Origin of the sequence: Streptomyces sp. NPDC058619 (assembly GCF_042717785.1) — a bacterium.
Taxonomy (GTDB): Bacteria; Actinomycetota; Actinomycetes; order Streptomycetales; family Streptomycetaceae; genus Streptomyces.
In genome coordinates, this window is the sequence record NZ_JBHXQN010000017.1 from 55,317 (window position 1) to 163,825 (window position 108,509).

Annotated in this window: 81 protein-coding genes, 2 tRNA genes, 6 pseudogenes and 1 riboswitch (1 of these 90 only partly in view); of the genes and pseudogenes, 57 read left to right on the forward strand and 32 right to left on the reverse strand. The window is 73.5% G+C overall.

Annotated elements, in window-relative coordinates; all coding sequences use genetic code 11:
- The 5 genes from ACFWTC_RS18810 to ACFWTC_RS18830 form a co-directional block, all read left to right on the forward strand.
- Positions 1-329: the final stretch of a hypothetical protein gene (locus ACFWTC_RS18810; RefSeq protein WP_383918734.1), read on the forward strand. Its footprint begins 544 nt before the window's first position; the window shows 329 of its 873 coding nt (coding positions 545-873); its start codon lies beyond the left edge, outside the window; the stop codon is at positions 327-329.
- A 103-nt stretch (positions 330-432) separates the two neighbouring features.
- Positions 433-2,871, forward strand: a complete 2,439-nt coding sequence (locus ACFWTC_RS18815; protein ID WP_383918731.1) for a Tex family protein — start codon at positions 433-435, stop codon at positions 2,869-2,871.
- 288 nt (positions 2,872-3,159) lie between these two features.
- On the forward strand, positions 3,160-3,660 hold the full coding sequence (locus tag ACFWTC_RS18820) for a hypothetical protein (protein WP_384028118.1): 501 nt from the start codon (positions 3,160-3,162) through the stop codon (positions 3,658-3,660).
- Positions 3,650-4,828, forward strand: a complete 1,179-nt coding sequence (locus ACFWTC_RS18825; RefSeq protein ID WP_383918725.1) for an MAB_1171c family putative transporter — start codon at positions 3,650-3,652, stop codon at positions 4,826-4,828. The genes ACFWTC_RS18820 and ACFWTC_RS18825 overlap by 11 nt, the downstream gene beginning before the upstream one ends.
- A 29-nt stretch (positions 4,829-4,857) precedes the next feature.
- Positions 4,858-5,637: an SDR family NAD(P)-dependent oxidoreductase gene (locus tag ACFWTC_RS18830; RefSeq protein ID WP_383918723.1), complete on the forward strand. Its 780-nt coding sequence runs from the start codon at positions 4,858-4,860 to the stop codon at positions 5,635-5,637.
- Between the two features lie 34 nt (positions 5,638-5,671).
- Here ACFWTC_RS18830 and ACFWTC_RS18835 read toward each other — a convergent pair whose 3' ends face one another.
- A complete protein-coding gene (locus ACFWTC_RS18835; RefSeq protein ID WP_384028117.1) occupies positions 5,672-7,309 on the reverse strand; it encodes an ABC-F family ATP-binding cassette domain-containing protein in 1,638 nt (545 codons plus the stop codon).
- 29 nt (positions 7,310-7,338) lie between these two features.
- Positions 7,339-8,205 (reverse strand): annotated as a pseudogene (locus ACFWTC_RS18840) (ArsB/NhaD family transporter); the annotation flags it as partial.
- A gap of 140 nt (positions 8,206-8,345) precedes the next feature.
- Between ACFWTC_RS18840 and ACFWTC_RS18845 the strand changes: the two are divergent.
- On the forward strand, positions 8,346-9,305 hold the full coding sequence (locus ACFWTC_RS18845; RefSeq protein ID WP_383918718.1) for a GlxA family transcriptional regulator: 960 nt from the start codon (positions 8,346-8,348) through the stop codon (positions 9,303-9,305).
- A 214-nt stretch (positions 9,306-9,519) separates the two neighbouring features.
- The gene (locus ACFWTC_RS18850; RefSeq protein ID WP_383918716.1) at positions 9,520-10,146 is read left to right on the forward strand and encodes a DJ-1/PfpI family protein; all 627 of its coding nucleotides are present in this window, start codon (positions 9,520-9,522) and stop codon (positions 10,144-10,146) included.
- Here the strand turns inward: ACFWTC_RS18850 and ACFWTC_RS18855 are convergent.
- Positions 10,133-10,918, reverse strand: coding sequence for an enoyl-CoA hydratase/isomerase family protein (locus ACFWTC_RS18855; RefSeq protein WP_383918713.1), 786 nt, complete (start codon positions 10,916-10,918; stop codon positions 10,133-10,135). The genes ACFWTC_RS18850 and ACFWTC_RS18855 overlap by 14 nt on opposite strands.
- A gap of 79 nt (positions 10,919-10,997) precedes the next feature.
- Between ACFWTC_RS18855 and ACFWTC_RS18860 the strand changes: the two genes are divergently transcribed.
- Positions 10,998-11,675: an HdeD family acid-resistance protein gene (locus ACFWTC_RS18860; protein ID WP_383918710.1), complete on the forward strand. Its 678-nt coding sequence runs from the start codon at positions 10,998-11,000 to the stop codon at positions 11,673-11,675.
- 129 nt (positions 11,676-11,804) lie between these two features.
- Positions 11,805-12,305: an ATP-binding protein gene (locus tag ACFWTC_RS18865; protein ID WP_384028127.1), complete on the forward strand. Its 501-nt coding sequence runs from the start codon at positions 11,805-11,807 to the stop codon at positions 12,303-12,305.
- 50 nt (positions 12,306-12,355) lie between these two features.
- Here ACFWTC_RS18865 and idi read toward each other — a convergent pair whose 3' ends face one another.
- Together idi and ACFWTC_RS18875 are read right to left on the reverse strand one after the other, a co-directional pair.
- A complete protein-coding gene (gene idi / locus ACFWTC_RS18870) occupies positions 12,356-12,955 on the reverse strand; it encodes an isopentenyl-diphosphate Delta-isomerase (RefSeq protein WP_383918704.1) in 600 nt (199 codons plus the stop codon).
- A 137-nt stretch (positions 12,956-13,092) separates the two neighbouring features.
- Positions 13,093-14,325: pseudogene (locus tag ACFWTC_RS18875) on the reverse strand (methyltransferase domain-containing protein); the annotation flags it as partial.
- A 560-nt stretch (positions 14,326-14,885) separates the two neighbouring features.
- Here ACFWTC_RS18875 and ACFWTC_RS18880 point away from each other — a divergent pair.
- From ACFWTC_RS18880 to ACFWTC_RS18950, 15 genes are all read left to right on the forward strand, one after another.
- Complete coding sequence (locus ACFWTC_RS18880; RefSeq protein ID WP_383918896.1) at positions 14,886-16,703, forward strand: DUF5941 domain-containing protein; 1,818 nt, start codon at positions 14,886-14,888, stop codon at positions 16,701-16,703.
- Positions 16,700-17,452, forward strand: coding sequence for a sugar phosphate nucleotidyltransferase (locus ACFWTC_RS18885; protein ID WP_383918702.1), 753 nt, complete (start codon positions 16,700-16,702; stop codon positions 17,450-17,452). The genes ACFWTC_RS18880 and ACFWTC_RS18885 overlap by 4 nt, the downstream gene beginning before the upstream one ends.
- A complete protein-coding gene (locus ACFWTC_RS18890) occupies positions 17,440-18,501 on the forward strand; it encodes an iron-containing alcohol dehydrogenase family protein (RefSeq protein ID WP_383918699.1) in 1,062 nt (353 codons plus the stop codon). Before ACFWTC_RS18885 ends, ACFWTC_RS18890 begins: the two co-directional genes overlap by 13 nt.
- Positions 18,479-19,258 (forward strand): CDP-alcohol phosphatidyltransferase family protein, encoded by a 780-nt coding sequence (locus tag ACFWTC_RS18895; RefSeq protein WP_267720577.1) that lies wholly within the window; start codon positions 18,479-18,481, stop codon positions 19,256-19,258. Before ACFWTC_RS18890 ends, ACFWTC_RS18895 begins: the two co-directional genes overlap by 23 nt.
- An 8-nt stretch (positions 19,259-19,266) precedes the next feature.
- A complete protein-coding gene (locus ACFWTC_RS18900) occupies positions 19,267-20,139 on the forward strand; it encodes a glycosyltransferase family 2 protein (protein WP_383918893.1) in 873 nt (290 codons plus the stop codon).
- Positions 20,140-20,238: 99 nt separating this feature from the next.
- A complete protein-coding gene (locus ACFWTC_RS18905; RefSeq protein WP_383918696.1) occupies positions 20,239-21,168 on the forward strand; it encodes an ABC transporter permease in 930 nt (309 codons plus the stop codon).
- Complete coding sequence (locus ACFWTC_RS18910; RefSeq protein WP_383918694.1) at positions 21,161-21,949, forward strand: ABC transporter ATP-binding protein; 789 nt, start codon at positions 21,161-21,163, stop codon at positions 21,947-21,949. Before ACFWTC_RS18905 ends, ACFWTC_RS18910 begins: the two co-directional genes overlap by 8 nt.
- 457 nt (positions 21,950-22,406) lie before the next feature.
- The gene (gene hpnC, locus ACFWTC_RS18915) at positions 22,407-23,291 is read left to right on the forward strand and encodes a squalene synthase HpnC (protein WP_384074262.1); all 885 of its coding nucleotides are present in this window, start codon (positions 22,407-22,409) and stop codon (positions 23,289-23,291) included.
- A complete protein-coding gene (gene hpnD, locus ACFWTC_RS18920; RefSeq protein ID WP_383918688.1) occupies positions 23,288-24,268 on the forward strand; it encodes a presqualene diphosphate synthase HpnD in 981 nt (326 codons plus the stop codon). Before hpnC ends, hpnD begins: the two co-directional genes overlap by 4 nt.
- 238 nt (positions 24,269-24,506) lie before the next feature.
- Positions 24,507-25,886 carry a hydroxysqualene dehydroxylase HpnE gene (gene hpnE / locus ACFWTC_RS18925; protein WP_383918686.1) on the forward strand — a complete coding sequence of 460 codons (1,380 nt, stop codon included), beginning with the start codon at positions 24,507-24,509 and terminating at the stop codon, positions 25,884-25,886.
- 53 nt (positions 25,887-25,939) lie between these two features.
- Positions 25,940-27,034 carry a polyprenyl synthetase family protein gene (locus tag ACFWTC_RS18930; RefSeq protein ID WP_383918683.1) on the forward strand — a complete coding sequence of 365 codons (1,095 nt, stop codon included), beginning with the start codon at positions 25,940-25,942 and terminating at the stop codon, positions 27,032-27,034.
- 120 nt (positions 27,035-27,154) lie between these two features.
- Positions 27,155-29,203, forward strand: a complete 2,049-nt coding sequence (gene shc, locus ACFWTC_RS18935) for a squalene--hopene cyclase (RefSeq protein WP_383932928.1) — start codon at positions 27,155-27,157, stop codon at positions 29,201-29,203.
- The gene (locus tag ACFWTC_RS18940; protein ID WP_383932926.1) at positions 29,203-29,868 is read left to right on the forward strand and encodes a 1-hydroxy-2-methyl-2-butenyl 4-diphosphate reductase; all 666 of its coding nucleotides are present in this window, start codon (positions 29,203-29,205) and stop codon (positions 29,866-29,868) included. The genes shc and ACFWTC_RS18940 overlap by 1 nt, the downstream gene beginning before the upstream one ends.
- Positions 29,869-29,873: 5 nt before the next feature.
- Positions 29,874-30,905 carry an adenosyl-hopene transferase HpnH gene (hpnH, locus tag ACFWTC_RS18945; protein WP_383932924.1) on the forward strand — a complete coding sequence of 344 codons (1,032 nt, stop codon included), beginning with the start codon at positions 29,874-29,876 and terminating at the stop codon, positions 30,903-30,905.
- Positions 30,902-32,317, forward strand: coding sequence for an aspartate aminotransferase family protein (locus ACFWTC_RS18950; RefSeq protein WP_383932922.1), 1,416 nt, complete (start codon positions 30,902-30,904; stop codon positions 32,315-32,317). The genes hpnH and ACFWTC_RS18950 overlap by 4 nt, the downstream gene beginning before the upstream one ends.
- Positions 32,318-32,341: 24 nt before the next feature.
- On the opposite strand, the gene ACFWTC_RS18955 is transcribed toward ACFWTC_RS18950, so the two are convergent.
- Positions 32,342-33,160, reverse strand: a complete 819-nt coding sequence (locus ACFWTC_RS18955; RefSeq protein WP_383932920.1) for a tyrosine-protein phosphatase — start codon at positions 33,158-33,160, stop codon at positions 32,342-32,344.
- Positions 33,161-33,472: 312 nt separating this feature from the next.
- Positions 33,473-33,648: riboswitch (cyclic di-AMP (ydaO/yuaA leader) on the forward strand.
- 2 nt (positions 33,649-33,650) lie between these two features.
- Here ACFWTC_RS18955 and ACFWTC_RS18960 point away from each other — a divergent pair.
- The 8 genes from ACFWTC_RS18960 (at position 33,651) to ACFWTC_RS18995 (ending at position 41,387) form a co-directional block, all read left to right on the forward strand.
- Positions 33,651-34,661: a peptidoglycan DD-metalloendopeptidase family protein gene (locus ACFWTC_RS18960; protein WP_383932918.1), complete on the forward strand. Its 1,011-nt coding sequence runs from the start codon at positions 33,651-33,653 to the stop codon at positions 34,659-34,661.
- Positions 34,662-34,835: 174 nt separating this feature from the next.
- Entirely contained in the window at positions 34,836-35,621 is a 786-nt protein-coding gene (locus ACFWTC_RS18965; protein ID WP_383932916.1) for an SGNH/GDSL hydrolase family protein, read from the forward strand.
- 216 nt (positions 35,622-35,837) lie between these two features.
- Positions 35,838-37,079 carry an MBL fold metallo-hydrolase gene (locus tag ACFWTC_RS18970; RefSeq protein ID WP_383932915.1) on the forward strand — a complete coding sequence of 414 codons (1,242 nt, stop codon included), beginning with the start codon at positions 35,838-35,840 and terminating at the stop codon, positions 37,077-37,079.
- A gap of 335 nt (positions 37,080-37,414) precedes the next feature.
- The gene (locus ACFWTC_RS18975; RefSeq protein ID WP_384028115.1) at positions 37,415-39,340 is read left to right on the forward strand and encodes an ATP-binding protein; all 1,926 of its coding nucleotides are present in this window, start codon (positions 37,415-37,417) and stop codon (positions 39,338-39,340) included.
- Between the two features lie 35 nt (positions 39,341-39,375).
- Positions 39,376-39,810, forward strand: coding sequence for a roadblock/LC7 domain-containing protein (locus tag ACFWTC_RS18980; protein WP_383928450.1), 435 nt, complete (start codon positions 39,376-39,378; stop codon positions 39,808-39,810).
- Positions 39,807-40,247, forward strand: a complete 441-nt coding sequence (locus ACFWTC_RS18985; protein ID WP_384028114.1) for a DUF742 domain-containing protein — start codon at positions 39,807-39,809, stop codon at positions 40,245-40,247. The genes ACFWTC_RS18980 and ACFWTC_RS18985 overlap by 4 nt, the downstream gene beginning before the upstream one ends.
- The gene (locus ACFWTC_RS18990) at positions 40,225-40,845 is read left to right on the forward strand and encodes an ATP/GTP-binding protein (protein WP_384028113.1); all 621 of its coding nucleotides are present in this window, start codon (positions 40,225-40,227) and stop codon (positions 40,843-40,845) included. The genes ACFWTC_RS18985 and ACFWTC_RS18990 overlap by 23 nt, the downstream gene beginning before the upstream one ends.
- Positions 40,842-41,387, forward strand: a complete 546-nt coding sequence (locus tag ACFWTC_RS18995) for a GAF domain-containing protein (protein ID WP_383928442.1) — start codon at positions 40,842-40,844, stop codon at positions 41,385-41,387. Before ACFWTC_RS18990 ends, ACFWTC_RS18995 begins: the two co-directional genes overlap by 4 nt.
- 218 nt (positions 41,388-41,605) lie before the next feature.
- On the opposite strand, the gene ACFWTC_RS19000 is transcribed toward ACFWTC_RS18995, so the two are convergent.
- Together ACFWTC_RS19000 and ACFWTC_RS19005 are read right to left on the reverse strand one after the other, a co-directional pair.
- Positions 41,606-42,520 (reverse strand): transketolase family protein, encoded by a 915-nt coding sequence (locus tag ACFWTC_RS19000; RefSeq protein ID WP_383928439.1) that lies wholly within the window; start codon positions 42,518-42,520, stop codon positions 41,606-41,608.
- A gap of 88 nt (positions 42,521-42,608) precedes the next feature.
- Entirely contained in the window at positions 42,609-43,310 is a 702-nt protein-coding gene (locus tag ACFWTC_RS19005) for a transketolase (protein ID WP_384028112.1), read from the reverse strand.
- A gap of 149 nt (positions 43,311-43,459) precedes the next feature.
- On the opposite strand from ACFWTC_RS19005, the gene ACFWTC_RS19010 reads away from it, so the two are divergent.
- Positions 43,460-43,533, forward strand: a tRNA-Pro gene (locus ACFWTC_RS19010).
- A 464-nt stretch (positions 43,534-43,997) separates the two neighbouring features.
- Here ACFWTC_RS19010 and ACFWTC_RS19015 read toward each other — a convergent pair.
- Positions 43,998-45,020 (reverse strand): MBL fold metallo-hydrolase, encoded by a 1,023-nt coding sequence (locus ACFWTC_RS19015; RefSeq protein ID WP_384028110.1) that lies wholly within the window; start codon positions 45,018-45,020, stop codon positions 43,998-44,000.
- A gap of 83 nt (positions 45,021-45,103) precedes the next feature.
- On the reverse strand, positions 45,104-45,997 hold the full coding sequence (locus tag ACFWTC_RS19020) for a serine hydrolase (protein ID WP_384028126.1): 894 nt from the start codon (positions 45,995-45,997) through the stop codon (positions 45,104-45,106).
- A gap of 39 nt (positions 45,998-46,036) precedes the next feature.
- Between ACFWTC_RS19020 and ACFWTC_RS19025 the strand changes: the two genes are divergently transcribed.
- Both ACFWTC_RS19025 and ACFWTC_RS19030 read left to right on the forward strand, forming a co-directional pair.
- Positions 46,037-47,008, forward strand: coding sequence for a LysR family transcriptional regulator (locus ACFWTC_RS19025; RefSeq protein ID WP_384028125.1), 972 nt, complete (start codon positions 46,037-46,039; stop codon positions 47,006-47,008).
- Between the two features lie 301 nt (positions 47,009-47,309).
- The gene (locus tag ACFWTC_RS19030; protein WP_383928427.1) at positions 47,310-47,960 is read left to right on the forward strand and encodes a hypothetical protein; all 651 of its coding nucleotides are present in this window, start codon (positions 47,310-47,312) and stop codon (positions 47,958-47,960) included.
- 302 nt (positions 47,961-48,262) lie between these two features.
- Here ACFWTC_RS19030 and ACFWTC_RS19035 read toward each other — a convergent pair whose 3' ends face one another.
- Positions 48,263-49,513 carry a serine hydrolase domain-containing protein gene (locus tag ACFWTC_RS19035; RefSeq protein ID WP_383928424.1) on the reverse strand — a complete coding sequence of 417 codons (1,251 nt, stop codon included), beginning with the start codon at positions 49,511-49,513 and terminating at the stop codon, positions 48,263-48,265.
- Positions 49,514-49,723: 210 nt separating this feature from the next.
- On the opposite strand from ACFWTC_RS19035, the gene ACFWTC_RS19040 reads away from it, so the two are divergent.
- Positions 49,724-50,491, forward strand: a complete 768-nt coding sequence (locus ACFWTC_RS19040) for a TioE family transcriptional regulator (protein WP_384028109.1) — start codon at positions 49,724-49,726, stop codon at positions 50,489-50,491.
- A gap of 85 nt (positions 50,492-50,576) precedes the next feature.
- Entirely contained in the window at positions 50,577-51,770 is a 1,194-nt protein-coding gene (locus ACFWTC_RS19045; protein WP_383928418.1) for an erythromycin esterase family protein, read from the forward strand.
- A 225-nt stretch (positions 51,771-51,995) separates the two neighbouring features.
- On the opposite strand, the gene ACFWTC_RS19050 is transcribed toward ACFWTC_RS19045, so the two are convergent.
- The 4 genes from ACFWTC_RS19050 to ACFWTC_RS19065 all read right to left on the reverse strand — a co-directional run bounded on the left by ACFWTC_RS19050 (position 51,996) and on the right by ACFWTC_RS19065 (position 70,353).
- Positions 51,996-52,475: a winged helix-turn-helix domain-containing protein gene (locus ACFWTC_RS19050; RefSeq protein WP_383928456.1), complete on the reverse strand. Its 480-nt coding sequence runs from the start codon at positions 52,473-52,475 to the stop codon at positions 51,996-51,998.
- A 200-nt stretch (positions 52,476-52,675) separates the two neighbouring features.
- Positions 52,676-52,888 carry an MbtH family protein gene (locus ACFWTC_RS19055; protein ID WP_383928415.1) on the reverse strand — a complete coding sequence of 71 codons (213 nt, stop codon included), beginning with the start codon at positions 52,886-52,888 and terminating at the stop codon, positions 52,676-52,678.
- 97 nt (positions 52,889-52,985) lie between these two features.
- Complete coding sequence (locus ACFWTC_RS19060) at positions 52,986-62,519, reverse strand: amino acid adenylation domain-containing protein (RefSeq protein WP_384028108.1); 9,534 nt, start codon at positions 62,517-62,519, stop codon at positions 52,986-52,988.
- A gap of 7 nt (positions 62,520-62,526) precedes the next feature.
- On the reverse strand, positions 62,527-70,353 hold the full coding sequence (locus tag ACFWTC_RS19065; RefSeq protein ID WP_384028107.1) for an amino acid adenylation domain-containing protein: 7,827 nt from the start codon (positions 70,351-70,353) through the stop codon (positions 62,527-62,529).
- Positions 70,354-70,586: 233 nt separating this feature from the next.
- Between ACFWTC_RS19065 and ACFWTC_RS19070 the strand changes: the two genes are divergently transcribed.
- Positions 70,587-72,965, forward strand: coding sequence for an ATP-binding cassette domain-containing protein (locus tag ACFWTC_RS19070; protein WP_383928407.1), 2,379 nt, complete (start codon positions 70,587-70,589; stop codon positions 72,963-72,965).
- Between the two features lie 81 nt (positions 72,966-73,046).
- Here the strand turns inward: ACFWTC_RS19070 and ACFWTC_RS19075 are convergent, their stop codons facing one another.
- From ACFWTC_RS19075 to ACFWTC_RS19105, 7 genes are all read right to left on the reverse strand, one after another.
- Positions 73,047-73,385, reverse strand: a complete 339-nt coding sequence (locus ACFWTC_RS19075) for an antibiotic biosynthesis monooxygenase family protein (protein ID WP_383933379.1) — start codon at positions 73,383-73,385, stop codon at positions 73,047-73,049.
- Positions 73,376-74,761, reverse strand: coding sequence for an FAD-dependent oxidoreductase (locus ACFWTC_RS19080; RefSeq protein ID WP_383933381.1), 1,386 nt, complete (start codon positions 74,759-74,761; stop codon positions 73,376-73,378). Before ACFWTC_RS19080 ends, ACFWTC_RS19075 begins: the two co-directional genes overlap by 10 nt.
- On the reverse strand, positions 74,742-75,824 hold the full coding sequence (locus tag ACFWTC_RS19085; RefSeq protein WP_383933383.1) for an isocitrate/isopropylmalate dehydrogenase family protein: 1,083 nt from the start codon (positions 75,822-75,824) through the stop codon (positions 74,742-74,744). The genes ACFWTC_RS19080 and ACFWTC_RS19085 overlap by 20 nt, the downstream gene beginning before the upstream one ends.
- 13 nt (positions 75,825-75,837) lie before the next feature.
- Entirely contained in the window at positions 75,838-76,575 is a 738-nt protein-coding gene (locus tag ACFWTC_RS19090) for a thioesterase II family protein (protein ID WP_383933385.1), read from the reverse strand.
- A gap of 124 nt (positions 76,576-76,699) precedes the next feature.
- Complete coding sequence (locus tag ACFWTC_RS19095) at positions 76,700-77,638, reverse strand: FAD-dependent oxidoreductase (protein ID WP_384028106.1); 939 nt, start codon at positions 77,636-77,638, stop codon at positions 76,700-76,702.
- 63 nt (positions 77,639-77,701) lie between these two features.
- Complete coding sequence (locus ACFWTC_RS19100; RefSeq protein ID WP_383929032.1) at positions 77,702-79,084, reverse strand: DoxX family protein; 1,383 nt, start codon at positions 79,082-79,084, stop codon at positions 77,702-77,704.
- Between the two features lie 56 nt (positions 79,085-79,140).
- Positions 79,141-79,857: a class I SAM-dependent methyltransferase gene (locus ACFWTC_RS19105; RefSeq protein WP_383929035.1), complete on the reverse strand. Its 717-nt coding sequence runs from the start codon at positions 79,855-79,857 to the stop codon at positions 79,141-79,143.
- Positions 79,858-80,006: 149 nt separating this feature from the next.
- Here ACFWTC_RS19105 and ACFWTC_RS19110 point away from each other — a divergent pair, with 149 nt between their 5' ends.
- From ACFWTC_RS19110 to ACFWTC_RS19120, 3 genes are all read left to right on the forward strand, one after another.
- Positions 80,007-81,182, forward strand: a complete 1,176-nt coding sequence (locus ACFWTC_RS19110; RefSeq protein ID WP_384028105.1) for an MAB_1171c family putative transporter — start codon at positions 80,007-80,009, stop codon at positions 81,180-81,182.
- Between the two features lie 227 nt (positions 81,183-81,409).
- Positions 81,410-81,964 (forward strand): PadR family transcriptional regulator, encoded by a 555-nt coding sequence (locus ACFWTC_RS19115; RefSeq protein WP_383929041.1) that lies wholly within the window; start codon positions 81,410-81,412, stop codon positions 81,962-81,964.
- A gap of 230 nt (positions 81,965-82,194) precedes the next feature.
- On the forward strand, positions 82,195-83,919 hold the full coding sequence (locus ACFWTC_RS19120) for an acyl-CoA dehydrogenase family protein (protein WP_383929044.1): 1,725 nt from the start codon (positions 82,195-82,197) through the stop codon (positions 83,917-83,919).
- Positions 83,920-84,001: 82 nt separating this feature from the next.
- Here the strand turns inward: ACFWTC_RS19120 and dacB are convergent, their stop codons facing one another.
- From dacB to ACFWTC_RS19135, 3 genes are all read right to left on the reverse strand, one after another.
- Positions 84,002-85,570, reverse strand: a complete 1,569-nt coding sequence (dacB, locus tag ACFWTC_RS19125; protein ID WP_383929047.1) for a D-alanyl-D-alanine carboxypeptidase/D-alanyl-D-alanine-endopeptidase — start codon at positions 85,568-85,570, stop codon at positions 84,002-84,004.
- Positions 85,571-85,858: 288 nt separating this feature from the next.
- On the reverse strand, positions 85,859-87,019 hold the full coding sequence (locus ACFWTC_RS19130) for an NUDIX domain-containing protein (protein ID WP_383929050.1): 1,161 nt from the start codon (positions 87,017-87,019) through the stop codon (positions 85,859-85,861).
- A gap of 82 nt (positions 87,020-87,101) precedes the next feature.
- Positions 87,102-87,731, reverse strand: a complete 630-nt coding sequence (locus ACFWTC_RS19135) for a LysE/ArgO family amino acid transporter (protein ID WP_383929052.1) — start codon at positions 87,729-87,731, stop codon at positions 87,102-87,104.
- A gap of 69 nt (positions 87,732-87,800) precedes the next feature.
- On the opposite strand from ACFWTC_RS19135, the gene ACFWTC_RS19140 reads away from it, so the two are divergent.
- A complete protein-coding gene (locus ACFWTC_RS19140) occupies positions 87,801-88,718 on the forward strand; it encodes a LysR family transcriptional regulator ArgP (protein WP_383929099.1) in 918 nt (305 codons plus the stop codon).
- A 10-nt stretch (positions 88,719-88,728) separates the two neighbouring features.
- Positions 88,729-89,124, forward strand: coding sequence for a molybdopterin-binding protein (locus tag ACFWTC_RS19145; protein ID WP_383929055.1), 396 nt, complete (start codon positions 88,729-88,731; stop codon positions 89,122-89,124).
- On the opposite strand, the gene ACFWTC_RS19150 is transcribed toward ACFWTC_RS19145, so the two are convergent.
- Complete coding sequence (locus ACFWTC_RS19150) at positions 89,108-89,431, reverse strand: hypothetical protein (protein WP_383929058.1); 324 nt, start codon at positions 89,429-89,431, stop codon at positions 89,108-89,110. The two genes, ACFWTC_RS19145 and ACFWTC_RS19150, sit on opposite strands and share 17 nt — an antisense overlap.
- Positions 89,432-89,578: 147 nt before the next feature.
- Here ACFWTC_RS19150 and corA point away from each other — a divergent pair, with 147 nt between their 5' ends.
- Positions 89,579-90,661, forward strand: coding sequence for a magnesium/cobalt transporter CorA (gene corA / locus ACFWTC_RS19155; RefSeq protein WP_383929102.1), 1,083 nt, complete (start codon positions 89,579-89,581; stop codon positions 90,659-90,661).
- Between the two features lie 81 nt (positions 90,662-90,742).
- Here corA and ACFWTC_RS19160 read toward each other — a convergent pair whose 3' ends face one another.
- Positions 90,743-91,465, reverse strand: coding sequence for an anti-sigma factor domain-containing protein (locus tag ACFWTC_RS19160; RefSeq protein WP_383929061.1), 723 nt, complete (start codon positions 91,463-91,465; stop codon positions 90,743-90,745).
- Positions 91,462-91,986, reverse strand: coding sequence for an ECF RNA polymerase sigma factor SigK (gene sigK, locus ACFWTC_RS19165; protein WP_383929105.1), 525 nt, complete (start codon positions 91,984-91,986; stop codon positions 91,462-91,464). Before sigK ends, ACFWTC_RS19160 begins: the two co-directional genes overlap by 4 nt.
- 370 nt (positions 91,987-92,356) lie before the next feature.
- Between sigK and ACFWTC_RS19170 the strand changes: the two genes are divergently transcribed.
- The 5 genes from ACFWTC_RS19170 to ACFWTC_RS19190 all read left to right on the forward strand — a co-directional run bounded on the left by ACFWTC_RS19170 (position 92,357) and on the right by ACFWTC_RS19190 (position 97,416).
- Positions 92,357-93,205, forward strand: coding sequence for a chitosanase (locus ACFWTC_RS19170; protein ID WP_383929064.1), 849 nt, complete (start codon positions 92,357-92,359; stop codon positions 93,203-93,205).
- Between the two features lie 315 nt (positions 93,206-93,520).
- Positions 93,521-93,874, forward strand: a complete 354-nt coding sequence (locus ACFWTC_RS19175; protein WP_383929068.1) for a DUF805 domain-containing protein — start codon at positions 93,521-93,523, stop codon at positions 93,872-93,874.
- A 204-nt stretch (positions 93,875-94,078) separates the two neighbouring features.
- Entirely contained in the window at positions 94,079-96,298 is a 2,220-nt protein-coding gene (locus ACFWTC_RS19180; RefSeq protein WP_384028104.1) for an NADP-dependent isocitrate dehydrogenase, read from the forward strand.
- A gap of 131 nt (positions 96,299-96,429) precedes the next feature.
- On the forward strand, positions 96,430-96,558 hold the full coding sequence (locus tag ACFWTC_RS19185) for a hypothetical protein (RefSeq protein ID WP_383929074.1): 129 nt from the start codon (positions 96,430-96,432) through the stop codon (positions 96,556-96,558).
- Positions 96,559-96,588: 30 nt separating this feature from the next.
- A complete protein-coding gene (locus tag ACFWTC_RS19190; protein WP_383929077.1) occupies positions 96,589-97,416 on the forward strand; it encodes a hypothetical protein in 828 nt (275 codons plus the stop codon).
- A 39-nt stretch (positions 97,417-97,455) separates the two neighbouring features.
- Here ACFWTC_RS19190 and ACFWTC_RS19195 read toward each other — a convergent pair.
- Together ACFWTC_RS19195 and ACFWTC_RS19200 are read right to left on the reverse strand one after the other, a co-directional pair.
- Positions 97,456-97,736 (reverse strand): annotated as a pseudogene (locus ACFWTC_RS19195) (formylglycine-generating enzyme family protein); the annotation flags it as partial.
- A 350-nt stretch (positions 97,737-98,086) separates the two neighbouring features.
- Positions 98,087-98,548, reverse strand: coding sequence for a hypothetical protein (locus ACFWTC_RS19200; protein ID WP_383929080.1), 462 nt, complete (start codon positions 98,546-98,548; stop codon positions 98,087-98,089).
- Between the two features lie 606 nt (positions 98,549-99,154).
- On the opposite strand from ACFWTC_RS19200, the gene ACFWTC_RS19205 reads away from it, so the two are divergent.
- Positions 99,155-100,897, forward strand: a complete 1,743-nt coding sequence (locus ACFWTC_RS19205) for an endo-1,3-alpha-glucanase family glycosylhydrolase (protein WP_383929082.1) — start codon at positions 99,155-99,157, stop codon at positions 100,895-100,897.
- A gap of 310 nt (positions 100,898-101,207) precedes the next feature.
- Complete coding sequence (locus ACFWTC_RS19210; protein ID WP_384028103.1) at positions 101,208-102,485, forward strand: aminotransferase class V-fold PLP-dependent enzyme; 1,278 nt, start codon at positions 101,208-101,210, stop codon at positions 102,483-102,485.
- 21 nt (positions 102,486-102,506) lie between these two features.
- On the opposite strand, the gene cobF is transcribed toward ACFWTC_RS19210, so the two are convergent.
- Positions 102,507-103,259 carry a precorrin-6A synthase (deacetylating) gene (cobF, locus tag ACFWTC_RS19215; protein ID WP_383929088.1) on the reverse strand — a complete coding sequence of 251 codons (753 nt, stop codon included), beginning with the start codon at positions 103,257-103,259 and terminating at the stop codon, positions 102,507-102,509.
- An 18-nt stretch (positions 103,260-103,277) separates the two neighbouring features.
- Between cobF and ACFWTC_RS19220 the strand changes: the two are divergent.
- From ACFWTC_RS19220 to ACFWTC_RS19235, 4 genes and pseudogenes are all read left to right on the forward strand, one after another.
- Positions 103,278-104,009, forward strand: a pseudogene (locus tag ACFWTC_RS19220) ((Fe-S)-binding protein); the annotation flags it as partial.
- 19 nt (positions 104,010-104,028) lie between these two features.
- Positions 104,029-105,040, forward strand: a pseudogene (locus ACFWTC_RS19225) (lactate utilisation protein LutB domain-containing protein).
- 302 nt (positions 105,041-105,342) lie between these two features.
- Positions 105,343-105,693: pseudogene (locus tag ACFWTC_RS19230) on the forward strand (lactate utilization protein C); the annotation flags it as partial.
- Positions 105,694-105,697: 4 nt separating this feature from the next.
- Positions 105,698-106,090, forward strand: a complete 393-nt coding sequence (locus ACFWTC_RS19235) for a VOC family protein (RefSeq protein ID WP_383929091.1) — start codon at positions 105,698-105,700, stop codon at positions 106,088-106,090.
- Here ACFWTC_RS19235 and ACFWTC_RS19240 read toward each other — a convergent pair.
- On the reverse strand, positions 106,070-106,549 hold the full coding sequence (locus ACFWTC_RS19240) for a DUF309 domain-containing protein (RefSeq protein ID WP_383929093.1): 480 nt from the start codon (positions 106,547-106,549) through the stop codon (positions 106,070-106,072). The genes ACFWTC_RS19235 and ACFWTC_RS19240 overlap by 21 nt on opposite strands.
- A gap of 108 nt (positions 106,550-106,657) precedes the next feature.
- On the opposite strand from ACFWTC_RS19240, the gene ACFWTC_RS19245 reads away from it, so the two are divergent.
- Positions 106,658-106,731 (forward strand) — tRNA-Pro (locus tag ACFWTC_RS19245).
- Positions 106,732-107,028: 297 nt separating this feature from the next.
- Positions 107,029-108,309, forward strand: coding sequence for a peptide ligase PGM1-related protein (locus ACFWTC_RS19250; protein ID WP_384028102.1), 1,281 nt, complete (start codon positions 107,029-107,031; stop codon positions 108,307-108,309).
- Positions 108,310-108,509 lie beyond the last annotated feature (200 nt).

Consider the following 108,509-nt stretch of genomic DNA (forward strand, 5'->3'; position numbering starts at 1 on the left):
CGCTCGAAGCCCTGGTCAGCCACACCGCCACCGGCAAGGGCATGACCCCGAAGTGGCTCAAGGCCATCCGCGGCTGGGAGCAGTCCGACCTGGACGCCGCCACGGACCGGCTGCGCCGGCGCGGGGTCCTCGACGCCGACGGCGAGCTCACCGCGGAGGGCGCCGCCCTGCGCGAGCGGCTGGAGGCCGAGACCGACCGGCTGGACGCCGCCCCGTACGAGCACCTCGGCGCGGCCGGCCTGGCCCGGCTGGCGGAACTCGGCGGCGGATTCGTGGCGCGGGCCGTCACCGCCGGGGCCTTCCCGGGGGACCTCCGCGGCAAGGCCTGACCCGTTCCGGAGCCGCCGTGTGGCGGGCTTACCCGCCCTTGTCGCGGCCACCTGCCACAATTGGCAGCCTTCCAGTGCAAACGAAGGCAGGCGGGACCCGATCGTGACGACGTCCATCGAATGCAGGATCGCCGAGGAGCTCGGCGTACGGGAACGGCAGGTCAAGGCCGCCGTGGAGCTGCTCGACGGCGGCTCCACCGTGCCGTTCATCGCGCGCTACCGCAAGGAAGCGACCGAGATGCTCGACGACGCCCAGCTGCGCACCCTGGAGGAGCGGCTGCGGTACCTGCGGGAACTGGAGGACCGGCGCGCCGCGATCCTGGACTCCGTACGGGAGCAGGGCAAGCTCGACGCCGACCTGGAGGCGCGGATCAACGCGGCCGACACCAAGGCCCGGCTGGAGGACATCTACCTGCCCTTCAAGCCCAAGCGGCGCACGAAGGCGCAGATCGCCCGCGAGGCGGGCCTGGAGTCGCTCGCCGAGGGCCTGCTGGCCGACCCGTCGGTCGAACCGGCCGTCGCCGCGGCCGCGTTCGTCGACGGGGACAAGGGGGTCGCCGACGCGGCGGCCGCCCTGGAGGGCGCCCGCGCCATCCTCACCGAGAAGTTCGCCGAGGACGCCGACCTGATCGGCGAACTGCGCGAGCGCATGTGGGGCCGCGGCCGGCTCGCCGCGAAGGTCCGCGAGGGCAAGGAGGAGGCGGGCGCCAAGTTCGCCGACTACTTCGACTTCGCCGAGCCGTTCACCGCGCTGCCCTCCCACCGCGTGCTCGCCATGCTGCGCGGCGAGAAGGAGGACGTCCTCGTCCTCGACCTGGAGCCGGAAACCCCCGAGGACGCGGACACCCCCGGCCCCTCCACCTACGAGGGCATGATCGCCCGCCGCGCCGGGGTGAACGACCGCGGCCGGCCGGGCGACAAGTGGCTGGCCGACACCGTCCGCTGGGCCTGGCGCACGAAGATCCAGGTGCATCTCGGCATCGACCTGCGCACGCGCCTGCGCCAGGCCGCCGAGGACGAGGCCGTACGGGTCTTCGCGGCCAACCTGCGCGACCTGCTGCTCGCCGCGCCCGCCGGCACCCGGGCCACGCTCGGCCTCGACCCGGGCTTCCGCACCGGCGTCAAGGTCGCGGTCGTGGACGCCACCGGCAAGGTCGTCGCCACGGAGGTGATCTACCCGCACGTCCCCGCCAACAAGTGGGACGAGTCCCTCGCCAAGCTGGCCCGCCTCGCCAAGGAGCACGCGGTCGAGCTGGTCGCCATCGGCAACGGCACCGCCTCCCGCGAGACCGACAAGCTGGCCGCGGACCTCATCGCCCGCCACCCCGAGCTCCGGCTCACCAAGGTGATGGTCTCGGAGGCGGGCGCCTCCGTGTACTCGGCCTCGGCCTTCGCCTCGCAGGAACTCCCCGACATGGACGTGTCGTTGCGCGGCGCCGTCTCCATCGCCCGCCGGCTCCAGGACCCGCTCGCCGAGCTCGTGAAGATCGACCCGAAGTCGATCGGCGTCGGCCAGTACCAGCACGACCTGGCCGAGGTGAAGCTCTCGCGCTCGCTCGACACGGTCGTCGAGGACTGCGTGAACGGCGTCGGCGTGGACGTCAACACGGCCTCCGCGCCCCTGCTCTCCCGCGTGTCGGGCATCAGCGGCGGCCTCGCCGAGAACATCGTCGCCCACCGCGACGCCAACGGCCCCTTCCGCAGCCGCAAGGGGCTCAAGGACGTCGCCCGCCTCGGCCCGAAGGCGTACGAGCAGTGCGCGGGCTTCCTGCGGATCCGCGACGGGGACGACCCGCTGGACTCCTCGGCCGTGCACCCCGAGGCCTACCCGGTGGTCCGGGCCATGGGCAAGACGGCGGGCGGCGAGGTGGCGGCCCTGATCGGCAACACCGGCGTGCTGCGCTCCCTGCGGCCGGAGCAGTTCGTCACCGAGGCCTTCGGCCTGCCCACGGTCACGGACATCCTGCGCGAGCTGGAGAAGCCGGGCCGGGATCCGCGCCCCGCCTTCAAGACGGCCACCTTCAAGGAGGGCGTGGAGAAGATCGGCGACCTGGCCCCCGGAATGATCCTGGAGGGCGTGGTCACCAACGTGGCCGCCTTCGGAGCCTTCATCGACATCGGCGTCCACCAGGACGGCCTGGCACACGTCTCGGCCCTGTCGAAGACCTTCGTCAAGGATCCGCGCGACGTGGTCAAGCCCGGCGACATCGTCCGGGTCAAGGTCATGGAGGTCGACATCCCGCGCAAGCGGATCTCGCTCACCCTGCGCATCGACGACGAGCCCGGGGCGGAGCGTCCCCCCGGCGCACCCCGCCAGCGCGAGGAGCGGCGGGGCGGCGGCGGCCGGCCCCCGCAGCAGCGCGGCCAGAGCGGCGGCCAGAACGCCGGCCAGGGCCAGCGGAGCCAGGCACCGGCCGGCCAGGGCCAGCGCGGCCAGGGCCAGCGCCCCGGTACCTCCGCCCCGGCCCCGGCGAACAGCGCCATGGCCGACGCCCTGCGCCGCGCCGGCCTCACCGGCCCCGAGGAGCGCCGCAAGCGGTAGCCGCGGCGGCCGCGCCGTGCCGTTGAAGCCACCCCGGCGCCCGCGGCACCCGTACGGAATGGCCGAATAGCCTCCCCACAGGGGAAGGTGCCTTGCCAACGTCCGTACAAGATCTGTAGGCATGGTGGAACGCCCGTTCGTCACCCGGCGAACGGGCTTCCGTGTTCCCCCCTCAGGACCGTTTTCAGGACCGTTTTCCCCGAGGCCGCCTTGAAGGCACAGGACGCCATGCCCATGCCCCCACACGCCTACCGACGCTGCCCGAGAAAGGGTCCGAAGAGGGATCACATGCCCCACCGGCAACTCAGCCTGCGCAAGAGGTGCGAGAACATTCTCGGCCATCTGGATCTCACCCGTCCGTTCTCCCTCGACGCGCTCTGCGACCGCATCGCAGAGCAGCGCGGCCGCCCCATCCGGCTCCACCCGCTGCCCAGGGAAGCCGCGGAGTCCGGGGTCTGCGGGCTCTGGGTGGGCACCGCGAGCATCGACTACGTCTTCTACGAGGCGCAGACCACCCCGCTGCACCGGGAGCACATCGTCCTCCACGAGCTCGGCCACATCCTGTTCGGCCACCACTCGCTGGAGGGGGAGGAGGCCGACGGCGGCGCACCCACCGTGCTGGGACGCACCAACTACACCACCCGCCAGGAGCAGGAGGCGGAGATGCTCGCCAGCATGATCCGCATCCGTACGGTGAACGCGGGCCCCCCGTCCGCGGCCCGGCCCGGGGGCGTCCTCGCCCGGCTGGAGTCCGCCATGGGGTACGAGCGGGGGAACGATGGCAGCTGACCTGACCGCCTTCGGCGACTGGCTCGCCGTCCCGAGCGTCGTCTGCCTGTGGATCGCCGTCCTGCTGCGCGCCCCGGGCGCCCTGCGCTCCCCGCACCAGCGCGGCCTGTGGCTCGCCGTCGCCACCGCCGCCGCCGCGATGACCCTGAACCTCCCCTCCGTCGTCGCCTACGCCATGGGCCGCGACCCGGGCTACGCGCACACCATCGGCCTCGTCCGCAACCTCATCGGGGTGCTGTCCGCCGGCGCCGTGCTCTACTTCGTCGCCGCCACCACCCGCGGCCGAAGGCTCCAACTCGCCTCCGGCGCCGCCACGGTGGCCTGGCTGGCCGCGCTCGTCGCCTTGGACGCGGCCGCGCCGGGACACGGCACGCACACCATGCCGCCGGTCGGCGACCCGGTGCCCTCCCTGGCGTACTGGCTGGTCCTGATCTCCGCGCACGTGATCGCCAACACCGTCTGCGTCGCCCTGTGCTGGCGCTACAGCCGCCGCACCGAGAGCCGCGGACTGGCCGCCGGGCTGCGGCTGTTCGGCCTCGGCACGGCCCTCGCCGGACTGTTCTGGCTGGCGTACCTGCTCAAGGCCCTGTCCGGCAGCACCTGGGCGATGCCCGCGCTGCCGCTGCTGATGAACCTGCACGGCCTGCTGCGCGCCGCCGCGATCCTGGTGCCGACCCTGTTCACCTTCCGGCGCACCGCTGCCGACGTCGTCACCGCCTGGCGGCTGTGGCCGCTCTGGCGCGACCTGGTGCAGGCCGTCCCGCACGTGGCGCTCAACAAGCCGCGGGCCGGCCGGGTCGTCGAGCTGCTGTGGCCGCCGGTCCCGCGCAACCTGCTCGTCTACCGCAAGGTCATCGAGACGCGCGACGCGATCCTGATCCTGGGGGAGCACGTCGCCCCGGGCGCCCTGGAACTCGCCCGCACCCACGTCGCCGGAGCCGGGGTCCCCGAGCAGCGCCGCACCGCGGCCGCGCTGGCCCGCGTACTGCGGGAGGCCCGCCGGGCCAAACTGGCCGGGCTGCCCGGGCAGAGCGCATCGGCGGCCGCGCTGGAACTGCCCGCCGCGATCCAGACCTCCGAGGACGGCGGGGACCTGGAGGACGAGGCCCGGTTCCTCGTCGACGTGGCCCGGGCGTACACCTCGCCGGCCATCGCCGCCACCCCGTGAACCGCACCACCGCGAGGAAGTGACACCCCTTGACCACCGTACTGATCACCGGTGCCAGCGCCGGCCTGGGCGAGGCCTTCGCCCGCGGCTTCGCCGCCAAGGGCTGCGCCCTGGTGCTCGTGGCCCGCGACAAGGAGCGGCTGGACGCCGTCGCCGAGCGGCTCGGCCGCGCGTACGGCGTGCCCGCCGAGGTACTGCCCGCCGACCTGCTGACGGAGCGGGGCCTGGCCGCGGTCGCTGAGCGGCTCGCCGACCGGGCGGCGCCCGTGGACGTCCTCGTCAACAACGCCGGCTTCGGGCTGCCCGCGCCCTTCCCGTACAGCCCGGTAGAGGACGAGGAGCGGATGCTCGACCTGCTGGTCAGGGTCCCGCTGCGGCTCACCCACGCGGCGGCGCCCGGCCTGCGCGAGCGGCGCCGGGGCGCGGTGCTGAACGTGTCCTCGGTGGCGGGCCTGCTGCCGACCGGGACGTACGGCGCGGCCAAGGCGTGGGTGACCGCGTTCAGCGAGTCGCTCCGGGTGGACATGGAACCGTACGGGGTCCGGGTCCTGGCGGTGGTCCCCGGCTTCACCCGCACCGAGTTCCAGGCGCGGGCCGGGATGGACGTCAGCGCCCTGCGCGACGCCGTCTGGCTGGAGCCGGACGCCGTGGTGGCCAAGGCGCTGAAGGACCTCGCCCGGCGCCGCCCGATCAGCATCACCGGCCGCCGCTACCAGGCGTACGCGCTCGCCGCCCGCCACCTCCCGCGCGGCTTCGTCGCCCGGAGGATGGCCCGCACGAGGCGTCCCCCGGCGGACGCCGCGCACTGACGGGGCCGGCCGCGGCGCCGCGCCCGCGCCGCGGCTACAGCTCGGTGACCTTGCCGTCCGCGACGCGCAGGCGGCGGGTCACCTGGACCGCGTCCAGCATGCGGCGGTCGTGCGTGACGAGGAGCAGCGTGCCCTCGTACGCCTCCAGGGCGGCCTCCAGCTGCTCGATCGCCGGCAGGTCCAGGTGGTTCGTGGGCTCGTCGAGGACCAGCAGGTTCACCCCGCGGCCCTGGAGCAGCGCGAGCGCCGCCCGGGTGCGCTCGCCCGGCGAGAGGGTGGCCGCCGGACGCAGCACGTGGGCCGCCTTCAGCCCGAACTTGGCCAGCAGCGTGCGGACTTCGGCGGGCTCGGTGTCCGGGACCGCCGCGCAGAACGCCTCCAGCAGCGGCTCGCCGCCGAGGAACAGCCCGCGCGCCTGGTCGACCTCGCCGACCAGGACGCCGGAGCCGAGCGTCGCCGCACCCGAGTCCGGTGCCAGCCGGCCCAGCAGGACGGCGAGGAGCGTGGACTTGCCCGCGCCGTTGGCCCCGGTGATCGCCACCCGGTCCGCCCAGTCGATCTGCAGGCTGGCCGGCCCGAAGGCGAAGTCCCCGCGCGTGAGCGCCGCCTCGCGCAGGGTCGCCACCACGGAGCCGGAGCGCGGCGCCGTCGCGATCTCCATGCGCAGCTCCCACTCCTTGCGCGGCTCGTCGACGATGTCGAGGCGCTCGATCGCGCGCTGCGTCTGGCGGGCCTTGGCGGCCTGCTTCTCGCTGGACTCGCCGCGCAGGTTCTTGCCGATCTTGTCGTTGTCGCTCGACTTGCGGCGGGCGTTGCGCACGCCCTTGTCCATCCAGTTGCGCTGCATCTGGGCCCGGCCCTCCAGGGCCGACTTCTTGCCCGCGTACTCCTCGAACTCCTCGCGGGCGTGGCCGCGGGCCCGCTCGCGCTCCTCCAGGTAGGAGTCGTAGCCGCCGCCGTAGAGGTTGATCTCCTGCTGGGCCAGGTCGAGTTCGAGGACCTTGGTGACCGTCCGGGTCAGGAACTCGCGGTCGTGGCTGATGACGACCGTGCCGGCACGCAGACCCTTCACGAACTGCTCCAGCCGCTCCAGGCCGTCCAGGTCCAGGTCGTTGGTCGGCTCGTCCAGCAGGAACACGTCGTACCGGGAGAGCAGCAGCGAGGCGAGGCCCGCCCGGGCCGCCTGCCCGCCCGAGAGCGCCGTCATCGGCAGGTCCAGGCCGACCGCCAGCCCGAGGTCGTCCGCGACCTCCTGGGCGCGCTCGTCGAGGTCGGCGCCGCCGAGGTTCAGCCACTGGTCCAGCGCCGTCGCGTACGCGTCGTCCGCGCCCGGGGTGCCGTCCACCAGGCCCTGGGTCGCCTCGTCCAGGTCCGCCTGCGCCGCCGCCACACCCGTGCGCCGGGCCAGGAACTCCCGTACGGACTCCTCGGGCCGCCGCTCAGGCTCCTGCGGGAGGAGGCCCACGGCGGCGCTCGGCGGGGAGAGGCGCAGCTCACCGGTCTCGGGAGCGTCCAGCCCGGCGAGCATCCGCAGCAGGGTGGACTTCCCGGCGCCGTTGACGCCGACGAGACCGATGACGTCACCGGGCGCGACGACGAGGTCGAGATCGGCGAAGAGGGTGCGCTCGCCGTGCGCGGCGGTGAGCTTCTTGGCGACGAGGGTTGCAGTCATGATCTGCCGATCCTATCCGGGCCCGGCGCTCAGTCTCCGACCAGTCGCAGGCCCGCCCACAGGGCGGCCACGGCGGCGACGAGGGCGGCCGGAGTGGTGACCAGGCCGAGGCGGGTGCACTCCCCGAGGGAGACCCGGTCGTCGTGCGCGTGCAGGATCCGCCGCCACAGCAGGGTGGCCGGCGAGCCGGCCGAGGTCAGGTTCGGGCCGATGTTCGCGCCGATCAGCACGGCCGGCACCGGCCCGGGCCCGGCGGGGGCGGTCAGCGGGAGCAGCGCCAGCACCGCGGGCAGGTTGTCGATCAGGTTGGCCAGTACGGCGGCCACCCCCGCGATCGCCGGCAGCGCGGCGAGCGACTCCCCGGACGGCAGGATCCGGGCCAGTGCGTCGCCCCGCCCGTGGTCCACCACGGCCCGCACCACCATGCCCAGGGCCAGCACGAACAGGCAGAAGACGGGTGCGGCGGAGCTCCGATCCGGCGCAGGGTCGTCTCCCGGCGCCGCAGCGCCCGTACGGAGAGCACCACCGCGCCCGCGAGCGCCGCCCAGGCCGGGCCCGCCCCCGCGAAGGAGGCCGCGGCGAACCCGGCCGGGGTCAGCCCGAGCACCCGGAGCGCGAAGCGCGGCACCGGAACCGGCTCGGCGGCCTCGGGGACGTGCTCCGGCGGCGCCGCCAGATCGGCCCGGAACCAGCGCCGGAACACCGCGTACTCCACCCCGATCGCCGCGAGCCAGGGCAGGGTCATCAGCGCCGCGAACCGGGTGAAGGGCAGCCCGCCGAGGTGCGCGGTGGCCAGGGCGTGAGGCCGGGACCGGGCCCCCAGCCGCGCGGCGGTCGCCGGCACCACCGGGGTCAGCAGTACCACGGGTCGCGTCCAGGCCGAGCGAGGCCGTCACCCTGCCGCGGCCGCGCCGGTGCGCCGGGGCCGGACGGCCGCGGCGACGCCGGGGGCGGCAGCGGCAGCGACCGGCCGCATGGCAGGAAAGGTGGGACGCCCGTCATTGCGGCCACCCGCCCGGCGTCACACCATGGGTGCATGCCGTCGCGAAACGTGCTCGCCGTCCTCTACGACGGGGTGCAGAGCCTGGACGTCACCGGACCGGTCGAGGTGTTCGACGCCGTGGCCCGCTTCCCCGGTCTGACCGGCTACACGATCCGGACGGTGTCCCCGGGCGGCGCCCCGGTCCGCACCGGCAGCGGTCTGACCCTGCTGCCCGACGGGGACCTGGAGAGCGCCCGGCCGGGGCCCGGCACCACGCTGCTGGTGCCCGGCGGCCGGTACACGGCCGACTTCGAACCGAGGCTCACCGACTGGCTCCGCGCCCGGGCCCCAGGCGCGGAGCGGCTGGTGTCGGTGTGCACGGGAGGGCTGCTGCTGGCCGAGGCCGGGCTGCTCGACGGGCGCCGGGCCACCACCCACTGGAACGCGTGCGAGCAGATGGCCCGGGACTACCCGGCCGTCACCGTCGAGCCCGACCCGATCTACGTGCGGGACGGGCCGGTGGCCACCTCGGCCGGGGTCACGGCCGGGATCGACCTGGCCCTGGCGCTCGTGGAGGAGGACCACGGGCGGGACGTGGCGCTCACGATCGCCCGCCACCTCGTGGTGTTCCTGCGCAGACCGGGCAGTCAGGCCCAGTTCAGCGCGCAGCTGGCGGCCCAGACGGCACGGCGCGAGCCGCTGCGCGACGTACAGCACTGGATCACCGAGCACCCGGACGGCGACCTGAGCGTGGAGGCCCTGGCCCTGCGGGCCCGCCTCTCGCCGCGCCACTTCGCCCGCGCCTTCCGCGCGGAGACGGGGGTGACGCCGGGGCGGTACGTGGAGCGGGTGCGCGTGGAGCACGCGCGCAGGCTCCTGGAGGAGGGCGGCGAGGGCATCGCGCAGATCTCCCGGGCCTGCGGGTACGGGACGCCGGAGGCGCTGCGGCGGGCCTTCGTGAAGACCCTGGGCCAGTCCCCGGCCGAGTACCGCCGCCGCTTCGGCACCCCGTGACGGCCCGCGCCCCGCGGCGCCGGCCGCGAGGCCCGCCGCGCGCGGCCCGTGACGGCCGCGCCGTGACGGCCGCGCCGGGGCCGCGGCGCCGGGCACCTGCGCCGGGGGCACCCTCCCCGCGCGGCGGGACCCGCGGACCGCCGCCCCCAGCAGCCGACCGCCGTAACGACCCCCGTACCGAGTCCCCGTACCAAGTCACCGCTCCGGAGGAGCCATGCAGATCGCCGTACTGCTCTACGACCGCTTCACCGCCCTCGACGCCATCGGCCCCTTCGACACCCTCGGCCGGCTTCCCGGCGCCGAGACCGTGTTCGTCGCCGAGCGCCCCGGTCCGGTCCGCACCGACAGCGGAGCGCTCGCGCTCGTCGCCGACAAGGCGCTCGGCGAGGTGACGCGGCCCGACATCGTGATCGTGCCCGGCGGGCCGCACCCGGAGGTGGAGATGGAGAACCCCGCCGTCCTCGACTGGCTGCGGGCCGTCGACGCGACCACCACCTGGACCACGTCCGTCTGCACCGGCTCGCTGCTGCTCGCCGCGGCCGGTCTGCTCGACGGGCGCCGGTCGGCCGGGCACTGGCTGTACCTGGACCGGCTGCCCCGCTTCGGGGCCGAGCCCACGGGCGAGCGGGTGGTGTTCGACGGTAAGTACGTCACCGCCGCAGGGGTGTCCTCCGGGATCGACATGGGTCTGACCCTGCTCGGCAGGATCGCCGGCGACGAGGTCGCCCAGACCGTCCAGCTGATGACCGAGTACGACCCGCAGCCGCCCTACGACGCGGGTTCGCCGGACAAGGCCCCGGCCGAGCTCGTCGCGCGCCTGCGGGGGCTCAGCCCGCAGTAGCGCCCGCGTCCGGCGTCCACGTGAAGACGGGCGGGCGGCGGGAGAGGAACGCGGCGACGCCCTCCGCGGTGTCGTCGCTCCCGGCCGCTTGGCCCGCCCAGTACGCGTCCCGGTCCGTGCGCCCGTCCGCGAACTCCTTGGCCGCCGCCTGTGTCAGCTGCGAGCGCGCGACCAGGATCCGGGTGAACTCCGCGATCCGCTTGTCCAACTGCCCGGTCGGCAGCAGCTCGTTCAGGAAGCCGGCGCGCAGCGCCGTCTCCGCGTCGACCAACTCCGCCGAGAAGAGCAGGTACTTGGCCCACGCGGGGCCCACCACCGACGCGAGGCGCCGGGTGGAGGAGGCCGGGTAGACGATGCCCAGCTTCGCCGGGGTCACCCCGAACGACGCACCCTCCTCCGCGAACCGCAGGTCGCAGGCGGCGGCGAGCTGGCCGCCCCCGCCGACGCAGAAGCCGCGGACCGCCGCGAGCGTCGGCTTCGGGAAGGCGGCCAGGGCCTCCTCCGCCGCCACGGCCAAGGCCTGCGGGTCGTCGTCCCCGGTCAGGGAGGAGATGTCCGCCCCCGCGCAGAAGGTCGGGCCGTCTCCGGTCAGGACGAGCGCCCGTACGGCGGGGTCGGCCGCGAAGCCGTCCAGCAGCCGGGGAAGCGCCCGCCACATGGCGGCCGTCATGGCGTTGCGCTTGGCGGGGTGCGAGATGACGACGGTGGCGACTCCGCCGGCGACCGCGTGCCGGAGGGCCGCACCGGGCACTGGGTCCAGGGCTGCGTCCATGCGCCGGATGCTATCCGGGGCGCCCGCTCCTATGATCAAGGGAGTCCGTCCCCGGGGGGTGCGAGGAGGTGGCACGCTCATGGGCGCAGACCGTACCGAGGCGAAGGGCCGGGAGCCGCGGCAGGAGAAGAAGAAGCTGGGCCGCCGCTTCGGGCTGCTGGCCGCGCTCGGGGTGATCCTCGTCCTGGCGGGTCTGGTCGGTCTCGTCTACACCAGCGTGGCCACGCTGACGTCGATGTTCCTCTTCGGGTGGCTGCTGCTCATCGGCGGCGTGGTGGGACTGCTGCAGGCCGTGCAGTCGCGCAAGAGCAACTACTTCTGGCTCGCCGTCATCGTCGCGGCGATCAACATCGCGGCCGGCTTCGTGATCCTGCGCCGCCCCGAGGCGAGCGCCGAGGCACTCACCATGTTCGCCGCGCTGCTCTTCCTCACCGGCGGGCTGTTCCGTCTGGTCGGCTCGCTGGTGGTGCGCGGCAGCAACTTCGGTCTCGCGCTCGTCCAGGGCGCCTTCGGGGTCCTGCTGGGCATCCTGATCCTGTCCAACTGGCCCGGCAACAGCCTGTACGTGATCGGAACCTTCTTCTCCCTCGCCCTGCTGTTCGACGGCCTGAGCCTGGTGGCGCTGGGCATGGGGGCCCGGCGCATCCTGGGGTTGGTCAGGGAGGACGAGGTGTCGCCCGAGGCGGGCGCGGTGGGCGGTACCCGCGGGACGGCCGAGAAGCGACCGACAGAAGATCAGGAACAGTCGAACAACTGACTCTGTCATACGCCGACGGTCAGAAAGCGTCCGAATGACGCTGACTTATGGTCAGCGGTCCGGTCCGGCCAGGCTGGTCCCCACTCTTGACGCGTGGAGACGATCGATCGTGAAGACGGGGGACGGAAGATGGACGACAGCGGGAGCGTCCCGCCGAACGGGGAGGAGGAGGGGGCGCCGGAGGGCGTGGCCGACCCCCTCGCGTACGAGGGAGTGTGGCGATTCACGGCTCCCGCGGTAGAAGAATCCGTTCCGCAGGCGCGCCGCGCGGTGCGCGAGCTCCTCGGCCGGCAGGGGGTGCCTGCCCAGCAGGACCTGGTGTACTCCCTGCTGCTGATCGTCTCCGAGCTGGTGACGAACTCGGTCCGGCACGCCGCCCTGCTCTCGCCGGAGGTCGCGGTGGAGGTGGCGATCGGCCGGGAATGGGTACGGGTGGCCGTCGAGGACAACCACCCGTACCGGCCCAAGGCGCTGGAGGCCGATTTCGGCCAGACCGGTGGGCGGGGCCTGCTCCTGGTGCGGGAGATCACGCGGGAGGCCGGCGGGGTCTGCGACGTCGAGCACACCTCGACCGGGGGCAAGGTCATCTGGGCGGCCCTGCCGCTGGCCGCCCAGGCCCCGGTGGTCTGATCCGCCGAGGCCGATGCCGAGATCGATGCCAGGGCCTCCCGGCCCGCGGCCTACCAGCCCGCGGCGTCCCCGGTCAGTTCGCGGATCGCCGGCCGCGCCGCGTCGAGCACGGTCATGAACCAGGCGGAGAACGGATCGTCGGCGTGGCGCTTCACCAGTTCGGCGGCGCTGACGAACGCGGTGTCGCCGACCTCCTCCGGATCCGGCCGCAGCGCCGACTGCGCCAGTCCCACGAACAGGTGGTTGAACTCCTGCTCCACCAGGCCCGACGCGGGGTCCGGGTGGTTGTAGCGCACGGTGCCCGCCTCCGCGAGCAGCGACGGGGACAGCCCCAGCTCCTCGTGGGTCCGCCGCGCGGCCGCCGCGAACGGCGACTCCCCGGGGTAGGGGTGACCGCAGCAGGTGTTCGACCAGACGCCGGGCGAGTGGTACTTCCCGAGGGCCCGCTGCTGGAGCAGCAGGCGGCCCTCCTCGTCGAAGAGGAACACCGAGAACGCACGGTGCAGCAGGCCGGGCGCCTGATGGGCGGACAGCTTCTCCGCCGTGCCGATGGTGTTGCCGGCCTCGTCGACCAGTTCGAGCATGATCGCTTCCTGAGTACCGGTGCCGTTGGACGCGCTGTTCGCGGCGGTGGCTGGTGTGGTCGGCATACCCATCCTTCGCTTCGGACTCCGGCCTTCAGTCTGCCGTACAAAAGCGGCTTGTCCCCACTTCGGAGATCCACGCATGTCCGCCCCTCCCCGCGTGGTACGACGAGGAGGGACGGACGTCCGCGTCCGGTACGGCAGACCCCGAACGGGGCCGGATAACCGATCGTTCCCGCCGGCACCGGAACGGAATCGTCCAGCACCAGGGCCATCAGCGCCTCGTCGGGCACCTCGAACGGCGCCCGGATCCCGAAGCGCGACGCCGGCACGAAACCGAAGCGCGGGTAGTACTCCGGGTGCCCCAGGACGAGGACCAACGGCTCCCCGCGCTCCCTGGCCGCCGCGAGCACGGCCCGTACGACCGAGCTGCCCGCGCCCGACCGCTGGAGCGCCGGATCGGCCGCCACCGGCGCGAGCGCCAGCGCACGCGCGCCGTCGACCTCGCAGGCGGTGAGCAGGGCGTGCGCCGCCACCGAACCGTCGGGGCCCTCGGCCACGTACGACAGCCCGGGGATCCAGGAGGCGTCCGCGCGCAGAGCGTCCACGAGGTCGGCTTCGAGCGGGGTGTCGAACGCCGCCAGGTTGACGGCCCGTACGGCGGCCGCGTCGGCCGCGGTCTCCGGCCGGGCGGGCCAGGCGGGTCCGTCCCCGGCGGTCACCGGGCGCAGGACGTACCCGGTGTAGCCGTACTCGTGCCCGTGGCGGGCCCGGGTGTCGAGCTCGGCGCGGGTGGCGGCCAGCGCGGCCTCTCCGGCGGGGGATCCCCCGCCGGAGAGGGTGCGGGCCCGCTCCGCGAGCGGACCGTAGTACTCGTCCCAGTCGGAGTCGGGCAGCCGGTGCACGCCGAGCACCCGGTATCCGGCGGCCTGGGCGGCCGCGAGGTTGCGCGCGGTGGTGCGCAGCGCGCACTGGGGGTCCCAGAAGGCGCGCGCACCGGCGGACGGCTCCGCGACGGTCCACTCGCACTCGGTCAGCACGAGGGTGCCGCCGGGGGCGAGCAGCCGCTTCCACTGCGCGAGCGCGGTGTCGAAGCCGATGACGTAGGCGGAGCCCTCCGCCCAGACGAGGTCGAAGGAGCCGTCCTCGAAGGGGAGTGCGCCCATGTCCGCCGGGACGGTGCGGACGCGGTCGGCGAGCCCGCGGGCCGTGGCGGCCGTACGGAGCTCGTCGAGGAACCCCTCGTGCAGGTCGACGGCGGTCACCTCGGCGCCGTGCGCCGCGCCCGCCTCGGCGGCGAGCAGCAGGGCGCTGCGGCCCGGACCGCAGCCCAGGTCGAGGACGCGCGGCCGCTCGGGCAGCGGTCCGCACAGGGACAGCAGGTGCCGGGTGGACGCGTCGGAGCCGGGGGCCTGCCGGGGCAGACCGTCGTGCAGGGTGAGGAACGCCTCGAAGAAGGCAGCCGCAGAGACGGCTGCCGCAGAGACGGCGGCCTCGGAGACGGATGAGCCGGACTCGGGCAGGCCCGAGCCGGAGAAGGCGTCGGAAGAGCCGGTGGAGCGGGTGTTGTCGGCGTCGGTCAACGTGAACCCTTGAACGGGGGCTCCGGCCGACGGGACCGATCAGTCAGTGCGTGATCAGGCCTGGCCGGATGCCCGGAAGGAAGTGGGGGTGTGCCGGAGTTCGCTGCGCATGGCCGCGACCTTCACGACGGTCATCAACCCCACCTCTTTCCCGTTCGGTCACCGTGTGGTGATTTGGGACGCATTGACGAAACTCGTACGCGCCGCCGTCCACCGTAGCACCGGGGCGGTTTGTGATCCCTCGCCATGATCGTCAATGATGATCCCGCCCGGGCCCGGGGCCCGGGAATATTCGGCTTATCGGGGCGTAAACGGGTGATGAACCCTTGCTTCCATTCATCCGATAGCCTCTGCCGACGTGTCGCCGCCCACGCGGCGCGCGCTTCGGATTTCGTTACAAGGAGTGAGTTCGCCTGCCGACCGTCATCCTTACCGGCCTGCCGGTGCCCGGATCACCGCTCGCGGACGAGCTGCGCTCCCTCGGCTTCGACGTCCGCCCCGCCACCGACCCCGAGGACGCGGCAGCCGCACTGGCCCGCGTACCGGCCGACCAGCGGGTCGCCTTCGTCGACAGCGAGTTCGTCGGGCACGTCCACGCGCTGCGCCTCGCGCTGACCGACCCCCGCTTCGACGCCTGCGCCGTCACGGGTGCCTTCGCCGTCCAGCCCGGCGCCCGTCCAGCCCTGGACCGCGCGGCGGCCGCGGGTGCGCTCACCGGCGGCGCCCCGGGCGCACCCGTCGGCGCCGGCCCGGCGCTCCGCGTCCCGTACGCGGACCGCCTCGCCGAAGCGGTCGAGGCCGCCGGCACCGCCGTCCAGCGCCCCGAGCTCGGGACGCTCGTCGCCACCGTCCCCGCGACCACGGCGGAGCGGGCCGAGGCCGCCGCCGCCGTCGCCTCCGTCGACGACGAGGCCGTACGGCTGCGGACCGCCGTGAAGTCCCGCGACGGTTTCTTCACCACCTTCTTCATCAGCCCGTACTCGCGCTACATCGCCCGATGGTGCGCGCGCCGCGGCCTGACCCCGAACCAGGTCACCACCGCCTCGCTGATCACCGCCCTGATCGCGGCCGGCTGCGCCGCGACCGGCGACCGCTGGGGCTACGTCGCCGCCGGCGTGCTGCTGCTCGTCTCGTTCGTCCTGGACTGCACCGACGGGCAGCTCGCCCGCTACTCGCTCCAGTACTCGACGATGGGCGCCTGGCTCGACGCCACCTTCGACCGCGCGAAGGAGTACTCCTTCTACGCGGGCCTCGCCCTCGGCGCCGCCCGCGACGGGGACGACGTCTGGGCCCTCGCGCTCGGCTCCATGATCCTCATGACCTGCCGCCACGTCGTCGACTTCGCCTTCAACGAGGCCAACCACGACGCCACCGCGAACACGAGCCCCACGGCCGCGCTCTCCGACAAGCTCGACAGCGTCGGCTGGACCGTCTGGCTCCGCCGGATGATCATCCTCCCGATCGGCGAGCGCTGGGCGATGATCGCGGTGCTGACCGCGCTCACCACCCCCCGGACCGTCTTCTACGCACTGCTCGTCGGCTGCGCCTTCGGCGCCCTCTACACCACCGCCGGCCGCGTCCTGCGCTCCCTGACCCGCAAGGCCGAGCGCACGCCCCGGGCCGCCCAGGCGCTCGCCGACCTCGCCGACTCGGGCCCGCTGGCCGAGCTCGCGGCCCGGCTCGTCGGCCGCATGGCGCCCGGTGCCGGGATCGCCGCCGCCGTCATCGGCTCCGTCGCCCTGCTCTGGACCGCCTGGGCCCACGACTTCGGCAGCCGCCAGGTGATCATCGCCGCCGTCTTCTACGCGCTGCTCGCCGGAGCCGCCGTCGCGCGCCCGCTCACCGGCGCCCTCGACTGGCTCGTCCCGCCCGTGTTCCGGGCGGCCGAGTACACCACCGTGCTGATCCTCGCCGCGAAGGCGGACGTCCCCGGAGCCCTTCCGGCGGCATTCGGCCTGATCGCGGCGGTCGCCTACCATCACTACGACACGGTGTACCGGATTCGCGGTGGCACCGGCGCGCCCCCGCACTGGCTGGTGCGGTCGATCGGCGGTCACGAGGGCCGGGTCCTGCTGACCGTGGTCCTGGCCGCCGTCCTCGCACGCGACGCGTTTCCCGTCGCGCTCACGGCCACTGCCGTGTTCGTGGCACTCGTGGTGCTCGTGGAGAGCATCCGCTTCTGGGTCTCCTCCGGAGCACCCGCCGTACACGACGAAGGAGAACCAGCATGATCGGCCTTGTACTCGCTGCCGGTGCCGGACGCCGTCTGCGTCCCTACACCGACACCCTGCCCAAGGCCCTCGTGCCCGTCGGCCCCGAAGGCGACGAGGAGAGCATCACGGTCCTCGACCTGACCCTCGGCAACTTCGCCGAGGTCGGCCTCACCGAGGTCGCCGTCGTCGTCGGCTACCGCAAGGAAGCGGTCTACGCGCGCCGCGAGGCCCTGGAGGCCAAGTACGGCGTCAAGATCACGCTGATCGACAACGACAAGGCCGAGGAGTGGAACAACGCCTACTCCCTGTGGTGCGCGCGTGACGTCCTGCGGCAGGGCGTGATCCTCGCCAACGGCGACACCGTCCACCCGGTCTCCGTCGAGAAGACCCTGCTCGCCGCCCGCGGCGACGGCAAGAAGATCATCCTCGCCCTCGACACGGTCAAGAGCCTGGCCGACGAGGAGATGAAGGTCGTCACCGCCGACGGCGAGGGCGTGCGGAAGATCACCAAGCTGATGGACCCGGCCGACGCGACGGGCGAGTACATCGGCGTCACCCTCATCGAGCCCGAGGCCGCCGAAGAGCTGGCCGACGCGCTGAAGACCACCTTCGAGCGCGACCCCGACCTCTACTACGAGGACGGCTACCAGCAGCTCGTCAACGACGGTTTCACGATCGACGTGGCCCCCATCGGCGACGTCAAGTGGGTCGAGATCGACAACCACGACGACCTCGCCAAGGGCCGGACGATCGCATGCCAGTACTGACCAGGCTGATCCCCTCGCCGGTCGTCGTCGACATCAGCCGCGGCGCCATGGACGACCTGGCCGGCCTCCTGGCCGACCAGCGGATCTCGGCGTCCGGCAAGCTGGCGATCGCGATCAGCGGCGGCTCCGGCGTGGCGCTGCGCGCCAAGCTGGAGCCCGTGCTGCCGCACGCCGACTGGTACCCGGTCGTCGACGGCACCATCGACTCCGCCGTGAAGCTGGCCGACGACATGAAGGGCAACCGCTACGACGCCGTCGTGGGCCTGGGCGGGGGCAAGATCATCGACGTGGCGAAGTACGCCGCGGCGCGGGTCGGACTGCCCATGGTGGCCGTCGCCACCAACCTCTCGCACGACGGCATCTGCTCACCGGTGTCCATCCTGGACAACGACAACGGCCGCGGCTCCTACGGCGTGCCGACGCCGATCGCCATGGTGATCGACCTCGACGTGATCAAGGACGCCCCGGTGCGGTTCATCCGCGCGGGCATCGGCGACGTCATCTCCAACATCTCGGCGATCGCCGACTGGGAGCTCTCGCACCGGCTCAACGACGAGCCCGTGGACGGCCTCGCCGCCGCGATGGCCCGCACCGCCGGCGAGTCCGTGCTGCGCCACCCCGGCGGCTGCGGCGACGACGAGTTCCTCACCGTGCTCTCCGAGGGCCTGGTCCTCTCCGGCATCGCCATGTCGATCAGCGGCGACACCCGCCCGTCGTCCGGCGCCTGCCACGAGATCAGCCACGCCTTCGACCTGCTGTACCCGGGGCGCTCCGCGCTCCACGGCGAGCAGGTCGGTCTCGGAGCCGCCTTCGCCATGCACCTGCGCGGCGCCGAGCAGCAGTCGGGCCTCTTCGTGGAGGTGCTGCGCCGGCACGGCCTGCCGGTGTCGCCCGAGGAGATCGGCTTCAGCGTCGACGAGTTCGTCGCCGCCGTCGACTACGCCCCCCAGACCCGCCCGGGACGCTTCACGATCCTGGAGCACCTCAACCTGTCCGCCGCCGAGATCAGGGACGCTTACGCCGACTATGCCAAGACCATCCGTAGCTGAACTCCGGCCCGTCGTTCATCCGGCGGGCGTCAAGGACCGGGTCAGCGGCGAGCACTGGGGCGGGCGCCTCTACATGCGCGAGATCTCCCTGCGCATCACCCGCCTCCTGGTCACCACCCGGGTCACGCCGAACCAGCTGACCTACGTGATGACCCTCGCCGGCGTCCTCGCCCTCCCGGCCCTGCTCATCCCCGGTGTCTGGGGCGCGGTCCTCGGCGTGGTCGCGGTGCAGATGTACCTGCTGCTCGACTGCGTCGACGGCGAGGTCGCCCGCTGGAAGAAGCAGTACTCGCTCTCCGGGGTCTACCTCGACCGGGTCGGCGCCTACCTGTGCGACGCCGCGGTCCTCGTCGGCTTCGGCCTGCGCGCCTCCGACCTCTGGGGCAGCGGGCGGATCGACTGGCTGTGGGCCTTCCTGGGCACCCTGGCGGCGCTCGGCGCGATCCTGATCAAGGCCGAGACCGACCTGGTCGGCGTCGCCCGCCACCAGGCGGGGAAGCCCGTGGTCCAGGACGCTGCGGCCGAACCGCGTTCCTCCGGCATGGCGCTCGCCCGCCGGGCCGCGGCCGCGCTCAAGTTCCACCGCCTCGTCCTCGGCATCGAGGCGTCCCTGCTCATCCTGGTGCTGGCCGTCCTGGACCAGATGCGCGGCGACCTGTACTTCTCCCGGCTGGGCGTCGCCGTACTGGCCGGCATCGCGGTGCTGCAGACCGTGCTGCACCTCGTGTCCGTGCTGGCCTCCAGCAGGCTCAAGTGAGTGCCCCGATGCGGCTGGGCGCCGTGATCATCACCATGGGCAACCGGCCCGACGACCTCAAGGCGCTCATCGACTCGGTGGCCCGCCAGGACGGCGCCCCCGTCGAGGTCGTCGTGGTGGGCCAGGGCGTGGAGGTCACCGGGATGCCCGAGGGCGTCCGTACGGTGGCCCTGCCCGAGAACCTGGGCATCCCGGGAGGCCGCAACGTCGGCATCGAGGCCTTCGGCCCCGGCGGCCGCGACGTGGACGCCCTGCTGTTCCTGGACGACGACGGGCTGCTGGAGCGGACCGACACCGCCGAGCTGTGCCGCCAGGCCTTCACGGAGGACCCGGAGCTCGGGATCGTCAGCTTCCGGATCGCCGACCCCGAGACCGGCGTCACCCAGCGCCGGCACGTGCCGCGGCTGCGCGCCTCGGACCCGATGCGCTCCTCGCGCGTGACCACCTTCCTCGGCGGCGCCAACGCGGTCCGCACCACGGTGTTCGAGCAGGTCGGACCCCTTCCGGGGGAGTTCTTCTACGCGCACGAGGAGACGGACCTGGCCTGGCGGGCGCTCGACGCAGGGTGGCTGATCGACTACCGGGCGGACATGGTCCTGCTGCACCCCACCACGTCCCCCTCCCGGCACGCGGTCTACCACCGTATGGTTGCCCGTAACCGGGTGTGGCTCGCCCGCCGCAACCTGCCTGCCCCGCTGGTCCCCGTCTACCTGGGTGTCTGGCTCCTGCTGACCCTGGTCCGCAGGCCGTCGGCGCCCGCGCTGAAGGCCTGGTTCGGTGGATTCCGCGAGGGGTGGACCACTCCCTGCGGCCCCCGCCGGCCCATGCGGTGGCGGACGGTCTGGCGGTTGACCCGGTTGGGCCGACCACCTGTCATCTGACCCGATCGCGTCTGGGACCATGGCGCGATCACGGGCCTCGTGCCACCAGCCTGATGCCCATCCTTCCTGCCGCATCTTGAAGACGGAAAGTTTCAACTTGTGAGTGACACAACCCACGACGGCACCCTCGCCACGAGCAAGCCGCCGTCCCGAGACGCGGGGCTGAGCCCCGCGGAGCTCGCCAGGAAGTACGGCCTCTCCGTGAGCGGCGCCCGCCCCGGCCTGGGCGAGTACATCCGCCAGCTCTGGGGCCGGCGCCACTTCGTCCTGGCGTTCTCCCGGGCCAAGCTGGTCGCGCAGTACAGCCAGGCGAAGCTCGGCCAGGTCTGGCAGGTGGCGACCCCCCTGCTGAACGCGGCCGTCTACTGGCTGATCTTCGGCCTGATCCTCGGCGCGGGCAAGGAGATGCCCTCGGGCGTCTACGTCCCGTTCCTGATGATGGGCATCTTCGTCTTCACCTTCACCCAGAGCTCGCTCATGGCGGGCGTCCGGGCGATCTCCGGGAACCTCGGGCTGGTGCGGGCGCTGCACTTCCCGCGCGCCGCGCTCCCGGTGTCCTTCTCGCTCCAGCAGCTCCAGCAGCTGATGTACTCGATGATCGTCGTCTTCATCATCGCCATCAGCTTCGGCAACTACCCGCGGCTCTCCTGGCTGCTGGTGATCCCGACGCTGGCGCTCCAGTTCGTCTTCAACACCGGCCTCGCCATGATCTTCGCGCGCATGGGCTCCAAGACCCCCGACCTGGCGCAGCTGATGCCGTTCGTGATGCGTACCTGGATGTACGCCTCCGGCGTCATGTTCCCGATCGGCGTCTACCTCGCGGAGCAGCCGCAGTGGATCAGCGACGTGCTGCTGTGGAACCCGGTGGCGATCTACATGGACCTCATCCGGTTCGCGCTGATCGACGACTACGGCGCCAGCTACCTGCCGCCGCACGTCTGGGCCTTCGCCGTGGGCTGGGCCGTAGTGATCGGGCTCGGAGGCTTCGTGTACTTCTGGAAGGCTGAGGAGCGTTACGGCCGTGGCTGAGCAAACCGAGGGGCGCATCCCCACCGTGATCGCGGACGGCGTGCACATCGTCTACCGCGTCAACACCGGCGGAGCCGGCAAGGGCGCGGCCACCGCCGCGCTCAGCAAGATGGTCCGCCGGGGCAAGGGCAAGGGCGAGGAGCGAGGCGTCCGCCGGGTCCACGCCGTACGGGGGGTCTCCTTCACCTCGTACCGCGGCGAGGCCATCGGCCTCATCGGTTCCAACGGTTCCGGCAAGTCGACGCTGCTGCGCGCCATCGCGGGCCTGCTGCCCTGCGAGGAGGGCCGGGTCTACACCGACGGCCAGCCGTCGCTGCTGGGCGTCAACGCGGCGCTGATGAACGACTTGACTGGCGAGCGCAACATCGTCCTCGGCGGTCTCGCCATGGGCATGAGCCGCGAGCAGATCAAGGAGCGCTACCAGGGCATCGTCGACTTCTCGGGCATCAACGAGAAGGGCGACTTCATCTCCCTGCCGATGCGCACCTACTCCTCCGGAATGGCGGCGCGCCTGCGCTTCTCCATCGCGGCGGCCAAGGACCACGACGTCCTGATGATCGACGAGGCCCTCGCCACCGGTGACCGCAGCTTCCAGGTGCGCTCCGAGAACCGCATCCGCGAACTGCGGGAGAAGGCGGGCACCGTCTTCCTGGTGAGCCACAACAACAAGTCGATCCGCGACACATGTGACCGCGTGCTGTGGCTGGAGAAGGGCGAGCTCCTCATGGACGGGCCCACGGAGGAAGTCGTCTCGGCCTACGAGAAGGCGACCAACGGCTGACGTCCGCCCCCGGGCGGAACGACGAGGCCCCCGCCGCTCAGCGCGGCGGGGGCCTCGTGGTGTCCGGATGCCGAACCGGGCGGTATCCGGTGGATTTCCACGCCATTCGACGCTGTTCGACGGCATTCGGCGACATTCGACGGCGGACAGCGGCGACATTCGGTGCCGGAGCGAATACCCGAGCGGCCTTCGCGGCGTTGTACAGCGTAAGCTGAAGCGGTCCTGAATCGCGGCAAGAGGGGACGATTCACCGCAGGTGAACGGCCTTGAGGTACCCCGGGGAATCCGGGGCGGCGTGTCCGAAATAGGATGCATTGGGTCGGCAGTGTAGAACGGGAGATGTGACGGCAATGGCTACGGGAATTCTCCGGCCCCCAGGCACGACGGCCGTCCCCGCCCCGGGCGGCGGGCGGTGACCCCGGGGCACGACAACCGGCCCGGGTCCGACACGGCCCACGTGCGCGCCACCCTCGGCAAGGCCCGGACGGAGAACTTTCCCGTCGCACCCGTCTTCCTGCCGCGCGCCTGGCGCGACGGCCTGACGGCGGTCTACGGGTACGCCCGCCTCGTCGACGACATCGGCGACGGGGACCTCGCCCCCGGCGGCCGCGACGCGGTGCTCCTCGGCCTCGACCCGGCCGCCGCCGACGACCGGTCCGCGATGCTCGACGCCTTCGAGACCGACCTGCACCGGGTGTTCGGCGCCGCCGACGGTCTGCCGCGCCACCCGCTGCTGCTGGCCCTGCGGCCCGTCGTGCGCGCGCACGGACTCACCCCCGAGCCGTTCCTCGCGCTCATCGAGGCCAACCGCCAGGACCAGCGCGTCTCCCGCTACGCGACGTACGGCGAGCTCCTCGCCTACTGCGAGCTCTCCGCGAACCCGGTGGGCCGCCTCGTGCTCTCCCTCACCGGAACCGGCACCCCCGAGCGGATCCGCCGCTCCGACGCCGTCTGCACCGCCCTGCAGATCGCCGAACACCTCCAGGACGTCGCCGAGGACCTCGGCCGGGACCGGATCTACCTCCCCGGCGAGGACATGCAGCGCTTCCACGTCACGGAGGCCGACCTGAAGGCCCCGAGCGCTGGTGCGTCCGTACGCTCCCTGATCGCGTTCGAGAGCGAGCGCGCCGCCGCGCTGCTGGCCGAGGGCGCCCCGCTCGTGGGCAGCGTGCACGGCAGACTCCGGCTGCTGCTCGCGGGCTTCGTGGGAGGGGGCCGCGCGGCCCTGAGGGCCGTCACCGACGCCGGCTTCGACGTACTTCCCGGCCCGCCCAAGCCCACCAGGAGCGGCCTGCTCCGCGAGGTGGCCGCCGTCCTGCGCACAGCGCCGAGAAAGGGGTGAGCCCGAACGTGGAGGGCCCCACACAAGCGTCGTCACCGGCTGCGCCGTCCGCACCGGTCCTGGCGGCCTACAGCTACTGCGAGGCCGTCACCGGATCACAGGCGCGCAACTTCGCGTACGGCATCCGGCTGCTGCCCACCGACAAGCGGCATGCGATGTCCGCGCTGTACGCCTTCTCCCGCCGCGTCGACGACATCGGCGACGGCACGCTCGCGCCCGGCGCCAAGCTGTCCCGGCTGGCGGAGACCCGCGCCGTGCTCGGCCGGATCCGCGCCGAGGAGATCGACGAGGACGACACCGACCCGGTCGCCGTCGCCCTCGCGCACGCCGCGCGCCGGTTCCCCATCCCGCTCGGCGGACTCGACGAGCTCATCGACGGCGTCCTCATGGACGTCCGCGGGGAGACCTACGAGACCTGGGACGACCTCAGGGAGTACTGCCGGTGCGTCGCCGGCGCCATCGGGCGGCTCTCGCTCGGCGTGTTCGGCACCGTGGGCACCGGCGGACTCGGAGCGGCCGACGCGGCGCGCGCCGGGGAGTACGCCGACACCCTCGGCCTCGCCCTGCAACTCACCAACATCCTCCGGGACGTTCGCGAGGACGCGGCCAACGGCCGCACCTACCTCCCCGCCGAAGACCTCGCCAAGTTCGGCTGCTCGGACGGGTTCCGCAGCGAGCGGATGCCCGCCGGCTCCGACTTCGCGGGCCTGGTCCACCACGAAGTCCGGCGCGCCCGCGCCCTGTTCGTCGAGGGCTACCGGCTGCTGCCCCTGCTCGACCGGCGCAGCGGGGCCTGCGTCGCCGCCATGGCCGGGATCTACCGGCGCCTCCTCGACCGCATCGAGCGGGAGCCGGAGGCCGTGCTCCGCGGCCGCGTCTCGCTGCCCACGCACGAGAAGGCGTACGTCGCCGTCCGTGGCCTCTCCGGCCTCGACGCGCGCACCATCTCCCGCCAGAGCACCCGGAGGCGGATCTGATGAACCCGACCCGCTCCGCGCGGCCGGCGCGCCCCGGCCGCGCGTCGACACGTCCGGCGGTCCGCCGGCCCGCGCCCCGGCCCGCCCCCGCCGGCCCGGGCAGGGCCGCGGCGCAGGCAACCGGGACCCGGCCGGCCGCGTCTCTCCGTGCGGGCCGCGCGCGGCCCGCCGCGGCACGGGCCGCACGGGCCCGGCGGGCGACCGCCGCGGAGGGCAACCGCAGCACCCGGGAGGGCGTATGAGCGACAGCGACCGGCACGCCGTCGTCGTCGGCGGCGGACTCGCCGGGGTCACCGCCGCGCTCGAACTCGCCGACGCCGGACTCCGGGTCACGCTCCTGGAAGGCCGCCCGCGGCTCGGCGGGCTGGCCTTCTCGTTCAAGCGCGGCGACCTCACCGTCGACAACGGCCAGCACGTGTACCTGCGCTGCTGCACCGCCTACCGGTGGTTCCTGGACCGGGTGGACGGCGCCGCCCTCGCCCCGGTCCAGGACCGGCTCGACGTCCCCGTCCTCGACGTCGGCCGCCCCGGCCGCCCGCGACTGGGCCGGCTGCGCCGCAGCCGCCTGCCCGTCCCCCTGCACCTGGCCGGCTCCCTGGCCCGCTACCCGCACCTCTCCCTCGCCGAGCGGGCGTCCGTCGGCCGCGCCGCCCTCGCGCTGCGTCGGCTCGACCCCGCCGACCCGGCGCTGGACGGCCTGGACTTCGCGACCTGGCTCGGCCGCTACGGCCAGTCCGCCCGTACGATCGAGGCCCTGTGGGACCTCGTCGGCATCGCCACCCTCAACGCCACCGCCGAACAGTCCTCGCTGGGCCTGGCCGCCATGGTCTTCAAGACCGGCCTGCTCTCGGAGAACGGCGCCGCCGACATCGGCTGGGCCCGCGTACCGCTCGGCGACCTGCACGACACCCTCGCCCGCAAGGCGCTCGACGCGGCCGGCGTACGGACCGAACTGCGCACCCGGGTGACCTCCGTCTCCCGTACGCCCGAAGGGCATTGGCAGGTCGAAACCGAGGGCGAGTCCCTCGCCGCGGGCACCGTCGTCCTCGCCGTCCCGCAGCGCGAGGCGCACGGCCTGCTCCCGGCGGGCGCGCTCGCCGACCCGGACCGGCTCCTGGACATCGGCACCGCCCCGATCCTCAACGTCCACGTCGTCTACGACCGCAAGGTGCTCCGGCAGCCCTTCTTCGCCGCGCTCGGCTCCCCGGTCCAGTGGGTCTTCGACCGCACCGAGGCCTCCGGACTCCCCGACGGCGGCCAGTACCTGGCACTGTCCCAGTCCGTCGCGCAGGACGACATCGAGGAGCCCGTCTCGCTCCTGCGGGACAAGTACCTGCCCGAGCTGGAGAAGCTGCTGCCGGCCGCGCGCGGCGCCAAGGTACGGGACTTCTTCGTCACCCGGGAGCGGACGGCCACCTTCGCCCCCACCCCCGGCGTCGGCCGGCTGCGCCCCGGCGCGCGGACCGACACGCCGGGGCTCTACCTGGCCGGTGCGTGGACCGCCACCGGCTGGCCCGCGACCATGGAGAGCGCCGTACGGAGCGGGCTGGGCGCGGCACACGCCGCGCTCGCCGCACTCGGCCGCCACCGCGAACACCCTCTGCAGGAGGCGGCATGACGACGACCACCAGCACGACCGGCACCGCACATACAGGAACCAGAGGAGAACCAGTGAACCCGGGGAATCCGGCCGTCGAGAACACGGATGCCAGTGTGGGCACCGCCAGCGGGGAGAAGGCGGACACGCTCGCCCTCCTGGAGCGCGGCCGCACGCTGTCGACGCCCGTGCTCCGCGCCGCCGTCGACCGGCTCGCGGCGCCCATGGACACCGTCGCCGCCTACCACTTCGGCTGGATCGACGCCCAGGGCAACCCCGCGGACGGCGACGGCGGCAAGGCCGTGCGCCCCGCCCTCGCGCTGCTCTCCGCCGAGGCCGCGGGCGCCGCGGCCGAGGTCGGCGTCCCCGGAGCCGTCGCGGTCGAGCTCGTCCACAACTTCTCGCTGCTGCACGACGACCTGATGGACGGCGACGAGCAGCGCCGCCACCGCGACACGGTGTGGAAGGTGCACGGCCCGGCGCTGGCGATCCTGGTCGGCGACGCGCTGTTCGCCCTCGCCAACGAGGTGCTGCTGGAGCTGGGCACCGTCGAGGCGGGCCGCGCGGCCCGCCGGCTGACGACCGCCAGCCGCAAGCTCATCGACGGCCAGGCCCAGGACATCTCCTACGAGCACCGCGAGCGCGTCAGCGTCGAGGAGTGCCTGGAGATGGAGGGCAACAAGACCGGCGCCCTCCTGGCCTGCGCGGTCTCCATCGGCGCGGTGCTCGGCGGCGCGGACGACCGCACCGCCGACAAGCTGGAGGAGTACGGCTACCACCTGGGCCTCGCCTTCCAGGCCGTCGACGACCTGCTCGGCATCTGGGGCGACCCGGAGGCCACGGGCAAGCAGACCTGGAGCGACCTGCGCCAGCGCAAGAAGTCGCTGCCGGTCGTCGCGGCCCTCGCCGCGGGCGGGCCGGCCTGCGAGGAGCTCGCCGAGCTGCTCGCCGCCGACGCCAAGAGCAACGACTTCGAGAACTTCTCGGAGGAGGAGTTCGCGGCCCGGGCGGCGCTGATCGAGGCGGCCGGCGGCCGCCAGTGGACCGCCGACGAGGCGCGCCGCCAGCACGCCGTCGCGATCCGCGCCCTGGACGACGTGGACATGCCGCAGACGGTGCGCGAGCAACTGGTGGCCCTCGCCGACTTCGTCGTCGTGCGCAAGAGGTGATCGCCACCCGCAAGCTGATATGACGCCACGGTCGCCGGCCGGTGCCCGCCCCCCGCCGGGGCGGGCACCGGCCGACGGCAGACCCCAGCACAGCACAGGACACTGTTCTAAGGGGAAGCCATGACAGCGACGACCGACGGCGGCGCGGAGAGCGCCGGCGCTGGCAGCGGAATTGAAGCCGGCCCCAGGCCGGGACCCGACCCGGCCGTGCCGTCGGTGGGTCAGGCCCGGCCGGAGCCGGCCGTAGCGGATCCGCCCGAACCACCCGAACCGGGGCGGCGGACGCCCCAGGAGGCAGCGGCACGCGCGACGCGGCACCTCCTGGACCGCCAGGACCCCGAGGGGTGGTGGAAAGGCGACCTGGAGACCAACGTCACCATGGACGCCGAAGACCTGCTGCTGCGGCAGTTCCTCGGTATCCGGGACGAGGCCGTCACCACGGCCACCGCGCTCTTCATCCGGGGCGAGCAGCGGAGCGACGGCACCTGGGCCACCTTCCACGGCGGCCCGCCCGACCTCTCCGCCACCATCGAGGCGTACGTGGCCCTGCGCCTCGCCGGAGATGCCCCGGACTCCCCGCACATGGCCCGCGCCTCGGCCTGGATCCGGGCCCACGGGGGCATCGCCGCCGCCCGCGTCTTCACCCGGATCTGGCTCGCGCTGTTCGGCTGGTGGAACTGGGACCACCTGCCCGAACTCCCGCCCGAGCTGGTGTTCCTGCCGACCTGGGCCCCGCTGAACATCTACGACTTCGGCTGCTGGGCCCGCCAGACCATCGTCCCGCTCACCGTGGTCTCCGCGCTGCGACCGGTCCGCCCGGGGCCGTTCGCCCTGGACGAGCTGCACGCCGACGCCCGCGTACCGAACCCGCTCAAGCGGCTTGCCCCGCTGACCAGTTGGGACGGCGTCTTCCAGCGGATGGACAAGGCGCTGCACGTCTACCGGCGCTACGCCCCGCGCCGGCTGCGCAAGGCGGCGATGGACACCGCCGGCCGCTGGATCGTCGAACGCCAGGAGAACGACGGCTGCTGGGGCGGGATCCAGCCGCCCGCCGTGTACTCCGTCATCGCCCTGCACCTGCTCGGTTACGACCTCAAGCACCCGGTCATGCGCGCCGGGCTGGAATCCCTGGACCGGTTCGCGGTGTGGCGCGAGGACGGCGCCCGGATGATCGAGGCCTGCCAGTCGCCGGTCTGGGACACCTGCCTCGCCGCGATCGCGCTGGCCGACGCGGGCCTGCCGGCCGATCACCCGGCCCTCGTCAAGGCCGCCGACTGGATGCTGGGCGAGGAGATCGTGCGCAGCGGGGACTGGGCGGTGCGGCGGCCCGGGCTCGCACCCGGCGGATGGGCGTTCGAGTTCCACAACGACACCTACCCCGACATCGACGACACCGCCGAGGTCGTCCTCGCCCTGCGCCGCGTCCGGCACCCCGACCCCGCCCGGGTGGAGGGGGCCATCGGCCGCGGGGTGTCCTGGACCCTCGGCATGCAGTCCAAGAACGGGGCCTGGGGCGCCTTCGACGCAGACAACACCAGCCCCTTCCCGAACAAGCTGCCCTTCTGCGACTTCGGCGAGGTCATCGACCCGCCCTCGGCCGACGTCACCGCCCACGTGGTGGAGATGCTCGCCTTCGAGGGCCGGGCCGCGGACCCCCGGACCCGGCGCGGCATCGACTGGCTGCTCGCCGAACAGGAGCCGGAGGGGGGCTGGTTCGGCCGCTGGGGCACCAACTACGTCTACGGCACCGGGTCGGTGGTGCCGGCCCTCACCGCCGCCGGCCTCGCCCCGGCGCACCCGGCGATCCGGCGGGCGGTGCGCTGGCTGGAGTCCGTACAGAACGAGGACGGCGGGTGGGGCGAGGACCAGCGCTCCTACAAGGACCCGTCGTGGGCCGGGAAGGGCGCCTCCACCGCCTCGCAGACCGCGTGGGCGCTGATGGCCCTGCTGTCGGCCGGTGAGCGCGACGGCGGGTCCGTCGAGCGCGGCATCGCCTACCTGGTGCGCACGCAGGAGGAGGACGGCTCCTGGGACGAGCCGTACTTCACGGGGACCGGCTTCCCCTGGGACTTCTCCATCAACTACCACCTGTACCGACAGGTGTTCCCGCTCACCGCGCTCGGCCGCTACCTGCACGGAGAACCGTCCGCCCGCGCCGGGGAAGCGTGATGGCCGCGCGGCCGCAACGCCCCGGCGGCGATCCGTCGCCGCTGCTCGTCGCCTGCGCGCTGCGCATCGAGCGGGCGGCGCTGCGCGGCGCGGGCCGGGGCGCCCCCGAGCAGTACGCCGTGCTGCGCACCGGCATGGGGCCGCGCGCGGCCGAACGGGCCGTCGCCCGGGCCCTGGAACGGCCGGGCATGGACCGGGCCGCCGTCCTCGCCACCGGGTTCTGCGCCGGGCTCGTGGCCGGCATGCACCCCGGCGACCTGCTGGTGGCCGAGGAGACCCGGGACCCGCACGGGTCCGTCACCTGCACCGGCACGGCCCTGCTCGCCGAGGCACTGGCCCGGGCCGCGCCCGGCCGAACCGTGCACCTCGGCGCACTGACCGGATCCGACCACGTCGTCCGCGGCCAGGAACGCGCGCAGCTGCGCGCCACCGGCGCCGTCGCCGTCGACATGGAGTCCGCGGCCACGCTGTGGACCGCAAGCCGGGGAGGCGGGGCGGCCGCAGGACGTCGGGTTGCCGCCGTCCGGGTGATCGTGGACGCCCCGGAGCACGAGCTCGTCCGTATCGGCACCGTGCGCGGTGGAATATCGGCCTTCCGTGTATTGCGTGCCGTGCTGCCCGCTTTTTATGAATGGCACCGTTCTTCGCTGCTCCCCAGGAGGTGAGCCAGATGGCCATGCCGCTGCGCCAGTCCATCAGGGTCGGGACCTATCTTCTCGAACAGAAGCTCCGCAAGCGGGAGAAGTTCCCGCTGATCGTCGAGCTCGAACCGCTCTACGCCTGCAACCTGGCCTGTGAGGGATGCGGGAAGATCCAGCACCCGGCGGGGGTGCTCAAGCAGCGCATGCCGGTCGCCCAGGCGGTCGGCGCCGTGCTGGAGTCGGGCGCGCCCATGGTGTCCATCGCGGGCGGCGAGCCCCTGATGCACCCGCAGATGCACGAGATCGTCCGTCAGCTGGTGGCGAAGCGGAAATACGTCTTCCTCTGCACCAACGCGCTGCTGCTGCGCAAGAAGATCGAGAAGTTCACGCCGTCCCCCTACTTCGCCTTCGCCGTGCACATCGACGGGCTGCGCGAGCGCCACGACGAGTCGGTGGCCAAGGAGGGCGTCTTCGACGAGGCGGTCGCGGCCATCAAGGAGGCGAAGCGGCGCGGCTTCCGGGTCACCACGAACTCGACCTTCTTCAACACGGACACCCCGCAGACGATCATCGAGGTGCTGAACTACCTCAACGACGACCTCCAGGTGGACGAGATGATGATCTCGCCCGCCTACGCCTACGAGAAGGCCCCCGACCAGGAGCACTTCCTGGGCGTCGAGCAGACCCGGGAACTCTTCAAGAAGGCCTTCTCCGGAGGCAACCGGCGCCGCTGGCGGCTCAACCATTCGCCGCTCTTCCTGGATTTCCTGGAAGGGAAGGCGGACTTCCCCTGCACCGCCTGGGCCATTCCGAATTACTCGCTCTTCGGCTGGCAGCGGCCCTGCTACCTGATGAGCGACGGCTACGTGCCCACGTACCGCGAGCTCATCAACGACACCGACTGGAGCAAGTACGGCCGCGGGAAGGACCCGCGCTGCGCGAACTGCATGGCGCACTGCGGCTACGAGCCCACGGCCGTCCTCGCCACCATGGGATCCCTCAAGGAGTCCCTGCGGGCGGCCCGGGAGACGATCGGTGGGAACCGGGACAAGTCGGCATGAGCGCCGGTCCGCGGGAGGAGGGCGGCCGGGGCGGGGGCTTCGACCTCGGCGCCCTGCTGGCCGAGCGCGGCGCGGAGCGGTACGAGCTGCACGCCCGGTACCTCAACCACCAGCTGCCCCGGATGCTGCACACCATCGGCTTCGACAAGGTCTACGAGCGGGCCGAGGGCGCCCACTTCTGGGACGCCGAGGGCAACGACTACCTCGACATGCTGGCGGGCTTCGGGGTGATGGGCCTGGGCCGCAACCACCCCGTGGTCCGCCGGGCGCTGCACGACGTGCTCGACGCCCAGCTCGCCGACCTGACCCGCTTCGACTGCCAGCCGCTGCCCGGGCTGCTGGCCGAGAAGCTCCTCTCGTACAGCCCCCACCTGGACCGGGTCTTCTTCGGCAACAGCGGCACCGAGGCGGTGGAGACCGCCCTGAAGTTCGCCCGGTACGCCACCGGGCGGCCCAGGGTCCTCTACTGCGACCACGCCTTCCACGGGCTGACCGCGGGCTCGCTCTCGGTGAACGGGGAGGACGGCTTCAGGGACGGCTTCGCGCCGCTGCTGCCCGACACGAAGATCGCGCTCGGTGACCTGGCGGCCCTGGAGCGGGAGCTGCGGCGCGGGGACGTGGCCGCCCTCGTGGTGGAGCCGATCCAGGGCAAGGGGGTCCTCGCCGCCCCGCCCGGATTCCTGCTCGCCGCGCAGGAGCTGCTGCACCGGCACAAGGCGCTGCTGATCGCCGACGAGGTGCAGACGGGCCTGGGACGGACCGGTGACTTCTACGCGTACCAGCACGAGCCGGGCGTGGAGCCGGACCTCGTGTGCGTCGCCAAGGCGCTGTCCGGCGGCTACGTGCCGGTCGGCGCGACCCTGGGCAAGGACTGGATCTTCAGACGCGTCTACTCGTCCATGGACCGGGTGCTCGTCCACTCCGCGAGCTTCGGTTCCAACGCGCAGGCGATGGCGGCCGGGCTGGCGGTGCTCTGCGTCATGGAGGACGAGGAGGTCGTCGCGAACGCGCGGGCCATGGGCGACCTGCTGCGCGGCCGGCTCGCGGCCCTCGTGGACGAGTACGAGCTGCTGCACGAGGTGCGGGGGCGCGGGCTGATGATCGGCATCGAGTTCGGCCGGCCGTCGTCGCTGGGGCTGCGCAGCCGGTGGACGATGCTCCAGGCGGCCCGCAAGGGGCTCTTCGCGCAGATGGTCGTGGTGCCGCTGCTGCAGAGGCACCGCATCCTCACCCAGGTGTCCGGCGACCACCTGGAAGTGATCAAACTCATCCCGCCGCTCGTCGTGGACGAGGCCGATGTCGACCGGTTCGTCGGCGCCTTCCGCGAGGTGATGGACGAGGCGCACGCCGGGTCCGGGCTGATGTGGGACTTCGGCCGGACGCTGGTGAAGCAGGCCGTCGGCAACCGCTGACCGCCGACGGCCCGTCGCGGCGGGTCAGTCCAGCAGTCCCGCCCGGAGCCGGGCGAGGGTCTCGGGCGCCAGCCCGAGGCCCTCGGCCAGGTAGGGCTCCACCCCGCCCCAGGTCTCGTCGATGGTGTCGAAGGCCGCCGTCAGGTACGCGGCGCGGGCGTCGAACAGCGGGGACAGCAGCTCCATCACCTCGGGGGAGCGGGCCTCGGGGGCGTCGCTGCCGCGGCGCACCCGGTAGCGCCGGTGCGGGGCGTTGGACTCCAGGTAGTCCGCCACGATCGCCTCGCGCTCGACGCCCAGGGCGAGCAGGGTGACGGCGACGGACAGGCCGGCCCGGTCCTTGCCGGCCGCACAGTGCATGAGCGCGGGGACGCTGTCCCCGGCGAGCGCGTGCAGGACCAGGCTGTGCTCGGCGGTGCGGTTCGCGATGATCGAGCGGTACGAGTGCGCCATCCTGGCCGCACCCCTCCCGTCGCCCAGGAGCCCGCGGAGCTGTTCCAGATCGCCGTCGCGGACCATCTTCCAGAACTCCCGGCCGTCGGCCGGATCCGAGAGCGGGATGTTGACGTTCCGCACGCCGGGAAGCTCCACGTCCGGCCCTTCCAGGGCGTGGTCGGCGTCGTTGCGGAAGTCGAAGACGGTGTGGAGCCCGAGCGAGTTGAGGAACTCTGTGTCGGTTTCTGTGGCATGTGCGAGATGTCCGCTTCGGAAGAGTCGTCCCGGCCTGACCCTCCGTCCGTCCGCCGTCGGCAGGCCGCCCACGTCGCGGAAGTTCCGCACTCCGGTCAGGTCCGGCTCCGGCTGCGACCGCCCGGGCGGGGTCGGGGGTATCTGCTGGGTCACGTGAACTCCTCCGCGTCGTCGTAGGGTGTCCGAATTACACTACTTGGCAACAACTTGCCGCATCCGGGGGCGAGATCGGGCGCCTGCCCGTGAGCCAGATCATACGGTGACCGTGAGTGCCTGATCGCGAAAGCCGAATGGCCCAGCCAGACCGGATGTTGGCGGTCCGGAATGGACGCAGGGTGACGGGAATTCCGTCGATCCCTCACCTCTGGGATTCCGTCAGGTAATTCGCGGCTTGTTCCTTGTGGCCGGACTCGATTACCTTCGCGATCGATCCGGGCGGACCGCCGAATCCTGCCGCCACCCGGAAAACCGCACCCGACTATTCACGCGCGGCAGGAGCGGGGGAACCAGGTAAGCCGCCGTCCCGAGTCTTCATATCGGGACGGCTTGGGGTGAAGCCGTACATGTGCCCATACGTGTGCGGCCGGACATCTCCAGTCCGAACCCGACAGCTCACCTCGCAGGCGACGGAGAGGAAACCGCCATGCCCGCAAAAGGTAAGCACCGCCGTCCCAAGTCCCTTTCCATCTCCCGCGGTTTCGCCGTCGCCGGCACCGGCGGAGCGGCCCTCGCGCTGCCGCTGATGGGCGCCGCCGGCGCCCAGGCGGCCGGAGCCCCGGCCGCCGCGCCGGCCACCGTGCCCGCCGTGGCCCCGCAGCTGCCGGTCGCGCTGCAGACCGCACCGGTCGCCGCCCCCGCCGCGGCCCCGGCCGCCGCGCCGACCGTGTACACGGTCGTGTCCGGCGACTACCTCTCCAAGATCGCCGCACAGCGCGACCTGTCCGGCGGCTGGGAGCAGTTGTACGCCGACAACCGCGAGGCCGTCGGCGCCGACCCCTCGCTGATCCACCCGGGCCTCAAGCTGACGCTCGGTGCGAAGGGCGCCTCCGCCCCGAGCGCCGCCGCGCCGGCTCCGGCCCCGGCTCCGGCGGAGAAGCCGGTCCAGAAGAAGCAGAAGCCGGCCGAGGCCCCGGTCTCCGGGAAGGCCTCCTCGGGGGACCAGGACGCCCCCGCCCGGAAGCCGCAGCCCAAGGCCCAGCAGAAGGCGCAGGGCGGCGAGACCTCCACCGGCGCGGCGGCCCCCTCCGGCGCCGGCTTCGTGGCCCCCGTCGGCGGCGGGGTCTCCACCCAGTACAGGGCGAGCGGCGCCATGTGGTCCTCGGGTTACCACACCGGAGTCGACTTCATCGCGAGCTCCGGCACCACCGTCAAGGCCGTCGGCGCGGGCACCGTCGTCTCCGCGGGCTGGGGCGGCTCGTACGGCAACGAGGTCGTCATCCGGCACGCGGACGGCAAGTACTCCCAGTACGGCCACCTCTCCTCGCTGTCCGTCTCGGCCGGCCAGAGCGTGACCGCCGGACAGCGCATCGGCCTCTCCGGTTCCACCGGCAACTCCTCCGGCCCGCACCTCCACTTCGAGATCCGCACGGGCCCGTCCTACGGCTCCGACATCAACCCGCTGGCCTACCTCCGCTCGAAGGGCGCCACCGTCTGACGGTGAGCGTCCGACGGCATCCGCCGCGGGAAGGGACACGCGTCAGGCCGGGACCCCGAGGGGTCCCGGCCTGACGCGTACTTATTCCTTATATCGCGCGTGGTACAGATCACGGTCCGTTAACCCCTGCTTACGTTGGCGTAGGTCGCCCGCAGGGGTGAAGGATGGTGCTTCGTGGCAGCGACGACGACGACACTCAAGACCATCGGCTCGTACGCGGCGATCGGGGACAGCTTCACCGAGGGTGTGGGGGACCCGGGACCGGGGGGATCGTTTCTCGGCTGGGCGGACCGGCTCGCCGTGCTCCTGGCCGATCGACGTGACGAGCACGACTTCCGATACGCGAACCTGGCCGTACGCGGCAGGCTCCTCGACCAGATCGTGGCCGAGCAGGTCCCGCGGGCCAAGGCGCTCGCGCCGGACCTCGTGACCTTCTGCGCGGGCGGCAACGACATCATCCGGCCCGGCAGCGACCCCGACGACGTGGCGGAGCGGTTCGAGGCCGCCGTGGCCGACCTCGCCGGATCCGTGGGCCAGGTCATGATCACCACCGGCTTCGACACCCGGGGCGTGCCGGTCCTGCGGCACCTCCGCGGCAAGGTGGCGACGTACAGCGCCCACGTGCGCTCCATCGCCGACCGGTACGACTGCCCGGTGCTCGACCTCTGGTCCCTCAGGTCCGTACAGGACCGGCGGGCCTGGGACGGCGACCGGCTGCACCTCTCGCCCGAGGGACATACGCGCGTGGCCCTGCGCGCCGCGCAGGTGCTGGGGATCCAGGTGCCGGCCGACCCCGACCAGCCGTGGCCGCCGCAGCGGCCGCGCGGCTCGGTGGACACCACCCGGGACAACATCCAGTGGGCCCGCGAGCACCTCGTCCCCTGGATCGGGCGCCGGCTGCGCGGGGAGTCCTCCGGGGACCACGTCGCGGCGAAGCGGCCGGACCTGCTGCCGCTGTAGGCGGTCGGCGGCGCGGCGGGGGCCGCGGGGCGGGGGCAGGGGGGCGGGGGCAGGGGGGCCGCGGGGGCCGCGGGAGCGTAGGGGAGAGGGGCGGGGGGCCGGGGCGCGTGCGACACGGGGATCACCCGGCCGGGAGTGGAATCCTTCGGGGCCCGTGTGCGTTGGGATGGGGGTAGACGTCCACGAACCGCGTGACCCATCCTCCCAGGAGGCGCTTTGACCGGCTCCCGTCCCCTGCGTCCACGGCTGCGCGCCCTGCGGCCCGAAGCCTTCGGCGCGGACCCGTCCGGCGCCCGGCTGGAGCGCATCCGCCGCTCGCCGAACTTCGCCGACGGCGTCTTCCAGAACCCGCTCGGCGCCCGGACCAGGCCGTCCGGGTCGATGCGGGAGTTCGCCAAGATCTACTTCCACAAGGAGCAGCGGCTGCGCCGCAACCCCGGCGCGCCGATCCCCGTGTACCCGACCACCCTCGCGGAGCTGGCCAAGCCGCCCGCGAGCGGCCTGCGCGTGACCTGGATGGGCCATTCCAGCGTGCTCGCCGAGATCGACGGCCGCCGGGTGCTGTTCGACCCGGTCTGGGGCGACCGGTGCTCCCCCTTCCCGTTCGCCGGGCCCAAGCGGCTGCACCCGGTACCGGTGCCGCTGGCCTCGCTGGGCGACGTGGACGTCGTGGTGATCTCGCACGACCACTACGACCACCTCGACCTCCCGACGATCAAGAGCCTGGCCGGTACGGACACGGTCTTCGCGGTTCCGCTGGGCGTCGGCGCGCACCTGGAGCGCTGGGGCGTCCCGGCCGACCGGCTGCGCGAACTCGACTGGAACGAGAGCGCGGAGGTCGCCGGGCTCACGCTCACGGCGACCCCGGCCCGGCACTTCTGCGGGCGCGGCCTGCGCAACCAGCAGCACACCCTGTGGGCCTCCTGGGTGGTCGCGGGCGACGACCACCGGATCTACCACAGCGGTGACACCGGGTACTTCCCCGGCTTCCGGGAGATCGGCGCCGCGCACGGGCCCTTCGACGCCACGATGATCCAGATCGGGGCCTACTCGGAGTACTGGCCGGACATCCACATGACACCCGAGGAGGGCATGCAGGCCCACCTCGACCTCCAGGGCGGCGTCCCGCACGGCACGATGCTGCCGATCCACTGGGGCACCTTCAACCTGGCCCCGCACCCGTGGGACGAGCCGGGCGAGGGCACCGTCGCCGCAGCGGCGAAGGCGGGAGCCGCCATCGCCCTCCCCATCCCGGGCGAGCCCTTCGAGCCCGGCGCGGCCGGCGCCCCCTCCGCACCCTGGTGGAGGCCGTTCGTCGTGCAGGGGCTGACGGCCGGTCCCGTCGACGGCCCGTCCTCCGTGCCTCCGTCGGAGGCGGGAGGCGCGGCCGGGGAAGCGGCGCGGATGGAAACCGCGGCTGCGGGCGGGCAGGAGAAGCAGGAGCCGGTGGGGACGTAGCGAGCGGGGTCGAGCGAGAGGCCACGGGCCGCCCCGGCCCCCGCCGGGGCGGCCCGTGGCCCTCGGCTCGCGGGTCGGGGTGGCGTCACGGCGACGGCCGGAGGGCGGATGCGGGGTGGGGCGGGTGCCCGGCGCGGGTCGGCCGCGGGGTCACGTGGGGCGACCCCGCGGATTCGGGCGGGCGTACGAGCGCTCCACCGGGAGCGGGAAGCACCCCGCCCAAGTTCCCCAACTCGCCGTCCGGGGTGTGACGGTGCGGTCTAGCGTGGGTAACCGGTGATCAACACCGGGCCCCGGGAACGCTGGGGGCCGGGCCCCACGTACCGAGGACCCAGATGTCCGGACTCCGCGCCGCCCGTCACTCCCCGTCGAGACAAGCCGTCACCGGTCCGGCACGGCAGATAAGGCCCCAGCTGGTCCGCGCCGCCCTCCTGCCCGCGCTCGCCGCCGGGCTCAGCGGCGCCGCCGCGGTGATCTTCACCCTCCAGCTCGGCGGGGGAACGGGCGAGCGGGACGCGCGGCTGTGGCCCGTACTGACCGGGTGTGCGCTGCTCGTCGTCGGCGCCCTCGCCGCGGCCATGCTCGGCGCCCATCGCTCCGCCAAGGCGGTCCGGGACCGGTGCGAGGCGCTGCGCCGCTCCAGCGTGCGCGGCCGGCAGGAACTGCGGGCGGCCGCCGACCGGCTGGAGCGCGGCGAGGTCCCGGCGCGCCCGGTGCGCGGCGGCCCCGCCGGACCGCCGCCCGGCGGCGATCCGGCGGGGGTGGACGAGTTCTGGCTGCTCTCGCAGGAGCTGCGCGGCGCCCGCGAACAGGCGCACAGCACACTCGTACGGCTGGCCGGACCGGTTCCCCCGTCCGACAGCGAGCGGAAGGTGGAGGTCTTCGTCAACCTCGCCCGCCGGCTGCAGTCCCTCGTCCACCGGGAGATCTCACTGCTGGACGACCTGGAGGACACGGTCGAGGACCCGGACCTGCTCAAAGAGCTCTTCCACGTCGACCACCTCGCCACCCGCATCCGCCGCCACGCCGAGAACCTGGCCGTCCTCGGCGGCGCCGCCTCACGCCGCCAGTGGACCCGGCCCATCGACCTGAGCGAGGTCCTCCGCTCCTCCGTGGCGGAGGTCGAGCAGTACACCCGGGTGAAGGTGGTGCCGCCCGCGGGCGGCAGCGTACGCGGCCACGCCGTCGCCGACGTGGTGCACCTGCTGGCCGAACTGGTCGAGAACGCCACCGTGTTCTCCGCCCCCGACACCGACGTGGTCCTGCGGGCCGAGCGGGTCACCGCCGGGATCGCGGTCGAGGTGGAGGACCGGGGCCTCGGCCTGCCGGCCGCGGAGCAGCACCGGATGAACGCCCTGCTCGGCGACCCCGACCAGATCAGCGTCCGGAACCTGCTCGCCGACGGCCGGATCGGCCTGTTCGTCGTCGCGGCCCTGGCCCGGCGGCACGGAATCGCCGTCGAGCTCAAGTCCAACATCTACGGCGGCGTGCTCGCCGTCCTGGTGCTGCCGCAGGAGCTGCTGGGCGCGGAGGCGCCGAGCGCCGCCGACGCGGCGGGCGGCTCCTGCGCCACCTCATGGGGGACCGGCGAGGGTACGGGGATGCCGCCCCTGGAGCCCGTACGGGTGAGGCCGCCGCGCGGGCGGCATCCGGACGCGGTTCGGGCGGAACCGGTGCGGGAGGCCGAGCCGCCGGGTGCGGTCGAGCCCGAGCGGTGGGCCGCGGCCGCGCCGGAGCCGTGGGAGGCGGACCGGGGCGGGGCGTGGGGCGCTGCCGGACCGGACCCGGGGGAAGCGGAGCAGCCGGCGCCGTGGGGCGCGGCCGACCCCGCGCCGTGGGAGCCCGGCCCCGTGCCGTGGGCCCCCGGCCCCGCGGGGTCGGACCCGGCGGGGTCGCGCTCGCCGGGCGCGCCCCTCGCCGGGGTCGCGGCCCAAGCGCCCTACGGGCGGGCCGAGGAGGCGGGAGCGTACGTACCCGTGCCGCTCCCCGAGCCGCCGTACGTGCCCGCCGCGCCGCCGGAGGCGACCGGCGTGCCGGGCGTACGGACCGTGCCGGGCGCGCAGACCGTGCCCGCCGCGCGCGACGGGGGCGACCGGCCGTCGCTGCCCCGGCGCCGCGCCCAGCAGCACCTCGCCCCCCAGCTGCGCGAGGCCCCGGCCGCGCGCCGGGACGAGGCCACCGAACAGCCCTTGCACGACCCCGGCCTGATGGCCGCCTTCCAACGGGGCTTCGGCCAGGCCCAATCGGAGAACCAGGCATGATCCCGACCCCTCACCCCAGCAAGGAGCGCACCCCCATGGGAGGCGAAGTGGCGACGCAGACCGGCGGCCGGCTCTCGGACCTGGACTGGCTGCTCAGCGGCCTCGTGCAGCGCGTGCCCTACACGCGCAGCGCCGTGCTGCTCACCGCCGACGGGCTCGTGAGCTGCGTACACGGCCTCGACCCCGACAGCGCCGACCACATGGCCGCGCTCGCGTCCGGGCTGTACTCGCTGGGCCGCAGCGCCGGTTCCCGCTTCGGGGACGGCGCGGAGGTCCGGCAGGTGGTGGTCGAGCTCGACACCGCGCTCGTCTTCGTGTCGGCGGCCGGCGCGGGCACCTGCCTGGCGGTGCTCGCCGACCGCGAGGCCGACGCGGGGGTGCTCGGCTACGAGATGGCGATGCTGGTCAAGAGCGTACGGCCGTACCTGGCGGTCCCGCCCCGGCGGCCCACCGCCGACCCGGCGCGATGAGTGCCCGCACGGCGGGGGCGTACGCGCCGGGGCGCCCGTACGGCAGTGGCGCCGGGCGCGACGCACCCTGGCTCGACGACTCGGCGGGCCGGGTGATGCGCCCGTACACCGCCAGCGGCGGGCGGACCAGGCCCGGCACCGCGCTCGACCTGCTGTCGCTGGTCACGGCGACCGGCGTGCGCCCGCGCATTCCGCTCGGGCCCGAACACGCCCTCGCGCTGCGGCTGTGCGCGGGCGCCGCCGCGGTCACGGTCGCCGAGGTGGCGGGACAACTGCGGCTGCCGGCGGTGGTCGTGAAGGTGCTCCTGTCCGACCTGATGCACCACGGCGCCCTCGTGGCCCGGGCGCCCCGCTTCCCGGGCCGCGACGGCCCGCTCGCCTCCGACGACCAGTCCCTTCTGCGAGCGGTGCTCGATGGCCTGCGCACGCGTCTGTGACACCGTCCCTCCCGCTCCCGCCCCCGCGACCCTGAAGATCCTGGTCGCGGGGGGCGTCGGGGCGGGCAAGACCACCTTCGTGGGTGCGGTGAGCGAGATCGAGCCGTTGAGCACGGAAGAACTGCTCAGCGACCATGGCGAGTTGGCCGACCCGCTGGACGGGGTCGAGACGAAGACGACGACGACCGTCGCGCTGGACTTCGGCCGGATCACCCTCGACGGGGGCAACGTCCTCTACCTCTTCGGCACCCCCGGGCAGCAGCGCTTCTGGTTCCTGTGGGAGGAACTGTGCGCGGGCGCCCTCGGGGCGGTGGTGCTCGCCGACACCCGCCGCCTCGCCGACTGCTTCCCGGCCGTGGACTTCTTCGAGCGGCGGGGCATCGGCTTCGTCGTCGCCGTCAACGAGTTCGACGGCGGGTACCGCTACGTGCCGCACGAGGTGCGCGAAGCCGTGGGGCTCGGGTCCGACGTGCCCGTCGTGCGCTGCGACGCCCGGCTGACGAGCTCCGGGACGGGGACGCTGGCCGCCCTCGTCCGCCACCTCCTGTGCACGTCCACGGCCAGATCATCGTCTTCGGAGTCGGGGGAACCGCCATGACGTACTACGAATCGACCGGACACCTGCTGCTCACACCCGTGGACCGGGAGGCGCCCGCGCGCGCCGTCCGGCTGCGCGAACTGGGCCTGGGGGAGCGGACGGACGCCGAACTGGACGCCTTCGCCCGGCGCGTCGCCGGCCTCTTGGACGTGCCGTTCGCCGGGGTCAACTTCGTCGGTGAGGAACGGCAGTTCTTCGCCGGCCTGCACCACGCGCCCGACGCCCCGCAGAGCGGCTACCCCGCGCGCGTCCTCGCCCGCGACCAGGGCTACTGCCCGCACGTGGTGGTGCGCCGCCGCGCGCTGGTGCTGGAGGACGTACGGGACTTCGCGCGCTTCGCGGGCAACGCGGTCGTCGACGAGAGCGGGGTGCGCACCTACCTGGGCGCGCCGCTGACCGACCGGCGCGGGATCGTGCTCGGCACGGTCTGCGCGGTGGATGTGGTGCCGCGAAGGTGGGGGACCGAGGGACTCGCCGCCGCCAAGGAGCTGGCGGCCGAGCTGGTGGCGCTGGTGCACGAGCGGGAGGACCGGCGGGTCTGAGGCGCGCGACGCGGGCCGTTGTCAGTGCCGGGGCCTACGGTCGGTGGACCGGGTTCCAACCCGATGCCGGACTCCCTGGCTCCAGGCGGCTCCGAAGCGGCTGGCCGCGGTCCATCCGGAGCTGCGCGGGGGCGGGGGCTGAGGCGCCGGCCCGCCCGCGCGCGCCTGCGTCGCCGTACACGCTGCGCGCGTCGGGCCGCCCGTACGCGACGCGCGGGCTAGCGCACCGCTGCGGCCGGCGTCAGGAACGCGCTGATCCGCTCGCGCAGGGCGTACGGGTCCAGCCCGTGGGCGGCGGTGTGCTCCTCCATCGTGCCGTAGCGCCGCAGCTCCGCCCGGCCCACGCCCAGCGCCAGCACCCGGTGGGGCACGTCGGCCAGGGCGCCGCCCGCGGCGGCCGCGGAGGTGCCGGCGAGGTAGGGCTCGACGAGGACCACGGCGGGCGCGGCCCGCCCGACGGCCTCCCGCAGCGCCGCGTCGTCGAAGGGACGGACCGTGGCCGTGTACAGCACGGTCAGGTCGAGCCCCTCGGTGGCGGCCAGCACGTTGTCGAGCAGCGGCCCCACGGCGACCACCACGCCCGCGCGGCCCTCCCGTACGGTCCGCAGGCCCAGGCCGTCCACCGGTCGGGGCGCCGCGTTCGACTGCTGCGACAGGCGTACGTACACCTTGTCGTCCCCGGCGGCGTAGGCGTGGCGCAGCAGCGCCTCGGCCTCGTCGGGGTGGCCCGGGACGTGGACCGTCCACCCGTCCAGGGTGTCGAGCAGCGCCACGTCGCCCGGCGCCATGTGGGTGAACCCGCCGGCGGGCCAGTCGTAGCTGGCGCTCGCGCTGACCAGGACGCCACCGGTGCCCTGGTGTCCGAAGTCCAGCTTGACCTGCTCGAAGGGCCGCTCCACGAGGAAGCTGGCAAAGGTGTGCAGGACGGGCCGCAGCCCCGTCAGGGCCAGCCCGCCGCCGACGCCGACCAGGAGCTGTTCCCTGATGCCGACGTTGATCACCCGGTCCGGGTGGCGGCGCTGGGCGGGCCGGAACCCGTCCATGGTGATCTCGGCCAGCACGACGGCCAGCCGGGGGTCCTCGTCGAGCAGGCGCGACGTGACCGAGATGAAGCGTTCCCGCATGGTGTCCATGGTTGTCCCTACCCCTTGGCGCTGCCGCCTGGTTGTGCCGGCCGGATCCCCGGCCGTGCCACTGCTCCCGCTGTCACCGCTCCCGCCGCTACTGCTTCTTCTCGACGCGGGCAACCACGACGTGCGGCCGCCCGGGGTGCGACGCGGTGAAGGCCGCCAGCAGGGCCGCGTGGTCCCGCCCGTCCACGGTCGCCGCGGACCAGCCGGCCGCCTCGAAGCGGGCGGCGATGCCGCCGGGCCAGCCGTGGGTGGCGGAGTCGTTGTCGATCACCACGGTGTGCAGCCGCTCCAGACCTGCCGAGCCGGCGTACGCGAGCGCCTCGTGGTTGCTGCCCTCGTCCAGCTCCGCGTCCCCGATCAGCACCCACACGGCCGGCTCGTCGAGCCCCTGCGCGCGCAGCCCGAGCGCGCTGCCCACGGCGAGGGGCAGGCCGTGCCCGAGCGAGCCGCTGCCGATCTCCACGCCGGGAACCAGGGTGCGGTCCGGGTGGTGGCCGAGGGGGGAGTCGTAGGAGCCGAAGCCGTCGAGCCAGCCGACGGGGAAGAACCCCTTGGCGGCGAGCACGGCGTAGTACGCCATGGGTCCGTGGCCCTTGGACAGCAGGAACCGGTCCCGCCCGGCGTCCTCGGCGGTGCCGGGCGTGACCCGCAGCACGCGTTCGTACAGCAGCCACAGCACGTCGAGCGTGGAGGTGGCGGCGGGCCCGTGCTTCTCGGCCCCGGTCATGAGGCCGATCAGCCGGCCCAGGTCCTCGTGGCGGAACTCCGTGTCCGCGGTCGCCTGTGTCATGCACCGATCGTGCAACCTCAAGCCAACTTGAGGTCAAGCCCGCCCCTCCGGGACGGCGGGAAGGGCAAAGGCGCGCGCGACCACCCCGTGATGTGCGGTATTGTTCTCCTGCACGTTCAATCAGGGGAAAACCCCAGGTCAACGGGCATCGGGACGTGGCGCAGCTTGGTAGCGCACTTGACTGGGGGTCAAGGGGTCGCAGGTTCAAATCCTGTCGTCCCGACTCGAAAGAGTCGCAGATCAGGGGCCGTTTCAGAGCAATCTGAAACGGCCCCTCGATCGTTTCCGGGGACCATTTGGGGACCAACGCGCCCTGACCGCGCCAGCGGACGGCGCCGATCTGCGCCGGTATCGACCGAGGCGCCCGCAACACGCTCAGGTGGGCCGAGAGTGCGGCGTCGGCGGCTGTGCATGTCCGGGTGTAATGGTGGGGTCGGGTATTGGAACTCTCGGAATGGGTGGGCTACCCGTCGAGGTATCGGTGTCTGGTGTCGGCTGGCGAGGTGAAGAGCTGGCCATCGCGGACCTGCCATTCGCTCGTGCCATCGCCTTCGTGGCTGACGAGGAACAGTCCTTGGACGAGGTCTCCGTCGTCGTCGGAAGCGGGGATCCGAGCAATCTCCTTGATCTGATCAATGACGGGGCGATGCACCGCCGCACCGGCTCCACCTGCGGCTGGTACGGCGGTCAGGGCCTCGGTCGCATGTCTCCGCCGTACGTGGTGCGGTAGTCCGGGACGACGATCCGGCTCGTCGGAGACTCCTGGTGGACCTGGGCGATGAACGCGTTCAGGTCCATCACCGGGTCGCGGCGCGGGGGCTCGCTCAGCGGTTCCTCGAAATTGTCCCAGTGGACGGGCACGACGACGCCGGGCCCTCCCAGTGCCCGCAGCAGCCGGGGCACATAGCGGGACGTGGATGCACTGGACGGCACCGCGACCATCGCGAGATCGGGGCTCAGACCCTGCACGGCCCGCTCGGAGAAGTCGCTGGCGCCCATCAGGAACGCCGACGGGCCGCCGCTCCCGGCCGTCACCTGGAAGGCGAGCGTGTCGCCCTCCGGCAGGTCGGAGATGGTCCTCGGCGCCGCTGCGGGCTGCGCGTTCAGCGTGCCCGGGGCGAAATAGGAGTGCCGCTTGTTGCGGCTGTGCAGGCTCGACACGACCTCGACGGTGAGCCCGCCGAAGTCCAGCACCTCGCCGCCCTTCACCACCGAGATCTGGTCCGGGTCGACGCCGAAGGCGACCAGCAGATGAAACGTGGTCTCGGTGCCGACGACCCGGGCGCCGGTGGACTTGGCGATGTGGGGGACGTCTGCGATGTGGTCCCAGTGGGAGTGGCTGACCAGGACGATCTCGGGGCGGCCGATGTGTTCCCGTATCAGCTCGGGGTCCGAGCTCAGCTTCGTACCCGGCTTGAAGCCCCCGTCGAACAGGCCGGTCTTGAACCGGGTGATGTACGGGTCGAAGAGTACGGTCCGCCCGCCGACGTCGATGCGCCAGCCGGAGGTGCCCAGCCAGCGGAAGGACGCCGAACCGGCCGCCGGGCCGTTGCGGGTCGTTGCCGCGGAGGCGGTGGTCGCGGAGGCGGAGGCGCGGGGGGTGGAAAGCAGGGGGACGGTCGCGCCGAGCGCGGCGCCGCGCAGCACTGTACGCCGGCCGAATCCCTGGATGCGCCGCTTGGGGCGTTGTGCGTCTGTGTCGTCGCTCATGGCGCCAGGAGATCAGGACGCGGCCCCCGCTGTCCAAGATCAAAATTCTGTCTTCCTCATATGCGGAAAGATATGAGGGCTGGTCAGACGCCTCTGTCGCGAAGGAAATCGACGGCGATCCGTGCTGCGGCCCCTATCGCGGCGTCCACCGCCGGACGCGAGGCGGCCAGCTCCCGCGTCCGGGCGAAGACGGAGACCGCGTAGCGCCTGCCGTCGGGATACCGGACGACCCCCGCCTCCATGTGCAGCCCGGGCAGGGTTCCGGTCTTCGCCGCGACCGTCACCTCGTCGGGAAACCCCGACGCCAGCCGGTGCCGGAAAGCCTGACGTGCCATCAGCTCACGTACCTGGGTGCACGCCTCAGGCGGGCCCGCCTCGTCACGCCAGACGAGACGCAGCAACTGGGTGATCTCACGGGGCGTGCTGGCGTTGGTCCGCAGCGGATCCAGCACGCTCAGCCGTCTCTTGCGATCGTCCGGCAGAGCCGGGTAACGGAGGGCGAACTCCGCCTCGTCGCGGGCACCGACCTCGGCGAGCATCGACTCCAGTACGTCACGGGGACCGCCCACGATCCGGGTCCCGTCGAGCCCGAGTTCCCCGGCGAGAAGCCGCACCGTGTCCAGGCCGACCCGTGCCAGCAGCAGATCCGCCGCCGAGTTGTCGCTCACCGAGATCGCGAAGAACGCCAGATCGCGCAGCGACAGCTCGACGTCGTCCGCACAGCCTGCCGTGCCCCAGCCGCCGAGCCGGTCGGCCGCCGTCACCCGCACCCGCTCCCGGGGGTCGAGCTGGCCGGCGGCCACCTGCCGGGCGAACTCCAGGACCAGCAGCACCTTGAAGACCGAGGCGATCACGACCGGCTCGTCCGCGCCGACCGCCACCTCCTCGGCGCCCGGCTCCGTGCCGACGGGGACCGCATGCAGCAACCCCTCGGCACCCGCCCCCGCGAAGACCTCGCGGATCCGTTCATCGACCATCGGTTCGCCCCTCACGTAATGTCCCTGGCTGTGGATCTCTTGCGCCACCTGCGTATCTTCGTCGCCGTCGCCGACGAGCTGCACTTCAGCCGGGCCGCCGACCAGCTTGGCATGGCCCAGCCACCCCTCAGCCAGGCGGTACGCAGACTGGAGAAGGACCTCGGCGCCGAACTGTTCGACCGATCGCACCGCCAGGTCCGGCTGACCGCCGCCGGCATGGTGCTGCTGGACGAGGCCCGCGAACTCCTGGCCCGCGAGGAGCGGTTACGGACACTGGCCCGCCGCGCCGGGGACGGCGACCTGGGCACCCTGCGCGCGGGCGTGCCCCCCGACACCACGGTCGCCATGCTCTCCACGCTGCTCGCGGCCTGCGCGGAGCACTCCCCCGGCCTGTCCGTCGATCTCCAGGAGATCACCACCGAGGAGCAGCTGCGGCTGCTCGCCTCCGGTGGGCTCGACGTCGGCCTCGTCCACCAACCCGTGGACGCCACCGAACTCCGCCTCGGCGCGGAGGTGTGCGTGGAACTCGGCGTCGTCCTGCCCCGCACCTCACCGCTGGCCCGGCTCCCCGAGGTCGCGCTCGCCGAACTGTCCGGCCACGACCTGGTGCTCTTCCCCCGCGCCCAGGCCCCCGGCTGGTACGACCGGATCCTCGACACCTGCCGCGCCGAGGGCTTCGTGCCCGGCCGCCTCCGGCACGCCTCCAACCCCGAGTTCCTGCTGGCCCTCGTCCACGCGGGCCACGGCATCGCCTTCGACCAGGGGCCGGTGGCCCGCAAGGAGCCCCGCGTCGTCTGGCGGCCGCTGGCCGGCCGCCCCCTCACCCAGCGGACCACCGGGGCCTGGCCGGCCGGCCGGTCCGCCCACCCGGCCGCCCCTCACTTCGCGGAGCTCGCGGCGGGCGTGCTCGCCCGCGACCGTACGGCAGCAGCCCTGCGCCGCCACGACGGCCCGAGCCCGCCGGACGGGCCGCCCCGCCCGTGGTCGGTGGTGTACGACGAGTCGAGCTGACGCCGCGCCGACCGGCCGCCCGCGCGAGACAGGCCGTGCCTCTGGGTACACGTATCCGCCGCGCCGGGCAGGCGCTCGCGGAGCTGCGTCTGGACCCGGACGACGTCGTCGATGTGCAGTCGGGTTGCCGTCGGATGGTGCCGGTTCACGCTCCCCTTCGGTCTGCCCGTGTATGACCCCGCCGGACGCGAGGTGTCCCGGTCCATGGCCGGGGGACCGCGCGTGTTCCGATCGGCGGCGCACCCTCTAGGCTGTGCGCCGGTCGGCCCCAGGCGCGGGGTCCCAGGGGGCGGGGAACAGGATGTCCGTAGAACGTCACATAGCGGGGATGCTCCAGCAGATCGCCCGTCAGCAGGACATCGTCGAGATCGCCCCCCAGGGCTCCACGCCGAAGGCGGCTGCCCTGGCGCACGTGGCGGAGCAGTACGGCTACACGTACGGCATGGCGTACAAGACCGGATTCAAGAACTCGCTCGTCCAGGTCCGGATGTACCGGGACCCGCAGCCCGACGCGCGCGTCCGCGAGGCGGCCACCATCACCGCCCATCCGCAGGCGGGCAACGGCGGGACGGTGCCGGGGCTGGAGCAGGGCTCGCTGAAGCCGCTCCCCGAAGCGGTCGGTGCCGTGGCCGTGCTGAAGGACCTCATCACCTTCGACGTCATGGCCCAGTACGTCGCCGACCGGAGCCAGAAGACGAAGGGCTACCTCGCCTGCGCGGTCCTGACCGTCCTCCTGCTCATCGACAGGTCGCCGGTCGAAGCGGTCGCCTCCGGCGGGGTGGTCGCGCTGCTCTTCACCGTGGCGTTCAAGGTGGGCGCTGTCCGCCGCCGGAAGATCGCACAGCGGCTGACGGACGCCGGGTTCCTCGCGGTGCGCGACGAACAGGGCGGCCAGCGGTTCCTGCGCCCGGGGCAGCAGTTGCCCGGCCACACCAACCCGTTCGCCGCCTGAGGCCCTGGCCTGCGGCGCAGGCAGGACTAGGGTCTGTCGTCAAAGTGATCTTTGTGGAGCGCTGGTCTGCCGCCTGCCCGCAACCGCGCCCGCAGCATCCCGGTCCGGGCATACACGAATGCCTTTCCCGCAGAGCCAACTTGCCTGGCGAGCCCTGAAACGGACCAGATCGCATGTCCGGATCATCCCGGTGACCCGCACTCCTGGGGGTCAAGGGGTCGCAGGTTCAAGTCCTGTCGTCCCGACTCGAGAGGCGCAGATCAGGCGCCGTTGTGATGGAGGGCGGGGCCTGGGCCCGGCTGTTACTTCGCGGGCACCAGCGGCTTGTGGCCCGGGTACACGTGGTCGGGGGAGACGATGCTCGTGACCGCCTCGCCGAAGAGGGTGCTGGGCTCCTGGCCCTCGTGCTGGGTGTCGGTGTTGAGGAGGATGACCATGGTCGCCTGCGCCTGCGGGAGGTAGACGGGCAGGACCTCGTAGCCGGGGAGCGAGCCGTTGTGGCCGATCCAGCCCTGCACGTCGAAGATGCCCAGGCCGTAGCCCGCCCCCGGGATGTTCATCGGGGTGGTCTTCAGGCGCTCGGCCTGGGTCGCGGGCGTCAGCAGCGTGCCGGTGGCGAGGGTGCGGGCCCAGCTGCGCAGGTCCTGGAGGTCGGAGATCATCGCTCCGGCGGCCCAGGCCCAGGAGGGGTTCCAGTGGGTCGCGTCCTCGGTCCTGCCGGAGGCCGTCTGGTCCGTGTAGCCCCGGGCGTACGGGGCGGGCAGTTCCGGGCCCCTGGGGAAGACCGTGCCGCGGAGCCCGGCGCGCTCCACGACGTCGCGTGTGACGACCTCGTGGAGCGGCCGGCCGGTGACCTTCTCGACCACCAGGCCGAGCAGGATCAGGTTGGTGTTGGAGTAGTCGAACTCCGCTCCCGGCTGGAACTGCACGGGGTGCTTGAAGGAGTAGTCGAGCAACTGCTGCGGTACGAAGGTCTGTTCCGGATCGGCCTCGAACTTCTTGATGAACGCGTCGTCCAGGCTGTAGTTGAAGAGGCCGCTGCGCATGCCCGCCAGCTGCCGCAGGGTGATGCGGTCCCCGTTCGGAACTCCCGTGACGTACCGGCCGACCGGGTCGTCCAGGCCGACCCTTCCCTGGTCCACGAGCTGGAGCAGGGCGGTGACCGTGAACGTCTTGGTCTCGCTGCCGATGCGCACGTGGAGCGCGGTCGTCATCGGGGCGCCGGTCGCCATGTCCGCCACGCCGAAGGCCTTCACGTAACTCCCCTTGCCGGGGGCCCACAGCCCCACGGTCACGCCCGGGACCCGCGCCTCGCGCATGACGCGGAGCACGGCCGCGTCCAGGCGCGCCGCGACGGCCGGCGTCAGCTGCACGAAGTCGGTGTCGGCCGCCGGGGAGGGCGTGGCGGCCGGGGAGGGTGTGGTGGACGCGGGAGCGGACAGCGTCGGGGAGGACGTTCCGTACGCGGAACCCGCGATCGCGGGGGCGAGGAGTGCGCCTGCTGCGGCAGCGGCCGCACAGGCCCGGCGCAGTCGGAGGGGGGCTGACTTCACGGCATGGCCTCCTGTGGTCCGCGGACCCGGGCAACGGCAATCAGCGTAGGCCCGTGGGGCCCCGGCCGCGAGGCGGGCCGTCCGGTTGCGGGGACACGCTCCGTGCGCGGGGGACGGCGCGCACTTCCGCAGGCTGCTCAACGACGAGGGCGCAATGCGTTGAGGGTTTGGCGGCATCCAGCTGGGAAGTACTGGCTAAAGTCTCCAGCCATGGATCACCTGCGCCCCGTAGACCTCGCCCGTGAGCACGGCATCTCGACCCAGGCGGTCCGCAACTACGAGCAGGCCGGGTGCATCCCGCCCGCCGAGCGCACCCCTTCCGGCTACCGGACCTACACGGCCGCGCACGCGGCGGCCCTGCGCGCCTACCTGGCGCTCATTCCCGGCCACGGCCACGCGCTGAGCGGGCAGATCATGACGGCGCTCCACGCGGGGGAGGTCGATGGCGCGCTGACGGCCGTCGACCGCAGCCACGCCCAGCTCCTGCGCGACCGGGAGACGCTGGACGTGGTCGGGCGGGCCCTGGAGAACCTGGCGGCCGGCCCGGCCGCCACCGCGGCCGCTCCGGCGGGCGCCAAGGCGCTCAGCATCGGAGAACTCGCCCGGCGCCTGCGCGTCACCCCGGCGACCCTCCGCAACTGGGAGGAGGCGGGCATTCTCGTCCCCGCACGGACGCCGGTCACCGCGCACCGCACGTTCGGCGCCGAGGACGTCCGCGACGCCGAGCTCGCCCACCTCCTGCGGCGCGGCGGCTACCCGCTGTCCCACATCGCCACCGTCGTCCAGCAGATCCGTACCGCCGGCGGTACGGAGGCGCTGTCCGCGGCCCTGGACGACTGGCGGCACCGGCTCACCGCGCGGGGGCTCGCGATGCTGCACGCGGCCGGACTCTGCGCCCGGTACATGGCCGTGCTCGATCCCGGCACCACGCCGCCCGGGCCGCGGGCCCCCGCACCGGGCCGGACCGCCGCTCGTTGATCGACGGTTTGAGACTTACCAGCCTCCTGGACCGCCTCGGCGGCCGAAAGTCTCAACTGTTCTTTCAATGGTTCAATTGAGACACATGAGACAGGACATTCACGGCCTCGCCACGGCCTCATGCGGCGTACTGGCACTCGGCGAGCCGACGCACCAGGAACCCGCCTTCGGATGGGTCCGCAACGAACTGCTCGTCCAACTGGCCGCCCGCGGCTTCCGGTCGGTCGCCCTGGAAACCGACCGCGTGGCCGCGCTCGGTGTGAACGACTTCGTGCAGGGCGCGGCCGGCAGCCTCGACGCGGTGATGAGCGAGGGCTTCTCCCACGACTTCGGCGACCTGGAGCACAACCGGCAGCTGATCACCTGGATGCGCGCCTACAACCAGGACCGGCCGCCGGCGGAGCGGCTGGCCTTCCACGGCTTCGACACCCCGACCGAGAGCGTCAGCGCACCCAGCCCGCGGCGCTATCTCGAACACGCCCGCGACTACCTGCGGCTCGACCTCGACCTCCGGTCCCTCCTCGGCGACGACGAGCGCTGGAGCCGGCCGGAAGCGGTGATGGACCCGAGCGCGTCGATCGGGGCCACGGCCGAGGCCGACAAGCTGCGGAAGATCGCCGACGACATGGTGACCCTGCTCCACGCGCGCGCACCGGAGCCGGCCCCGGCCACCCCGCCCGCGCAGTGGCTCCGGGCCAAGACGCACCTGTACGCCGGCCTCGGCCTGCTGCGCTACCACCAGCAGTCGGCGGAACGCCTCGACCCCAGCGCGCGGCTCTCCCGCCTGCTCGGCGTACGGGACGCCCTCATGGCCGAGAACCTGCTCGACATCCGCAGCACCGAGGGGCGGCGGGGCGCGACCCTGGTCTTCGCCCACAACCTCCACCTCCAGCACAACCGGAGCTCCTGGAGCCAGGGGGACATGGACGTCAACTGGTCGGGCGCGGGCACCATCGTGGGGTCCCTCCTGGGCGACCAGTACACGTTCGTCGCCGGCAGCCTCGGCCGCAGCGGGGCCCTCGGGCTCCGGGACCCCGCGCCGGACACGTACGAGGGCTCGCTCCAGAGCCGTACCGACACCTGGGGGCTGACCACGGACGTCGCGTCCGCCGCCCCCGCCCGTACGCGGACCGACACCGATCCGCGGCAGGGCTACTTCCCGCTCGACCGCTCGACGCTCGACACGGCCGACGCGGTCCTGCACGTCAGTGACGGCACGGCCGTCGCCGCGCAGGTGCGGGACGGGTTCCGCGAGCCCGTGCTCGAAGGCGTCGGGTGAACGGCGGCAGGGGCCGACGGCGCGCGCCGCGCGACCCGCGCCCGACGGGGTGACGGGCCGTCAACCATGAGGCACATGAGTGCTCTGTCGATATTTCTTCACTACTACACACCAGTCTTCCGATTTGTGGCCGAAACAGATCGGGGCGAACGGAGGCGGGGTAGCCGGATGCCGACGGCCGTGCTGCGACGGCCGGGGACGGGCCGCGCCGTGGCCGGACTCCGGCTAGACGACCGCGTTCTCCAGCACGTAGCCGCGGCCCCACGCCGTACGGACGACCAGGTCGATGGGGGACAGACGGCGCCGGAGCCGCATGATGTGGAGGTCGAGCGAGTTCCTGGTCGGTCTCGGAACCCGCTCCGCGAGGCGCTGCGTGAGTTCGTTCCGGTAGACCACCTCGCCGAAGTGCTCGATGAACAGTTCCATCAATTCGGTCTGGACATTCGAGATGGTGATGGAATGGGGGCCGAAACACAGCGTCCCGGCCGAATCGAGGGTCGGAACCTGGTGGCTGTCGAGCCGGTTCTGTAACGCTCGGACGCGAGCGTCCAAATCATCGCGGGATATGGGTGCGCGAACCCAGTCTTCGAATGGATCGTTGCAGACCGGAGGTCGTGCACCTCCTTCCACGACCAGGAGACGGGGCACCCCGTCTCTCCTACATCGATTCCGAAGGTCCGTTTGTGCCGGCCATCGGACGAACATGACATCGCTGTTTGCGTCTCCCACAGCACAAGCCTCCCCCGTTTGACACTCATGGATGGTTGCCTATGTGTCGCTGAATTGCGCCGCTCCTCATCTGTCTGTGCATGCGCGAACAGTCTCAAACGATGGTAGGACGATCGGCCTGCGGCCAGGCGTCAGGACCGACGGGTTCCGGACGCCTGGCACCGCGCTGCCGCCGCCTACCCGTTCATCGCCTCCCGAAGGCTGCGGGGCCGCATGTCGACCCAGTTCTCCTCCACGTACGCGAGGCTCTGCGCCCGGCCGGCGGGACCGAAGGCACTCCTCCAGCCGGCCGGCACCTCGCAGAACGCGGGCCAGAGCGAGTGCTGGCCCTCGTCGTTGACCAGCACGTGGAACTCGCCACTCTCGTCGTCGAACGGGTTGATGCTCACCGGAATCCTCCAGATCTCGTGCCACCGGTCGGGGTGGGGGCCGGGCTCGGAGCCGGGCCCCGGCGGGGAAGAGGGGCGGAGGTCCGGCGGGCGGGGCTCACTGCGCCGCCCGCAGGATCCGGTTCAGGACCCGGCTGATCTCCGCCGCGTTCCGCGGCCAGTACATCTCGTTGTGGGCGCAGGCGATGTCGGTGCGCAGCAGCCGCCCGTCGATGTGGTCCTGCCACAGCACGTCGAGCTCCACCTCCAGCTGCCGCTTGTCGTGGGTCTCCGGGTCCAGGAGCGCGTTGAAGAAGACGACGTCGCCCCGGTACCGAGGCGAGGTGAACCGCCGCATCTGCTCCATCTGCTGGACGAAGATCGACGATGCGGTGCCCACCAGGGCCGGGTACTCCTCCATCCCCGCCAGGTGCCCCATGTAGTTGCCGAGGAACGTGCGCACCATCGCCTCGTCGACCGGCTCCAGCTCCGCGAAGTGTCCGGCTGGCGCGGCGTCCAGCAGCGCCAGCAGCGCCACCTCGTGCCCGCGCGCCTGCAGTTCCGCCGCCATGGCGTGGGCCAGCGTGCCGCCGAAGGACCAGCCCAGCAGGCGGTACGGGCCGCTCGGCTGGACCTCCAGCACCTGCTGGAGGTAGTCGTCGACCATCTCGTCGATGGAGGCGGCCGACGGCGTGGTGCCGTCGAAGCCGCGCGCCTGGATGCCGTACAGCGGCCAGGAGGCGTCCAGGTGCCGTGCGAAGCCCATGTAGGGCCAGCTCAGTCCGCCGCCCGGGTGGAGCCACCACAGGGGCGGGTTGTCGCCCTCGGTGCGGATCGGCAGCAGCCCGGCGAACGGGTCCTCGAAGCCCACCTGGGTGTCCGCCGACAGCTGGTTCGCGAGCTCGGCCACCGTGGGGTACTGGAACACGGTCCGGATCGGCACGTCCAGGCCGAGCTTCTCGTGGATGCGCCAGACGAGGCGGGTCAGCCGCAGCGAGTGCCCGCCGGAGGCGAAGAAGTCGTCGTCGATGCCGACCCGGTCCACGCCCAGCACCTCGGCGAACAGCGCGACCAGGTCCTCCTCGCGCGGCGTGCGCGGCGCGCGGTACTCGCCGCCCGTCGGGTCGGGCTCGGGCAGCGCGGCGCGGTCGACCTTCCCGTTCTCGGTCAGCGGCAGCCGGTCGAGGACCATGATCTCGGCGGGCATCATGAACTCCGGCAACCGCACCCCGAGTTCCTCACGCAGCCGCGACGGCAGCCGCGACACGCGGCGGGACACCGCGGGGACGTTCACCAGCCGCGCCGGGGGAGTGCCGGCCGGCCGGTACACGCCGTCGAGGCGGGCCGCGTCGACGTCGGGCACCACGGCCGCCTCGAAGCAGTCGGCCGCCTCCGCCGACCAGGTGCAGTACACCGCGAGCCCCCGCGCGGTTCCCCACGCCTCCAGTACGGCGGGGTCGACCAGCCCCCGGGACTCGGCGGGAGCGCCCCGTTCACCGGCCTCCCCGGCCAGCCTGGCGTTGGGGATCCGGGTCAGGCGCAGGTGGCCGCCGTGCCGGGCCAGCGCCGCTTCCACGTCCGCCGGCTCCCGTACGTCCGTACCCCACACCACCACCGGCAGGTCCGCCAGGCGCAGCGCCCGGCCGGGCTCCTTGTGCAGCACCACCTCGTAGCGGTGGCGGGTGAGTTCGTTGTGGTCCGCGCCACCCTTGAGCCGGATGTCGGCGGCGACCGCGTCCGGGCGTCCCTCGGCCCACCGCGTGAAGTACCCCGGATCGACGAGCAGTTCCTTCTCGCCCAGCACCGCCCGCTCGACCGCCGCCCGCACGGCGGCCGGGCCGTCGTCGGGCTGCCGTGCACGGTGGACCGCCGCGCTGAACGGGCGCAGGGTCCGGTAGTTGCGGACGTCGCCGATCACGATGCGGCCGCCGGGCGCCAGCCGGTCCATCGCGAGGTCGAGCACCCGGGTGAGGTAGCCGGCGTCCGGGAAGTACTGCACGACCGAGTTGAGGATCACCGTGTCGAAGAAGCCCGTCGGCAGTCCGTCCTGGTCGTCGGCGGGCCGGCAGTGCAGGAACACCTTGTCCGACAGGCGCGGGTCGGCCGCGACCTGGGCGAGCAGCCGCTCGATGACGGGCGCCGAGAAGTCGGTGCCCCAGTACTCCCCGACCTCGCAGGCCAGCGGTCCGAGCAGCAGGCCGGAGCCGACGCCGATCTCCAGCACCCGCTCCGGGCGCAGCGCGCGCACCCGCCCCAGCACGGCCTCGCGCCACGCCCGCATCTCGGGCAGCGGGATGGCCCCGCCGGTGTAGGAGCTGTTCCAGCCGGTGAAGTCCTCGCCGACCCCGCTCCGGTCGACCGCGGTCCCGCCGTACATGTCGTCGTAGATCCCGCGCCACTCGCCGACGTGGTCGACGGCGTCGCCCTCGCCGGGCGCCGACGCGTCGGGCACCACGTACGCGACCAGGCTGCGCTCACCGAGCCGGTCCCGGCGCGGGACCACGACGGCGTGCGCCACGCCGTCCCGCTCGCGCAGCACCGCCTCGATCTCGCCCGGCTCCACGCGGAAGCCGCGGAGCTTGACCTGGTCGTCGGCCCGGCTCACGTACTGCAGGCGCCCGGTCGACTCCCAGCGCACCAGGTCGCCCGTACGGTACATCCGCGCCCCCGGCCGCCCCGACGGGTCGGCGACGAACCGCTCGGCGGTCAGGCCGGGACGTCCCGCGTACCCGCGGGCCACGCCGTCGCCCCCGACGTACAGCTCGCCCACCACACCGGGCGGCACCGGCCGCAGCCGGTCGTCCAGGACCAGCAGCCGGGTGCCGTCCATGGGCCCGCCGATCGGCAGCGGGTCGGCGCACAGGTCCGCCGTGGGCATCCGGTACCGCGCGGCGAACGTGGTGGTCTCCGTCGGACCGTAGCCGTTCACCACGGTGAGGCCCGGGCAGGCGTCGAGGACCCGGCGGACGGCGACCGGGGACAGCACGTCGCCGCCCGCCCACACCTCGGCGACGCCGGTGAAGCACTCCGCGTGCTGCTCGGCCATCACGGCGAAGAGCCCGGCGGTCAGCCACAGCCCGGTCACCTCGCGCTCGGCGACGACCTTGGCCAGATCCGCCGTGTCGAGCCTGCCCGCGCGCGCCACCACCGCCGTGCCGCCGCCGAGCAGCGGCGCCCACAGCTCGTACGTCGACGCGTCGAACGTGTGCGGCGAGTGGACCAGGACGCGCCGGTGGGCACCGCCGGCCCAGCAGCCGTCGAGCGCGAGGTCGACCACGTTGCGGTGGGTCACCTCGACCCCCTTGGGGCGGCCGGTGGAGCCCGACGTGTACATCACGTACGCGACGCCCCGCTCCCCGACGCCGCCGTCCCCGGGCGGCGTGTCCGGGCAGTCCGCGAGGTCCTCCCCGGCGAAGGCGGCGTCCACGACGACGGCGGGATCCAGGTCCGCGAGGACGAAGTCGAGGCGCTCGCGCGGGTGTCCGGGGTCGACCGGCACGTAGGCGGCCCCCGTCTTCAGCACGCCGAGGATCGCCGCGACCAGCAGCGGCGAACGCTCCAGCACGAGCGCCACCCGGCTGCCCGGGACCGCGCCGCGGTCCCGCAGGCGGTGGGCGATGCGGTTGGCCCAGCGGTCCAGGTCGGCATAGGTCCAGCTCTGCTCCCCGTCCGCGGAGAGCAGCGCGGTCGCGTCCGGACGCGCGGCGGCGGCGTCGGCGAACCGCTGGTGGACCGTGCCCGCCGCGAAGCCGGCGCCGCGGCCCTCCCCGCCCCACCGGGCCAGCGCCGCGCGCTGGTCGTCGGAGAGGATGTCGACCGCCCCGATCGGCGTGTCGGGCGCGGCGACCACCCGGCGCATGAAGTGCAGCCAGCGCTCCATCAGCGTGCTGACCGTCGCGGCGTCGAACAGCTCCGTCGCGTACTCCGCGGACCCGGTGATCCGCGCCGCCCCGCCCTCGTCGTCCACCTCGCGGAGGCTGACGAACAGGTCGAACCGCGAGGCGCCCATGGCGAACGGCTCCTCGGTCACCGCCAGGCCCGGCAGCGCGAACTCCGGCCGGGCGTTGTTCTGCAGTGCCAGGCACACCTGGAAGAGCGGGTGGTGCGCGGAGGACCGCACCGGGTTCAGCACCTCCACCAGGTGCTCGAACGGGATGTCCTGGTTGTCGTACGCGGCGAGGCTCGACTCCCGGACCCGGCCGACGAGTTCCGTGAAGCCGGGATTCCCGGAGGTGTCCGCCCGCAGCACCCACGTGTTGACGAAGAACCCGACCAGGCGGTTCAGCGCCTCGTCGGTGCGCCCCGCGATGGGCGAGCCGATCGGCACGTCCGTACCCGCGCCCAGCCGGGTGAGCATGGCGGCCATGCCCGCCTGGAGCACCATCGCCACCGTGGCGCCGGTCTCCCGGGCCACCCGCCGGACGCCCTCGGTGAGCCGCTCGTCGAGGACGAGCGGCAGCACGGCGCCGGCGTACGAGGCCACCGCGGGCCGCGGCCGGTCCGCGGGCAGGCCGACGGTCTCCGGCAGCCCGGCCAGGCGGGTCGTCCAGTAGTCCAGCTGGCGCCGGTACAGGCTGCCCGGGTCTCCGCTGTCCCCCAGCAGCCGCCGCTGCCACAGGGTGTAGTCCGCGTACTGGACCGGGAGCGGCTCCCACTGCGGCGCCCGGCCGGCGCGGCGCGCCTCGTACGCCGTGGTCAGGTCCTCCGCGAGGGGGAGCAGCGACCAGCCGTCCGAGACGATGTGGTGCGCGCCGATCATGAAGACCGACTCCTGCTCACCGATCCGGAACAGCCAGGCGCGGAGCGGTATCTCGTCGGCCAGGTCGTACGGCCGTCGCGCCGCCTCGTGCAGGGCGCCGTGCAGTCCGTCCTCCGTGACCGCGGCCTCCTGCCAGGGGACCCGCACCACGGCCGGTGCGAGGACCTGCTGGTACGGCTGTCCGTCCGCCTCGCCGAACACGGTCCGCAGCGCCTCGTGCCGCACCACGACGTCGTGCACGGCGCGGCGCAGCGCCGCCGCGTCCAGCTCACCGCGCATCCGCAGGGCCAGCGCGATGTTGTAGGTCGCCGACGGGCCCTCGAAGCGGTGGATGAACCACAGCCGTTGCTGCGCGAAGGACAGCGGCAGCCGTTCGGGCCGGTCCTGGGGCCGCAGCGGCGGGCGTACGTCGCTTCCGGCCGTCAGGTGCGCGGCCAGTGCGGCGGCGGTGGGCTCCTGGAAGACGACCCGGATCGGGATCTCCACGCCGTGCACGGCGCGGATGCGGCTGACCAGCCTGGTGGCCAGCAGCGAGTGCCCGCCGATGGAGAAGAAGTTGTCGTCCACGCCGACCCGGTCGAGCCCGAGCACCGCCGCGAACAGCGCGCACAGCGACTCCTCCTCGGGCGTGGACGGGGCCCGGCCGGCGCCGGCGGCCGAGTAGTCCGGCACGGGCAGGGCGCGCCGGTCCGGCTTGCCGTTGTCCGTCAGCGGCACGCCGGCGATCGGCACGATCGCGGCGGGGACCATGTACTCCGGCAGCGCGTCCCGCAGGTACGCGCGCAGGACGGGCAGCAGCGCCGTGACGGCGCCGCCCGCCGCGGGGTCGTTGACCAGCGGGCGCTCCCCGGCCGCCGGCCGGTAGGTGCCGGTGGTGATCAGGCCGGTCTGCGGGGCGGCCCGGTGGAGGACCACCTCGAACCGGTCGACCGCCTCCGCCGACCAGGTCGCCACGGCGTCCCAGCCGTGCCCCGCGGCCCACGCCCGGAGCGCGCCCGGGTCGAGCGCCGCCGTCCCGGGTGCGGCGGAGTCCTCGCCGTCCGGCTCGCACGCCGCCGCGGCCTCTCCCGTCAGGCGGGCGTTCGGCACGCCGACGACGCGCACGACGGGCTCCCCGTGGTCGCGCACCCGGTCGGCGAGGGCGTCCAGGTCCCCGTCCCACGGCAGGCACGGCACCGCGTCCAGCCGCCGCACCGCGCCGGGCGCCCCGGCGGCCGGCTTGTGCAGCACGACCTCGTACCGGTGGCGGGTGAGCTCGTTGCGGGCCGTGCCGTCCTTGATCCGGACGTCGACGCCGACGGGACCTGCGCCGCCCGTACCGCCGCCGGTCCGCTCCGCCCAGCGCAGGAACCACTCGGGGTCGACGACCAGTTCCTTCTCCAGCAGGACGGCCTGGTCGACCGCGCTGCGCAGCACGGCCGGCGCCGCGTCGGGGTGCTTCGCCCGCTGGACGGCCGTCTGCAGCAGGCGCAGCGAGCCCGCCCGCCGGATGTCGCCGAGCACGATCCTGCCGCCCGGCGCGAGCAGTTCCCAGGCGCCGTCCAGGACCTGCCGCAGGTAGTGCTCGTCGGGGAAGTACTGCACGACCGAGTTGAGCACCACCGTGTCGAACGTGCCGCGCGGCAGGCCGGAGAGGTCGTCGGCGGCCTGACACCGCAGCTCGACGCGGTCGCCGAGGCCGGCCTCCGCGACCTGCCGCCGCAGGCGCCCGATCACCGAGGGCGAGAAGTCGGTGCCCCAGTACGACTCGACCCGGCCCGCGATACGGGCGAGCAGCAGCCCGGAGCCGACGCCCAGTTCGAGGACGCGGCCCGGCGACCAGCACAGGACGCGCTCCACCGCCGCGTCCCGCCAGGCCCGCATCTCGTCGAGCGGGATCGGCTCGCCGGTGTAGGAGCTGGTCCAGCCGGTGAAGTCCTCGCCGAGCTCCGCGCCGGCCGCGTCCAGGTACGCCTGGTCGTAGACCTCCTGCCACGCGCCGACCTGGTCGCCGGCCTCGCGCACGCCGTCCGCGGCCCCGGGGTCCGCGACGACGTAGGCGACGAGCCGCTGGTCCCCGGGCTGGTCCTCGCGGGCGGTCACGATGGCCTGGCGGACGGCCGGGTGACGGGCCAGGGTGTGCTCGATCTCGCCCAGCTCGATGCGGAACCCGCGCAGCTTCACCTGGTTGTCCGCGCGGCCGAGGAAGCAGATGTTCCCGTCGGGGAAGAAGCAGGCGCGGTCGCCGGTCCGGTAGAGCCGGTCGCCCTCCCGGTCGCCGAACGGATCGCGGACGAAGCGCTCGGCGGTCAGCTCGGGCCGGTTGACGTAGCCGGTGCAGAGGCAGTCCCCGCCGATGTAGAGGTCGCCCTCGACACCGACCGGTACCGGTTCCATGGCGTCGTCGAGCACGTAGTAGCGGGCGTTGTCGATGGGCCGGCCGTACGGGATGCTGCGCCACTGCGGGTCGATGTCGCGGATGCGGAAGTAGTTGGACCACACCGTGGCCTCGGTCGCTCCGCCGAGGCTGATCATTTCGAGGTTGCGGAACACCCGGCGGATCTCGTCCGGCAGTGACAGCGGGGTGAAGTCGCCGGAGAGGAAGGCCAGACGGAGGCTGCCCGTACCCCGGCTCCCCGGTTCCACGGACCGCGCGGCGAGCAGGGGGGGCAGCTGGTTGAGGGTGGTCGGCACCGAGTTCCAGAAGGTGATCGGCTCCGTGAGCAGCAGGTCGAGCAGTACGTCCGGGTCGCGCTGCTGGGCCGCGTCCGCGATGTACAGGCCGCCGCCGCAGCCGAGCAGGCCGAAGATGTCGAAGGTGGAGAGGTCGAACCCCAGCGAGGTGACGCACAGGCCGACGTCCTTGGGTCCGAACCCGAAGGTGCGGTAAGCCCAGTTGAGCAGGTTGTGCACCGGGCGGTGGGTGACCGAGACGCCCTTGGGCTTCCCGGTGCTGCCCGAGGTGAAGATGATGTACGCGGTGCTGTCCGGCCCGGCGACCGGCTCCGGGTTGCGCGCGGAGCCGGGGGAGTGGGCCGCCGACGACGCCTCGAACCGGTCCACCTCGACGAGCCCGACCCCGTCCGGGACGTCCCAGTGCTCGGTGTCCGACGTGGACAGTACGAGCTCCGCCCCGGCGTCGGCCAGCATGCCGGCGACGCGGTCGGCGGGCAGCGACGGCTCCAGCGGTAGGAACGCCCCGCCCGCCTTGAGCACGCCGAAAGCGGCGGCGATCATGACCGGGCCGCGGCGGACGCCGATCCCGACGACGGTCTCCGGGCCGACGCCCCGTTCCTTGAGGTCCCAGGCGATCCGGTTGGCCCGCTCGTTCAACTCGCCGTACGTCATGGTGCCTTCGGCCCAGCGCAGGGCGATCGCCTCGGGGCGGCAGCCGGCCTGCTCCTCGAAGAGCAGGTGCATCGGACCCGGACAGGGGAAGTCGCGGGCCGTGTCGTTCCACTCGACGAGGATCTTCCGGCGCTCGTCGGCGTCGAGCACGGCGCCGTCCGCCCGGGCGGCGGCCGTTTCCGCGGCCGCGTCCGCGGTGTCGTCCGCGGTGTCGTCCGGGCGGTGCCCGCGCGCGGCCCCGGACGGCGGGCCGCCGGCCTCGCCGACGGTGGTCGCCGGGTCGGCCACCACCTGTTCCACCAGGCTGACGAACCGCGCCGCCATCCCCTCCACCGTTTCGGGGTCGAAGAGGTCGGTGGCGTACTCGATCTGCCCCGTGGCCGATCCGTCCGACTCGTCCGGCGCCAGGTTGAAGAAGAGGTCGAACTTCGCCGTGCCCGTCGGGATGGGCTCCATCGACACGGTCAGGCCCGGCAGGTCCAGGACCGGCGCCACGTTGTTCTGCCACGCGAACACGACCTGGAACAGCGGATGGTGGGCGGTCGACCGCTCGGGCCGCAGCAGTTCCACCAGCCGCTCGAACGGCACGTCCTGGTTGTCGTACGCCGCGAGGGCCTTCTGCCGCACCTGGCCCAGCACCCACTCGAACGTCCGCTCCGGCGTCAACGGCACGCGCAGGACCCACGAGTTGACGAAGAATCCCACCAGGTCGTTCAGCGCCTCGTCGGTGCGGCCCGCGATCGGCGATCCGACCGTCACGTCCTCGCCGCCGCCCAGCCGGTGCATCAGTACGGCCACGGCGGCTTGGAGCACCATCGACACCGTCACCCCGCGGGCCCGGGCCAGCTCCTCGACCCGCGCCAGCAGTTCGCTCGACAGGCCGAGGTCCACCGAACCGCCGCGGTAGCTCGCCACCGCGGCGCGGGGGCGGTCCAGGGGCAGCGGGAGCGGCTTCGAGATCCCCGCCAGCTCCCGGCGCCAGTACGCCGTCTGCACCGACAGGACGCTCCCCGGGTCGGACTCGTCCCCGAGCAGCTCCTGCTGCCACAGCGCGTAGTCCGAGTACTGCACGGGCAGTTCCGTCCAGTCCGGCGCCCGGCCGGCCACCCGGGCCCGGTAGGCCTGAGACACGTCCCGCGCCAGCGGCGCGAGCGATCCGCCGTCCCCGGCGATGTGGTGGATCACCAGGACCAGCAGGTGCTCGTCCTCACCGCTCTGGACGACGCAGCCCCGCAGCGGCACGTCGGCCGACAGGTCGAACCAGCTGCCCGTCACCGACGACACCACGCGCGGCACCCGGTCGGGGGCGACCCGGCCCCAGTCCTTCCACGGCAGCTCGAACGCGCCGGGGGCGAGGATCCGCTGGAACGGCCGGCCGTCCACCTCCCCGAACACGGTCCGCAGGACCTCGTGGCGCGTCATCACGTCCAGGAACGCCGCACGCAGCGCACCGGTGTCCAGGGCGCCGGTGAACCGCAGGAGCAGGGGGATGTTGTAGGTCGAGGACGTGCCCTCGAAGCGGTTGATGAACCACATCCGCCGCTGGGCGTACGAGAGGGGAATCATGGTGTTTCTACCTTTCGCTCATCCTGCGCAGCGGCTTTCGGGAAGAGGCCGACATGTCAGTCCAACGGTCGGTCAGCTCGGCGACGGTGGGGGCGGTGAACAGGGTCCCGATCGGGACCTCCACGCCCAGCTCCGCGCGCACCCGCGCCACCAGGCGGGTGGCGAGCAGCGAGTGCCCGCCCAGGACGAAGAAGTCGTCGTCGATGCCGACCCGCTCCACGCCGAGCACCTCGCTGTACAGGCGGCACAGGGCTGCCTCCCGCGGCGACCGCGGGGCCCGGTAGTCGTCCCCGTCGAACTCGGGCGCGGGCAGGGCCGACCGGTCCAGCTTCCCGTTCGGCGTCAACGGCAGTTCCGCGAGCACCGTGAACGCGGCCGGGACCATGTACGCCGGCAGCCGCTCCCCGACGAGCTCCCGCAACCGCTCCACCGGGGGCACCCCGCCCCCGGCCTCCGGCACCAGGTACGCCACCAGCCGGCGCTCGCCCGGCCGGTCCTCGCGGGCGATGACGGTGGCGTGGCGGACGGCCGGGTGCCGGGTCAGGACGTGCTCGATCTCGGCGGGTTCGATGCGGAACCCCCGCAGCTTGATCTGGTGGTCGGAGCGGCCGAGGTACTCCACCTCGCCCGTGCGGGTCCAGCGGGCCAGGTCCCCGCTGCGGTACATGCGCGTGCCCGCCGGGCCGAACGGGTTCGCCACGAACCGCTCCGCCGTCAGGTCCGGCCGGCCGTGGTAGCCGCGGGCCAGGCCGTGCCCGGCGATCCACAGGTCACCGGTCACCCCCGGCGGCACGGGACGCAGGGTGCGGTCGAGGACGAGGATCCGGCCGTTGGCGACGGGCCCGCCGATGGAGGGGGGCATGCCGGCCGACCCCGGACCGAGCCGGGCCGCCGTGGAGTAGACGGTGGCCTCGGTGGGCCCGTAGAGGTTGGTGACCTCGGCGGCGCGCTCGCACAGGGCGGCCGCCAGCGACGGGGGCAGGGCCTCACCGCTGGTGATCACGCGCAGCCCGGTCAGGCAGGCCGGGGCGTGGCCGACCAGCACCTGCCAGAGGGCCGGGGTGGCCTGCATGACGGTGATCCCGGCACGGTCCACGAGCTCGTGCAGCGCGTCGGGCCGGGTGAGGAGGTCCTTGCCGGCCAGCACGGTCCGCCCCCCGGTCAGCAGGGGCAGGAACAGCTCCAGGACCGCGATGTCGAACGCGACGGTGGCGACGGCCAGCATCCGGTCGTCCGGCGACAGCCGGAACCGTTCCTGCATGCCGGTCAGCAGGTTCGCCAGGGAACCGTGCTCGATGACCACGCCCTTGGGCTTCCCCGTGGAGCCGGAGGTGTAGATGGTGTAAGCGGCGTGGCCCGGACCGGCCGTGGTCCGCGGGGCGTGCCCGGGCAGGGCGGACAGGTCCGCGCCGGCCAGCCGTTCCGGGTCCAGCACCAGCACCGCCGCACTGTCCTCGACCACGGACCGCACCCGGGCGGCCGGATACTCCGGGTCCACCGGCACGTACGAGCCTCCGGCCTTCCACACCGCCAGCAGCGCCACGACCAGGTCGGGCGAGCGGGGCAGCAGCACCACCACGCGCGACTCGGGCCCCACCCCCTGCCCGATCAGCCAGTGCGCCAGCCGGTTGGCCCGCCCGTCCAGCTCCCCGTACGTCAGCACCTGCCCGTCCGATGCGACCGCGACCGCGTCCGGAGCCTCCGCCGCCCGTGCGGCGAACAGCTCCGGAACGGTCGCCGCGGGGAGCGCGGCCGCCGTGTCGTTCCAGCGGTGCAGGACCTGTTCCCGCTCCTCGTCGGTCAGTACGCCGATCGCCGCGACGACGGCCCCGGGACGGGCGGCGAACTGCCGCAGCACCCGGGTCAGCCGGTCGGCGATCACCTCCACCTCGGCGTGCCGGAAGACGCCGCGCCGGTACTGGAAGGAGATGCGCAGCAGCGGATCGGCCGCCGCGATGACGGTCAGCGGGTAGTGCGGCGGGGCGTACGGGCGGATGCCGGTCACCGCCAGGTCCGCCGGCGCGGCCGCCGCCGCGGGGCCGGTCCGGTCCACGGGGAACGACTCGAACACCACCAGCGTGTCGAACAGGGAGGTCAGCCCGGTGGACCGCTGGATGTCGGCGAGCCCGAGGTGGTGGTGGTCCAGGAGCCTGGCCTGGGCGTCCTGCACCTGCCCGAGCAGCTCCGCGACGGTGTCGGTCGGCGTGCACCGCACCCGTACCGGCACCGTGTTGATGAACAGGCCGATCGTCGAGTCCACCCCCGGCAGCTCCGCCGACCGGCCGGAGACCGTCGTACCGAACAGCACGTCGTCGCCCCCGGTCAGCCCGGCCAGTACGACGGCCCAGGCGGCCTGCACCAGGGTGTTCGGGGTGACCCCCCACTCGGCGGCGCGCCGCGCCAGCCGGGCGGCGTCCTCGCGGGTCAGGGCCGCGTCGACCTGCCCGTTGCCGCCGCCGGTCCCGGTCGCGGGCGCCGCGGGCGCCAGGACGGTCGGCCCGGTCACACCGGCCAGCTCCCCGGCCCACGCCCGGGCCGACCGCTCCCGGTCCTGCCGCGACAGCCACCCCAGGAAGTCCCGGTAGCCGTGCGGGCGCGCCGGATCGGCGGCGCCGCCGCCCACCGCGTACAGGTGCATCAGGTCCCGCTCGATCAGCGGGACCGACCAGCCGTCGAACAGCACGTGGTGGGCGGTGAGGGCGAGCTCGGCCCGGTCCGGCCCCAGCGTGACGAGGGTGAGCCGGAGGAGCGGCGGGCTGTCGGGGCGGAAGCGGGCGTCCCGCTCCTCGGCGAGGACGCGCTCCAGCCGCTCCGGCGCCCCGGGGACCCCGGTGAGGTCCACGTGCCGCCAGGGCAGCGGGACGCCGTCCACCACGACCTGTACGGGGTCACCCGACGCGCCGGGCAGGAACGCCGCCCGCAGGTTCGGATGGCGGTCCAGCAGCGCCTGGCCCGCGGCCCGCAGCCGGTCCGCGTCCACCGGACCGGCGAGCCGGAACACGAACTGCGTGCGGTAGCCCTCGGAGGTGTCCCCCAGCATCGTGTGGAACAGCAGACCCGCCTGGAGCGGGGTGAGCGGCCACACGTCGGCCACCCGTCCGAAGCGCCGCTTCCAGGTGTCCAGTTCGGCCTGGCCGACGTCCACCAGCGCGACGTCCGACGGCGTCATCCCGGTCCCTCCCGCTGTCACCAGGGCCCGCAGGCCGCGCAGGGCCGCGCACCAGGTCCCGGACAGCTCGCGGACCTCGTCGGCGGACAGCACACCGGTGGGGAAGGAGAACAGGGCCGTCAGCCGCGCCCCGTCCCCGGTGTCGGTGACCAGCGCGTTGAGCTCCAGGGCGCTCGGCGCCGGCATGTCGGGGCCCGGCGCCGCGACGAGTTCGGGGCACTCCGGGGCCGGCGTCCACCCGGCGCCGCGCCCCGCCCGGGGGCCGTCGAAGGAGAAGCGGCCCAGGAAGTTGAAGCCGATCTCGTCCGCCGGGTACGGGCGCAGCACCGGCGCCGTGCGGTCGTTGAGGTGGCGCAGCAGGGTGTAGCCGATGCCGTGGTCGGGAATCGCGCGCCGCTGCTCCTTCACCCGCCCCAGCGCCTCGCCCGCGGCCGCCCCGCCGGCGATCGCCTCGTCGACGTCGATCCCCGAGAGGTCGAAGCGGACGGGGTGCGCGGTGGTGAACCAGCCGACGGTACGGGACAGGTCCGCGCCCGGGAGCAGCTCGTCCTGCCGGCCGTGCCCCTCCAGCCGGACGACGGCCGCGCCGTCCGTCACGCCCCGCCGGTGACGGGCCAGCGCCAGCACCAGGGCCGTGAGCAGGACGTCGTCCGCGCCGCTGCGGTACGCGGCCGGCACCGACGCCAGCACGGCGTCGGTGAGGTCGGCCGGGAGTTCCACCCGTACGGTCTCCACCGTCGAGGCGACGTCCACGGCCGGGTCGAGCGGCCGGGACCCGACCGGCGCGACGGGGGCGGCGAGCAGATCGCGCCAGAGCCCGAGCTCCGCCTCCCGTCCGGGCCGCACCGCCTCGTCGGCCAGCGCGCCCAGCCACCGCCGCAGCGAGGTCCCCACCGCCGGCAGGGCCGGGGCCGTACCGGCGCGGACCTGCCGCCACGCCTCGGCGAGGTCGGGGAGCAGCACCCGCCACGACACCCCGTCGACGACCAGGTGGTGGGCCGCGACCAGCAGCCTTCCGGGGCCCGCGGTCACCGGCTCGAACCACACCAGCCGCAGCATCCGGCCCTCCGAGGCCCGGATGTGGTCCGCCGCCTCCGCCGCCTCGGCGCGCAGCAGCGTCTGCCACGCGGCACCGCGCCAGTCGCCCGGACAGCGCACCCGCTTGACGAGGCCGGCGGCGTCGGGGGAGCCGGGCGGGTGCACCAGCAGCCCGTCGCCGGTCAGGCGCGAGCGCAGCGCGTCGTGCCGGTCCAGGACGGCGCGCACGGTCGCGGTGAGGCCGTCGAGGTCGATGCCGTCCGGCAGTTCCAGCACCAGCCACTGGGCGAGCCGGTCCAGCCCGGGGCCGTGCTCGGCGACGATGCGTGCCATCGGCGGCAGGGGCAGCAGACCGACGCCGCCGCCCTCGGGTTCGACGGGCGGCGGCGGCGTGGTGTCCCGCGTGGCGGCCGCGGCCAGCGCGGCGACGGTACGACACTCGAACACGGTGCGCGGGCTGAACGCCAGGCCGGCCGCGCGGGCGCGGGCCACGACCTGGATGGCCCGGATGCTGTCGCCGCCGAGCGTGAAGAAGTCGTCGTCCACCCCGATCCGGTCCATCCCGAGCACCTCGGCGAACGCGGCCGCCAGTACGCGCTCTTCGGCGGTGCGGGCCGGCCGGTGGGCCCGGCCGGCGTACTCCGGCTCGGGCAGCGCCGCCCGGTCCAGCTTGCCGTTCGCGGTCAGGGGCAGCCGGTCCAGTACGACGAACGCGGCGGGCACCAGGTGCGCGGGCAGCCGGGCCGCGACGAAGCCCCGCAGTCCGGCCGCGTCCAGCCCGGCGTGCAGGTCCCAGTCCGCGCCGGCCCCGCCGGGTCCGGCGCAGGCCGTGGGCACGACGTACGCGAAGAGCTGGACGGCACCGTCGGCGCCGCGGCCCGGCCGGGCCAGGACCGCCGCCCGGGACACCCCCGGGTGCGCGGCCAGCGCGGCCTCGATCTCGGCGGGCTCGACGCGGAAGCCTCGCACCTTCACCTGCTGGTCGGCGCGGCCGGTGAACTCCAGCTCGCCGTCGGCGTTCCAGCGCGCCAGGTCGCCCGTACGGTACATGCGTCGGCCGGCCGGGCCGAACGGGCAGGCGACGAAACGCTCCGCGCTCAGGCCCGCGCGGCCGTGATAGCCGCGGGCGAGCCCCTCGCCCGCGATGTACAGGTCGCCGGGCACCCCGGGCGGGACCAACCGCAGCCGGCTGTCGAGCACGTACAGCGCGGTGTTGCGGATCGGCGTCCCGATCGGGACGGTCGGCGCCCCGGGCCGGTACTGCCAGGCGGTGACGTCGACCGCGGCCTCGGTGGGCCCGTACAGGTTGTGCAGGGGCGCCCCGACCACCCGGTGGAACTCCGCCGCGAGTTCGGCCGGCAGGGCTTCGCCGCTGCAGATGACGCGGCGCAGGCCGGTACAGCCGGCCGCGGCCGCCTCCGCCGTGAACTCGGCGAGCATCGAGGGGACGAAGTGGAGGGTGGTGACGCCGGACCGCCGGACCAGCTCCGCGAGGTAGGCGGGATCGCGGTGCCCGTCCGGCCGTGCCACCACCAGGGTGGCGCCGGTGATCAGCGGCCAGAAGAACTCCCACACCGACACGTCGAAGGACGCCGAGGTCTTCTGGAGCACCCGGTCGGAGGCGTCCAGCCGGTAGCGGTCCTGCATCCAGAGCAGCCGGTTGACGATCGCGCCGTGCGTGACGACGACGCCCTTGGGCCAGCCGGTCGACCCCGAGGTGTAGATCATGTACGCCGGGTGCCCGACGGACCGGGCCACGACCGGGTCGGGGCCGTCGGCGGGCGGGGTCTCGTCGACCGTGATCACGGGGATGCCGGTCCGGGGCAGCAGGTCCGCCGTGCCCTTGACGGTCACGAGCATCGCCGGCGCCGCGTCGGAGAGCATGAACTCCACGCGGTCGCGCGGGTAGTCGGGGTCGACCGGAACGTAGGCGGCCCCCGCCCTGAGCACGGCGACCAGGGCGACGACGAGCTCCGGCGAGCGGGGGATCGCGACCGCGACGAACCGCTCGGGCCCGGCGCCGCCCTCGGCCAGGACGCGGGCCAGGCGCTCGGACCGTTCGGCCAGTTCGCGGTACGTCAGGGAGGTGTCCTCGTACCTCACCGCGATCGCGTCGGGGGTGGCATCGGCCTGCCGTTCCAGCAGCTCCGCCAGGGTCGTGTCCGCCGGGGCGGCCGCGGGGCCGGCGCATCCGGCGAGCAGCGCGCGGCGCTCCCCGGCGCCGAGCAGGCCCAACGCGGCGACGGGCGTGCCGGGTTCGGCCATGGCCGCGCGGACGAAGGCCGTGAACCTGGACGCCAGGCCGGCGACGTCCCGGGCGTCGTACAGCGACCGGGGGGCGTCGAAGCGGACGAACAGGTCGCTGTCGGCCCGGCCGTCGGTGTACGCGCAGACCATGACCTCGTCGACCAGGCCGAACGTGCCGCCCGCGAAGCGCGCCGTGCTGCCCGCGAGGTCGAGCGTCTCGACGAAGGGAATCACGTTGACGATGGCGCCGAACGGGCCGCGCGTCCCGCCCACGTGCCCCGCCGCCCGCTTGATCAGGGCGAGTTCGTGCCGGGCGTGCCGCAGCACCCGCCGCCGTTCCCGGCCGACCGCGTCGGCCAGCTCCGCCAGGTCCGCCGCGGGCGCCACCTCCACCTGGAGGGGCAGCCGGTTCGAGAGCATGCCGAGCGCGCGGCGGGTGGCGCCGGTGCGGTGGTTCACCGTGATCGTCAGCAGCGGCCTGGGCAGATCGCACACCCGGTGCAGGAACGCCGTGGCCGCCGCGGCGAGCAGGTCCGGGACGCTCGTGCCCAGCGGCTCGGCGGCGCGGGCCCAGGCGGCGTGCTCGGCGGCCGGCACGGTGGCGGTGAAGGTGGTCATGCCCAGCGGCTCGGTGAGCCCGTCCCAGTACCGGGCCGCGGCCCCCGGGCCGGCGGAGGGGGAGGCGGAGGGGGCCGAGGCGTCGGCGGGAGCGCCGGCCGACCCGCCCGCAGGGCTGCCGGCGGGCCGGACCCCGGCGGGGAGCCGCGCCGGGGTCGGCTCGCCCGCCAGGTAGTCCCGCCAGAACCGTTCGGCGTCGGCGAACCGCCCGGACGCCCGGTACGCGGCGTCCTTCGACGCCGCGTCGGCCGGCGAGCTCGCGGGCGCCGGCGGTACGGCGGAACCCGCGTGCAGCGCCCGGTACACCTCGGCGATCCGCTGGGACAGCACGGTGAGGACGCCGAACGCGTCGGTGAGGATGTGGTGGAAGACGATCACCACGAGGTGGCGGGCCGGTCCCAGCCGGATCGAGCCGAACCGGAACAGCGCGTCGCCGGCGAGGTCGAAGGGACGCCGTACGGACTCGGCCACCAGGGCGCGGGCCGCGTCGTCGGGGTCCTCCGCGCCGCTCACGTCCAGGGCGAACGGCTCCCAGCCCCCGGGGTTCCGGGAGACCTGTCGCAGCGCGTCCCCGTCCCGGCGGAAGTTCACGGTCAGCGCCCCGGACTCGGCCGCGGCGGCCCGCAGCGCCGCACCGAAGAGGGAGACGTCCAGATCGCCGTCGACCTCCCACAGGGTCACCACGTTGTTCGGGATGTCAGGGGCGAGCTCCTGCGCGAGCCACATGGCCTCCTGCGCGGACGTAACGCCGGTGTGAGCCATTCCTGACTTCCCTCCCGCAACGTGGTTCCGGATCACGGCCACTCGTCGTGCCCGATCGTTGTCGCGGCTCAGGAGGCGATCAACCTGCGTGAAAGATGTCCGCCAGAGATGAAAGAGAATCGGCAAGATACCGAAAGAGATCCGGCCGTTCGGCTCACAACTGGTTAGATCGTTCGGGGCAACGCCGAGAGGCCGGATGAACAGGCGTGCCGTGTCGAGGAGATGGAGAGAACATGAGCATCGGGACGGGGACAGGCGAACAGCCGTCCGCGCTGCAACCAGCCGACAGCCACGGTCTGATCCGCGTGCACGGAGCGCGGGAGAACAATCTCAAGAATGTCAGCATCGAAATCCCGAAACGCCGGCTCACGGTGTTCACCGGTGTGTCCGGCTCGGGCAAGAGTTCCCTGGTGTTCAACACGATCGCCGCGGAGTCGCAGCGGTTGATCAACGAGACCTACAGCGCCTTCATCCAGGGATTCATGCCGACGCTGTCGCGACCGGAAGTGGACTTACTCGACGGTCTCACGACCGCGATCATCGTCGACCAGCAGCGGATGGGCGCGCACTCCCGCTCCACGGTCGGCACCGCCACCGACTCGGGCGCGCTGCTGCGCATCCTGTTCAGCCGGCTCGCCACGCCGCACATCGGCACGCAGAAGGCGTTCGCCTTCAACGTGGCCTCGGCCGACGCGTCGGGAACGCTGGTGGTCGGCGGGAAGAAGATCGAGAAGGGCTTCAGCGTCGTGGGCGGGATGTGCCTGCCCTGCGAGGGCATGGGCAGCGTCTCCGACGTCGACCCCGCCGAGCTCTACGACGACTCCAAGTCGCTCGCCGACGGCGCGATCACGATACCCGGCTGGAAGCCGGACGGCTGGGTGGTGCAGTCGTTCATCGAGTCCGGCTTCCTCGACCCCGCCAAGCCGGTCCGCGACTACACCGCCGAGGAGCTGCACGACTTCCTGCACCGCGATCCCGTCAAGGTCAAGGTGAAGGGGATCAACACCACCTACGAGGGTCTGATCGGCCGGGTGCACAAATCCTTCCTGTCCAAGGACAAGGAGACGCTGCAACCCCACATCCGGGCCTTCGTGGACCGGGCGGTGACCTTCGCCGTCTGTCCCGCGTGTCACGGCACCCGCCTCAGCGACACCGCCCGCTCCGCGAAGATCAAGGGCATCAACATCGCCGACGCGTGCGCGATGCAGATCAGCGACCTCGCCGCCTGGGTCCACGCCCTCGACGAACCCTCGGTCGGCACGCTGCTGACCGTGCTCGGTGAGAGCCTCGACTCGTTCGTCGAGATCGGCCTGGGCTACCTCTCCCTCGACCGGTCGTCGAGCACGCTGTCGGGCGGCGAGGCACAGCGCACCAAGATGATCCGCCACCTCGGCTCCGCGCTCACCGACGTCACGTACGTCTTCGACGAGCCCACGGTCGGCCTGCACCCGCACGACATCCAGCGGATGAACGACCTGCTGCTCCAGCTGCGCGACAAGGGCAACACCGTCCTGGTCGTGGAGCACAAGCCCGAGACGATCGCGATCGCCGACCACGTCGTCGACATCGGTCCGCACGCCGGCACGGCCGGCGGCGAGGTCGTCTTCGAGGGCACCGTCGAGGCGCTGCGCGCCAGCGGCACGGTCACCGGACGGCACCTGGACGACCGCGCCTCGGTGAAGCCCTCGGTACGCAAGCCGTCCGGCGTGCTGGAGGTCCGCGGCGCGACCGAGCACAACCTGCGCGACGTCGACGTCGACATCCCGCTGGGAGTGCTCACCGTGCTCACCGGGGTCGCCGGCTCCGGCAAGAGCTCGCTGATCCACGGGTCGGTGGCCGGCCGGGACGGCGTGGTCACGGTCGACCAAGGGGTCATCAAGGGCTCCCGGCGCAGCAACCCCGCGACGTACACCGGACTGCTGGAGCCGATCCGCAAGACGTTCGCCAAGGTCAACGGGGTGAAGCCGGCACTCTTCAGCGCCAACTCCGAAGGTGCCTGCCCCGGTTGCAACGGCGCCGGCGTCATCTACACCGACCTCGCGATCATGGCCGGCGTCGCCACCACCTGCGAGGACTGCGAGGGCAGGAGGTTCCAGGCCTCGGTACTGGAGTACCGGCTCGGCGGCCGCGACATCAGCGAGGTGTTCGCGATGTCGGTGACCGACGCCGTCGAGTTCTTCGCGTCCGGCGAGGCGCGCACCCCGGCCGCGCACACCATCCTTCGCCGGCTCGCCGACGTCGGGCTGGGCTACCTCAGCCTCGGCCAGCCGCTCACCACCCTGTCCGGCGGCGAGCGCCAGCGCCTCAAGCTGGCCACCAACATGGCCGGAACGGGGAGCATCTACATCCTCGACGAGCCGACCAGCGGCCTGCACCTCGCCGACGTCGAGCAGCTCCTCGGCCTGCTCGACCGGCTCGTCGACTCCGGCAAGTCGGTCATCGTCGTCGAACACCACCAGGCCGTCATGGCCCACGCCGACTGGATCATCGACCTCGGCCCCGGCGCCGGCCACGACGGCGGCCGGATCGTCTTCGAGGGCACCCCCGCCGACCTCGTCGCCGACCGCTCCACCCTCACGGGGCAGCACCTCGCGGCGTACGTCGGCGCCTGAGGAAGCGCGGACCGTACGCGGCGCGGCGCCCGGGCGAGGAGGCCCGGGCGCCGCGTCCGCGGACCGGCCCGCGGGCAAGCCCTACGCCGACGCGTCCGACGGCGTCACCGACGGGGCGGCGACGTGGCTCGAACTGCGGATCACCTCGGCGACCTGCAACTCGTACGAGGAGTACCACTGTTCGCGGCCCAGCGCCTGCGCCACCAGGTGCTCGGGGTCGTGGCGCCACTTGTCGAGGGTCTCGGCGTTGCGCCACATGACCACGGCGAGGCGCTCGCCGTCCTCGCCCGTGTACTGCTTGACGTCCACGAGGTCGTCGCCGGCGATGGCGCGGACCCGCTCCCGCATCACGTCCTCCATGGCGTAGTAGTCCTCGCCCGCCTGCTCGGAGAGGCGTGACTTGAACAGGATCACGAACATCCGGAGTCCTCCAGGGTGACTGTGTCGGTGTCGACGGGCACGCAGGCGCGCAGCCGGCTGTCGGGCGCCGTGACGAGATCCGTCCCGTACCGGCGGAGCAGGTCCTCCACGAGCCGGTCGAGGCGCCGATCGCTCCTCAGGATCGAGGCGTAGCCCTCCTCGGTGAAGGCGCACTGCTCGTAGAGGGGCACGAACCGGTCGGGGAAGAGGTCGCCGAGCCGCTTGCGCAGGATCCCCCCGGCGTGGGAGGTCTCGTCCTGCGGCGGGTTGGCCATGGTGTAGTAGTGCTGGTAGGAGAGGTGCGCGATCGCGTCCGCGTCCTCGGTCCGGGCCTTCTCGTAGGCGGCGAGCGCCGCCGTCCAGTCGCCGGCCCGCTCCAGGCAGTCGACGAGCGTACGGGCGTCCTCGAAGCCGCAGTTCATCCCGTGCCCCATGAACGGGGCCATCGCGTGGCACGCGTCCCCGAGCAGCGCGAACGTGTCCCGCCAGACCCACCGGTCGCAGGTGACGAGCGAGATGGTGGAGACGGACTTGGCGGCGAGCTGCCCGGCCAGGTCCGGGATGTTGGCGGTCGGCTCGGGGAAGCGGTCGGCGAACACCTCTGCCAGTTCGGCCCCGTTCGCCACCGAGGCGTACGAGGGCGCCGGCCCGTCGAGGCGCATGAACAGGGAGCCGGCGAACTCCCCCGACGGCATCGGGAACGCGGCGAACATGGCGTCGCCGGTGGGCCAGTAGTGCATGGTGGAGCGGTCGAGCCAGCCCCCCGGCACCTGGATCTCCTGGTAGGCCAGTTCCAGGTTCCGCACCTCGGAGCGAACGTCGCGGGCGGCCAGGGCGCCCCGGGCCGTGGAATGGGCGCCGTCGCAGCCCAGCACGCGGCGGCACGACACACGGCGCCGGCCCGCCCCGTCCTCCACGAGCACCGCCGGTTCCTCCAGGTCCACGGCGTGCACCCGCTGCCCGAAGCGGATCCGTACGCCGGGAGTGGCCTCCGCGGCGTCCAGCAGGAGACGGTGCAGCCGTTCGCGCTCCACCGACCAGATCGGCCGCCGGTCCCGGCTGTACGGGGTCACGTGGGAACTGCCGTCGGCCAGGTGCGCGCAGCGTCCGTGCAGCGGAACGCTGATCGCGCGCACCGCCTCCTCCAGACCGAGGTCCGCCAGGACGCGCCAACCGCGCGCGGACAGCATGACGGTGATGGAGCGTCCGTTGCGGCCCGGGCCGCGCCGCGGGTCGGCCCGCTTCTCCAGCATCGTGACCGGCCCCGACCGGGGGGCCAGGTACATGGCCGCGACCGTGCCCACCAGGCCGGCTCCGACGATGACCACCTCCGGGTCCCCGTCGGAGCGACCTCCGTCATGTCCCCGCGTGCGCATGGCCGTTCTCCCGTCCGGCAGTCGGTCCGCCGGGCTGCCGCAGTTCGGCCAGAACCGCGGCGCCCGCCTCCTTCGTACTCAGGGAACCGCCGAGGTCGCGGGTGACCCGCCCGGCGTCGACGGCGGCCCCGACCGCGCGGCGGACGGCCTCGGCCTCGCGGGCGTGGCCCAGGTGCTCGACCAGCAGCGCAGCGGACAGGATCGCGCCGAGGGGGTTGGCGACCCCGGTCCCCGCGATGTCGGGCGCGCTGCCGTGCACCGGCTCGAAGAGACCCTGCCCGGTGACCGCGTTGACGTTGGCCGACGCGGCCACGCCGATCCCGCCCGCGAGGGCGGCGGTCAGATCGCTCAGGATGTCGCCGTAGGAGTTGTTCGTGACGATGACGTCGAAGACGGTCGGGTCGGTCGCCAGGTTCATCGCCGCGGTGTCGACATACAGGTGGGAGGTGGCGACCCCGGGGTGCCGCTCCCGCGCCTCCTGCCAGCAGCGCTGCCACAACCGGCCGCCGTTGCGCACGGCGTTGGCCTTGTCCACCAGGCAGACCGAGCGCCGGGCCGCGGAGAACGCGAAGTCCATGATCCGCGACACCCCGTGGTGGGTGCTGAGGTCCACGTCGACGGCGATCTCCTGCGGCGACCCCGTGCGGACGCCGCCGCCCACGCCGCTGTACAGCCCCTCGGTGTTCTCCCGGACGATCACGCAGTCGATCGCGCGCCGGGTCTCGTCGCGCAGCGGACTCAGCCGGTCGTGCCACAGCCGCGCGGGGCGGTAGTTGGCGTAGAGGTCGAGCTCGGTGCGGAGCGTGGACAGCACGCTCCGTACGTAGTCGGTGGCGCCGAGCCGGGGGTCCCCGACCGCGCCGAGCAGGGTCGCCCGGCCGGTCCGGATCCGGTCGAGGTCGGCCCCGGTCAGCGCGGTACCCGTCCGCAGGTACGTCTCCGCGTTCACGTGGTCGAGGACGTCCACCCGCAGGCCCAGCGCGAGGGCCTCGACGACCTCCAGCGCCGGCCCGGTGACCTCCGGTCCGATGCCGTCACCGGGTATCACGGTGATCGTGTTCACAGCGGCAGCCCCTTCACCGGCGCACGGCGTCCGCGACGAGTTCCGCGACGTCGGTCGTCACGTGGAAGTGCCCGCCGGGCCGCACGCGCAGGGTGAACTCGCCGGTGGTGACCTCCGCCCACGCCTTCAGCCCCGGCTCGTCCACCAGCGGGTCGCCCTCGCCGTGGTAGCAGCTGACCGGGCAGGACAGCGGCCGGACCCCGGGGCGGGGCCGGTAGGCCGCGTGGGTCCGCAGGTCCGAGCGGAGCGTCGGCAGGAGGAGCTCGCGCAGTTCGGCGTGCTCGGCGATCCCGGGCTCGATGCCGCCCAGCTCGCACAGCGTCGCCCAGAACTCGTCGTCGGGCACCAGGTGCAGGGTTCCGCCGCCCGACAGCGCGGGCGCCGCCGTGGCGGACGCGCAGAGCCGGCGCGGCTCCCTGCCCGCGTCCCGCAGCACCAGAGCGGTCTCGTACGCCACCAGCGCCCCCAGGCTGTGCCCGAACAGCACGACGTCGGCCGGGGGGAGCCGCAGCAGTTCCGCCGCGGCCCGCTCAGCCATCGCGGGCAGGTCGTCCATGCACGGTTCCCCGAACCGGTCACCGCGGCCCGGGTACTGGACTGCCAGGAGCTCCGCGCCGGGCGGCATCGCGTCCGCCCACGGGCCGAAGGACGCCGCAGACCCCCCGGAGTGCGGGAAGCACACCACACGAACGTCGGGACCTTCGACGGCCGCCAGCGACCGCACCCAACCCCGTTCCCGTATCCGCTTCATACTCCGCCCTTCTCGTAGGCTCTCGCAGGCCCGTCCGGCCCATGGTTTCCGCGCCGCGCCGGGTCCCGGGAAGATCGCGACAGATATCGGCAAGACCCCGGGCACGCCGCGCGCCCGGCCCGGTTCAGCTCAGGGCGGCGCGCTGGACCTCCGCCACGTGGATGGCGTCGGCGACCGCCGCGCCCGCGGCGACCGAAGCGGTGACCGACTGCTTCCACCGGCTGGTCAGGTCCCCGGCCGCGTACAGGCCCGGGACGCTCGTGCACCGGTCGGCGTCGACGCCGACGAAGCCGTCGGCGTCGACCGCCACCCCCAGCTCCTCGATCGCGCGCGCGACGACGGGTTGCTGCCGCTGCCGGGGCGTCCACACCAGCGTGTCCCGCTCCAGGACGCGGCCGTCGTCGAACTCGACCGCGTACAGCGATCCCCGCCGGTGGTGCAGGCGGCTGATCGTGCCCGTGACGAGGTCGCCGCCCCTGGCCCGGGCCGCCGTACGGGCGCCGTCGACGCCGGGCATCGACGCGGGGCAGACGGCGACGGTGTCGCCGGTCCACGCCCGGAACGCCACCGGCGAGAGCGCGGCGAGGTCGGCGTTGTCGACGACGATGCCCCAGCGCCGGTCGGCGTTCTCCTCGCCGAGGCAGAACGGGCAGTGGATCACGGAGCGGCCCCAGCAGGCCGAGAACCCCTCCACGTGCGCCGGATGGACGTCGATGACACCGGTGGCGAGCACGACGGCCGACGCGTCGACGGTGTCTCCGCCGTCGAGGACGACCCGGAACCGGCCGCCGTCCGCGGCGCGGACGCTGTCGGCGTGCGCCTCCCGGAGCTCCACGGTCGCGTACCGGGACAGTTCCTTCCCGGCGAGCGCCCGCATGTCGGCGGGAGTGGCGGCGTCCATCCCGATGTGTCCGTGGGCGCCCTGCGACGCGCTGTTGCGCGGCGCGTGGTGACTGTCCACGACGATCACCCGGTGGCGGTACCGGGCCAGGGCGAGCGCCGCCGTGAGCCCGGCGGGGCCGGCCCCCACGATGACGGTCTCGGTCTCGGTGTGCGAGGACATGCTTCGGTACCTTCCGTCGGGCGGTGTCGGCGCGATCCCCGCGGGAACGGGTCCGGCCGCCGGCTACCGCAGGGAGGAGCTCTCCTGCACCCAGTGGAAGCCGCGGCCGACGAGGGGGAACGAGCCGGGATCCACCCGGTGCAGGCGCAGGCGCAGGTGCCTGTCGTCCACGTCGCCCTCCAGGACCAGCGAGCCGTCCGCGGGCCGCTCCACCTTCAGGACCGCGTTCCACCCGGGATCGGTCGTCTTGAGCAGGGTCACCGAACCGGCGGACGGGTCGACCGCCGCGAGGTAGCCGTCGAGCGAGTCGTCCATGCGCTGGACGGTCACGGCATCGGCGGACTCGAACACGACGCGCCGCCACCGCTCGGTGTCGGTCACCAGCGGCGGGTGCTGCCGGCCGTCGGCCGAGAACTCGTCCACGTCCCAGATGCCGTACAGCTCGGGCTTCTCCCGCCCGCCGCCGTACGTCTTCCAGAACGTCCAGTCGTTGCGCAGCTGCGCGCGCAGCATCCACAGCCCGGCGGCGACCTGAACGGCCGCGGCGGCACGGTTCGCACCGCGCGAGCGGAACAGCTCCGGCAGCGTCGACGGGCGGACCGCCGTGTCCGAGAGGAGGACCGAGGCCAGGCGCCCCGACTCCGGCGCCAGCAGGACGAGGCTCAGCAGGAGCAGGTGGAACGAGTGGATCTTCACGGGCACGTCGAACGTCATGTTCAGCAGGAACACCTGGGCCAGTTCCACCGCGCACAGCAGCGCGCCCGCCGTGGTCGTCCCGGGATGGATCAGCAGCAGTCCGCCGGCGATCTCCGCGCAGCCGAGCAGGATCTGGTACGCCTCCGAGGAGGCCGACTGCGCCCACAGCGCGCTCATCGGGCTGAAGTGGCCGAACGGCTCGACGAGCTTGGACAGCGGCAGCTGGAACTGCAGCGGGACGGCCTTGGCCGCGCCGTAGTGGAACATCTGCCCCGCGAGGCAGAGCCGCACCGCCATCCGGAACCACGGGTTCGACGTCGCGTACCGTGTCGGACGCCGGTCCAGCGCCGACCAGACGGGGGTCACGGCGGCGGCCGCCGCCAGCCAGCAGAACTGTCCGACCCAGGCGTGCCGGTCGTCGCCGCCGTCGAAGCGCTCGCCCAGCTCGGTGCCGAACACGTGCGAGGCCACCCAGTTCCGTACCGGCCGGATCTCCCAGCGCTTCGCCCAGGAGTCGGCCGCCGCCTGGAGGTGGCCGAGCCCGCCGCCCCGCAGGGCCAGGTAGATCTGGGGCGTCGTCAGGCAGTAGATCCCCGAGTAGGCCGCGCCGAACCGGCAGGCGACCCGGACGGCCGCCCTTCCGGCCGGCGAGGCCGGCGCGCCGCCCGCCAGGAGGCTGATCCGCCTGACGGCGCGGCTCCGCAGGGAGGGCGCCGCTGCCCGCAGCCAGGCGCCCGCTCGTACTCTCACGTTCCCTCACCTTCACGCGCGCCGGATGCGCGCTTCGGACCTGCGTGGGACCCCGGTCAGATGCGGCGGAACCGGCCGAGCCAGGCGTGCGCCTCATGGGGTTCCGCCGTCGTCGGCAGCACCCCGCCGATCCGGGAGTCGGTGACGGCCTCGACGGCCCAGCCGTCGGCGAAGCCGTCGCGCAGGTGGTCGGCTGACCGCTGGGCGCCGCGCGGCCCGGAGTCCCCGTCGGGCCGGTGCGCCGGGATGCCCTCGATCGCCGCGGAGAGCAGCGCCTGCGTCTCCTCGGCCCCGCGATCGCTGATCGCGAGTACGTGCACGAGCGCCCCCGGGCGGCAGGCGCGGTGCAGCGCCGCCGCGTACGCCCGCAGGCCGTCGGCGTCGAACGTGTGGGCCAGGCCGGAGTCGATCACCGTGTCGAAGCGGCCCTCGTAGCCCGGGAGCTCCAGGGCGTTGGCGACCTCGAAGGTGGCGTCGAGCCCGCGCTCCGCCGCCTTCTGCCGGGCCAGGGAGATCGCCGTCGGGGACAGGTCGAGTCCGGTCACCGCGTAGCCCCTGCCCGCCAGGTAGAGCGCGTCCTCGCCGGTGCCGCAGCCCGGGTCGAGCACCGCCCCGCTGACGAGCCCCGCCGCCTCGACCGCGACGTGCGCGGGCTGCGGGGCGCCGATGTCCCAGGGCGGACGGGTGCCGAAGGGGCTCTCGCCGCGGTACACGGCGTCGAAGACATCGGTCAGCGCGTCGATTCCGGAGGGTCGGGAAACGGCATCAGTCATGCTTCCATGATTGTGTCGTCCCCGTTTCCGCCTTCGATCTCTTGCCCATTTCTGTCACGGCCGCCCCGCCCGGCCCGCCCCGCCCGGCCCGCCGGACCGTTCACCGCTTGCTTCACCCGCTTGTGCTGTACCCGTAGGAAATCAGGACGTTGAACACCACCAGAACCCTCTGCTTCGTCATCGCGGCACTCTCGTCGTACGCCGCACTCGCCTACCGGCTGTGCCAGGGACGGCGCAGCTGGCGGGAGATCGGCTACCGCACCCTGATGACGACCCTGCTGTTCCAGTGCCTCACCTTCACGATGGGCGCCGTCGCGATGGAGCACGCGGGCTTCTTCGGCGTCGGGAACCTCGCCATCCTCCTCATGCACCTCTCGGCGGTCGCCTTCTGCGTCAGTGCGCAGATCATCCTGCTGAGGTGGGCGGCGGTCGGTGAGGAGGCGGTGCGCAAGACGCGGTTCTGGGTGGTCACGGGCATCGCCCTCGACGTGCTCCTGACGACCCTGTTCTTCCTGGCCGACGGTCCCCGCCGGGCCCCGCTGGACTTCGACGGCAGCGGCGATCCGCTGCTCCTCGCGTACCTCCTGGCCTTCATCGCCTCCCAGGCCATCCCGTGCGTCACGATGTTCCGCCAGTGCGGCCCCTACATCCCGATGACCGCCAACGCCTCGCTGCGGCGGGCCCTGCGCGTGCTGTCCCTCGCGGCGGCGATCCTGCTCCTGTACGGCGTGGTCAGGACGGTCAACGTGCTCACCATCGCCGCCGGGGTCGAGATCGGGGCGAGCAAGGAGACCGTCGCCTCGGTCCTCAACGCGCTGGGCATCGTCACCCTCTCGCTGAGCCTGGCCATGCCGTCCTGGGCCCCGTCGGCCGCCCGGCTCCTGGGGTGGTTCCGCACGTACCGGTCCTACCGGGCGCTCTATCCGCTGTGGCGGGATCTGTACGAGTCCTGCCCGGACATCGCCCTGGAGCCGCCGGGCGCCTCGTTCTCCGACCTCGACTACCGGCTCCACCGGCGGATCGTCGAGATACGGGACGGCTGGCGGGACCTGCGCCCGTACATCGACCGCACGGCCGAGGGCGTCGGCGCGGGCGGCGGAACCGGCGGCGCGCCCGGCCGGGAGCCGAGCGGGGAGTCGCGGCAGGCGTTCACGGAAGCGGCCCAGATCAAACGGGCCCTGGTCGCCAAACGGACCGGCCGGGTCGCGAACGACAGCAAGGACGCCGGTGACTTCAGCGACCGAGATACGGACAATTTCACCGCGGAAGTCGCCTGGCTCACCCAAGTGGCGACCGCCTACAGTAAGCTCCACAGCGCGAGTTGAGAGCTCCCGCCCGGTTTGCATCCCCCGTCAAACCGGGCGGGCATCGCCCTGTGTGACGGGCCCCGCCCGCGGCACATTTTGAGAACCTGTTCACGTCGGTTCCCCCTTCCCTCTTCCTGTTTCGCTCGCGTCTGCCCCTCCCGAGACGCCACCCGTCCCAGGTGAGCCGCGTCTCACCGGGGCGGCCGCACTTGTTTATGCACCGAGTTGCATAGAAGGATCGGGGCATGGCGATTGAGCACGCGATCCTCGTCTCCCTGCTGGAGAAGCCGGGCTCCGGCTACGAGCTGGCCCGCCGGTTCGACCGGTCCATCGGCTACTTCTGGACCGCCACCCACCAGCAGATCTACCGCGTGCTCAAGCGCATGGAGGCCGACGGCTGGGTCGAGGTCCGCGAGGTGGCGCAGCAGGCGCGGCCGGACAAGCGGGAGCACTCCGTCACCGAGGCCGGCCGGGCCGCCCTCTCCGCCTGGCTCCACGAGCCGATCCAGCCCGACAGCGTTCGGCACGAGCTCGCCGTGAAGATCCGCGGCGCCGCCTTCGACGATCCGGCGGCGCTGATCCGCGAGGTCGAACGGCACCACCGGGCCCACGCCGACCGGCTCACGCACTACCTCGCGGGGGAGCTGCGCGACTTCACCGGCCCGGACGCGCCCGCGGCACCCGACGCCGGGCAGGAGCTCCAGCACGTGGTGCTCCGCGGCGGCATCGCCTACGAGCGGATGACGCTGGCCTGGCTCCAGGACGTACTCGACACGCTCCACCGCCTCGCCGGGCGCTGAACCGCCGCCGGCAGCCGGAGACGGCAGCCGGCCCGGGCCCGGGGCCCGACCCGGGCACCCGCACCCGGCCCGGGCCCACCACCCGCACGGCAACCCCACGGCCACCCGCGCCACCCGAACCACCCGCGCTATCCGCACCACCATGCGCACCCGCACCACCCTTCGCACCCCCGCCCGCCCTCCGGCGCCACTCGGCACCCTCCCGGCCCCGACCCGAAAGGCGAACGCCCATGACCGACGCCCTGCTGTTCAACCCGCGCACCTACGACCCCGCCCACTTCGACCCCGAGACCCGCAGGCTGCTGCGCGCCACCGTCGACTGGTTCGAGGGCCGCGGCAAGCGCAGGCTGATCGAGGACTACCGCTCCCGCGCCTGGCTGGCCGACTTCCTCGCGTTCTCGGCGAAGGAGGGCCTCTTCGCCACGTTCCTGACCCCGGCGGCCGCCGCAGGCGAGGACGAGCCGGACAAGCGCTGGGACACCGCGCGGATCGCCGCCCTGAACGAGATCTTCGGCTTCTACGGCCTCGACTACTGGTACGCCTGGCAGGTCACCATCCTCGGCCTCGGCCCGGTCTGGCAGAGCGACAACGCCGCCGCCCGCGACCGCGCCGCCGAACTCCTGTCCCAGGGAGGGGTGTTCGCCTTCGGCCTGTCCGAGAAGACCCACGGCGCCGACATCTACTCCACCGACATGCTGCTGGAGCCCGACGCCGCCGGCGGCTTCCGCGCCAGCGGCTCCAAGTACTACATCGGCAACGGCAACGCCGCCGGCCTGGTCTCCGTCTTCGGCCGCCGCACCGACGTCGAGGGCCCCGACGGCTACGTCTTCTTCGCCGCCGACAGCCGCCACCCGGCGTACCGGCTCGTGCAGAACGTCGTCGACTCCTCCAAGTACGTCAGCGAGTTCCGCCTCGACGACTACCCGGTCGGTCCCGACGACGTCCTGCACACCGGCCGCGCCGCCTTCGACGCCGCCCTCAACACCGTCAACGTCGGCAAGTTCAACCTCTGCACCGCCTCGATCGGCATCTGCGAGCACGCGATGTACGAGGCCGTCACCCACGCCCACGGCCGCATCCTCTACGGCCGCCCCGTGACCGCCTTCCCGCACGTGCGCCGCGAGCTGGCCGACGCGTACGTCCGCCTCGTCGGGATGAAGCTGTTCAGCGACCGCGCCGTCGACTACTTCCGTTCCGCCGGACCCGACGACCGCCGCTACCTGCTGTTCAACCCGATGACGAAGATGAAGGTGACCACGGAGGGCGAGAAGGTCATCGACCTCCTGTGGGACGTCATCGCGGCCAAGGGCTTCGAGAAGGACACCTACTTCGCGCAGGCGGCCGTAGAGATCCGCGGACTGCCGAAGCTGGAGGGCACGGTCCACGTCAACCTCGCGCTGATCCTCAAGTTCATGCGCAACCACCTCCTGGACCCGGCGGACTACGCCCCCGTGCCGACCCGCCTCGACGCGGCCGACGACGCCTTCCTCTTCCGCCAGGGCCCGGCCCGGGGTCTCGGCTCCGTACGCTTCCACGACTGGCGCCCCGCCTTTGACGCGTACGCCTCCCTCCCCAACGTCGGCCGCTTCCGCGAGCAGGCCGACGCCCTGTGCGCGTTCGTCACCACCGCCGCCCCCGACGAGGAGCAGAGCCGCGACCTCGACCTGCTCCTCGCCGTGGGCCAGCTCTTCGCACTCGTCGTCCACGGCCAGCTGATCCTGGAGCAGGCCCGCCTGACGGGCCTGGACGAGGACGTGCTCGACGAGCTGTTCGCCGTCCTCGTACGCGACTTCTCGGCGCACGCGGTCGAGCTCCACGGCAAGGACTCCGCCACCGCGGACCAGCAGACGTGGGCGCTCGGCGCGGTCCGGCGCCCGGTCGTCGACGCCGACCGCTCGGCCCGCGTCTGGGACCGCGTACAGGCCCTGGCCGGCACGTACGAGATGGCTCCCTGACCCCGAAAGCCCCGTCACCCCCACGCACTAGGACGGCTCCCCCCACGGGGGGCCGTCCGTGCGGCCGTCCGTCGCCGGGGTCCTACTCCTCGCCGGCCGTTTGCCGGGCGGTCGACTCCTGGAGGTGGGCGGCGATCAGGGCCAGGTCGTTGGCGATGGCCAGGACGCCGGCCGTGTCGGCCGTCGGGGTGGAGGCGCCGTTGACGCCGATGTAGAACGCGTCGTGGCGGCCATCGCCCCGGTCCAGGTAGCCGGCGAGGGTCATGGCGCCCGCGCCCAGGCGGTCGTTGAGGGCGTCCAGTCCGACGGCGGCGCCGGTCTTGGCGAACACCTTGCCGCGGGCCGGGCAGTCGCGGCAGTTGTCGGCCAGCAGGCCGTCGACGCCGAGGATCGGCAGTGCCTCGCGGAAGCGCTCCGCCTCGGACGTGCGCGTCCAGTACGTCAGCAACTGCACCTCGGCCTGCGGCGTGGCCCGGTCGACGGGGTTGCCGCCCCGGCCGTCCAGGAGCTCCACCTGCTTGCGGTCGACGCCCGCGCCGTCCAGGAAGCCGGCCAGTACCGGGAAGCCGTCCATGCACTGCTTGCCGCCCGCCTCGACCGCCATCAGGCAGATGCCGAGGTTGGCCCCCAGGTTGTGGCTGACCTTGAAGATGAGCTCGGCGTACTCGGCGTACGGCGGGGAGGTGTACACGGCCACGCGGTCGTCGTCCCCGTACGAACGGGGCAGCCCCGCGACCGGGTTGGGGCCCGCCGGCTCCGCGGTGACCTCGACCCCGGCCCGTTCGAGCGCCTCGATCAGGGCGGTGCGCCCGAAGGCCGCCGGGTCGGCGATCGGGGACACGCGCAGCAGGGGGGCGGAGTCCGCCGCGATCGTGCCGGTCAGGCTGATCCGGGTGCCGTCGGCCGACGCCGCCACCTCGATGGCGGTCGGCTTCCCCGCCGCCACGGTCTTGACGCTGGAAGTGACCTGGTACGGGGCGACCTTCGGCCGCCAGTCCAGCCGCACGGGCGCTCCGGCGCGGTCGCCCGGCGTCGTCATCAGGTCGATGAGGTTGTCGTTGATGATCAGCGGGGTCGGGGTGGGGTCGAGGACCGGCTCGGGCTGGAAGAGCCGGTCGTCCACGATCACGTCGCCGTCGACGCGGGTGATGCCGGATCGCCTCACCTGTTGGGCGATCAGATCGATCCCGGCCAGCGGGTTCTCCGGGGTCAGCGTGGCGCCCGGGAAGTCGTTGGCGTAGGTGTGGTCGAGGTCGGTGAAGGCGACCGTGCCGTCGGGGCGGGTGCGGCCGCCCAGGGTGAGGTCGCCCTGCGCGACCAGGGCGAGGTCGCCGTCCAGGGTGCTCCCGCTGCGCTCTCCCACCGCGAAGACCGGCGTTTCGAAGCGGTGGCCGCCGCCGAGGGTCTTCCACGTCCCGGACACGCTGAACAGCTTGGCCGTCGAGCCGGGGATGAAGAACTGCTCCGGGAAGCGGCTGTGGGTCACCCGCCCGTTCGCCGGGTCGCTCTGGAGCAGGCCCCACTGGGCATTGCGGTACTCCGGCTTCCGCATGATCTCCGTGATCCGCGGGTCGAGCCCGCCGGATCCGGCTTCGTCGGCGGGTGACGGCGTAGCGCCGACGGCCGTACCCGGCGTTAGCGCCAGGGTCACGAGCAGCAGGGCGCAGAGGGCTCCGGCCAGGCGGAGCCGGAGGGACCCGGAATCGGAATCCGGGGAATCCGGGGCCGAACGCTCATCTCGCACCACGGCACGCCCCGTTCTCCCGGCGATCCCCTGTGTGCCGCCCGGTCGGGGCGCGCCGCTCGGCGGTCGCCGTATCCGGGCCGGTTCCAGTCGCGTCCACGCGCCCACGCCTCCACGCCTTCGCGTGTCACGCGTTCGGACCAGCGTGACACGTCCGTACGGGGCGCGCACGTCGCCCCGGGGCTTAGGCCCGGCTTAGGCCAGGTCATGCGGTGGGGCTCCCGGGGGCGCGGAGGGTGCGGACTCCTCCTCCTCGTTCCGGGCCGGGCGTCCCGCGTGCAGTTCGAGGGGCCCCGAGCCCGCCTTGCGCGCGGCGAGGCAGGCCTTGATCTGGCGGCGCAGCGAGGGGGCTACCAGGTCGCGCAGCTCCGCCGGGGCGGCCGTGCGCCAGTCGAGGAGTTCGGCGGGGGGCAGCCGGATGCGGTCGAGGACGGGAGCGCTGAGGACGCCGCCGTCGTACAGGAACCGGATGCGGGCCGGACGGCCCGCCTTGTGCGACCAGTTGACGGCTAGGAGGCGGCCGGGGGCGAGGTCCAGGCCGAGTTCCTCCAGGACCTCCCGCCGGGCCGCGGCGCGCGGGGTCTCGCCGAGGTCGCTGTCGACCCCGCCGCCCGGCAGCTGGTGCCGGCCGGGCCTGCCGTACGCGGGCCGTACGAGCAGCACCCCGCCGTCCGGGCCGGTGAACAGGACGCTCGCCGCGGTGAGGGCCTTCGGGCGGTTGGCCCGGTGGCTGGCGGAGTCGAGCGAGCCGGAGTGTTCCAGGGCCGCGCGCCGGTCCGGGTCCAGGCCGGCCGGGGAGCCGGGCTGGGCAACGCCGTCGGCGAGGTGTGCGAAGGACCCGGTGTACAGGGCGGCCAGCCCGGCGCGCAGCCGGGACGTGCTCCGGGTGGGGAGCACCCCGTACGCCTCGTCCGGCGCCAGCCACCGGGCCCGGACGGGCCCTCCGGCCGCGACCGGGAGCGCCGCCGCCTCCTCGGCGCCGAGCGGGCCGACGAGGTGGACGTGGACGACGAGGGAGCAGGCGTCCGGGCCGCCGGGCCGGGAGTCGACGGCCAGCAGCCGGCCGACCGGCGCGCGCAGGCCCAGCTCCCGCGCCAGGTGCCGGGCCAGCCCCTCCTCGGGCGTCTCGCGCTCGCCGACCGGTCCGCCCGGCAGCACCGGGCCCCCTTCCGACGGGTCCGCGGCGGACGGTACGAGGACCCGCCCGCGCGCGTCCAGCACGACGGCGGCCGCGGTCACGAGCGGCGCCGGCCGGGCGCCGTGGTCCGCGCGCACCGCGTCGGGGGAGGGGAGGAAGGGGCCGGAGGGGCCGGAGGGGCCGGAGGGACTGGACGGGCGGTCGGGCGTGGTGGTCACGGGGCTCCTATGGGGGTGGGCAGGCCAGCACTATGCCCCGCACGCGGCCCGCCCACCGGCGCTGACACGCCCCGCGCGCCGCTCAGGCGCGGGCCAGGAGGAGTCCGCCCATGGTGACCATCATCGCCGCGACGAGGCCGTCCAGCACCCGCCAGGCCGCGGGGCGGGACAGCAGCCCGCTGAGGAGCCGGGCCCCGTACCCCAGGGCGGCGAACCAGGCCAGGCTGGCCACGACGGCCCCGACGCCGAACGCCCAGCGCAGGTCACCCCGGTCGGCCGCGAGGGAGCCCACGAGCAGCACGGTGTCCAGGTACACGTGCGGGTTGAGCCAGGTCATGGCCAGGCAGGTCAGCACGGCGCGGCGCACGGAGCCGGGAGCGGGGGCGGCCCCGTCGGCGGTCAGGGCGGCGCCCGGGACGGGCCGCACGACGCGGCGGGCGGCGAGGACCCCGTACCCGACGAGGAACGTTCCGCCGGCCAGGCCCACGACGGTCAGCGCGGCGGGCCAGGCGGCCACGAAGGCACCGACGCCGGCGACGCCGAGGGTGATCAGCAGGGCGTCGGAGACCGCGCAGATGGCGACCACCGCGAGCACCGCGTGGCGGCGGGCCCCCTGGCGGAGGACGAACGCGTTCTGGGCGCCGATGGCCACGATGAGGGAGAGTCCGGTGCCGAAGCCGGCGAGGACCGCCGTGGTGATGCCGTATGTCATGACACCGACCGTAGGCAGCGGTTCCATTTCAGTACAGCTAAAGATTTTTACGTACCCTTAGCGTTCGTGATGGAAGAACTACCCCTGGACCAGGTCCGGACGCTGCTCGCCGTCGTGGACGAGGGCACCTTCGACGCGGCGGCGGCCGCCCTGCACGTGACGCCTTCGGCAGTGAGCCAGCGGGTCAAGGCGCTGGAGCAGCGGACGGGGCGCGTGCTGCTGATGCGGACGAAGCCGGTGCGGGCGACGGAGTCCGGGGAGGTGGTCGTCCGCTTCGCGCGGCAGCTGTCCCGGCTGGAGCGGGACGCGCGGGCCGAGCTGGGCATGCCCGACGGGACGGGCCCGGTCCGGCTGCCGATCGCGGTGAACGCGGACTCCCTCTCCACCTGGTTCCTGCCCGCCCTCGCCCGGGTCCCGCAGGACCCGCCGGTCTGCTTCGAGCTGCACCGCGAGGACGAGTCGCACACGACGGCCCTGTTGCGGGAGGGGCAGGTGATGGCGGCGGTGACCTCTTCGCCGGACCCGGTGGCGGGATGCACCGTGCGGCGGCTGGGTCAGGCGAGGTACCTCCCGGTGGCGGGCCCGGGGTTCGCGGCCCGGTACCTGACGGGGGCGCTCGGCCGGGACCTGCGGGAGGCACCGACGATCGTCTTCGACCGGAAGGACGACCTCCAGGACGCGTTCGTACGGTCGCTCACCGGGGACGCGGCGGCCGGAGCGGGTCACGTACGGCACTACATGCCGACGTCGGAGGGGTTCCGCGACGCCGTCGTCGCCGGGCTCGGGTGGGGGGTGGTTCCGGAGACACAGGCGCGGCCGCTGGTACGGACGGGGCAGCTGGTGCTGCTGGCGCCGGGCCGGCCGATGGACGTGCCGCTGTACTGGCAGCAGTGGAAACTCGACTCGCCGGTGCTGTCGATGGTGGCCGAAGTGATCGCGCAAGCGGCGGCCGAGGCGCTGCGGGGGCCCTCGCCTGACAAGACCTAAGCTGCGGGCCATGGAGTCCTACACGATCGGTCAGGCGGCGCGGCTGCTCGGTGTGAGCGTCGACACGGCGCGGCGCTGGGCGGACGCGGAACGGTTCCCGACCCGCCGTGAGGGGACCCGCAGGATGGTGGAGGGGCCGGACCTGGCGGCGTTCTGCGTGGAGGTCGCGCAGGAGGGCGCCGACGGCGCAGACGAAGCCCCCTACACCTCGGCGCGCAACGCCTTCCCGGGGATCGTCACCGGGGTGAAGCTCGGGACGGTCGACGCACAGGTCGAGATCCAGGCGGGACCGCACCGGGTCGTGTCGCTGCTGACCCGGGAGGCGGTGGAGGAGCTCGGGCTGGAGGTCGGCGCGCGGGCCACGGCCCGCGTGAAGTCCACGAGCGTCTTCATCGACCGGTCGTAGTCCCCTTCGCCCCCGCCACACGCCCCGGCCCCGGGGACGCCACCGCCACCTGCCCCGGCGCCACCGCCCGCCAGGCTCCCCGGTCGCGGAGGACGGGCTCGCCGAGGCAGGTTCCGGTGTCCCGGACGGTGATCCGACCGGCGTCGGCGGAGACCTCGAAGGGCTCTTCCCCGGAGGACGCGTCCGGCCCGGCCGCTGCGACGACGGTGAACCGCTTCCCGGGCGGCAGCCGGTAGCCGGTGACCCACGGCTCGATCCAGACGCAGGGCGTCCCTCCCGTGCCGTTGTCCACCGTGACGTCGGGCACGAGCGCGGTGCAGGGCGTCCCGTGCCGGGCAGCTCGGGCGAGGCCGGGCCGCCCCCCGGCCGGGAACCCCGGCCGCGGTGGCCGGAAGGGGGCGGCCGCGGTGGCACACTTGCCGGTGTTCCGCCGAAGGGGAGAAAGCCGTTGTCCATGTTCAGCAGCCTGCGCCGGGCCGTTCGCCGCGGCTACCGGCGGGCCGTCGACCTCAGCCACCCCGCCCGCTCCCCGCTCGGCAGCGCGGTCGTCAACTGCGTCGTCTACCAGGACGGCGTACGCCAGGACGGCTGCTCGGAGGCCGAGGAGGCACTGCGCCGGGTCCGCAAGGCGGGCCACGGCTTCGTGTGGATCGGCCTGCACGAGCCGGCGCAGGAGGAGCTCACGGGGCTCGCGGAGCTGTTCGGCCTGCACCCGCTCGCGGTCGAGGACGCCGTCAACGCCCACCAGCGCCCCAAGGTCGAGCGGTACGACGACACCCTGTTCTCCGTCTTCAAGACCGTGCGCTACGTCGAGCACGAGGAACTGACGTCCACCAGCGAGGTGGTGGAGACCGGCGAGCTGATGGCGTTCACCGGCGACGACTTCGTCATCACCATCCGGCACGGCGGCAGCGGCACCCTCGGCCCGGTCCGCGAGGAGCTGGAAGCCTCCCCGGAACTGCTCTCCAAGGGGCCGGCGGCCGTCCTGCACGCCATGGCCGACCACGTCGTCGACGACTACCTGGCCGTGACGGACGCCGTGCAGAACGACATCGACGCCGTCGAGACCGCCGTGTTCAGCGAGTACGGGGGCCGGGGCGACGCCGGCCGGATCTACCAGCTCAAGCGCGAACTGCTGGAGCTGCGACGGGCGGTGGCGCCGCTCGGCCGCCCGCTCACCCAGCTGGCCACGCAGCCGATACCGGTCATCCCGGCGGAGGTCCGCACGTACTTCCGGGACGTGGCCGACCACCTGACCCGGGCCACCGAGCAGATCGGCGCGTACGACAACCTGCTCGACTCCATCCTCCAGGCACACCTCGCGCAGGTGACCGTCGCGCAGAACGAGGACATGCGAAAGATCACGGCGTGGGCGGCGATCGTGGCCGTGCCGACCATGGTCTGCGGGGTCTACGGCATGAACTTCGACCACATGCCGGAGCTGCGCTGGACCTACGGGTACCCGCTCGTCCTCGGGGTCATGGCGCTCGCCTGCTTCGCCATCCACCGGGGCTTCCGGCGCAACGGCTGGCTCTGACCCCCGGCGGGCGGCGCGCCCCAACGCGCCGCCCGCCCCGTCAGGCGGTCAGGGCCGCCGGCCGTCGACCGGCCGGCGCCGTCAGGCGGTGATGGCCATCAGCATCACCGGAGCCGTCGTCGGCTGCGCCGATCCGCCCGCCGGCTCCAGCGTCAGGCCGACCGCCGACGCCCGGCCGGGGGAGCCGGTCATCAGGGTGCCGCCGTCCCCGGCGAGCAGCCCGGCCGGCCGCATCACGGAGCCGTCCGCGAACCACAGCTGGTACGTCTTGCCCTCCGGCGCGGGCGGCAGCCCCGAACCGAGGAACACGGCCCGGTCCTGCCGTGCGGAGAGCACCACCGTCGCCGTCGCGCCGCCCGGTGACCGGCCCGACACCGTACGGGCGTCGGGAGCCGTGATCACCGCCGCCAGGTCCTGGAGGGCCCGGTCCGGCTGCGGGGACTCCTCGCCGGACCACAGCGCCGCGCCGCCCAGGGCGAGGCCGCCGGCCAGTCCGCCGGCCAGGCACGCCGCGAGGGCCAGCGGGAGCGCCCGCCGCCGCAGTGCGACCATGCCGCGCCGGGGCGGCGCAAGCTGGCGCACCGTGTCGATGCGGGCCAGCACCTCGGTCCGCATCGCCGGCGGCGGGGCCAGCGCGACCGCCGATCCCAGGCGGGCCGCGGTCGCGGAGAACTCCCGTACGTCCTGCTCGCACGCGGGACACCGCGTCAGGTGGTGGGCGAACGCGTCCCGCTCGCCGGGTTCCAGCGCGTTCACGGCGTACGCGCCCGACAGGGCGTGGAGATGGTCGGAGTCGGTCGTCATGCGGTCACCCCCATGCAGTCGCGCAGCCGGATGAGTCCGTCGCGCAGGCGTGTCTTGATCGTGGGCAACGGGGTGTCCAGGGTCTCGGCGACCTCGCGGTAGGTGAGGCCGCCGTAGTAGGCGAGGGTGACGGCCTGGCGCTGCAGCTCGGTGAGGCCGCGCACGCAGCGGCGCACCTGCTCGCTCTCCAGCCGGATCTCGACCTGCTCGCTGACCTCGTCGTACGGGCGCTTGTGCTCGCGGGCGGCGGTGTCCTGCTCGCGGGCCGCGGCGGCCTGGGCCGAGCGGACCCGGTCCACGGCGCGGCGGTGGGCGATGGTCATCACCCAGGTCATGACGGAGCCCTTGTCGGACCGGTAGCGCGGTGCTTGGCGCCACACGTCGATCATGACCTCCTGGGCGACCTCCTCCGACTGGGCCCGGTCCCGCAGGACCTTGACGGCGATGCCGAAGACGGGGCCCGCGACCACGTCGTAGAGCGCGGCGAAGGCGTCCTCGTCGCCGCGGGCGACGCGTTCCATGAGCGCGGGGAGGTCGGGGGCGCCGGAGCGGTCCGGCGCACCGAAGGCCTTCTGCTGCCTCACGCCGCCGTCCCCGGGCCGGCCGGCGGGCGGATACGCGTATGCGTCATGGCTGTTCCTTCACTGCGGGCGGTGCTGCGGACGGGCGGCCGAGCGGACGGACGGACAGGCGGGCGGACGGACGAGCGGTCCGACGGGTGCGGGCGCGCGCGACGGACACCCCTTGCTTCGGAGCCCGCGCCACGGCGGATTGGTCGTCGGCGGAAAGGAATCGGCGGAAGTGATTCCGGAGGCCTTGAGGAGCCGGCCGATCTGGTAGTAAAGTTTCCTAACACAACCGCGACCGCCTCAACTACCGTATGGAGGACTTGTGTTCACCCCCCAGCGCACATCACTGGCGATCGCTGTCGTCCTCGGCAGCACGCTCCTCGCCGTACCGGTCACCGCGCACGCCACCGCCCCCGCACCCGCGCCGGCCGCCTCCGGGTCGCCGGTCGCGACGGCCGCGGCCGTCGGGCTCGACGATCCGGCGAAGAAGGACATCGCCATGCAGATCGTCTCCAGCGCGGAGAACTCCACCCTGGACTGGAAGGCGCAGTACAAGTACATAGAGGACATCGGTGACGGCCGCGGCTACACGGCCGGGATCATCGGCTTCTGTTCCGGCACCGGCGACATGCTCGACCTCGTCGAGCACTACACCCAGGTCAAGCCGGGGAACGTGCTCGCCAAGTACCTCCCCGCCCTGCGCCGGGTCGACGGCAGCGACTCGCACGCCGGCCTCGACCCGAACTTCACCCGGGACTGGGCGAAGGCGGCCCAGGACACCGCGTTCAAGAAGGCCCAGGACCACGAGCGCGACCGGGTCTACTTCAACCCCTCGGTCCAGCAGGGCAAGTCCGACGGCGTCGGCACGCTCGGCCAGTTCATCTACTACGACGCCATCGTCATGCACGGCGACGGCACCGACTCCACCAGTTTCCGCAACATCCGGGGGCGCGCCCTCGCGAAGGCCAGGCCCCCGGCCCAGGGCGGCAACGAGACCGCCTGGCTGAACGCCTTCCTCGACGCCCGTGTCTGGGCGATGAAGCAGGAGGAGGCGCACAGCGACACCAGCCGCGTCGACACCGCCCAGCGGGTCTTCCTGAAGAAGGGCAACCTGAATCTCAACACCCCGCTCGACTGGAAGGTCTACGGGGACCCGTTCCGCATCGGCTGACCCGCGAAGGCGCGCCGCGGCCCGGGTTCCCCCCTTCCGGATCCGGCCCGCGGTGTCGCGGCGCGATAACGATGCGGCCAACGATCGGTGCTGCTCAGGAAGTCGGCGGGGGGTGCGGGCGGTGGACTTTCCGGACTTCCGCGGACACAGCGGCACTTCAGTCCCCTGCGTTTCTCGTCCGCTGTCGGAAATCGGGGCCTGTGGGCGAATTGGCGCCCTCCCGAACTGGCTTGACCGCGTTGTAAGTGGAGCATAAGTTCTGCCCCGGCTTGCTCCAGCTGGACGGGCCCGAACCACCGTCCTCTGGGGGGACTCATGAACTACTACATCGACGTTCTGAAGAAGTACGCCGTGTTCTCGGGCCGCGCCCGCCGCAAGGAGTACTGGATGTACGCCCTCTTCAACGTGGGCATCATCATCGTCCTCTCGATCCTCGACGCCGTGATCGGCACGTCCCCGATCCTCGTCGGCATCTACGCCCTCGGCGTCTTCCTGCCGGGCCTGGCGGTCACCGTCCGCCGACTGCACGACATCGGCAAGTCCGGCGCCTGGTTCCTCATCGCCCTGGTCCCGCTCATCGGCGGCATCTGGCTGCTCGTCCTGACGGCCACCGAGGGACAGCCCCAGGCGAACGAGTACGGCGAGAACCCGAAGGCCGTCCACGCCTGACCCACCCGGCCCGCGGGCCGTCGTGCCTGAGCGCCGCCGTGGCCGGAGACAGCCGCGGCGGCGCTCTCGCCGTTCCGGGGCCCGCGTGACGCGCGTCTCCCACGCTTCACGGCAGGGGGCTGTCCGCACCGGTCCGATCACGAGATATCTTGATGTCGAGCAATGTTGCAGACGAGAGACGCAGACTGTGGAGCGGAGCATCCGGTGACTGACTCGACCATCATCTACACGCACACCGACGAGGCCCCGGCCCTGGCGACGCATTCGTTCCTGCCTGTGATCCAGGCGTACGCGTCGACGGCCGGAGTGAGCGTCGAGACCCGTGACATCTCCCTGGCCGGTCGGATCATCGCCAGCTTCCCCGAGCACCTGGAAGAGGGCCAGCGCATCGCCGACGCCCTCGCCGAGCTCGGCGAGCTGGCGAAGACCCCGGGCGCGAACATCATCAAGCTGCCCAACGTCTCGGCCTCGATCCCGCAGCTCAAGGCCGCGGTCGCCGAGCTCCAGGGCCAGGGATACGCGCTTCCGGACTACCCGGACGACCCGAAGACCGACGAGGAGCGCGAGACCCGCGCCCGCTACGACAAGATCAAGGGCAGCGCCGTCAACCCGGTCCTGCGCGAGGGCAACTCCGACCGCCGCGCCCCCGCCTCGGTCAAGAACTACGCGAAGGCCCACCCGCACCGCATGGGTGCCTGGACCGCCGAGTCGAAGACCAACGTGGCCACCATGGGCGCGGACGACTTCCGCTCCACCGAGAAGTCCACCGTGATCGCCGAGGCCGGCACGCTGCGCATCGAGCACGTCGCGGCCGACGGCTCCACCACCGTCCTGCGCGAGTCCGTACCGGTCCTCGCCGGCGAGGTCGTGGACGCCTCCGTGCTGCACGTGGACGCGCTGCGCACCTTCCTGAACGACCAGATCGAGCGCGCCAAGGCCGAGGACATCCTGTTCTCCGTGCACCTCAAGGCCACGATGATGAAGGTCTCCGACCCCATCGTCTTCGGCCACGTGGTCCGCGCCTTCTTCCCTAAGACCTTCGCCCGCTACGGCGAGACCCTGGCCGCCGCCGGCCTGTCCCCGAACGACGGCCTCGGCACCATCCTGAACGGCCTGGGCGCGCTGCCCGACGCCGACGCGATCAAGGCCTCCTTCGACGCCGAGATCGCCGAGGGCCCGGCCCTCGCGATGGTCGACTCGGACAAGGGCATCACCAACCTGCACGTCCCGAGCGACGTCATCGTCGACGCCTCCATGCCGGCCATGATCCGCACCTCCGGTCACATGTGGGGCCCGGACGGCGCCGAGGCCGACACCCTGGCCGTCCTGCCGGACAGCAGCTACGCCGGTGTCTACCAGGTCGTCATCGACGACTGCCGCGCGCACGGCGCCTTCGACCCGTCCACCATGGGCTCGGTGCCGAACGTCGGCCTCATGGCCCAGAAGGCCGAGGAGTACGGCAGCCACGACAAGACCTTCGAGATCGCCGCCGCGGGCACCGTCCGCCTCGTCGACGCCGAGGGCACCACGGTCCTGGAGCAGGAGGTCGCCGCCGGCGACATCTTCCGCGCCTGCCAGACCAAGGACGCGCCGATCCAGGACTGGGTCAAGCTCGCCGTCACCCGTGCCCGCGCCACCGGCGACCCGGCCGTCTTCTGGCTCGACGAGGACCGCGCGCACGACGCGCAGCTGATCGCCAAGGTCAAGACGTACCTCGCCGACCACGACACCGAGGGCCTGACCCTCAAGATCCTCTCCCCGGTCGAGGCCACCGCCTTCTCCCTGGAGCGCATCCGCCGTGGCGAGGACACCATCTCGGTGACCGGCAACGTGCTCCGCGACTACCTCACCGACCTGTTCCCGATCCTGGAGCTGGGCACCAGCGCCAAGATGCTGTCGGTGGTCCCGCTCATGAACGGCGGCGGCCTCTTCGAGACCGGCGCCGGCGGCTCCGCGCCCAAGCACGTGCAGCAGCTCGTCAAGGAGAACTACCTGCGCTGGGACTCGCTCGGCGAGTTCCTCGCGCTGGCCGTCTCCTTCGAGCACCTCGCGACCACCACCGGCAACGCCCGCGCCCAGGTGCTGGCCGACACCCTGGACCGCGCGACCGGCACCTTCCTGGGCGAGGACAAGTCGCCGAGCCGCAAGCTCGGCGGCATCGACAACCGCGGCAGCCACTTCTACCTCGCCCTGTACTGGGCGCAGGAGCTGTCCCGGCAGATCGACGACCCGAAGCTGGCCGCCGCCTTCGACCCGCTCGCCAAGACGCTCGCCGAGTCGGAGCAGACCATCGTCGACGAGCTGAACGCGGTACAGGGCTCGCCGGCCGACATCGGCGGCTACTACCAGCCCGACGCCGCCAAGGCCGCGAAGGTCATGCGCCCCTCCGCGACCTTCAACCGGGCCATCGCCACCCTCGGCTGAAGCCGGTAGCCGTGCCCGCACGGCAGTGACGCGCTCCGCCCCGGCCGGCCCCGTGCCCGGCCGGGGCGGACGCGCGTCCCCACCGTGCGCGGCCTGCCGCCTCCAGGTGGAGACCCTCGCCGACCACCCCGATGATCCGCGCGGCGCGCTCCGCCGGCTTCGCCGTCGAGGGCACCCTGCGCCGCTCGGCCTGGGTGTACGGGGCCTTCGTCGACGAGGTAGTCCAGGGACTGCTGGCCGAGGACTGGACCGTGCGCTAGCGTTCGCCACCGGTGATCCAGGGGGGTTCTGTGGCACGCGGTTCCAACACGTCCTGCGCGGGCAACGGCTGCGCGGGTTTCCTGCTGCTGGCGGTGGTCGTGCCGACCATCGGGTACCTGCTCGCGCTCCCGCTGGTCCTGCCCGACCTGCTGGCCGAGCAGACGCCGCCGCAGCGTCTGCACGGCTTCGGCCCGTACCTGGTCGTCTACGCGTTCCCGGTCGTCACCGCCCTCGCCCTCGCGCTGTACGCGGGCCGCAGCCGGGGCCGGAGCCGCGGCCGCGGCCGCCGGTCCGTGTGGTGGCCGGCCCCGGCGCGGGCGGCCGCCCTGCTCGCCGTGGTCGCCCCCGTGCTGTGGTGGGTGGAGGGCAGGGTCGGGGACGTCCCCGCCTGGAACGTACGGGCGGTGGCCGAGAGCACCGCCGCCGGGCTGGTGGCGCTCGCGTTCGTGGGCGTGATCCGCAGGTGGGGCGGCTCCCGCTGGCTGGGCGGCCGCCCCTGGGGCGGCTTCCGGCGCCCGGCCCGGGACGGTGACCGCAGACCTGCCGCGGGGGAGATCTGGCTCGCCATGGTGCCGCTGCGCGAGGACCCCGAACGGCAGCTGCGCCACTACTGCGTGGTGCTGGCCGCCCACGCCGGTCACGCGGAGGTCGCCCAGATCACCAGCAAGGACAAGGACGGCCGGTCCGACCACATCTGGCTGCCGAACGACGGCTGGGACACCACGTCCGGCCGGGACCACTGGGTGGAGAGCGGCCGGGAGCCGCGCCGGGTGGAGTACGGGCTGTTCCTCACCTCCCGCCCCCAGGGGCCGTGCCCGCCCGAGGTGTGGCGCGAGCTCAGCCGGCAGCCGGGCTGAGGCCGCCGGCGGGCCGGGGCGGGGCGGGCGGGCGCCGGGTCAGAGGTCGGCTGCGACCCGGAAACCGATGTTCCCGGCCGAGCTGTCCGGGGTGTTGCGGGTGCGGGCCGCGACCCGGTAGCGGTTGCAGTACGAGTCGTGGCACATGTGGGAGCCGCCCCGCATGGACCGTTCGGGTCCGCCGGGCCGGAACGGGTCGGCGGACCACTCCCACACGTTGCCGACCGTGTGGTAGAGCCCGTAGCCGTTGGCCGGAAGGACTTGGCGGGGGCCGTGCCCGCGTACCCGTCCGCGCGGGTGTTGTGGGCAGGGAAGTCACCGTCGCGCTGGGCCGCGGCCGTCGCCGCAGCGGCCGCCGGGCGGGCGAACGCCGTGACGGACGCCGCGGAGACGGCCACCGCGGCCGCGCCGGCGAGGAAGCCGCGCCGGCCGACGCCGCCCACGTCTCCGGGCCTGGGCGCGCGGGGCGTGCCGGTCCCGCCGGTCGTTCCGGGCGCGTCGGGGTGCTCGCGCTCGGTCACGAAGGGTCTCCTGTACGTGCGGGGGCGGGTGACGTACGTACCAGGGCTCCGGCAGTCGTATGTCGCCGAAACCCGCAGATCAGACCCCAAGGGCGGGCTGTGGCGGCGTCATGGCGGCTGTGTGCCGCGTACGTAACGCGTTCCGGCCGTCAGAGCCGGTGCACCCGCTCCTGCCCGATGCCGAGCGGGGACCGTCCCGCGGCGAGGATCCGCAGCCCCGGGGCCACGGAGAGGAGGTCCCGCAGCCAGGCGCGCGCCTGCGGGCCGAGCAGGTCGGCTCCGTCCAGGACGAGCAGCATGTCCCGTTCGGCCAGCCAGGACGCGGCGTTCGCCGTCCCGCACGGCGGCAGGGCCGTTTCGGGAGCGCGGCCGAGCGCGGCCGTGAGCTCCCGGGTGCCGTGGACCCCGGCCGACGGCTCGAAGGCGACGACGGACACCCCGTCGCAGAAGTTGGACGCGATCCGCCGCGCGATCTCCCGCACCAGCAGGCTCCGCGGCTCGCGGAACCCCCCGGTCACGGTGACGACCCGCCCCGTCCGGACGGCGGTGAGCAGCCGCGACAGCTCGGCGGAGGTGGCCGCCAGTGTGCCCGTGGATCCGGATTCCCCCATCGGCACGATGCCCCCCATTGCATGCGTGACCAAGCGCGGCAAGAGTGCTGGTTCGAGCCGCGTGTCGACGATTATGCGCCAGTTGAGCCGGAAGACCAGGGGAATGTCGCATTCCGCAGAAGGGTCCGCAGAGCGGCCGCCTGCCGGGACGACGGGGCGGCCAACGGCCCAGCTGTGCGGGGCCGTTGGGGCCGCGAACCGCCCCGCCGGAGCGGTCCGTCGCGGACGTGAGCCGCGTCCGCCGGATGGTGGAGGGTACGTAGACGGCGGACGGCGCCGGGTCCGGGCCCGCCGGCCTCCCGCGGCCGGGGAGGTCCCTGGGCAGGGCGCGGCGGCCCGCCCCCGCGGGCGGTGGGCGCGCGGCGCGAAGCGGAAGGAGTTGCGCCTGCGGGGGCGGGGCGCCGGCAAGGGGCCCCGCGCGCGCCGCGCCAAGGCCGTTGCCGCACCGGCCGGATTAGCCCCGGCAAAGCGGTCGGCGTAGTTCCCGTGCGCCCTGTGACGTACGTGTCCCCGCCCCGGCGCCTGGGAACGGTTGTCCGGGCGACGGTATTGGGCTCTACTGCTGTGCAGCCCCCACTCGGGGCATATTCCCGGGGAGGGACCACGATGACAGCGGACCGGCGAGCGGACCGGCGAGCAGGCCGACGGACAGGCCGGCGGGCGGAGCGGGCGGCGCAGCCCGTCTCGCACCGCCGCAGACCGGCGCTCAGGAGACGCGGCCCGCTGATCGCCCTCGCCTCCGGCTTCCTCCTCGTCGGCGTCTGCGCGGCCACCGGAACAGCCTGGGACCCCTCCTCGGCGGCCGACGTGCGCGGCAGTTCGGCCCCCGTCATCGGCGTCCCCTGGTCGACCGGCCCCGACGCCGGTCCCGGCACGCCGGCGCCCACCACCCCGGGACCCGACCAGAGCCCCACCCCCGGTACGTCCCCCGGCGGCACGGGCGCACCCGGAGGGGCGAGCGCCGACACCGGGGGCGTTCGCCCCGCAGGAGCCCTGCCCTTCGACCTGCCCCAGCCCGCGGCCCTCCGCTCGGGCGCCGCGGGCAAGAAGCTGGTGTTCGCCCACTACTTCACCCCGTACCCGCTCTCCCTCGACAACGCGAGCGCGGACGCCGACTACTACACCCGCAACTACCTGACCCCGGACGGCGAGAGCGGCAAGCACGAGCGCTACGGCGGCCTGCTGCGCGACCGGCCGCTGCCCGTCCAGCCGAAGGGCGGCGACTGGGAGTACGCCAACCTCCAGCAGGAGGTGCGCACGGCCCGCGCGGCCGGCATCGACGGGTTCACCCTCGACATGCTCTCCCTGTCCGGCAAGAACTGGGAGCGCTCCAACCAGCTGATGGCGGCCGCCCGTTCGGTCGATCCGGCCTTCAAGGTCATGCTGATGCCGGACATGACCTCGCTGAAGACCGACGATCCCGGCGTGCTCGCCGACGCGATCGCCGCACTCGGCGCGGCCCCCGCCGCCCACCGGCTCCCGGACGGCAGGCTCGTCGTCTCGCCCTTCAAGGCCGAGGCGAAGAGCGCGTCCTGGTGGACCGAGGTGCTGGGGATCCTCAAGTCGAAGCACGGCACGCGCACCGCCTTCGTCCCGCTCCTCCTCGACTTCGGCGCCCACAACGGCGACTTCGCCCCCATCAGCTACGGCTTCTCCGAATGGGGCAGCCGCAGTTACGTCGGGCAGGAGAGCAACACCCGCGACGTCAAGCGGGCGCACGACATGGGCAAGATCTGGATGCAGCCCGTGTCCGTCCAGGACGCCCGCCCCAACCAGGGCATCTACGACGAGGCCGGCAACACCGCCACCCTGCGCGCCACCTGGAAGCACGCCATCGACGACGGCGCCGACTGGGTCCAGCTCACCACCTGGAACGACTACTCCGAGGGCAGCCAGTTCGCCCCCTCCCTGCACAACGGCCACGCCTACCTGGACCTGACCTCGTACTACCTGACCCGGTTCAAGACGGGCAGCTGGCCCGAGATCGTCCGGGACACGCTCTACCTCACCGCGCGCACCCAGTTCGCCCAAGCCGATCCGACCGGCGACCAGTCGCTCCTGATGTCCCTGCGCAGGGGCAGCGCCGCACCCCGCGACACGGTGGAGGTGCTCAGCTTCCTCGCCGAACCCGCCGTCGTCCGTACGGCCGTCGGGTCCGCGAAGGACTCCCACGAGGCCCCGGCCGGGGTCCACTCCGAGCTGCTGCCGCTGAAGGCGGGCACGAGCTCCGCCGAGGTGGTCCGGGGCGGGAAGGCCGCGACCGGGGTGGAGCTGCCCTATCCGGCGGACCGCACCGTGGAGGTGCAGGACCTCCAGTACTACGCGGCGACCAGCGGCCGGGGGTCGTAGGGGCCGGGGGTCGTGGGACCCTCGTGGCAGGACCTTCGTCACCCCGGGTGCAGGGGTGGCCCATGCGGTTCGACCCCAGATGCGGTGTTGGCCCTGCCGGTTCGGAGGGGCCTCGCTCATGTCCGCCCCGACCGAGGCAACAGGGGAGCCGGCGCGAGTCCGGGACTGCCCCGCAACGGTGAGCACGCGTCGTACGCCGAGCACGCGCCGCGCGAGTCCCGCCGGACCGGGGGAGCCGGTGCGGGCTACCGGTGGCGGCCACGGCGGGAGAGGATCACCACGACAGCCCCGCCCCGCCCTGGGAGGCCCCGTGCCCGACCGCGACCGTCCCGAGGGGAGCCCGGCCGGGCCCCCGACCGCCACCGCGCCGCAGCCCGGAGGCCGGCCGCCCGGCGGGCTCACGGCGCACTCCGGCGGGCGCGCCCCGGGGCCGTCCGACAGCCGTCCGGCCGTCCCGGCCCAGGTCTTCCCGGGCACGGAGGGGCTGTTCCGCCTCGACCCCTCCGTCGCGCACCTGAACCACGGCTCCTTCGGCGCGGTACCCGTACCCGTGCAGGAGGCGCAGGCCGCGCTCCGGGCCCTGGCCCATGCCGACCCCGACGCCTTCTTCCTCGGCGTCTGCGACCGGCTGGCCGGGGCCCGCGCCCGGATCGCCGCGCACCTCGGCGCCGACCCCGACGGACTCGCCTTCATCGCCAACGCCACCGAGGGCGCCAACCTCGCCCTCGACGCGATCCCCTTCGCCGACGGCGACGAGATCCTGGTCACCGACCACGGCTACGGCACCGTCGTCGCGGCCGCCGCCCGCCGCGCCACGGTCACCACCGTCTCCCTCGACCCCCTCCTGCCCGACGAGGACGCCGTGCGCGAGGCCGTGCTGGCCGGGCTGACGCCCCGTACCAAGGCGGCGGTGCTCGACCACGTCAGCTCGCCCACCGCCCGCCTCATCGCCTCCCCCCGGCTCCTCGCCGACCTCCGGGAACGCGGCGTCACCACCGTGGTCGACGGCGCCCACGCCCCCGGCATGCTCGCCGACCCCCTCGCCGGCCGCGCCGACTTCTGGTTCGGCAACCTCCACAAGTGGGGGTACGCCCCGTCCGGCAGCGCGGTCCTCGCCGTCGCCCCCGAGCACCGCCACCGGGTCCGCGCGCTCGTCCCCTCCTGGGAGGACCAGCACGGGTTCCCCCGCTCGGTCGAATACCGCGCCACCGCCGACTACACCGGCTGGCTCGCCGCGCCCGAGGGCCTGGACCTCCTCCAGCGCCTCGACGCGGCCCGGGTACGGGCCCACAACAGTGCGCTGGCCGCCCACGGCGCCGCCCTGCTCGCCGAGATCCCCGGACTCACCCCGCTCCCGCACACCGAGGGCCTCGCCATGCGGGCCCTGCGACTGCCGCGCGGCACCGCCGAGACCCCCGGGGACGCCGTGGCCCTGCGCGAGGAGATCGCGGCACGGCTGCGCGTCCGGGTCCTGGTCTGGCCCCGGCCGGGCGGCGGCGGCATCCGCGTCTGCGGGCAGGTCTACAACCGGCCCGAGGAGTACGAGCGCCTCGCCGCCGGGCTGCCCGCGTCCCTGGGCCGCGCCTGAAGGGGCGGGGGTCCGCCCGCCTCAGCCGCGCCTGAGCAGGTAGGTGTCCATGATCCAGCCCTTGCGGGCGCGGGCCTCGGTGCGCAGCTCCTCGATCCGCCCCGCGACCTCGCCGAGCTTCCCCGACACGAGGATCTCGTCCGGGGTGCCGACGTAGGCCCCCCAGTAGATGAACAGGTCCTGGTCCAGGTGGGCGGTGAAGGCGTGCCGGGCGTCCAGCATCACCACCACGTCGTCCACCCCCTCCGGCCAGCCCTCGGCCAGCCGCCGGCCGGTGGTGATCTGGACCGGGCGGCCCACCCGGTTCAGGTTCGTGCGGTGCCGGGCCAGCAGCGAGGACACGCTGCTGATGCCCGGCACCACCTCGTGCTCGAACGCCACCCGGCCCTTCTCCAGCACCTCGTCGAGGATCGCCAGGGTGGAGTCGTACAGCGAGGGATCGCCCCACACCAGGAACGCTCCGGTCTCGCCCTCGGCGAGGTCCTCCGCGATGAACCGCTCGAACAATTCGGCCCGCGCGCTGCGCCAGCCGTCCACCGTCGGGGCGTAGTCCGCCGGGGTGCGGTCCCGGTCCGGGTCGCGCCCCTCCACCAGCCGGTGCCCGGGGCGGGCGTGCTCGTCGAGCATCGCCCGCCGCAGCCCGGTCAGGTCCGCCTTCTCCTCGCCCTTCTCCAGGATGAGGAACGCGTCCGCCGCCCCGATCGCCTTGACCGCCTGGAGGGTCAGATGGTCCGGGTCGCCCGCGCCTATGCCGATCACTGAGAACTTCTTCACCCCGCTATTCTGCCCGTCATGCGTGCCGCCCTGTTCGTCACCTGCGTCAACGACGCGCTGTACCCGCGCACCGGCATCGCCGTGGTCCGCCTCCTGGAGCGCCTCGGCGTCACCGTGGACTTCCCGGCGGCCCAGAGCTGCTGCGGGCAGCCGCAGTACAACACCGGCTACCGGTACGAGACGGAACCGCTGGTCCGGTGCACCGCGGAGGCCTTCGCCGGGTACGAGTACGTCGTCACCCCCTCCGGCTCCTGCGCCGCGATGATCCGCGAGCACTACCCGCGCATCGGCCGCAAGGCCGCCGCCGAGGGCCGCGGGACCGCGCTGGCGGACCTGGCCGCGGACCTCGCGCCGCGCGTGTACGAGCTGACCGAGTTCCTGGTCGACGTGCTCGGGGTGAGCGACGTCGGCGCCCACTTCCCGCACACCGTCACCTACCACCCCTCCTGCCACGGCCTGCGGGCCCTCGGCCTGGGGGACCGCCCGGGGCGGCTGCTGGCCGCCGTCAAGGGCCTGGACCTCGTCGAACTTCCCGGAGCCGAGGAGTGCTGCGGCTTCGGCGGCACCTTCGCCGTCAAGAACCCGGACGTGTCGGCCGCCATGGGCGCCGACAAGACCGCCGCCGCGGCCGCCACCGGCGCCGGAGTGCTGTGCGGCGCCGACAGCTCCTGCCTCGCCCACCTGGAGGGCCTGCTGCGCCGCGCCGGCTCCCCGGTACGGGCCGTGCACCTGGCCGAGATCCTCGCGCGACCGAGGAGGAGCCCCTGCGATGACCGCCACGCACCTGGGCATGCCCGCCTTCCCCGCGTTCCCGTCCGCCGCGCGGGAAGCCGTACGGGACGAGGTGCTGCGCACCAACCTCCGCCGCGCCACGCACACCATCCGCGACAAACGGGCCCGCGCCGTCGCCGAACTGGCCGACTGGGACCGGCTGCGCGACGCCGGGAAGGCCGTCAAGGACCACACCCTGCGCCACCTCGACCACTACCTCCTCCAGCTGGAGGAGGCGGTCACCGCCGCCGGCGGCACCGTCCACTGGGCGGCCGACGCCGACGAGGCCAACCGCATCGTGACGGACCTGGTGCTCGCCACCGGGGAACGGGAGCTCGTCAAGGTCAAGTCCATGGCCACCCAGGAGATCGGCCTCAACGAGGCCCTGGAGGCCGCGGGGATCGCCGCGTACGAGACCGACCTGGCCGAACTCATCGTCCAGCTGGGCCACGACCGGCCCTCGCACATCCTGGTCCCCGCCATCCACCGCAACCGCGCCGAGATCCGCGACATCTTCCGCACCGAGATGGGCGGATGGGGCCGGCCCGCGCCCGAGGGACTCGGCGACGACCCGCGCGAACTCGCCGAGGCCGCCCGGCTGCACCTGCGGGAGAAGTTCCTGCGCGCCCGCCTCCCTGCCGTACGCCTCCACCCTGTGCGGGGCCTGCTACGAGGTCTGCCCGGTCGCCATCGACATCCCCGAGGTCCTCGTCCACCTCCGCGAACGGGTCGCCCAGGGCGGCCCGGTCACCCGCGACGGCATCCGCGTACGCCTGCGGCCCGCGGACGGCCGCACCGCCGAACGGGCCGCGATGCGCGCCGCCCGGCTGCTCCTGGACCACCCGGGCGCGCTGCGCGCGGGCGAACGCCTGCTGGCCCGCTCCCGCCGGCTGCGCCCGCGCCGCCTGCCGGGGCCCGGGCGGGCCTGGACCGACACCCGGGAGCTGCCGGAGCTCCCCGCGGAATCCTTCCGCGACTGGTGGACCCGCGAACGGGGGACCCCGAAGTGACCTCGAAGGACGTCGTCCTCGGCCGCATCCGCCGGGCGGTGGGGGAGTGGGACCGGGGTCCCGGGCCCGCCCCGGGCGCCGGCCCGGCGGTCCCGCGGGACTACCTCGCGGTGCACGGTGCGCGGACCCCCGGCGAGAGCGTCGACCTCCTCGCCGCGCACCTCGCCGAGTACCGGGCGAAGGTCCACCGCACCGACGAGGGCGGCCTCGCCGCACTGCTGGCATGCCTGCTCGCGCGCCGCGGCGCACGGACGGTGCTCGTCCCGCCCGGCCTGCCCCCGCACTGGCTCGCGGCGGCGGACCCGGCGCACGTCCAGGACCGCGCCGAGCACACCGCGCGGCAACTGGACGCCGTGGACAGCGTGGTGACCGGCTGCGCCCTGGCCGTCGCCGAGACCGGCACCATCGTCCTCGACGGCGGCACCGGCCAGGGCAGGCGCCGGATCACCCTGATCCCCGACCATCACATCTGCGTGGTCCGCGTCCCCGGGCAGGTGGTGGATTCCGTACCGCAGGCCATGGCCCTGCTGGACCCGACCCGCCCGCTGACCTGGATCTCCGGGCCCTCCGCCACCAGCGACATCGAGCTCGACCGGGTGGAGGGCGTCCACGGCCCCCGCATCCTGGAGGTCGTCCTGCTCGGCGCACAATAGGCGCATGCCCGCCCACATCGCCCTCACCGCGCTCGTCGTCCACGACTACGACGAGGCCATCGACTTCTACACCCGCGCCCTCGGTTTCGACCTCGCCGAGGACACCGCACGCCCGGACGGCTCCCGCTGGGTCGTGGTCCGCCCGCCCGGCGCCGGGGAGACCGCGCTGCTGCTCGCCCGCGCCAAGGACGAAGCCCAGCGCTCCCGGATCGGCGACCAGACCGGCGGCCGCGTCGGCTTCTTCCTCCACACCGATGACTTCGCGCGCGACCACGCCCGGATGACGGCCGAGGGCGTCCGCTTCCTGGAGGAGCCGCGCCACGAGGCGTACGGCTCCGTCGCCGTCTTCCAGGACCTGTACGGCAACCGCTGGGACCTACTCCAGCCCGCCGCGTAGCCCCGGCGCCTCGGCGGCGGCGTCCACGTCCGCGCCGCCGTCCACCCGGTGCGCCAGCTCCCCGGCCCACCGGACCAGACCCGGCACGTCGATCCCGTATGCCGCCCCGTCCAGCCCCTCGACGCCCGCGGCTCCGCGCCGCAGCAGCCGCGCCCCGCCGACCGCGTTCCCGCGCGCGGCGTGCGTCAGCCCGACGGCGAGCTGGGCGAGCCCCCGCCACAATGGGGCCGCCTCCTCGGGCCCGGACTTCCAGGCGTCCTCGAACACCTCGTGCGCGTGGAACGGCATCCCGGCGTCCAGCAGCCGCTGCGCCTCCCGGACCGTCTGCGCCGGCGAGCGCACCACGCCCTCCGGCTGCCGTCCGACGCCGTCGGCCCCGTACGCCAGCGGCCGCCCCAGCCCGTCCCTGGGCCGCGCGCTGCGCGCCCGGCCCCCGTCGTCCCGATCCCTTGTGTTCACCCCTCCATCCTCGCCGCCGCCGATTACCCGTGCATGCACACCCCTCGCCGTGGGGTAATGTTCTGCATGTGCCGCCGGGACGGGGGAAACCCCAGGTCGGAAGCACAACGGGACGTGGCGCAGCTTGGTAGCGCACTTGACTGGGGGTCAAGGGGTCGCAGGTTCAAATCCTGTCGTCCCGACTAGAGGTTCGCCTCGTAGTCGCAGAACAGAGCCTTGTCTCACTTCGGTGAGGCAGGGCTCTCGTGCGTTCGGGGGGCTTCGCCGGGGGACGGCGGGCGGCGCGCCACCGTACCCGGAGGTTCGACGAAGAGATGCGGAACCTGGCCGTCGAGGTCCGCACGTTCCTCACCGGCGCGGCGGGACGACGCGGCCGGGTGGGTTTCGGTCGGCGGAGCGGGGCAGGCGCAGCGTGGTGGGATCCTGCTCCGGTGTCGCGTGCGGCAGCGGGGCGGTGGCCGGCGGCGAGAGGAGCAGCGGTGAGTGAGACGGGTCCGTTCGTAGTCTTCGCGAACTTCCTTTCCGACCTGGCGGTCGATCTCAACGAGGGTCAGGTGCTGGAGCAGTGGGCGCAGCAGGCGCCGCGGAAGGCGTGGCTGCTCCGGCCCGGGGACGTGCTGGTCACGCCCGTGCCGCTGAGCCGGGAGTTCCTGCGGTACGTGTGCGAAATGACCGAGGTGCCTCCGGAAGCGGTGACCGTCGTCGAGGTGCCCCCGGCCGGCGCCGTCCCCCTGGCGCGGGCGGTGCGCGAGGCCGGACTCGCCGCGCACGTCCGGGCCCTCGCCGGTGACCGGGGCGCGGCGCTGCTGCCGACCGCGCTGGACGCTTCGGCGATCGCGTTCGCCCGGGACCTCGGCATCACCGTGCACCCGTACCCGACGGTCGAGGCCGCCGAAGCGGCGCTCGCCACGACGATGCTGCTGAACACCAAGGCCGGGTTCCGTGAGGCGGCCGGACACCTGGGGATGCGGCTGCCCTTCGGACGGGTGTGTCCGCGCCCCGAGGTGGACGACGTGGTGCGCGAACTCCTGCGGGACCACGGGGGAGTAGTGGTCAAGCCCGACCGCTCGGCGGGGGGCCACGGCTTGCGCTTCGTCTCACGCGGCGACCTGGACGCAGGGGCGTCCCTGGCGCTGGACACCGTCGGAGGGCCCCGGGGCACGTGGGTCGTGGAGGAACGCCTCGACGTGGCCGAATCCGTCAGCGTCCAGCTGGACACCACCACCGCCGGAACGCGTGTCCTGTTCAGCGGTGCGATGCGCACGGCGCACGGGTCCTTCACGGGGTACACGTCCCCGCTGCCGCCGTCCTGCGCGCACGTGGCCGGCGAGCTGGAGGAGTGGGGGAGGGCCCTGGGCGACCACCTGGCCGGCCACGGCTTCGCCGGACCGTTCGGGCTGGACGCGCTGGTGAACGCGGAGGGCGAGGCGTACGCGAGCGAGAGCAACATCCGCCGTACGGCCACCACCACACCCCACGCCATGGTCACCCGGCTGACGGCCGCGTCGGGCGGCGCCCCCGCGGCCTGGTCGGTGGCGAAGGGGCGGACCGGGCGCCCGTTCGACTTCGAAGGAGCCCTCGGCCGGCTGAGGGAGCACCACCTCGCCTTCGACCCGGCGCGCGGCGAGGGCGTGGTCCTCTACGCGGACGCGCCGCCCGACGGCCGCTCCTGGCGGTACGCGGTGATCGCCCGGAGCCCCGGGGATGTGGGGTCGCTGGAAGGCGAACTGGCCGGGGCCCTGGAGTTCGAGGGACGCTGACCCCGCGCCCGCTGCCCGCCGGCCCGCGCGAGCGGGTGCCGCACGCAGCACGACGCCGGTCCCGGCACCCCGAGGGGGTGCCGGGACCGGCGCCGCGGGAACGGAGTCAGGCGGGGCGGCCGCCGAAGGGGGCGCCGGTGCCGTAGTACGTGCCCAGCTCCTCGTGGTAGCCGGCGTTGCCGAGGTGCTGGTCCCGGTGG

What these genes read in the sequence shown, in the direction of transcription:
- ACFWTC_RS18895 (WP_267720577.1), top strand. Translation starts at nt 18,479, where the DNA reads ATGCCAAGACCATCCGTAGCTGAACTCCGGCCCGTCGTTCATCCGGCG.
- ACFWTC_RS18845 (WP_383918718.1), top strand. Translation starts at nt 8,346, where the DNA reads ATGCCGTCGCGAAACGTGCTCGCCGTCCTCTACGACGGGGTGCAGAGC.
- ACFWTC_RS18835 (WP_384028117.1), bottom strand. Translation starts at nt 7,309, where the DNA reads ATGACTGCAACCCTCGTCGCCAAGAAGCTCACCGCCGCGCACGGCGAG.
- ACFWTC_RS18850 (WP_383918716.1), top strand. Translation starts at nt 9,520, where the DNA reads ATGCAGATCGCCGTACTGCTCTACGACCGCTTCACCGCCCTCGACGCC.
- ACFWTC_RS18860 (WP_383918710.1), top strand. Translation starts at nt 10,998, where the DNA reads ATGGGCGCAGACCGTACCGAGGCGAAGGGCCGGGAGCCGCGGCAGGAG.
- ACFWTC_RS19105 (WP_383929035.1), bottom strand. Translation starts at nt 79,857, where the DNA reads ATGACTGATGCCGTTTCCCGACCCTCCGGAATCGACGCGCTGACCGAT.
- ACFWTC_RS18980 (WP_383928450.1), top strand. Translation starts at nt 39,376, where the DNA reads ATGGGAGGCGAAGTGGCGACGCAGACCGGCGGCCGGCTCTCGGACCTG.
- ACFWTC_RS19065 (WP_384028107.1), bottom strand. Translation starts at nt 70,353, where the DNA reads ATGGCTCACACCGGCGTTACGTCCGCGCAGGAGGCCATGTGGCTCGCG.
- ACFWTC_RS18890 (WP_383918699.1), top strand. Translation starts at nt 17,440, where the DNA reads ATGCCAGTACTGACCAGGCTGATCCCCTCGCCGGTCGTCGTCGACATC.
- ACFWTC_RS19205 (WP_383929082.1), top strand. Translation starts at nt 99,155, where the DNA reads ATGACAGCGGACCGGCGAGCGGACCGGCGAGCAGGCCGACGGACAGGC.
- hpnH (WP_383932924.1), top strand. Translation starts at nt 29,874, where the DNA reads ATGGCCATGCCGCTGCGCCAGTCCATCAGGGTCGGGACCTATCTTCTC.
- sigK (WP_383929105.1), bottom strand. Translation starts at nt 91,986, where the DNA reads ATGGAACGCGTCGCCCGCGGCGACGAGGACGCCTTCGCCGCGCTCTAC.
- ACFWTC_RS18990 (WP_384028113.1), top strand. Translation starts at nt 40,225, where the DNA reads ATGGCCTGCGCACGCGTCTGTGACACCGTCCCTCCCGCTCCCGCCCCC.
- idi (WP_383918704.1), bottom strand. Translation starts at nt 12,955, where the DNA reads ATGCCGACCACACCAGCCACCGCCGCGAACAGCGCGTCCAACGGCACC.
- shc (WP_383932928.1), top strand. Translation starts at nt 27,155, where the DNA reads ATGACAGCGACGACCGACGGCGGCGCGGAGAGCGCCGGCGCTGGCAGC.
- ACFWTC_RS18900 (WP_383918893.1), top strand. Translation starts at nt 19,267, where the DNA reads ATGCGGCTGGGCGCCGTGATCATCACCATGGGCAACCGGCCCGACGAC.
- ACFWTC_RS19115 (WP_383929041.1), top strand. Translation starts at nt 81,410, where the DNA reads ATGGCGATTGAGCACGCGATCCTCGTCTCCCTGCTGGAGAAGCCGGGC.
- ACFWTC_RS19005 (WP_384028112.1), bottom strand. Translation starts at nt 43,310, where the DNA reads ATGACACAGGCGACCGCGGACACGGAGTTCCGCCACGAGGACCTGGGC.
- ACFWTC_RS19050 (WP_383928456.1), bottom strand. Translation starts at nt 52,475, where the DNA reads ATGTTCGTCCGATGGCCGGCACAAACGGACCTTCGGAATCGATGTAGG.
- ACFWTC_RS19095 (WP_384028106.1), bottom strand. Translation starts at nt 77,638, where the DNA reads ATGTCCTCGCACACCGAGACCGAGACCGTCATCGTGGGGGCCGGCCCC.
- ACFWTC_RS18865 (WP_384028127.1), top strand. Translation starts at nt 11,805, where the DNA reads ATGGACGACAGCGGGAGCGTCCCGCCGAACGGGGAGGAGGAGGGGGCG.
- ACFWTC_RS19070 (WP_383928407.1), top strand. Translation starts at nt 70,587, where the DNA reads ATGAGCATCGGGACGGGGACAGGCGAACAGCCGTCCGCGCTGCAACCA.
- ACFWTC_RS18995 (WP_383928442.1), top strand. Translation starts at nt 40,842, where the DNA reads ATGACGTACTACGAATCGACCGGACACCTGCTGCTCACACCCGTGGAC.
- ACFWTC_RS18885 (WP_383918702.1), top strand. Translation starts at nt 16,700, where the DNA reads ATGATCGGCCTTGTACTCGCTGCCGGTGCCGGACGCCGTCTGCGTCCC.
- ACFWTC_RS19185 (WP_383929074.1), top strand. Translation starts at nt 96,430, where the DNA reads ATGATCCGCGCGGCGCGCTCCGCCGGCTTCGCCGTCGAGGGCACCCTG.
- ACFWTC_RS19120 (WP_383929044.1), top strand. Translation starts at nt 82,195, where the DNA reads ATGACCGACGCCCTGCTGTTCAACCCGCGCACCTACGACCCCGCCCAC.
- ACFWTC_RS19060 (WP_384028108.1), bottom strand. Translation starts at nt 62,519, where the DNA reads ATGATTCCCCTCTCGTACGCCCAGCGGCGGATGTGGTTCATCAACCGC.
- ACFWTC_RS18940 (WP_383932926.1), top strand. Translation starts at nt 29,203, where the DNA reads ATGGCCGCGCGGCCGCAACGCCCCGGCGGCGATCCGTCGCCGCTGCTC.
- ACFWTC_RS19200 (WP_383929080.1), bottom strand. Translation starts at nt 98,548, where the DNA reads ATGGGGGAATCCGGATCCACGGGCACACTGGCGGCCACCTCCGCCGAG.
- ACFWTC_RS18975 (WP_384028115.1), top strand. Translation starts at nt 37,415, where the DNA reads ATGTCCGGACTCCGCGCCGCCCGTCACTCCCCGTCGAGACAAGCCGTC.
- hpnE (WP_383918686.1), top strand. Translation starts at nt 24,507, where the DNA reads ATGAGCGACAGCGACCGGCACGCCGTCGTCGTCGGCGGCGGACTCGCC.
- ACFWTC_RS18825 (WP_383918725.1), top strand. Translation starts at nt 3,650, where the DNA reads ATGGCAGCTGACCTGACCGCCTTCGGCGACTGGCTCGCCGTCCCGAGC.
- ACFWTC_RS19030 (WP_383928427.1), top strand. Translation starts at nt 47,310, where the DNA reads ATGTCCGTAGAACGTCACATAGCGGGGATGCTCCAGCAGATCGCCCGT.
- ACFWTC_RS19000 (WP_383928439.1), bottom strand. Translation starts at nt 42,520, where the DNA reads ATGGACACCATGCGGGAACGCTTCATCTCGGTCACGTCGCGCCTGCTC.
- ACFWTC_RS19140 (WP_383929099.1), top strand. Translation starts at nt 87,801, where the DNA reads ATGGAAGAACTACCCCTGGACCAGGTCCGGACGCTGCTCGCCGTCGTG.
- ACFWTC_RS19045 (WP_383928418.1), top strand. Translation starts at nt 50,577, where the DNA reads ATGAGACAGGACATTCACGGCCTCGCCACGGCCTCATGCGGCGTACTG.
- ACFWTC_RS19020 (WP_384028126.1), bottom strand. Translation starts at nt 45,997, where the DNA reads ATGGTCGATGAACGGATCCGCGAGGTCTTCGCGGGGGCGGGTGCCGAG.
- ACFWTC_RS19160 (WP_383929061.1), bottom strand. Translation starts at nt 91,465, where the DNA reads ATGACGACCGACTCCGACCATCTCCACGCCCTGTCGGGCGCGTACGCC.
- corA (WP_383929102.1), top strand. Translation starts at nt 89,579, where the DNA reads ATGTTCAGCAGCCTGCGCCGGGCCGTTCGCCGCGGCTACCGGCGGGCC.
- ACFWTC_RS19040 (WP_384028109.1), top strand. Translation starts at nt 49,724, where the DNA reads ATGGATCACCTGCGCCCCGTAGACCTCGCCCGTGAGCACGGCATCTCG.
- ACFWTC_RS19080 (WP_383933381.1), bottom strand. Translation starts at nt 74,761, where the DNA reads ATGCGCACGCGGGGACATGACGGAGGTCGCTCCGACGGGGACCCGGAG.
- ACFWTC_RS18985 (WP_384028114.1), top strand. Translation starts at nt 39,807, where the DNA reads ATGAGTGCCCGCACGGCGGGGGCGTACGCGCCGGGGCGCCCGTACGGC.
- ACFWTC_RS18950 (WP_383932922.1), top strand. Translation starts at nt 30,902, where the DNA reads ATGAGCGCCGGTCCGCGGGAGGAGGGCGGCCGGGGCGGGGGCTTCGAC.
- ACFWTC_RS19075 (WP_383933379.1), bottom strand. Translation starts at nt 73,385, where the DNA reads ATGTTCGTGATCCTGTTCAAGTCACGCCTCTCCGAGCAGGCGGGCGAG.
- ACFWTC_RS18820 (WP_384028118.1), top strand. Translation starts at nt 3,160, where the DNA reads ATGCCCCACCGGCAACTCAGCCTGCGCAAGAGGTGCGAGAACATTCTC.
- ACFWTC_RS19090 (WP_383933385.1), bottom strand. Translation starts at nt 76,575, where the DNA reads ATGAAGCGGATACGGGAACGGGGTTGGGTGCGGTCGCTGGCGGCCGTC.
- ACFWTC_RS19015 (WP_384028110.1), bottom strand. Translation starts at nt 45,020, where the DNA reads ATGAGCGACGACACAGACGCACAACGCCCCAAGCGGCGCATCCAGGGA.
- ACFWTC_RS19135 (WP_383929052.1), bottom strand. Translation starts at nt 87,731, where the DNA reads ATGACATACGGCATCACCACGGCGGTCCTCGCCGGCTTCGGCACCGGA.
- ACFWTC_RS18855 (WP_383918713.1), bottom strand. Translation starts at nt 10,918, where the DNA reads ATGGACGCAGCCCTGGACCCAGTGCCCGGTGCGGCCCTCCGGCACGCG.
- ACFWTC_RS19145 (WP_383929055.1), top strand. Translation starts at nt 88,729, where the DNA reads ATGGAGTCCTACACGATCGGTCAGGCGGCGCGGCTGCTCGGTGTGAGC.
- ACFWTC_RS19235 (WP_383929091.1), top strand. Translation starts at nt 105,698, where the DNA reads ATGCCCGCCCACATCGCCCTCACCGCGCTCGTCGTCCACGACTACGAC.
- ACFWTC_RS19175 (WP_383929068.1), top strand. Translation starts at nt 93,521, where the DNA reads ATGAACTACTACATCGACGTTCTGAAGAAGTACGCCGTGTTCTCGGGC.
- ACFWTC_RS18960 (WP_383932918.1), top strand. Translation starts at nt 33,651, where the DNA reads ATGCCCGCAAAAGGTAAGCACCGCCGTCCCAAGTCCCTTTCCATCTCC.